The following is a 115,343-nucleotide window of genomic DNA, read 5'->3' as shown; positions in this document are numbered from 1 at the left end:
CCCGCCTCCAGGCGGAGCGTGTCGCGGCAGGACAGGCCGCAGGGGATGAGGCCGACCGGGGTACCCGCCTCGGTCAGCGCCTTCCACACGCCCTCGGCGTGCTCGGGCTTCAGGAACAGCTCGAAGCCGTCCTCGCCGGTGTAGCCGGTACGGGCGATCAGCGCGGGGACGCCCGCGACCGTGCCGGGCAGACCGGCGTAGTACTTCAGCCCGTCCAGGTCGGCGTCGGTGATCGACTTCAGGATGCCGGGGGACTCCGGGCCCTGGACCGCGATCAGGGCGTACGCGTCACGGTCGTCGCGGACGTCGGCGTCGAACCCGGCGGCGCGCTCGGTCAGCGCGTCCAGGACGATCTGCGCGTTCGAGGCGTTCGCGACGACCATGTAGTGAGGAGAACCGGCCTCGGTCTCGCCGAGGCGGTAGACGATCAGGTCGTCGAGGATGCCGCCGTCCTCCTGGCAGATCATCGTGTAGCGGGCGCGGCCCACGCCCACCGTGGAGATGTTGCCGACGAGGGCGTGGTCGAGGAGCTCGACGGCCTGCGGCCCGGTGACGGTGATCTCGCCCATGTGGGAGAGGTCGAAGAGGCCCGCCTTGGTCCGGACGGCGATGTGCTCGTCCCGCTCGCTGGCGTAGCGCAGCGGCATGTCCCAGCCCGCGAAGTCGGTCATGGTCGCGCCCAGCGAACGATGCAGCGCATCGAGGGCGGTCAGACGGGGGGCAGTGCTCATGGGGTGGCTCCCGGATCCCAAGGGCGGTTCGGTGACGAAACACATGACGGGCGAGGACGTCCTCCCCATCTGTCATGGAACCTGAGAGGTTCACCGAGAGCATCTCGTCACACGAGAGGTCGGCTTGCACCTTGGGTGGGGACACGGCGAGGTGTCCCGCTTTTCAGATCTGCCTCATCCACGCGGTACGGGGCCTGAGAGATTCAAGGGAGGGTCTTGCTCCTTCGGCGTCCGGACGCCGAGGCGTTCCGGAACTCTCCCGCGCGGATTCGAGCGGCCGGTATGAGGTTGTATGGCGACTGAGCGCGCCTGGCGCGCACATCATTGCACGCGTGCTCCGCGTGGCACATCACTTGTATCTCATTACCGCTTCTTTACACTTTGTGGGCAAGGGTCTCCTGAGGCCCGGCAGGGGGAGCAACGATGAGGATCCAGCACACCGGCGCATACGGGACCAGTACCGGCATACCGTCCCAGCGTGCCCGGGCCCGGACCAGGGCCAGAACCGGCCGCCGAGGCCGGATCCTGCGGGACCTGCGCGAGCGCGGCGGCCGGGGCCCCCGCGCCCTCACCTTCGCCGCCGGCGACCTCGTCGTCGTCTCCGGGCTGCCCGGCAGCGGCAAGTCCACCCTCATGAGGCGCGCCGCCGACGGCCGGGGCATCGACTCCCAGGACGTCCGCGAGCGCTGGGAGGCCCGCATGCCGCGCCTCCTGCCGTACGCGGTCTACCGCCCCCTGGTCCGGCTCGCGCACTACGCCGGACTGCGCCGCGCCCTGCGCTCCGGCGCGAGCGTCGTCGTGCACGACTGCGGCACCCAGTCCTGGGTGCGCGGCTGGCTCGCCCGTGAGGCGCGGCGCCGCGGCGGCGCCCTGCACCTGGTGCTGCTCGACGTCGGCCCGGACATCGCGCGCGACGGCCAGCGCGCCCGGGGCCGCGGTGTCTCCGCGTACGCCTTCGCCCGGCACCGGCGGGCCGTCGGCCGACTCCTGAGGGCCGCCGAGTCCGGCGCCCTGCCGCACGGCTGCGCGTCCGCGACGCTCCTCGACCGGGACGCCGCGGACACCCTGCGGAGGATCGGCTTCCGCGACGCGGCCTGAGGGTGCCCCCGACGCGGCCCGAGGGCCGTCCCTCTTGCTCGTACCCCCTGCTTTTGGCCACGGCGGCGCCAGGGCGGCGTTAGGGTGCTGCGGGGCGGCGCGGGAGGGTGCGCCCGCGCGAGAACAGGGGAAGAGGGACCGTGGACGTGACGTGGCCGGGCAATGAGCTCGAAGAGGTGCTGGTCGCCTCGCTCGGCAACCCCGGCGCAGGGGGCCGACTGGTCGAGGTGCTGGGCCGCAGCCCGGTCTGGATCCCGCTGCCCAACGGCGGCGGCCCCGACAGCCCCGATCTGGATCTCGCCACGATGGAGATCGACGGCGCGGCCTTCGTCCCCGTCTTCAGCTCCGAGCAGCAGTTCGTCGCCTGTGTCGGCACGCACATGTCCTACACCGTCGCCCCCGCCCGCGACTTCGCCCGCGGCCTGCCCCCGCAGCTGGGCATCGCCGTGAACCCCGGCGGCACCGTCGGCGTCCCGCTGCCCCCGCCCGCCGTCGCGGAGCTCTGCCGGACCGGCCGCACCCCGCTCGACGGCCCGGCCACCGGCGGCCGCGTCCGGCTCTTCGAGCCCGACTGGCAGGACGACCCCGTCGACTTCCTCGCCGCCGCCTCCGCCGAGTTCGAGGCCACGGGCGTCGTCGCCACCGCCCGCCGCGCCCTCGCGAGCGTCGAGGGCACCGAACCCGCCCTCTTCATCGGCGTCCAGCTCGCCGCCTGGGACGGCGTCGACCGCAACGCCCCCCTGGACGCCCTCGGCCGCGCCCTCGGCCGCGTCGAGGTCGCCTGGCCGGTCAACCTCATCCTGCTCGACATGGCGCAGGACCCGGTCGGCGACTGGATGCTGGAGCGGGTACGCCCCTTCTACCAGCGCGCCGCCGGGTGAGCGGCACCCTGTTTAAGCTGAACTGAATCGGTAGCCGGACAGACGACGTCCGGGCGGACGTGGTGAACGGAAGAGGGGCGGGACCCAGGGTGAGCGCGTCAGGCACCGCTGCGACCGGTCAGGTCGAGCACATGCTGCGCCAGGTGGCACCCGGACGCTACGACGCGTACGAGCGGCTGCTGCACGCCCTGGCCGACGGCGAGGTCTGGATGCTGCTCTGGCAGGGCTCGGCCGGCTCGTCCGACGCCCAGTACGGGAACATGGAGGTCGACGGCTTCGGCTACGCGCCCTGCGTGACCTCCGCGCAGGAGCTCGCCGCCTCCGGCTGGAACCGCGCGCACGAGCTCGTCACCGGCCGCGAGATGGCCCGCGCCCTCTACCCCGACCGCTGGGGCATCTGGCTGAATCCGCACGCCCCCGGCGGCGGTGTCGGCATCCCGTGGGCCGACCTGCGCCGTATCGCCACCGGCCTCGACCGGATGCCCGCCGGGCCGCTGCGCGTCAGCGAACCCGCCCTGGAGATCCCGCAGTTCTACGCCCTGCTCACCCAGAACGCGCACCGCACGCCGGCCGTCCGGTCGCTGCGCCGCGGCTGGGTGCAGCCCGCGCTCGGCTCCCCGTACCTCGCCGTCGGGCTGGATCTGTACGACACCTCCGCGGCCGCCGTCGACTCCGTCCGCGCGATGATGCGCCAGTCGATCTCCGCCGTGCCCGACGGGCTGCCCGTCTCGACGGTCGCTCTCTCCGACGCGTACGACCCGGTGGCCCTCTGGCTGAGTGCCCACGCGCGGCCCTTCTACGACCGTGAGGCGCACGCCGGACGCGGATCCGCCGCCGTGCCGGGATACGGCTACCCGCCGCCTGCCCCGTCCGGATACTGAGACGTCACTCTTCTCCCCTCGCACCCCACCGGCCTCCGGAGTCCTCTCCGGAGGCCGTTGTTCGCCCCAATACCGCACCTCGAACGCCCAGTTGTGTGACATGTCCGATTACGGTGAAGAGGACCCGAGATGGTCCGCTCAGGTGATCGCGACGTCCGGATAACGGAAGTCGCAGCACCGCATCACGTTTGAGCAAACATTCCCCGTCAGGGCTGGCGGGTGATCACAAGCGCATTGAAGACTCCCCGGAACACCGGGCGTTCGGCTCCCTTCGAATCGAAGCCCTGCAGGTTGTTCCACCGAGCCGCTACCCGCGGCAGGGCAAGGGCCGGCTACCGGCGGCCGAGAGGGGTCCTCACCACGATGACGGCACCACTGCACGAGACGAGTGCGGGCGAGTCGACCGCCACCGTCGTCGGCGCGCCCGACGCTCCCGGCACTCCGGACAACTCCGGCAGCTCCGACGCCTCCGCCAAGGCGATCCAGGGCCGCTCGCCCTGGCAGATCGCCTGGACGCGCCTGAAGCGCGACAAACTCGCCCTCGCGGGCGCCTTCGTCGTCGTCTTCCTCATCCTGGTCGCGATCTTCGCCCCGGTCATCGTCGGTCTCCTCGGCCACCCGCCGAACGATTTCCACGAGGACCAGATCGACCCGCTCTTCGGCACGCCGATCGGGTCCTGGGGCGGCATCAGCTCCGACTTCCTCCTGGGCGTCGAGCCGGTCAACGGCCGCGACGTCTTCAGCCGGATCGTCTACGGCGCCCGGATCTCGCTGCTCGTCGCCTTCCTCGCGGCGGTCTTCGCCGTTGTCCTCGGCACGGTCCTCGGCATCGTCGCGGGCTACTTCGGCGGCTGGATCGACGCGGTCCTCAGCCGGGTCATGGACGTCATGCTCGCCTTCCCGCAGCTGCTCTTCACGATCGCCCTGGTCTCGGTGCTGCCCAACGAGCTCCTCGGCCTCGACGGCTCCGGCGTGCGCATCGCCGCCCTGGTGCTCGTCATCGGCTTCTTCGGCTGGCCGTACGTGGGCCGCATCGTCCGCGGCCAGACCCTCTCGCTGCGCAACCGCGAGTACGTCGAGGCCGCCCAGAGCCTGGGCGCCGGCCGCCTCTACATCCTGCGCCGCGAGCTGCTCCCCAACCTGATCGCCCCGATCATGGTCTACGCGACCCTCATGATCCCCACCAACATCCTCACCGAAGCGGCGCTCAGCTTCCTCGGCGCGGGTGTGAAGCCTCCCACCGCTTCCTGGGGGCAGATGCTGTCGACGGCCATCACCACGTACGAGGCGGACCCCGTCTTCATGGTGATCCCGGGCCTCGCGATCTTCATCACCGTCCTGGCGTTCAACCTCTTCGGCGACGGCGTGCGTGACGCGCTCGACCCGAAGGGCTCCCGCTGACCGCTCGTCGACGGACCCAAGACGACACAAGCCCCGCCCCTGCCGCTGGCGACAGGAGGCTCATCCCCCAACGGCGGACCGACATGACGGCCGCCACTACTCCGGAGGTTGCGAGACCCATGACTCTGATGAGCTCTCAGAGGCGCAGAATCGCCGCGGGCGCGCTGCTGGCAGCGGCCACGATGGTCGTCACCACCGCGTGCGGCGGCGGTGACGGTGGCAAGACCGAGGGCAAGGACGGCAAGACGGGCACGGCCGGCTTCAACGCCGCCGTGAACAAGGTCGCCAACCCCTCGGACAAGAAGGGTGGCGAGCTGAAGTTCATCGGCTCGCAGGAGGCCGACTCGTGGGACCCGCAGCGCGGCTACTACGGCTTCGTGTGGGACTTCGCCCGCTACTACACCCGCCAGCTGGTCACCTTCAAGGCCGAGCCGGGCGCCGCCTCCACCGAGCTCGTCTCGGACCTCGCCACCGACACCGGCAAGGTCTCGGCCGACGGCCTGACCTACACCTTCACGCTGAAGGACGGGGTCGCCTGGGAGGACGGCAAGCCGATCACCTCCAAGGACATCAAGTACGGCATCGAGCGCATCTGGGCCCAGGACGTCATCTCCGGCGGCCCGATCTACCTCCAGCAGGTCCTGGACCCCAAGGGCGAGTACAAGGGCCCGTACAAGGACACCTCCGCGGACAAGCTCGGCCTGAAGGCGATCGAGACCCCGGACGACAAGACCATCATCTTCAAGCTGCCGGTCGCCAACGGTGACTTCCTGCAGATGCTGGCCATGCCCGCCGCGTCCCCGGTCCGCCAGGACAAGGACACCAAGGCCAAGTACCAGCTGAAGCCCTTCTCGTCCGGCCCGTACAAGTGGCAGTCGTACACGCCGAACAAGTCGATCAAGCTCGTCCGCAACGACAAGTGGGACGCGAAGACCGACACCGTCCGCAAGGCGCTGCCGGACAGCGTCAGCGTCACGTTCACCACGAACGCCGACGACATGGACAACCGTCTGGTGGAGGGCGAGTACGACCTCGACATCAACGCGACGGGTGTCGGCGCAGCCGCGCGCCAGAAGGTGCTCCAGCAGCACAAGGGCAACGTCGACAACCCGCAGACGGGCTTCATCCGCTACGCGGTCTTCCCGCAGACGGTGATCCCCAACATCGAGTGCCGCAAGGCCATCATCTACGCGGCCGACTCCAAGTCCCTCCAGACCGCCCGTGGTGGCCCGCAGGGTGGTGGCGACATCGCCAGCAACATGCTGCCGCCGGCGCTCAAGGGAGCCGACGCGAAGGCCGACCCGTACGGCAAGCTCGGCGGCGCGCCGGACCTCGCCAAGGCGAAGGAAGCGCTCAAGAAGTGCGGTAAGCCGGACGGCTTCAAGACCACGATCGCGGTCCGCAACAACAAGAAGGTCGAGATCGCGACCGCCGAGTCCCTCCAGAACTCGCTGAAGGCCGTCGGCATCGACGCCCAGATCGACCTGTTCGACGGCGCCCAGACGTCCGGCATCATCGGTTCGCCGAAGGTCGTCAAGGACAAGGGCTACGGCATCATCATCATGGGCTGGGGTGCCGACTTCCCGACCGGGCAGGGCTTCCTCCAGCCGCTGGTCGACGGCCGCTTCATCCTCCAGAGCGGTAACAACAACTTCTCCGAGCTGAACGACAAGGCCATCAACGGCCTGTTCGACCAGGCGCTGAAGGAGACCGACCCCGACAAGGCCGGCGAGCTCTACAAGCAGATCAACACGAAGGTCTCGGAGGCCGCGGTCTACCTGCCCTTCACCCACGAGAAGAACATCATCTGGCGCAGCTCCCGGCTGACCAACGTCTACACGGCGGACGCCTACAACGGCCGCTACGACTACGCGTCGCTCGGCGTCGTCAAGTAATCCGACCCGCTTCACGGCGCACCACCCGCCGCCAGGTCCGAAGGGCAGGTGATGGCCGAGGGCGGCGGCAGGGGAATCCGATCGGGTTCCCCTGCCGCCGACCGGCCGACCGCATGCTTGCATACATAGTCCGACGGCTCTTCGCAGTCGTCGCGATGCTGCTCGTCGTCACACTCGTGACGCTCAGCATCTTCTTCCTCATCCCCAAGATGACCGGCAGCGACCCTGCCGCGATGTTCGTCGGCAAGCAGGCGGATCCGGCTTCCATTGAGGGCATCCGTCAGAAGCTGGGCCTGGACGAGCCGATCCTGGTTCAGTTCTGGCACTTCGTCTCCGGCATCTTCGTCGGCCGGGACTACACGGGCGGTGGCGAAACCATCCACTGCGCGATGCCCTGTTTCGGCTACTCGTTCCGCACCGAGCAGGAGGTGTGGACGATGATCGTCGACGCCTTCCCCGTGACCCTCTCCATGGTCCTCGGCGCCGCGGTGCTGTGGCTGGTCCTGGGCGTGTCCACGGGTGTGATCTCCGCGCTCAAGCGCGGCACGATCATCGACCGCGCGGCGATGATCACCGCGCTCGCGGGCGTCTCGCTCCCCATCTTCTTCACCGCCATGCTGGCGATGCTCGTCTTCCGCACCCAGCTCCAGTGGGTCGACGCCACGTACACGCCGATCACCGAGTCCTTCACCGGCTGGTTCGGCGGCCTGCTCCTGCCCTGGGTGACCCTCGCCTTCCTGTACGCGGCGATGTACGCGCGGCTCACCCGCGCCACCATGCTGGAGGTCCTCGGCGAGGACTACATCCGTACGGCGCGGGCCAAGGGTCTGCCGGAGCCGGTCGTGCTCGGCAAGCACGCGATGCGCTCCACCATGACCCCCATCCTGACCATCTTCGGCATGGACCTCGGCGCCCTCGTCGGCGGCGCGATCCTGACGGAGACCGCGTTCAGCCTGCACGGCCTCGGCGGCCTGGCCATCAAGGGCGTGAGCGAGCGTGACCTGCCGCTGATCCTGGCCGTCACCCTCATCACCGCCGCCTGCGTGGTCGTCGCCAACCTCGTCGTGGACCTTCTGTACGCGGTGATCGACCCCCGAGTGAGGCTCGCATGACCGACAAGCTGACGAAGACGGGCGCGGCGCTCGGAGAGCCCGTCGCCCGCTCGAAGGACGCCCCGTCGGACGCCTTCCTCGACGTACGCGACCTGAAGATCCACTTCCCGACCGACGACGGTCTGGTCAAGTCGGTCGACGGCCTCAGCTTCCAGCTGGAGAAGGGCAAGACCCTCGGCATCGTGGGCGAGTCCGGCTCCGGCAAGTCGGTCACGTCGCTCGGCATCATGGGCCTGCACACGGTCGGCCAGTACGGCCGCCAGAAGGCGAGGATCTCCGGCGAGATCTGGCTCAACGGCCGCGAGCTGCTCTCCGCGGACCCCGACGAGGTCCGCAAGATGCGCGGCCGCGAGATGGCGATGATCTTCCAGGATCCGCTGTCCGCGATGCACCCGTACTACACGATCGGCCACCAGATCGTGGAGGCGTACCGCGTCCACCACAACGTGGACAAGAAGACGGCGCGCCGGCGGGCCGTCGAACTCCTCGACCGGGTCGGCATCCCCGAGCCCGCCAAGCGGTTCGAGAACTACCCGCACGAGTTCTCCGGCGGCATGCGCCAGCGCGCGATGATCGCCATGGCGCTCGTCAACAACCCCGAACTGCTCATCGCGGACGAGCCGACCACCGCGCTCGACGTGACCGTGCAGGCGCAGATCCTCGACCTGATGCGGGACCTCCAGAAGGAGTTCGGCTCGGCGGTCGTCATCATCACCCACGACCTCGGCGTCGTCGCCGAGCTCGCCGACGACATCCTCGTGATGTACGGCGGGCGCTGTGTCGAGCGCGGACCGGCCGAATCCGTCTTCTACGAGCCGCAGCACCCCTACACCTGGGGTCTGCTCGGCTCGATGCCGAGGATCGACCGCGAGCAGACCGAGCGGCTCATCCCGGTCAAGGGCAACCCGCCCAGCCTCATCAACATCCCGAGCGGCTGCGCCTTCAACCCCCGCTGTCCGTACGCGGACGTCCCCAAGGGCGGCATCACGCGCACCCAGCGGCCCGAGCTGACGCCGGCCGGCGACCGCCACTTCTCGGCCTGCCACATGCCGCAGGAGGAGCGCACCCGGATCTGGACCGAAGAGATTGCGCCGAAACTGTGAGCGAGACCATGGAACCCCTCCTCAAGGTCACCGGCCTGAAGAAGCACTTCCCCATCAAGAAGGGGCTTCTCCAGCGCCAGACCGGCGCGGTCAAGGCGGTCGACGGGATCGACTTCGAGGTCCTGCCCGGTGAGACCCTCGGCGTCGTCGGCGAGTCCGGCTGCGGCAAGTCCACGATGGGCCGGCTCATCACCCGGCTGCTGGAACCGACCGACGGCACGGTCGAGTTCCAGGGCAAGGACATCTCCCACCTGGGAGTCGGCGGGATGCGCCCCTTCCGCCGGGACATCCAGATGATCTTCCAGGACCCGTACGGTTCGCTGAACCCGCGCCACACGGTCGGCACGATCGTCTCCGCCCCGTTCAAGCTCCAGGGCGTCGAGCCCGAGGGCGGTGTGCGGAAGGAGGTCCAGCGCCTCCTGGGTCTCGTGGGCCTCAACCCCGAGCACTACAACCGCTACCCGCACGAGTTCTCGGGCGGTCAGCGCCAGCGCATCGGCATCGCCCGGGCCCTGGCCCTGAAGCCGAAGCTGGTGGTGGCGGACGAGCCGGTGTCGGCCCTGGACGTCTCCATCCAGGCCCAGGTGGTCAACCTGCTGGACGACCTCCAGCAGGAGCTCGGCCTCACGTACGTGATCATCGCGCACGACCTCTCGGTCATCCGGCACGTCTCGGACCGCATCGCGGTGATGTACCTCGGCAAGGTCGTCGAGCTCGCGGACCGCAAGTCCCTGTACGAGAACCCGATGCACCCGTACACCCGGGCCCTGATGTCCGCGGTCCCGATCCCGGACCCGCGCCGCCGGGGCGCCAAGAGCGACCGCATCCTGCTCACGGGCGACGTCCCGTCCCCGATCGCGCCGCCGCCGGGCTGCCGCTTCCACACCCGCTGCTGGAAGGCGACGGACCTCTGCAAGACCCAGGAGCCCCCGCTCCTGGAACTCCGGCCGGGCCAGCGCGTGGCCTGCCACCACCCGGAGAACACGGAGGGCCTGACGATCCCGGGGGCCCGGGAGTCGGTCGAGATCACGAAGACCGAGGAGAAGGCGACGGACGTCGAGGCGGAGTCCGCGACCGAGGCCTCGACCGAGGCCGAGTCCGCGACCGAGGCCGAGTCCGCGGCGGCGCCCGAGTCCGACCCGGAGCCGTCGACCGAGGGCGAAGCGCCCAAGGCGTGACACCCGGAGGCCCCTGCCGCACCCATGCGGCAGGGGCCTCCGCCGTCCCACGGAGACAACCGGCACAATTGGGCGGTGCTCCACACTCTGTTCAGCCCCGATGTCCAGCACGCCCTGGACCTCGTCGGCATCTTCGTCTTCGCCATCTCCGGCGCGCTCCTCGCCGTCCGCAAGAACTTCGACGTCTTCGGCATAGCGGTCCTCGCCGAGGTCACCGCCCTCGGCGGCGGTCTCCTCCGCGACCTGATCATCGGCGCCGTACCCCCGGCCGCCTTCACCGATCTCGGCTACTTCGTCATGCCGCTGGTCGCGACCGTCCTCGTCTTCTTCCTCCACCCCGAGGTCGAGCGGACCCAGCGCGCCGTCAACGTCTTCGACGCGGCCGGCCTCGGGCTGTTCTGCGTGACCGGCACGACGAAGGCGTACGACTACGGCCTCGGCCTCACCGCCTCCGCCGCGCTCGGCCTCGCGACCGCCGTCGGCGGCGGCGTCCTGCGGGACGTGCTCGCCAACGAGGTGCCGTCCCTGCTGCGCTGGGACCGCGACCTGTACGCCGTCCCCGCGATCGTCGGAGCGACGATGGTCGTCCTCTGCATCCGCTTCGACATGCTCAACGCCTTCACCAGCGGCGCCGCCGTCCTCACGGCCTTCGTCCTCCGCCTGCTCGCGATGCACTACCACTGGCGCGCGCCCCGCGCCTGGAACCGCCGCTCCTCCGCCCGCGAGGAACCGGAAAAAGCTACCGCTCAGTAATGAGCCGGTGTACCGTCGGATCCATGAGCACGAGCACCGAGACGACCGCCGCCGCGACGACCGCCGTCGAGACCGCGAGCGAGTTCGACCGCGACACCGCCGTCACCCTCCGGGCCCCCGGCGTCTACGACGCCGACCTCTCGGCCGGCTGGACGATCATCCAGGCCGTCAACGGCGGCTACCTCCTCGCGCTGCTCGGCCGCGCCCTCGGCGACCACCTCCCGCACCCCGACCCGTTCACGATCTCGGCGCACTACCTCACGCCGTCCGTGCCCGGTCCCGCGGTGATCCGGACCGAGACCGTCCGCACCGGCCGGACCCTCTCCACCGGGCAGGCCTCGCTCTTCCAGTACGCCGAGGACGGCACCGAGGTCGAGCGCATCCGCGTCCTCGCCTCGTACGGCGACCTCGACGCCCTCGCCGACGACGTCCGCACCACCGCGACGCCGCCCGCGTTCGCCCCGATCGAGAACTGCTTCAGCGCCGCCGACAACCCGGCCCCGAGGATCCCCGGCTCCTCCGCCATCGCCGACCGCCTGGACCTCCGCCTCGACCCGGCCTGCGTGGGCTGGGCGATCGGCGCCCCGTCCGGCAAGGGCGAGATGCGGGCCTGGTTCGGCCTCGCCGACGGCCGCGAGCCGGACGCGCTCTCCCTGCTGCTCACGGTCGACGCGCTGCCGCCGACCTCCTTCGAGCTCGGCCTCAAGGGCTGGACCCCGACCGTGGAGCTCACCACCCACGTCCGCTGCCGCCCGGCCCCCGGCCCCCTGCGGGTCTCCATCACGACCCGCAACCTCGCCGGCGGCTTCCTGGAGGAGGACGCCGAGGTCTGGGACAGCGCCGACCGCCTGGTCGCCCAGTCCCGCCAACTGGCCCGCGCCCCGCGCGGCTGAACGCCCGGGCGGCCCGCGTGACGGCGAGAGCAGGGGCGTAAACAGGCCGGGCGCCGGGGCCGCCGCGGTGGACTCGTAGAATCGACCCACCATGGCTTACCTCGACCACGCCGCGACCACGCCCATGCTTCCCGAGGCGATCGAGGCGATGACCGCCCACCTCGCCGTCACGGGCAACGCCTCCTCCCTGCACGCCCCCGGTCGGCGCGCCCGGCGGACCGTCGAGGAAGGGCGCGAGACGCTCGCCGCCGCGCTCGGCGCGCGGCCCAGCGAGGTCGTCCTCACCTCCGGCGGCACCGAGGCCGACAACCTCGCCGTGAAGGGCCTCTACTGGGCCCGCCGCGACGCCGACCCGCGCCGTACCCGCGTCCTCGCCAGCCCGGTCGAGCACCACGCCGTCCTCGACGCCGTCGACTGGCTCGCCACCCACGAGGGCGCCGACGTCGAGTACCTGCCCGTCGACCGCTACGGCCGGGTCCACCCCGAGGCCCTGCGCGAGGCGATCGCCCGCGACCCCGGGTCCGTCGCCCTCGCCACCGTCATGTGGGCGAACAACGAGATCGGCACCGTCATGCCGGTCCGCGGACTCGCCGACGTCGCCGCCGAGTTCGGCGTACCCCTGCACGCCGACGCCGTCCAGGCCGTCGGTCAGGTCCCGGTCGACTTCGCCGCCTCCGGCCTCGCCGCGATGACCGTCTCAAGCCACAAGATCGGCGGCCCGTACGGGATCGGCGCCCTCCTCCTCGGCCGTGAGTACACCCCCGTGCCCGTCCTGCACGGCGGCGGCCAGGAGCGGCACGTCCGCTCCGGCACCCTCGACGTGCCCGCCGTCGCCGCCTTCGCCGTCGCCGCCCGGCTCGCCACCGAGCGCCGCGAGGAGTTCGCCCGCGAGGTCGGCGCCCTGCGCGACGAGCTCGTCACCGCCGTCCGCACGCTCGTCCCCGACGCGATCCTCGGCGGCGACCCCGTCGAGCGGCTCCCCGCCAACGCCCACTTCACCTTCCCGGGCTGCGAGGGCGACTCCCTGCTCCTGCTGCTCGACGCCGCCGGCATCGCCTGCTCCACCGGCTCCGCCTGCACCGCCGGCATCGCCCAGCCCAGCCACGTCCTGCTCGCCACGGGCACCGACCCGGACCTGGCCCGGGGCACCCTGCGCTTCTCCCTCGGCCACACCTCCACCGAGGAGGACGTGACGGCCGTCGCCGAGGCGATCGGCCCGGCCGTGGAACGCGCGAGGACCGCCGGCCTCAGCTAGGGGGAACGCCCGTCACACGGGCTTCTTCGACGCCTCGCGCACGAGCCGCAGATAGCGGTCCCAGTCCCAGTGCGGCCCGGGGTCGGTGTGGTCGGTGCCCTCGACCTCCACGTGCCCGATGATGTGCTCCCGGTCCACGGGTATCCCGTGCCGGGCGCAGATGTCGGCCGTCAGCCGCGCCGACCCCGCGTACATCGCCGCCGTGAAGTCCTGCGGCCGGTCGACGAAGCCCTCGTGCTCGATGCCGATGCTCCGCTCGTTCATGTCGCGGTTCCCCGCGTGGAACGCGACGTCGAGCTCCCGGATCATCTGCGCCACATGGCCGTCCTTGCGGACGACGTAGTGCGCGGCGGCCCCGTGCCCCGGGTTCTTGAAGACCTTCAGCGCGGTCGCGTAACTGCCCTGCACGACATGGATCACGACCCGGTCTATCCCGTAGTCGTCCGGCCGGTCGGCCCGCCGCCAGTTCGCCCGCGCCGCCGACGTCCACTCGGCGCCCTTGTGGTCGAGCTCGCCCTCGACGCGCTTCTTCTCCATGCCCGGCAGTCGCCACCACGCGCGCGCCAGCTCGTCCCTGGCCAGCGCGGCCGTGCCCAGCACGGCGACCCCGCCGCCGAGCAGGACGGCCCGCCGCCCCACCCGCCTGTCCGCACCGCTCCCCTTGCTCCCCATGCCCAAGAGAACGCTTACTCCCGCGACCATGGTTCCCGGGCCCCGTACCCTGGTAGGGCTATGACTCAGACCCAGCCCTCGCGCCCCCTCCGCGTCCTTGCCGCCATGTCCGGCGGTGTGGACTCCGCCGTCGCCGCCGCCCGTGCCGCCGAAGCGGGCCACGACGTCACCGGCGTGCACCTCGCGCTCTCCGCGAACCCGCAGTCGTTCCGTACCGGAGCGCGCGGCTGCTGCACGATCGAGGACTCGCGCGACGCCCGCCGGGCCGCCGACGTCATCGGCATCCCGTTCTACGTGTGGGACCTCGCCGAGCGGTTCCGCGAGGACGTCGTCGACGACTTCGTCGCCGAGTACGAGGCGGGCCGCACGCCCAACCCCTGCCTCCGCTGCAACGAGAAGATCAAGTTCGCGGCGCTGCTCGACAAGGCCCTCGCCCTCGGCTTCGACGCGGTCTGCACCGGTCACTACGCCACGGTCGTCCTCAACGACGACGGCACGCGCGAGCTGCACCGCGCCTCCGACATGGCCAAGGACCAGTCGTACGTCCTCGGCGTGCTCGACGAGAAGCAGCTCGCCCACGCGATGTTCCCCCTCGGCGACACCCTCACCACCAAGGACGAGATCCGGGCGGAGGCCGAGCGGCGCGGGCTCGCGGTCGCGAAGAAGCCCGACAGCCACGACATCTGCTTCATCGCCGACGGCGACACCCAGGGCTTCCTCGCCTCCCGCCTGGGCAAGGCGGAGGGCGACATCGTCGACGAGGCCGGCGCGAAGGTCGGCACCCACGAGGGTGCGTACGGCTTCACCATCGGCCAGCGCAAGGGCCTGCGGATCGGCCACCCGGCCGCCGACGGCAAGCCCCGCTACGTCCTCGACATCTCGCCCGTGAACAACACGGTGACGGTCGGCCCCGTCGAGGCCCTGGACGTCACCGCCCTCACCGCGATCAAGCCCCGCTGGTGCGGCACGGCCCCCGAGGGCTCCGGCCGCTACACCGCCCAGCTCCGCGCCCACGGCGGCGAGACCGAGGTGACGGCCGTCCTGGCGGACGGCGAGCTCACGGTCGCCTTCGAGGAGCCCGTCCGCGGCGTGGCCCCCGGCCAGGCGATCGTGCTCTACGACGGCACGCGCGTCGTCGGCTCGGCCACGATCGCCACGACGACCCGCCGCACGACGGAGCCCACCCCGGCGTAGCCCCGCTCGGCACCCCCTACGGTGGAGCGCATGAACATCTGCGTCTTCCTCTCCGCCGCCGACCTCGACGAGCGCTACACGGCTCCGGCGCGCGAGTTCGCCGGCCTCCTCGGCAAGGCCGGCCACACGCTCGTGTGGGGCGGCTCCGACACGGGCCTGATGAAGGTCGTCGCGGACGGCGCCGAGGAGGCGGGCGGCCGGCTCGTCGGCGTCTCCGTCGACTTCCTCCAGGCCAAGGCCCGCCCGGGCACGGACGAGATGGTCGTCACCCGGGACCTGGCCGAGCGCAAGGCGCTCCTCCTCGCCAAGTCCGACGCGATCGTCGTCATGGTCGGCGGCATCGGCACCCTCGACGAGGCCACCGAGATCCTGGAGCTGAAGAAGCACGGCAAGCACACCAAGCCGGTGGTCCTGCTCAACACGGCGGGCTTCTACGACGGTCTGAAGACCCAGCTCCGCCGCATGGAGGACGAGGGCTTCCTGCCGATCCCGCTGACCGACCTCGTCTTCTTCGCGGAGGACGGCCCGACGGCCCTCGCATACCTGGAGGGGAACATCGCCTCCCGCTGATGCGAGCATGGTGCCCATGGCTACACATGTGATCACCGGAGCCGGTTCCGGCATCGGCGCGGCCGTCGCGCGCCGCCTCCACGCGCGCGGGGACGAACTCGTGCTGCACGCGCGCGACGCGGGACGGGCCAAGGAGCTCGCCGCGGAGTTCCCCGGCGCGCGGACCCTCGTCGGGGACCTCGCCGACCCGGACCGGCTGTCCTGGGCCTTCTCGCACCAGACCATGCCGGAGCGGGTGGACAGCCTGCTGCACATCGCGGGCGTCGTCGACCTCGGGCCGGTCGGGGACCTCACCCCGAAGACCTGGCACCACCAGCTCAACGTCAACCTGATCGCCCCGGCCGAGCTGACCCGGCACCTCCTGCCCCAGCTGCGGGTCTCCCAGGGCCACGTCGTGTTCGTGAACTCGGGCGCCGGGCTCGCCGCGCACGCCGAGTGGAGCGCGTACGCCGCCTCCAAGCACGGCCTCAAGGCCCTCGCGGACTCCCTGCGCCACGAGGAGCACGCCCACGGCGTGCGGGTGACCTCGGTCTACCCGGGCCGCACCGCGAGCCCCATGCAGGCGAAGGTGCACCAGCAGGAGGGCAAGGAGTACGACCCGTCGAAGTGGATCGACCCGGAGTCGGTCGCGACGGCGATCCTCACCGCGATCGACCTGCCGCGCGACGCCGAGATCAACGACCTGACCGTCCGTCCGGGGCGATAGGCATGAGCGACGCAGACGCAGCCAAGGGCGACGCGAGGGCCTTCGGCCCCGCCACCGGCGTAGGGTCCCTGCCCGGCGGCGACGCCCGCGAGGCCGCGAAGACGGTCACCGGATCCTTCGAGGACTTCCCCTTCCTCGCGGAGCTGCCCGCCCGCGGGCCCGGCGCCGACATGATCGGCCGGACCATCGGGATGCTCGTCGACTTGTACGCGCACGTCGAGCCGAGCGGCTGGCGGCTCAGCGACCGGCCCGGCCGGGACACCAAGCGGGCCCGCTCCTGGCTCGGCGAGGACCTGGACGCCCTGGAGGAGTTCACCCAGGGGTACGATGGCCCGCTCAAGGTGCAGGCGGTGGGCCCGTGGACGCTCGCCGCCGCCCTGGAGCTGCGCGGCGGGGAAGCCGCCCTCAGGGACGCCGGCGCCTGCCGCGACCTGGTCGGCTCCCTCACGGAAGGCCTCCGCACCCACCTCGCGGAGCTGGCCAAGCGGATCCCCGGCGCCCGGATCGTCCTCCAGCTCGACGAGCCCTCGCTCACGGCCGTCCTGGGCGGACGCGTCCGTACCGCCAGCGGCTACCGCACCTACCGGGCCGTCGACCGGCAGGTCGCCGAAAGCGCCCTGCGGGAGGTCGTCGCGGTCCACGACGGGCCGGTCGTCGTCCACTCCTGCGCCCCCGACGTCCCCTTCGCGCTGCTGCGCCGGGCCGGCGTCGCCGGGGTCTCGTTCGACTTCGGGCTCCTCACCGAACGTGACGAGGAGTCGATCGGCGAGGCCGTGGAGGCAGGCACGAAGCTCTTCACCGGTGTGGTGCCGTCCACCGACGGCCCGTTGTCGGACCCGGGCGGTAGCGTCATGGGTGTCAGGACGCTGTGGCGCAGGCTGGGGCTGAATCCGGGGACTCTCGCCGAGTCCGTGGTCGTCACCCCCACGTGCGGGTTCGCGGGCGCTTCGCCCGCCTACGCCCGCGCGGCGCTCGCCCACTGCGCCCGGGCGGCGAGATCGCTCGCGGACAACCCAGAGTGACCGGGTTTCGAGGCACGGGAGGACGGACGAAGGTGGCAGTCGAACAGGGGGCCCTGCCCGCCGAGGCACGGGAGAAGCACGCCGACCTGGCGGAGCGGATCGAGGAGCACCGCTTCCGGTACTACGTGAAGGACCAGCCGGTCATCAGCGACGGCGAGTTCGACACGCTCCTGCGCACGCTCGAAGCGCTGGAGGAGGAGTACCCGGAGCTGCGGACACCGGACTCGCCGACCCAGAAGGTCGCCGGGCAGTACGAGACCGACTTCACCTCCGTCGAGCACCGGGAGCGCATGCTCTCCCTGGACAACGCCTTCGACGACGAGGAACTGGCCGCCTGGGCCGACCGGATCGCGCGGGACGTCGGCACCCCCGACTACCACTACCTGTGCGAGCTCAAGGTCGACGGCCTCGCCGTGAACCTCACGTACGAGCACGGCCGGCTGACCCGGGCCGCGACCCGCGGCGACGGCCGCACCGGCGAGGACATCACGCCCAACGTCCGGACGATCGCCGACATCCCGGACCGGCTGCACGGCGACCGCGTCCCGGACCTCGTCGAGATCCGCGGCGAGGTCTACTTCCCGATGGAGGCCTTCGAGGGGCTCAACGCCCGCCTGGTGGAGGCGGGGGACAAGCCCTTCGCCAACCCGCGGAACGCGGCCGCCGGTTCGCTGCGCCAGAAGGACCCCAAGGTCACCGCTTCCCGCCCGCTCCACATGGTGGTCCACGGCATCGGCGCCCGCGAGGGCTTCGAGATCTCCCGGCTCGCGGAGACGTACGCACTGCTCCACGAGTGGGGCCTGCCGACCGCCCGGCACAATCGGGTGGTCGACTCCCTCGACGGCGTGCGGGAGTTCATCGCGTACTTCGGCGAGAACCGCCACTCCGTCGAGCACGAGATCGACGGGGTCGTCGTCAAGCTCGACGAGATCTCCCTCCAGGGCCGGCTCGGCTCCACGGCGCGCGCCCCCCGCTGGGCCATCGCCTGGAAGTACGCGCCGGAGGAGGTCAACACCAAGCTGGTCGACATCAAGGTCGGCGTCGGCCGCACCGGGCGCGTCACGCCGTACGCGCAGGTGGAGCCGGTGACCGTGGCCGGCTCCGAGGTCGAGTTCGCCACCCTCCACAACCAGGAGGTGGTGAAGGCCAAGGGCGTGCTCATCGGCGACACGGTCGTGCTGCGCAAGGCCGGTGACGTGATCCCCGAGATCCTCGGGCCGGTCGCGGACCTGCGGGACGGCAGCGAGCGGGAGTTCGTGATGCCCGCCGAGTGCCCGGAGTGCGGGACGCCGCTGAAGGCGATGAAGGAGGGCGACATCGACCTCCGCTGCCCGAACGCCCGGACCTGCCCCGCCCAGCTGCGCGAGCGGCTGTTCTTCCTCGCCGGGCGCCAGTGCCTGGACATCGAGAACTTCGGCTCGGTGGCGGCGGCGGCGCTGACCCGCCCCCTGGAGCCAGCCGAGCCGCCGCTCGTCGACGAGGGCGACCTCTTCGACCTCACCATCGAGCAGCTCCTTCCGATCAAGGCGTACGTCCTCGACCCGGACAGCGGGCTGCCCAAGCGGGATCCGAAGACCGGCGAGGAGAAGATCGTCACGGTCTTCGCCAACCAGAAGGGCGAGCCGAAGAAGAACGCCCTGTCGATGCTGGAGAACATCGCGGCGGCCAAGGAGCGGCCGCTCGCCCGTTTCATCAACGGCCTGTCGATCCGGCACGTGGGTCCGGTCGCGGCCGAGGCGCTGGCCCGTGAGTTCCGCTCCCTGGAGCGGATCGAGCAGGCGAGCGAGGAGGAGCTGGCGGCCGTCGACGGCGTCGGCGGGATCATCGCGACCGCCGTGAAGCAGTGGTTCGCCGAGGAGTGGCACCGCGAGATCGTGCGCAAGTGGCGCGCCGCCGGAGTGACGCTGGAGGACGAGGGCGCCGGGGAGGACGTCGGACCGCGTCCGCTCGAAGGTCTCACGGTCGTCGTCACCGGCACCCTGGAGAAGTTCACCAGGGATGGCGCAAAAGAGTCCCTCCAGGCGCTCGGAGCGAAGGTGACCGGTTCCGTTTCGAAGAAGACCGCCTTCGTGGTCGTCGGCGAAAACCCTGGTTCGAAGTACGACAAGGCGATGCAGCTGAAGGTTCCGGTTCTGGACGAGGAGGGCTTCTCCGTCCTGCTCGAACAAGGTCCCGAAGCCGCTCGCGAGGCCGCGGTGCCGGTCGCCGAATAGCCGCCGCCGGCCGCCCGTGCGGTCACCCGTTCGGCGCATACCAGATCGTTACGGGTGGCCGGGTCGCATTCGGGCAAGAGAGGGAGAGCGCTGCCCGTCGGAGCCCTCGGCGGCCTACTGTGGTGACCGTGCGTCCTGTCCCGCACGTCCGCGCGAGGGCTGTGCCGGTCGTGCGCGCCAGGACGAACGGCCCAGTGGCATGAGGAACGGCCGCCCGGTGGCGACCGCATGGCGGTCGGCCGGACGACGGACGGCCGCGCGAGCGCGGCCCATCGCACACCGACGGCACCGCCGCCTGTGAGAGGGACGGGAATGGAACCGACCGAGAGCGCCGCCCCGGCCCCACGGCCGTACGGCCGTGTGGTCCCCACGGGCCCGACCTCCCGGCTGCCCGCAGCCGTGGTGGGCATCGCCGCCGTCGTGCTCGTCGCCGGCCTCCAGCGGGCCCTGAGCACCGGACACGGACTGTTCCCCGGCGGGGCCGCCGGCTGGTCCCTCGCCGTCCTCACCGGCCTCATCGTCGGTCACCTGGTCGCGCTCGGCCGCGACCGCTGGTGGGGCGGTACGGGCTCCGGCGCCGCCCTCACCCTCGCCGTGCTCCTGCTGTACGGCTGGGTGCCCGCCGGACTCGTCTCGCTGACCGTCGTCGCCCTCGTCGGCGCCGCCCGCCGGCACCGCTGGCGACAGGGCCTGCTGCACGGCGCCGCCGACGTCCTCGGGGTCGGCGCCGCCGCCCTCGTCCTCGCCCTCTTCGGCGACGTACCGACCGTCGAGGAGCCCTGGCAGCCCCTCGACTGGGCGATCGGGGACCTCCCGGAAGTCGTCCTCGCCGCGGCCGCCTACCTCGTGGTGACCCGGATCCTGCTGTGGTACACGCTCGCGCCCCAGGGCCGCGGACTGCCCACCATCGCCCGCACCGCCCTCCTCCGGCAGGGGCTCGTCGCCGTCGCCCTGCTCGGCATCGCCCCGCTCATCTGCGTCGTCGCCGCCACCCGGCCCGTCCTCCTGCCCCTCTTCGCCGTCCCCTTGATCGCCCTCGACTCCACCCTCTGGATCGCCCGGGCCCGCGCCGAGGAACAGCTGCGCGACCCGCTGACCGGACTCCCCAACCGCCAGTGGCTCCTGGAACGGGCCTGGACGGCCCTGGAGGAGGCCGAGGGCGAAGGCGCCCGCGCCGCCCTCGTCCTGATCGACCTCGACCGGTTCCGGTCGGTCAACGACACCCTCGGACACCTCGCGGGCGACCGGCTGCTCCTCCAGATCGCCGACCGGCTCCGCCTCGCCCTGCCCCGCGGCGCCGAGGCCGCCCGGCTCGGCGGCGACGAGTTCGCCGTCCTGCTGCCCACCGCCGACTCCACCACCAGCGCCCAGCGCGTCGCCCGCCACCTCGTCGCCGAACTCTCCTCCCCGCTCGACCTCGACGGACTCACCCTCGTCCTGGAGGCCAGCGCCGGCGTCGCCGTCTTCCCCGACCACGCCCTCGACGCCGAGGGCCTGCTGCGCCGCGCCGACGTCGCCATGTACCAGGCGAAGCGGGACCGCACGGGCGTCGAGGTCTACGAGTCCAAGCGCGACTCCAACACCCCCGACCGGCTCGGCCTCCTCGGCGACCTGCGCCGCGCCCTCGACGCCGGCGAGGTCGAACTCCACTACCAGCCCAAGGTCCGCTTCGACGGTCAGGTCGCCGGTCTGGAGGCGCTCGTCCGCTGGGTCCACCCCGAGCGCGGGAAGGTCCCGCCGGACGAGTTCATCGCCATCGCCGAGTCCTCCGGCCTGATGCCCCACCTCACCGAATACGTCCTGGAGACCGCCCTCGCCCAGGTCGCCCGCTGGCGCGCCCAGGGCCTCAACGTCCCGGTGGCGGTCAACGTCTCGCCGCGCGACGTCCACACCCCCGGCTTCGCGGGCGCCGTCGCCGCCCGCCTCGCCCGCCACGGCGTCCCGGCCGGCGCCCTCCAGCTGGAGATAACGGAGCACGTGCTCCTGGAGGACCCCCAGCGGGCCGCCGACACCCTCAACGGCCTCACCGGCCACGGCGTCAAGATGTCCCTCGACGACTTCGGCACCGGCTACTCCTCCCTCGTCCACCTGAGGCGGCTGCCCGTCAGCGAACTGAAGATCGACCGCTCCTTCGTCGCCCGGCTCGCCGTCGACACCGAGGACGCCGAGATCGTCCGCTGCACCCTCGACCTCGCCCACTCCCTCGGCCTCCTCGTCGTCGCCGAGGGCGTGGAGGACGACGAGACCTGGGAGCGCCTCCGCGACCTGGGCTGCGACGCCGTCCAGGGCTGGCTGGTCGCCGCCGCGATGCCGCCCGAAGAGGCGACCGCCTGGCTGCTGGCCCGAGGCGAGCGCGGCTGGCGCCGCCCCGTCGACATCGCCGCCGACCTCGCCGCCGAGGTCGACGTCGACCACCCCTCGGGCCAGGTAGTCCAGTAGAGGGTGTCGCGCCCCGGCCCGACCGTTTCACGGGGAGCGGCACCGGCCCCATAGGATGGGCCCACACCATCAAGCTCACCCCGTGAGGATCCGCATGCCTGGCATCACGCGCGAGGAGGTCGCCCACCTCGCACGGCTGGCGCGTCTGGAGCTGAAGGGCGAAGAACTCGATCACTTCGCCGGCCAGCTCGACGACATCATCGGCGCGGTCGCCCGCGTCTCCGAGGTCGCCGACCAAGACGTACCGCCGACCTCCCACCCGCTGCCGCTGACCAATGTCATGCGCGCGGACGAGGTCCGTCCGTCGCTCACCCCCGAGCAGGCGCTCTCCGGCGCCCCGGCCCAGGAGCAGCAGCGTTTCAAGGTGCCGCAGATCCTGGGGGAGGACTAACACGTCATGACGGACAACATCATCATCAAGCTCACGGCCGCCGAGATCGCCGGGAAGATCGCCGCCGGCGAGCTCACCGCGGTCCAGGTCACCGAGGCCCACCTCGCCCGTATCGAGGCCGTCGACGAGAAGGTCCACGCCTTCCTGCACGTCGACCGCGAGGGCGCCCTCGCGCAGGCGCGCGCCGTCGACGAGAAGCGCGCCCGCGGCGAGAAGCTCGGCCCGCTGGCCGGCGTCCCGCTCGCGCTCAAGGACATCTTCACCACGGTCGGCATTCCGACGACCGTCGGTTCGAAGATGCTCGAGGGCTGGATCCCGCCGTACGACGCGACCCTGGTCAAGAACCTCAAGGCCGCCGACGTCGTCATCCTCGGCAAGACGAACATGGACGAGTTCGCGATGGGCTCCTCCACGGAGAACAGCGCCTACGGTCCGACCGGCAACCCCTGGGACCTGACCCGGATCCCCGGCGGCTCCGGCGGTGGCTCCTCGGCCGCCCTCGCCGCGTACGAGGCCCCGCTCGCCATCGGCACGGACACCGGCGGCTCCATCCGCCAGCCCGCGGCCGTCACCGGCACGGTCGGCGTCAAGCCGACCTACGGCGCGGTCTCCCGCTACGGCATGGTGGCCTTCTCGTCCTCCCTCGACCAGGGCGGCCCCTGCGCCCGTACGGTCCTGGACGCGGCCCTCCTGCACGAGGCGATCGCCGGGCACGACCCGCTCGACTCGACCTCCATCGACGCCCCGGTCCCGCCGGTCGTCGAGGCCGCCCGGAACGGCTCGGTCGCCGGCATGCGCGTCGGCGTCGTCAAGCAGTTCCGCGGCGAGGGCTACCAGGCCGGTGTCGTGCAGCGCTTCGACGAGTCCGTCGAGCTGCTGAAGTCGCTGGGCGCCGAGATCGTCGAGCTGGACTGCCCGACCTTCGACCTCGCCCTTTCGGCGTACTACCTGATCGCGCCGTCCGAGTGCTCCTCGAACCTGGCCCGCTTCGACGCCATGCGCTACGGCCTGCGGGTCGGCGACGACGGCACGCGGTCCGCCGAGGAGGTCACCGCCCTCACCCGTGAGGCCGGCTTCGGCGACGAGGTCAAGCGCCGCATCATCCTGGGCACGTACGCGCTGAGCTCCGGCTACTACGACGCGTACTACGGCTCGGCCCAGAAGGTCCGTACCCTCATCACCCGCGAGTTCGAGAAGGCCTTCGAGGAGGTGGACGTGATCGTCTCCCCGACGACCCCCACCACCGCCTTCCCGATCGGCGAGCGCGCCGACGACCCGATGGCGATGTACCTCGCGGACCTGTGCACCATCCCGACCAACCTGGCCGGCAACGCCGCCATGTCGCTGCCCTGCGGCCTCGCGCCCGAGGACGGCCTGCCGGTCGGCCTGCAGATCATCGCTCCCGCCCTGAAGGACGACCGGCTGTACAAGGTCGGCGCCGCCGTCGAGGCCGCGTTCGTGGAAAAGTGGGGGCATCCGCTGCTTGAGGAGGCTCCGTCGCTGTGAGTGCCATGGCAAAGAAGGCCAAGAACTTCAAGAAGTCCAAGACCGGCGTCTACGTGTCGCTGGCGACCACCGCCTTCGGTGCGGTGAGTGTTGCGAAGCAGGTCAAGCTGGCGCGCAACGACAACGACATGCTGCGGCTGATCGACTCCGCCGTGTCCGCCGCCGCCATCGTTACCGGCCTGGCGATCCTCTACCGGGAGCTCAAGCGCCTGGGCGACGACGACGTCCTGCTGGGCTGAGAGGGAAAGTCTCACCGTGACTGTCACTGAACTGCTGTCGTACGACGCGGCCCTCGCGGCGTTCGACCCCGTCATGGGCCTGGAGGTCCATGTCGAGCTCGGCACCAAGACGAAGATGTTCTGCGGCTGCTCGACCGAGCTGGGCGCGGAGCCGAACTCGCAGACGTGCCCGACCTGCCTCGGCATGCCCGGCTCGCTGCCGGTGGTCAACGCGATCGGCGTCGAGTCGGCCATCAAGATCGGTCTCGCGCTGAACTGCGAGATCGCCGAGTGGTGCCGCTTCGCCCGGAAGAACTACTTCTATCCGGACATGCCGAAGAACTTCCAGACCTCCCAGTACGACGAGCCGATCGCCTTCAACGGCTACCTGGACGTCCAGCTGGAGGACGGCGAGATCTTCCGCGTGGAGATCGAGCGCGCCCACATGGAGGAGGACACCGGCAAGTCGCTGCACGTCGGCGGCGCCACCGGCCGTATCCACGGCGCGTCCCACTCCCTGCTGGACTACAACCGCGCCGGCATCCCGCTCATCGAGATCGTCACCAAGCCGATCGAGGGCGCGGGCGAGCGGGCCCCCGAGGTCGCCAAGGCGTACGTCGCCGAGCTGCGCGAGCTGATCCGCGCCCTCGGTGTCTCCGACGCGCGCATGGACAAGGGCCAGATGCGCTGCGACGTGAACCTGTCGCTGCGTCCGAACGGCACCAAGACCTTCGGCACCCGCTCGGAGACGAAGAACGTCAACTCGCTCCGTTCGGTGGAGCGCGCGGCGCGCTTCGAGATCCAGCGCCACGCGGCCGTGCTCACCGCCGGTGGCACGATCATCCAGGAGACCCGTCACTTCCACGAGGACGACGGCTCCACCACCTCCGGCCGGATCAAGGACAACGCCGAGGACTACCGGTACTTCCCGGAGCCCGACCTCGTCCCCGTCGCCCCGGCCCGCGCCTGGGTCGAGGAGCTGCGTGGCGGGCTGCCCGAGCTGCCGCGCGTGCGCCGCAACCGGCTGCGCGAGGAGTGGGGCGTGTCCGAGCTGGACATGCAGTCCATCCTCAACGCGGGCGCGGTCGACTCGATCGTCGCCACGATCGAGGCGGGCGCGGACGCGACCTCGGCCCGCAAGTGGTGGATGGGCGAGCTCGCCCGTAACGCCAACGAGCAGGGCGTCGCGCTGGAGGAGCTGGCGATCACCCCGTCGGACGTGGCCCGGGTCTCGGCCCTGGTCGCCTCCGGTGACCTGAACGACAAGCTGGCCCGCCAGGTCATCGAGGGCGTTCTCGCCGGCGAGGGCACCCCGGACGCGGTCGTCGAGAAGCGCGGTCTGAAGGTCGTCTCCGACGACGGCGCGCTCGGTACGGCGGTCGACGAGGCCATCGCGGGCAACGCGGCCATCGCGGACAAGATCCGCGGCGGCAAGGTCGCGGCGGTCGGCGCCCTGGTGGGTGCGGTCATGAAGGCCACCCGCGGCCAGGCGGACGCGGCGAAGGTCAAGGACCTGATCCTGGAGAAGCTGGGCGTCAGCGAGGGCTGAGCCTCTTCTCGTACGGACATGTGAGCGGCCCCGCACCGGAGTTCCGGTGCGGGGCCGCTCGCGTCGTCCGTACGCGCTACCGCTTGAGCAGCGGGGCGGCGATGACCGCGTTTCCGGAGTCGTCGCAGGTCGACTCCACCTTGAGCCGCAGCCGCAGGGCCCCTTCGATGTTCAGGGACTTGGTGACCGGCTTTCCGAGGTCCACGGTCTCGTTGAAGAGCGCGGGCTGGTCGTCGACGGAGATGACGACCCGTGCGGACTCGATCCTGGAGCCGTCGTCGATCCCGGCGGTGAACTCGAAGGCCTTCCACTCACGGTTGAGGTCGTACTCGACGTACGCGCCGTTGTAGCAGTCGCCGATGAGGGCGGCCCCGTACTCCTTGGTGTCGATCTTGGCGCTGCCGATGACGAAGTCGTCGGGATCGCTGACCGAGGCGAGGGCGGTGAGATCGGCGACGGGCAGGTCCCGCACGGACCCGGGGTCGTCGGTCGGGCTCGCGGAACCCTCCGGGTCGGTGGTCGGGGTGTCCGTCGGTTCCTCGGAGGTCGGCTCGTCCGTGGGCTCCTCCACCGGCGCTTCCGTCGTGGGCTCCGTCGTGGGTTCCGTCGTGGCGGGCACGGAGGTGGCGGCCGTGGTGGAAGGGCTCCCGCCGGCCTTGTTCTTGCCGTCCTCGTCCGCCTTGTCGCCGAGCAGCCGGACGCCGATCACCGCGAGGACGGCGATCAGGACGACCCCGGCCGCGGCGCCGATGAGCGGGCCCTTGCGGCGGCGGCGCGGCGCGGGTGCGGAGGGGGCCGTCGAGGCGGGCGCGGACGCCGAGGGAGGCGTCGGTGCCCCGAAGCCGGGCGTCGCGACCGTGGGCGGCTCGGCGGAGGGCTCCGGTACGAGGTGCTGGGGGGTCACGAGGGGCTGAGGGTCCACCACGGGCTGGGCGGCCAGGACCGGCTGAGGCGCCGCGGCCGGCGGTGGGGCTGCCACCGGCGGCTGGGCCACCGGCGTGGGAGGCGGGGTCGCCGGCGGCGGCGGGGCCAGGGGAGGCGCCACCGGCGGCACCGCGGGTGCCGCCAGGGGCCGCGGGGTGGGGACCGGCGGGACCGCGTCCTCGACCGTCGCCGGGCGCGAGGTCGTCGTGGACACCATCCCGTGCCGGACGTCCTTCACCCAGGACGACAGGGAGAGCGGGCGGCGGTCCGCGTCGGCGGCCGCGATGCTCAGGACCCGCTCGCGCTGCTCCGCCGGCAGCCCCGCGATCTGCGGCAGCGAGCCGAGCGCGGACACCAGCTGTTCGGGCGCGGCCGGCGGGGACTCCCCGCTGAGCAGGAAGTACGCGATGGCTCCGAAGGCGTAGCGGTCGGTGCTCGGGGTGCGCTTGCCCGCGAAGATCTCCGGTGCCGCGTAGCCGGGGGTGAACCAGACCTCGGCGGTCTGGTGATCGGCGGTCAGTTTGCTCAGACCGAAGTCGACCAGGGTGGCCTGGCCGTGCTCGTCGACCATGACGTTGCCCGGCGACAGGTCGCCGTGGACGACCGTCCGCCCGGAGGGCGTGGCCTTCCCGGAGTGCAACCAGTCCAGGACGTCCGCGAGCTGCTCCAGGGTCCGCATCACCTCGCGCCGTTCGGCCGGCGTGGTGAGCGTGCGCTCGGCCCGCCAGTCGCGCAGGTCGAGGCCGTCGACGTGGTTCATCACGAGCACCAGGGCCCGGCCGGTGATGGTCCCGGACTCGCCGGGGCGGTGGATCGGCGGGCCCTGGAAGTGCTCCCGTACGCCGACCACGCCCGGGCGGTGGACGAAGCGCAGCAGCTCCGCCTGCTCGTTCCACTTCTGGCTGATCCGCTCGAAGACCTCGGGCGTGATCGTCGTCTTCGAGTCGAGGATCTTGACGACGACGGGCTCCGTGCCGCCGGCCAGCTGGATCTCCGCGAGATAGAGCACGGCCTCGCCGCCCCGCCCGATGGACCGGAGGAGCCGGTACCGGTCAGGAGTGGAGTCGGGGCCGATGTGGTGTGCCGTGTTGCTCAAGTTTCCCCCAAGGCACAGTGATTGACAGAGGATCAGCTTGCCGTTCCGGTGTGTCGGAGGTCAACGCGGGAGCGGTCCCGCACACGGATCCGGTGCTCGGGGCCTTTCCGGCGCGGGGTGAAGGTGGCCGGAAATCGCTTGGATTCCCGGCGCGTCCTCTTGGACGTTCACCACCGCGCCCCCGTCGGGTCTTCTCGGCGTCATCCCGCCTCACTACCGTCCCCGACGTACCACCCAATGGCTCGAAGGCGAACCATTGGCCGTCGACTGGAGGTCGGTCTTGTCATCCGAGATGTCCCCCGAGCTGTCCCGCAGAAGGCTCCTCGCACTGGGCGGTGGCGCCCTCGGTGTCGCCGCGGCCGGTTCGTTGCTGCCGCCGTCGTTGCAGGCGGCGATGGCCGCGGAGCCCCCGGCCGGCGGGATGGGGGCGGTGCGGCACGTGGTGATCCTGATGCAGGAGAACCGTTCCTTCGATCACTACTTCGGGACGCTGCGCGGCGTCCGCGGATTCTCCGACCGCAACGCCATCGAGCTGCCCTCCGGCAAGCCCGTGTTCGAGCAGCCCGCCGCGCTCGGCCGGACCGTCCTGCCGTTCCCGATCCGCGGCGCCGCCGAGACGCAGCAGAAGGACCTCCAGTACATCGGCGACCTCGACCACTCCTGGAGCGGCGGCGGCAAGGCCTGGCGCGGCGGCTGGATGGACGGCTGGGTCTCGGCCAAGACGGCCGCCACCATGGCGTACTACGACCGGCAGGACATCCCCCTGCACTACGAGCTCGCCGACACGTTCACCATCTGCGACGCGTACCACTCGTCCGTCCACACCTCGACGAGCCCCAACCGCAACCACCTCTGGTCCGGCTGGACCGGCTTCGAGGCGGACGGCAGCCGGGCCGTCACCAACGCCGCCTACGCCGAGGGCACCCACCCCGGCTACGGCTGGCCCACCTACGCCGAGCGGCTCGAAGCCGCCGGGCGCAGCTGGAAGACGTACACGGAATGGGAGAACTTCACCGACAACAACATCGAGTTCTTCACCACCTTCAAGAACATCGCCCGGAAGGCTCTCGCCGGGACCGGCGGGCACACCTTCATGGAGTCGTTCTACGCCGCCGTCCGCGACACCGACGACGCCGCGGAGCGGACCCGCCTCCTCGGTCTCCTGGAGGAGGGCGTCGCCGGCCTCACCGAGGCCGAGCGCTCCCTCTTCGAGCGCGGACTGCGCCGCGTCGAGAGCGGCACCCTCGCCGACGCCTTCCGCGCCGACATCGCCGCCGGCACGCTCCCCGAGGTCTCGTACCTCGTGCCCTCCGCGATCGACTCGGAGCATCCCGGCTCCTCCTCGCCGATCGCCTCCGCCAGTCTCGTCTACAAGGTGCTCGACGCCCTCGGCTCGCACCCGGACGTCTGGCGCCACACCGTCGTGCTGATCAACTACGACGAGAACGACGGCTTCTTCGACCACGTGCCGCCGCCGGTCCCGCCGGCCGACAACACGGACGAGCGCTGGAAGGGCCAGCCCACCGGCCTCGGCATCCGCGTCCCGCTGCTCGTCGTCTCCCCCTGGACGGTCGGCGGCTACGTCTGCTCCGAGACCTTCGACCACACCTCCGTGATCCGCTTCCTGGAGAAGCTGACCGGCATCGCCGAGCCCAACATCACGCCGTGGCGCCGGGCCGTCACCGGCGACCTCACCTCCGCCTTCGACTTCACGCGCGGCCGCCGGCAGCCGCCCGTCGAGCAGCCCGGACCGATCCCGCCGTTCACCGGCCGCTGGCGGCCCCAGCCCCCGGCCGTCCAGCGGATGCCCGTCCAGGAGCCCGGCGCCCGCCCGGCCCGCCCCCTGCCGTACCAGCCGGACGCCGCCGCGACCGTCGCGCCCGGGGCCGTGACCGTGGCCCTGCGCAACACCGGCCGGGCGAGCGCGCACTTCGCCCTCTACCCGTACGCGGGCGAGTTCGCCGTCCCGCAGCACCGGGACGTCCGGGGGAAGGGGGAGTGGACCGTCCCCGTTACGAGTGATCATTACCGCTTCACGATCACCGGCCCGAACGGCTTCCGCCGCGAGTTCGAAGGCCCCGCGGCGGGCGTCGCCGAGCTGGCCTCCCGTATCGATCACCACGACCGTGACCTGCACCTGACCGTACGGAACACGGGTACGGCCTCCCTCTCCTTCACGGTCCGGCCGCTCGGGTACGTGGACGAGGACGACCTCGCCGACTGGACCCGCACGGTGACCGTGAAGCCCGGGAAGACCCGTACGGTCGTGCACTCGGCCGCCGACGCGCACGGCTGGTACGACGTCGAGGTCACCGCGCCCGGTGGCTTCCGCCGCCGTCTCATGGGCCACATCGAGAACGGACGCCCCAGCGTCTCCGGATGACCCCACGGTCGCCGGGTCGATCCCCTCCGTGCGCGGGGGTCCGGGACTTCGGTCCCGAGCCCCCGCGCACGGCTGTGAGCATCGACACGAAAGGGGCAAACGATCACGTTTGGCTGCAAGAGTGGGCGCGATTAGGTCATGCGTTCTTCTCGGGCCGCTCCCGTGCAAGATCCACGAACCACCCAGGGAGCACGTCTCTTGGCAGCCATCGCCCGATGGTGCATCCGGCACCGTCTCGTCGTCGTTCTCCTCTGGCTCCTCGCCCTCGGCGGGGTCGGCACCGGTGCGGTGCTCGCCGGCAGCGCGTACTCCAACGACTACGAGGTCCCCGGCACCGAGTCGGGCCGGGCCACCGCCCTCCTCGACCGCGGCTTCCACGGTCTCGGCGGCGACAGCGACACCATCGTCTGGCACACCGAACAGGGCAGCGTCCGCGCCGACGCCGTCGAGCGGCGCATGACCGCGATGCTCGACGAGGTCGCCGGACTCCCCGGGATCGCCACCGTCACCTCCCCGTACGGGGACACGGCCGGCCAGATCAGCGAGGACGGGCACACCGCCTACGCCACGGTCACCTTCGACGCGCAGGCCGACGACATCCCCGAGGCGCAGGCCCAGGCCCTCGTCGACACGGCGAAGGCGGCCGCCGCCGACAGCCTCGCGGTCGAGCTGGGCGGCACCGCCGTCGCCCTCACCGAGGCCCCCGGCGGCCACATCGCCGAGGTCGTCGGCGTCGCCGTCGCGGCCGTCGTCCTCTTCCTCGCCTTCGGCTCGCTCGCCGCCTCCGTGCTCCCCATCGCGACCGCGCTGGTCAGCGTCGGCATCGCGTACTCCGGGATCGTCCTCCTCGGCCATCTGATGACCGTCGCCGACTTCGCGCCCATGCTGGGCATGCTCGTCGGCCTCGGCGTCGGCATCGACTACGCGCTCTTCATCGTCACCCGGCACCGGAAGGGCCTGAAACGCGGACTCTCCGTCCCCGAGGCCGCCGGGATCGCCGTCGCCACCACCGGCCGCGCCGTCGTCTTCGCCGGGGCCACCGTCTGCATCGCCCTCCTCGGCATGCTGATCCTGCGGCTCAGCTTCCTCAACGGCGTCGCCATCGCCGCCTCCCTCACCGTCGTCCTCACGGTCGCCGCCTCCATCACCCTGCTGCCCGCGCTGCTCTCGCTCATCGGCATGCGCGCCCTGTCCCGGAGCGAACGGCGGACCCTCGCCGAGCGCGGGCCGCAGCCCGAGCTCCCCACGGGCTTCGCCGCCCGCTGGTCCGCCTTCGTCGAGCGCCACCCGAAGCTCCTCGGGGCCGTCGCCGCGGTCGTCATGGCCGTCCTCGCGCTGCCCACCTTCGCGCTCCACCTCGGCACCTCCGACCAGGGCAACGGCCCGGCCACCGCGACCACCCGGCAGGCGTACGACCTGATCGCCGACGGCTTCGGGCCGGGGGTCAACGGGCCGCTCACCCTCGTCGCCGGGCTCGACGGCGCCGACGACCGGGTCGCCCTCGACCAGCTGCCGGCCGCGCTCTCCGCCACCCGAGGGGTCGCGTCCGTCTCCCCGGTCACGTACAACAGCTCCGGCGACACCGCCGTCCTCACCGTCGTCCCCGACTCCTCGCCCCAGTCCAAGGCGACCAGCGAGCTCGTCGACCGGCTCCGCACGGACGTCCTGCCGAAGGCCGAGGCCGGCACGTCCCTGGACGTGCACGTCGGCGGCGTCACCGCCTCCTACGACGACTTCGCCGAGATCATCGTCGGCAAGCTGCCGCTCTTCGTCGGCGTGGTCATCGCGCTCGGCTGTCTGCTGCTCCTGCTCGCCTTCCGCTCGATCGGCATCCCGCTCAAGGCCGCCGCCATGAACGTCGCGGCCGTCGCTGCCGCGTTCGGCATCGTCGTGGCGATCTTCCAGTGGGGGTGGGGGAGCGAACTCCTCGGCCTCGGCAGCGCCGGACCGATCGAACCCTTCCTCCCCGTGATCATGGTCTCCGTCCTCTTCGGACTCTCCATGGACTACCAGGTCTTCCTGGTCAGCCGGATGTACGAGGAGTGGCTGGAGACCGGCGACAACCGGCGGGCGGTCCGGGTCGGCCTCGCCGAGACCAGCCGGGTGATCAACTCCGCCGCCGTCATCATGATCGCGGTCTTCCTCGCCTTCGTCCTCTCCGGCGACCGGGTCATCGCGATGTTCGGCATCGCGCTCGCCGCGGCCGTCGCCCTCGACGCCTTCGTCCTGCGCACCCTGCTCGTCCCGGCCCTCATGCACATGCTCGGCGGGGCGAACTGGTGGCTGCCGAAACGCCTCGACCGGATCCTGCCCCGGATCAGCATCGAGCCGCCCGAGAGCCGTGCCGCGGCGGACGCCCGTGCGAAGATCCCGGGGCAACGTGTGACGGTTTCGATGGTCGAGGAGAACGACGATGTTCGCGATATCGCTGGGTGACGACGGTGCCGAGCTGCGGCCCCTGGAGCCCTGGCAGGCGGAGGAGTTCCTCGCCCACATGGACCGGGGCCGGGAGTTCGTCGGGGAGCACATCGTCCTCGCGGACGTCGTCGCGGACGTCGACTCCGCCCGCGCCTTCCTCCGCTCGTACGCCGAGAAGGCCGCGAACGACACCGGACGCATCTACGGCATCTGGACCGGCGGCACGCTCGTCGGCGGCGTCCTCTTCCGGACCATGGACGTCGCGTACGGCTCCGCGGAGGCGGGCTGCTGGCTGGAGCCCGCGGCCGCCGGGAAGGGCCTCGTCACCCGGGCCTGCCGGGTCATCATCGACTGGGCGATCGAGGAGCGCGGCATCCACCGCGTCGAATGGCACGCCTCCTCGAAGAACGGCCCGAGCATCGCCGTCGCCCGCCGCCTGGGCATGACGCGGGAGGGCGTCCTGCGCGAGAACTACCCGTACCGCGGGACCCGCTCCGACACGGAGGTCTGGGCCGTCCTCGCGTCCGAGTGGCGCGCCGCCAAGGCGGCGGCGGAGACGACCGCGTCTTAAGACGGTTCTCATGTGGGCCGCCTAGCGTGCGCCGCATGGACATCACGAAGACCGACGCGAAGATCGACGAGAAGACCGCAGAGCCGGCGACGGAGCCGGCGGCCGAGGCCGCCACCGAGGCCTCCGTCGCGGCCGGGGCCTCCGTCGAGCCGCTCGCCGCGCAGGACGACGAGCCGGCCGCGTCGGACGCGTCCGCCGACGAGCCGGCCGACGAGGAACTGGACGACGACGAGCTGGACGAGCTCCTGGCGGAGGCCCCTGCCTCCTCGGGCGTCGGCGCCGGCGGTGCGGCCGTCGTCTCCGCCGCACTCGGCGCCGTCGCGCTCACCGGCACCTGGACCGGCAAGGTCGTCTCCGAGCGCGAGACGCTCATCGGCCAGATCAGCAGCCAGTCCGCCGCCCCTGCCCAGCAGATCTCCGAGATCTACGGCGACGCCTGGCACAGCACCGCCCTCGTCAACGGCGTCTTCGCGCTGCTCGCGCTCGTCACCGCCGTCCTCGTCCTGGTCCTCGCCCGCCCCGACCGCCCCGTCTGGGTCCGCGCGGTCGCCCTCGGCGGCGCCGTCCTGGGCGGACTCGGGCTGCTCCTGTCGGTCGGCACCTACTTCGACCTCTTCCTGAGCCTGCCCACCACCGGGTCCTGAGCCGGGTACCCATCCGTCTAAGGCCCCCCTGAGGTCCGCCTAAGGCCCCCCGTACCCCGAACATGCGGCACTCGCCCGATGTGGCCGCACCCCCTGGGAACCGAGAGTAGAGGCATCGCAAGGAGCGATACCGAAACCCGAAGCGACCAGGGAGCACCCGATGTTCGAGTACGAACTCCACCGCATGAACCACGCCCAGCTCGTCCGCGAGGCCGCCGCCCGGCGCCTGACCCACGAGGCCGCCGAGTCCACCGGCTCCGCCCGGGGCCTGCGCCGCTTCGGCCGTCGCACTGGGGGCCACGACACGGAGGGGCCGGTGAGCGGCGCCGGACGCGATCACTTCGTCCGGGCCGCGTGACCCCCGTATGAGCGACCGCACGGACGGCTGTGCGATGCTCGGCGCCGTGGAGACCAGGTCAGTCAGCCCCGTCTTCGTCGGCCGCGCCGGCGAACTCACCGCCCTCACCGAGGCGCTCTCCCGCGCGACCGCGGGAGAGCCCCAGGCGCTGCTCGTCGGCGGTGAGGCGGGGGTCGGCAAGACGCGGCTCATCGAGGAGTTCCTCGACACGGCCTGCGACCGGGGCGCCGTCGTCGCCGTCGGCGGCTGCGTGGAGCTCGGCGCCGACGGCCTGCCCTTCGCGCCCTTCGCCACCGCCCTGCGCTCGCTCCGCCGCAAGCTGCCCGACGAACTGACCGCCGCCGCCGACGGCCAGGAGGGCGAGCTCGCCCGCCTGCTGCCCGAGCTGGGCGACCCCGGCAGCCACGAGCCCTCCGACGAGGACTCCACCGCCCGCCTCTTCGAACTCACCGTACGGCTCCTGGAGCGGCTCGCCGCCGACCGCACGGTCGTGCTCGTCCTGGAGGACCTGCACTGGGCCGACACCTCCACGCGGCACCTGCTCACCTACCTCCTCCGCACCCTGCGCCGCGGCCGGATCGTGGTCGTCGCCAGCTACCGCGCCGACGACATCCACCGCCGCCATCCGCTGCGCCCCCTCCTCGCCGAACTCGACCGGCTCCGCACCATCCGCCGCATCGAGCTCTCCCGCTTCACCCGCACCGAGGTGCACCGCCAGCTCACCGGCATCCTCGCCGCCGAACCCGCCCCCGGGCTCGTCGAGGAGGTCTTCGAACGCTCCGACGGCAACGCCTTCTTCGTCGAGGAACTCGTCGTCTCCCACGAGGCCGGCTGCGCACTCGGCCAGCTCAGCGACTCCCTGCGCGACCTCCTGCTCGTCCGGGTCGAGGCGCTCCCCGAGGACGCCCAGCGGGTCGCCAGGATCGTCGCCGAGGGCGGCTCCACCGTCGAGTACGGCCTGCTCGCCGCCGTCGCCCGGCTCACCGAGGACGAGCTCATCGAAGCGCTGCGGGCCTGCGTCGGCGCCAACATCCTGCTCGCCGTCCCCGACGGCGACGGCTACCGCTTCCGCCACTCCCTCGTCCGCGAGGCCGTCAGCGACGACCTGCTCCCCGGCGAACGCTCCCGCATCAACCGCCGCTACGCCGAGGCCCTGGAGACCGACCCCGCGCTCGTCCGGCCCGACGAGCGGGCCACCCGCCTCGCCACGTACTGGTACCACGCGCACGACCCGGCCAAGGCCCTCCCGGCCGTCCTCCGCGCCTCCGTCGCCACCCGCAAGCGCCACGCGTACGCCGAGCAGCTCCGGCTCCTGGAGCGGGCCATGGAACTCTGGGACGAGGCCCCGGCCGAGATCCGCCGCGAGCTCCGGCCCATGGACTACGCCGAGGCCTACCCGCCCTGCGGCTGCGACCCCGAGACCACCCCGCTCAGCTACCTCGACCTCCTTGCCGAGGCCGCCGTCGCCGCCCGGCTCAGCGGCGAACGCGAGCGCGCCCTGAAGATCGGCCGGATGGCACTCCGTCTCCTCGACGGCGAGGACGCGAACGACCCCCTGCGCGCCGCCTGGTTCTGGACCGAGAAGGCCCGCCTCCAGTCCAACCTCGGCCGCGGCGACGGCTCGGAGGAGATCGCCCGCGCCCAGGAGCTCGTCAAGGGCCTCCCGCCGTCCGCCGTCCACGCCGTCGTCCTCGTCGGCGCCGCCGGCTGGGGCATGCTCCGCGACCCCGGCCCCGAGGCCCTCACCGCCGCCGAACGCGCCGTCGAGTACGCCCGGCACGTCAAGGCCGAGTCGATCGAACTCAACGCCCGCCTCACCCTCGGCACCATCATGACCGCCGCCGGGGACGTCGAGGCCGGTCTCGCCGAGATGCACGAGGTACGGGAACGGACCACGGCCCTCGGCCAGTTCGCCGAGGCCTCGCGCGCCCACATCAACATCTCCTCCTCCCTCGAGGCCCTCGGCCGCTCCGACGAGGCCGTCGAGATCGCCGACTCCGGCATCCGCCTCGCCCGCTCGTACGGACTCGTCGACAGCGTCGGCTGGGTCGAGGCCAACCGCGCCGAGTCCCTCTTCTCCCTGGGCCGCTGGGACGAGGTGCGGGAAGCGGCCGAACGGCTCCAGCGCTCGGCGACCAGCACCAAGCCCCGCGGCTCCGCCTCCCTCCGCCTGGCCCAGCTCGCCGCGGCGCGGGGCGAGCTGGAGGCGGCCACCCGCCACCTCGCCGACGCCTGCGCCGTCTACGGCACCCGCGACCCGATCCCGCAGTACACCCTGCCCATGGCCCAGATCGCGATCGCCGTGGCGGCCGCCGAGGGCCGCGTCCAGGACGTCCGGGCCCAGCTCGTCACCGCCGCGGAGGCCGGATTCCCGCCCGGCACCCACCGCTACGGCTGGCCGCTCGTCCTCACCGCCGCCGCCGCGGAGGCCGACAGCCGGGGACTGCCCGCCGCCGACGAGGGCCGCGCCGAGGCCCTCGCCCTGATCCGCCGCTGCGTCCGCGCCCTCGCCGCCCCGGCCCCCGTCTGGGCCGCCTACTCCCTCCAGGTCTCCCAGGAGCTGGCCCGCGCCGAGGGCAGCGAGTCCGCCACCCGCTGGACCGAGGTCGTCGCCGCCTACGAGCCGCTGGACCGCCCCGCCCAGCTCGCCCGCGCCCGCCACCGCCTCGCCGACGCCCTGCTCGTCGAAGGCGGCCGACGGGAGGAGGCCACGGCCCTGCTCCGCGAGGCCCACGCCACCGCCGTCCGCCTCGGAGCCCGCCCCCTCCGCGAGGACGTGGAACTCCTCTCCGCCCGGGCCCGCCTCTCCCTGGCGCCCGAGAAGCCGCTCCCGGCACCCGCGGAGCCCGGGGACGACGGCTTCGGCCTGACCCCGCGCGAACAGGACGTGCTGCGCCTGGTCGCCGTCGGCCGCACCAATCGGCAGATCGCCGAGGAGCTCTTCATCTCACCGAAGACGGCGAGCGTCCACGTCTCCAACATCCTCGCCAAGCTCGGCGTCGCCGGCCGAGGCGAGGCCGCCGCCCTCGCCCACCGCCTCCACCTCCTCGACACGACCCTCTGACCCCGGGCGAGGGTCCGCCCCCGCCCCCGGGCGGGGGATCCGTATCGTCACCCGGCCCGACGTCAGGTCTATCGGGCCGCGCCCCGGGTCCCCGTCCCCCGGGTCCTCCCGGGTGAGCGCCTGCCGGCGCAGCTCCTCCTCGGCATGCCGGCGCCCCGGCGCGAAGAGCTCCGCGATCGGATCGAACACGGTCACCGCCTCCCTCAGCTCACCTCCAGCCGGAGGATCCTGTCGTCCCCGGGCTCGGGCGTGCCCCGGGTGTCGGTCTCGCTGTTCACCAGCCAGAGCCGGCCGTCGCCCCCGGCGAGAACCGTGCGCAGGCGGCCGTACTCACCTGACAGGAACGCCTCGGGGTCCCCGGACCGTTCCTCTCCGGAGAGCGGAACGCGCCACAGCTGCTCACCCCTGAGCCCGGCCATCCAGATGGCCCCCCGCGCGTAGGCGATGCCGCTCGGGGAGGCCTCCGAGGTCGGCCACTGGGCCACCGGGTCCACGAACCCCTCCCGGCCCGCCTGCCCCTCGGCCTCGGGCCAGCCGTAGTTCTTCCCGGGCTTGATCAGGTTCAGCTCGTCCCAGGTGTTCTGCCCGAACTCGGCCGCCCACAGCCGCCCGGCGGAGTCCCAGGCGATCCCCTGCACATTGCGGTGCCCGTACGAATAGACCACCGAGTCGGCGAAGGGATTGCCCGGCGCCGGTCTGCCCTCCGGCGTCATCCGCAGGATCTTCCCGCCGAGCGAGGACCGGTCCTGGGCCAGGCCGGTCTCGCCGGTCTCGCCCGTGCCCGCGTACAGCATCCCGTCGGGACCGAACGCGATCCGTCCGCCGTTGTGCACGACCCCCTTCGGGATGCCGGTCAGCACCGGCTCCGGCGCCCCGAGCCGGTCGCCGTCCCCGCCGCCGTACCGCATGCGCACGATGCGGTTGTCCGAGGCGGCCGTCAGATACGCGTAGACCCATCCGTCGCGGACGGCCAGGCCCATGAGCCCGCCCTCACCGCCAGGGACCACCCCCGGCACCTCGCCGAGCGAGGTCTTCGCGCCGCTTCCGCCGTCGACCCGGGTGATCGTCCGCTCGTCCCGCGAGGAGACCAGCAGATCGCCTCCCGGCAGCTCGGCGAGCCCCCAGGGCGACCTCAGCCCCTCGGTGAGCGTGCCGGTCACCGACACCCGCCCGCCGCCCGGGGACGCGCTCCCGGACGCCGTCGCGGACGCCGAGGCCGGCGGATCGGACGCGGGCGCCGAGACCGACGTCGGTGGTGCCGTACCCGGCCGATCCTCGGTACCGCCCGAGGAGCAGCCCGCCACCAGCACCAGCACGGCGGCGCCCCACAGGGCCTTCAGCACAACAGGACGGCTCATGGTCCGGTCCCCTTCGACGAGTCGAGCGGCATCCTCACACCCTTGATACACCGCTCGACCCGATCAGGTTCCCGCCCACGAACACCCATTTCGACGTGGCGCTCAGTCCCACGATCCCCGGGGCGCCGGCAGCCCCGCGATCTCCGCGAGGTCCCCCTCCGTCAGTCGCAGCCCGGCCGCCCGCGCGTTCTCCACGACCCACCGCTCCCGCTTCGCACCCGGCACCGGCACGACGTGCGGCCCGCGGCCGAGCACCCACGCCAGCGCGACCTGCGCCGGGGTGACATCCGCCCCGTGCCGCGCGGCGACCCGCCGCAACCCCGCCACCAGCGGCTGGTTCGCCGCCATCATCTCGGCCGTGAACCGGGGGTGCCGGGCGCGCGGATCGTCCGGCTCGAAGCCGCCGCCCGGGGTCAGCGTCCCCGTGAGGAAACCGTTCCCCAGCGGCATCGCCGCCAGGAACCCGACCCCGCGGGCCGCGCACCACGGCAGCAGCCGGACCAGCGCCTCCGGCGACCACACCGACAGCTCGGCCTCGACCGCCGCCACCGGGAAGACCTGCTGGATCCGCTCCAGTTGGCGAATCGTTCCCTCGTATCCGTCGCGGGCCGCCCCGGTCGCGCCCCTGCGGGCCGACCGCGTGCCGACCGCGCACAGCCCGAGCGCCCGCACCTTGCCCGCGGACACCAGATCGGCCATCGCGCCCCAGGTCTCCTCGACGGGCACCTCGGGGTCCGCGCGATGGAGCTGGTAGAGGTCGATCACCTCGGTCTGGAGTCGCCGCAGCGAGGCGTCGCAGGCCCGACGCACGTACCCCGGCCTGCCGTTGGCGACGACGTGCCGCCGCTGGCCGCCGTCGCCGACGAGCAGGCCGCACTTCGTCGAGACGAAGGCCTCCGCCCGCCGCTCCTTCAACACCCGCCCCACCAGCAGCTCGTTGGTGAACGGCCCGTACATGTCGGCGGTGTCGAGCAGGCTCATGCCGGCGTCAAGTGCCGCGTGCACCGTCCGCAGTGAGCGGTCCCCCCGTTGTTGCGAACGGCTGTACGCCCAGTTCATCGGCATGCACCCCAGGCCGATCGCACCCACGCCGAGCGCCGTCGCCCCGATAGTCCTGCGCTCCACCTGCCGGTACCCCTCCCTGTGCCGTCCCCCAAAGTAACCAATGGCGCGCGGGATTCTTCGCATAGCCTCCCGGTCATGACATTCGAAGACAGCACTCCAGACGTGTGGCTTCCGGTTCCCGCGGACGAGATCGAAGGACTCCCCGCGCCGGGCGAGTCGGGCCTGAACTACCGCTTCTGGGACGGCGGACCGGAATTCCCCGCCGATCCCGCGCGCTGCGCCTTCTACGTGGTCCCGTACATGAAGGGGTCGGAGATCGCCGTACGGCCGCTGGCGGCGATGACCTCCGTCCGGGCGGTGCAGACGCTGTCCGCGGGCATCGACCACGTCACCCCCGGCATCCCCTCGCTGCGGCCCGGGGTCGCCCTCTGCAACGCGAAGGGCGTGCACGAGGCCAGCACCGCCGAGCTCACGCTCGCGCTGATCCTGGCCTCGTTGCGCGGCATCCCCGGGTTCGTGCGCGGCCAGGACGCCGAGGAGTGGCGGGCGGGCTTCTACCCGGCGCTCGCCGACAAGTCCGTGCTGATCGTCGGGTACGGGTCGATCGGCGCCGCCATCGAGGACCGGCTCGCGCCGTTCGAATGCGCGCGGGTGGCGCGCGTCGCGCGCTCCTCGCGCGCCACCGAGCGCGGTCCGGTCCACGCTCTCGCGGAGCTGCCCGCCCTGCTGCCCGAGGCCGACGTGGTCGTGCTGTCCACTCCGCTCACGCCCGCGACCCACCACCTCGCCGACGCCGGCTTCCTGGCCAGGATGAAGGACGGGGCGCTGCTCGTGAACGTCGCCCGCGGTCCGGTCGTGGACACGGCCGCGCTGCTCAAGGAGGTCGAGAGCGGGCGGATCACGGCGGCGCTCGACGTCACCGACCCGGAACCGCTGCCGGCCGGGCATCCTTTGTGGCACGCTCCCGGTGTCCTGATCAGTCCCCATGTGGGCGGTTCCACTTCGGCGTTCATGCCGCGCGCGAAGCGGCTGATCGCGGGGCAGCTGCGGAAGTTCGCGGCGGGGGAGGAGCTGGCGAACGTCATCCTCACCACGGGTTGAGCCCCAGGGGCCCGGGCGGGCCGGGGCGGGCGGTGTGCGCCCCCGATGCGCGCCGCTCACAAGCCCCAGGTAGTCACGGAGAGTACTGCGACCCTGTCCCTGAGTGACGGTCCTGGTGTATCGTCCCGGAGTGGGGGGCTGCGTCGATGACGGGCTGACGCTGGGGAGCGAAGTGACGGGTCATCAGATTTCGAGGGGGGCGACGGGTGAAGCACGGCCGGAGGACCGACGATCCCACGCGGCGGCGGCGACGCCGCCGGCAAGCCTCCCGCGCCTCGTTGCCGGCCTCGCGCGTTCGGTGCCGGGTCAGGCCGCGCCGCCTCGCGCCGCCGGGCCGCACGACTGTGACGGGCACGCCCCCGGGGGCGTCGAGGAGCCGCCCGCGCGTCCGCACGAGGCGGCCGGGTGTGGTGGCGCGACGCCGGAGGGGCCGGTGAGCGCGCCCGGGGCGGTCATCGCGCGCCGTCCCGTCGGTGGCGACTCCGGGAACCCCGGCCATGAGCGTCCCGGAATCGGCTCGATTCTCGCTCAGGTCGCCCTGGGGCTCATCTGCGCGGGCTACACGACGGGCGCGTCACTCGGCTGGGGGTCGCCGGAACTCGCCCTTTTCATGGGTGACTTCGGGCTCAGCGCCGCCGCGCTCACCGCCGCGGTCTCCTGCTTCCTCTACGCCCGCGCCCACCGCGGCAGCGACCGCCCCGCCTGGCTGCTCTTCGCCTTCTCCTCCTTCATGGCCGCCTCGGGGAACGCGGTGTGGGGGTGGTACGAGGTCGTCCTGCGGACGCAGGTGCCCGACTCCTCCGTCGCCGACCTCTTCTTCTTGCTCTTCGCGCCGCCCGCCGTCGTCGGGCTCCTCGTCCTGGCCAAGAAGCCCGTCACCCGCGCCGGCTGGGTCTGCCTCGCGCTCGACGCCTGGCTCATCGGCGGTTCCCTGCTCACGCTCTCCTGGAGCCTCGCCCTCGCCCGTACCGCGCACTTCGACGGCGAGTCCGTCGCCCAGGCCGCGCTGTCGCTCGCGTACCCGCTGCTCGACATCGTCCTGGTCAGCATGGTCCTGGCGCTGCACTTCCGGCGCTCCCAGGCGAACCGCTCGGCGACCAATACCGCGATCGCCGCGCTCGCCCTGACCGTCCTGTGCGACGCCCTGTTCACCTCGCCGCTGCTCCGCGAGAACTACGCGTCCGGCCAGCTCCTCGACGCCGGCTGGTTCGCCGGCTCCCTGCTCCTCGCGTACGCCCCCTGGGGCGTGCGGCGCCTGCCCGACACCACGACCGCCGCCCGCGGCCCGTGGCTGCACAGCCGTCCGGTCGCGGGCTCGCTCGCCGCCCTCACCCCGTACCTCGCCGCGGCCGTCTGCACCCTCGGCATCCTGTACAACGTCGTCGAGGGCCGCCGGGTCGACCGGGTCGTCGTCCTCACCGGCTGCGCGGTCGTGCTCGCCCTGGTCGTCCGGCAGGGCATCATGCTCCTCGACAACATCGCGCTCACCCACGAACTGGCCCAGAAGGAGAACCACTTCCGGTCCCTCGTGCAGGGCTCCAGCGACGTCATCATGATCGCCGCGCCGACCGGGATACTCCGCTACGTCAGCCCGGCCGCCGCCGGCGTGTACGGACGCGAGGCCGAGGAGCTCGTCGGCTCCGAGCTCGCCTCCCTCATCCACCCCGAGGACCTCGGTGCCGTCGTCCACGAGGTGCGCCGGTTCCTCGCGGCCTCGCCCGCCGAGGAACCCACCACCCGGATCGAGTGCCGCTTCCGCTCGGGCCGTGGGGGTACCTCCCGCTCTGGGGGCACCTCCCGGCCGGAGGCTGGGGGAGAAGCCGAGGGCGGGGGAGGCTGGCTCAACGTCGAGTCGACCGTCAACCGCCACCAGGGCGGCCTCATCTTCAACAGCCGGGACGTGACCGAACGGGTCCGCCTCCAGGCCCAGTTGCAGCACAACGCGGAGCACGACCCGCTGACCGACCTGCCCAACCGCGCGCTCTTCACCCGGCGGGTCCGGCAGGCGCTCAGCGGCCGCAGGTGCTCCGACCCCGGCACCGCCGTGCTCTTCATCGACCTCGACGGCTTCAAGGGGGTCAACGACCGCCTCGGCCACCAGGCGGGCGACGACCTGCTCGTCCAGGCCGCCCGTCGCCTCCAGGAGTCCGTACGGGCCGGGGACACCGCCGCCCGGCTGGGCGGCGACGAGTTCGCCGCCCTCATCCTCGGCGACGGCGGTCGCGAGCAGGACGCCCGGGAGACCCAGGTCCAGGAGATCGCCGACCGGCTCCGGCTCACGCTCTCCCGGCCGTACCGCGTCGACGGCGGCAACGAGGTGCGGGTCGCCGCCTCCATCGGCGTCGCCTTCGCCGAGCCCGGCATGGAGGCGGGCGACCTCCTGCGCAACGCCGACCTCGCGATGTACCGCGCCAAGGCCGCCGGCAAGGACCGCGTCGAGCTGTACGCGCCCCAGATGCAGGCCGAGGTCGTACGGCGGACCGAGCTGGCCGCCCGGCTGCGCACCGCACTCCACGACGGCGAGTTCGCCCTGCTCCACCAGCCGGTCGTCGACCTCGCCACCGGCCGGATCTCCGCCGTCAGCGCCCAGGCGCGCTGGCGCTCGACCCAGGGCATCCTCTTCACCCCCGCCGAGTACCTCCGCGTCACCGACGACGGCGAGCGCACCGCCGAGCTCGGCCGCTGGCTCCTCGAAGAGGCGGTGGAGCAGGCCGCCGAGCGGGCGGGAATCGGTCACCGAACGCCCGTGTCCATCCGGCTCTCCGCCCGCCGCCTCCTGGACCGCTCGCTCCCGCTCGGCTCGGTCGAGTCGCTGCTCACCCGGCACGGGCTGCCGTCCGGCTCGCTGATCATCGAGCTCGCCGACAGCGACCCCCGGACCTCGCTCGACGAGCTGGAACAGCGCCTCGTGACCCTGCGCCGTCTCGGGGTGCGGATCGCGCTCGACGGATTCGGCAGCGGACATGTGGCGATCGACGCCCTCCGGCGGCTTCCCGTCGACATACTGAAGCTGGACCGAGGCCTCGTCGAGGGCGTGGTCGAGTCCGCCCGGCTCCGCAAGATCACCAGAGGCGTGCTCCGTATCGCCGGCGAACTCGGCATGCAGACCGTCGCCGAGGGTGTCGACGTACCGGAGCAGGTGCTCGCCCTGCGCGCCATGGGCTGCAGTCACGCCCAGGGCATGGCCTTCTCGGGCCCGCTCGACGAGTACCGCCTGCGCAGGGCCCTCGTACGGGACGAGTACCCGCTGCCCGGAGCGGTCCCCGTACGGGCCGGAAACCGTCCCCCGTTCCGCTCAAATACTGAGACGCCCGTCCCACCCACTTGACACCGGTGAGGTGGGAGAGGGAGGGTCAGTGCCATGCGCACCCGAATTCTCGTACTTGGAAAGCGCGTCGGCTGAAGCGGGGCCACCAAAAGGCCCGGCTGAGAAAGCACCCGACGCGCTCCCCTCGCTTGCCTCACGGCACGAGGGGTTTTTTGTTGCACTGGATCGCCTCCAGGGCGACGCAAACCCTCGCAAAACGCCTCGCAAACACCCTCTGCTTCGAGAAGAGATGCTGATGACCGACCAGGCCACCGGGCACCATCCGCAGCCGCGTCCCCGCGGCGGCGCGCAGCCCGCCACCACCGTCGAGCACGTCACGGGCGCGCAGGCCCTCATCCGTTCTCTCGAGGAAGTCGGCGCCGACACCGTCTTCGGCATTCCGGGCGGCTGCATCCTCCCGGCCTACGACCCGATGATGGACTCGGAGAAGGTGCGCCACATCCTGGTCCGTCACGAGCAGGGGGCGGGTCACGCCGCCACCGGCTACGCGCAGGCCACCGGCAAGGTCGGCGTCTGTATGGCGACCTCCGGTCCCGGTGCGACCAACCTCGTCACCCCGATCGCCGACGCGCACATGGACTCCGTCCCCCTCGTCGCGATCACCGGCCAGGTCGCCTCGAAGGCCATCGGCACGGACGCCTTCCAGGAGGCGGACATCTGCGGCATCACGATGCCGATCACCAAGCACAACTTCCTGGTCACCAAGGCCGAGGACATCCCGCGGACGATCGCCGAGGCCTTCCACATCGCCTCCTCCGGCCGCCCCGGCCCGGTCCTGGTCGACATCGCGAAGGACGCCCTCCAGGCGAAGACCACCTTCAGCTGGCCGCCGCAGACCGACCTGCCCGGCTACCGCCCGGTGACCAAGCCGCACGCCAAGCAGATCCGCGAGGCCGCGAAGCTGATCTCCGCCGCCAAGCGGCCCGTCCTGTACGTCGGCGGCGGTGTCATCAAGGCCGGCGCCACCGCCGAGCTGAAGATCCTCGCCGAGCTCACCGGCGCCCCGGTCACCACCACCCTGATGGCCCTCGGAGCCTTCCCCGACAGCCACCCGCTGCACGTCGGCATGCCGGGCATGCACGGCGCGGTCACCGCCGTCACCGCGCTCCAGAAGGCCGACCTGATCGTCGCCCTGGGTGCCCGCTTCGACGACCGCGTCACCGGCAAGCTGGACAGCTTCGCCCCGTACGCCAAGATCGTCCACGCGGACATCGACCCGGCCGAGATCGGCAAGAACCGCGCCGCCGACGTCCCGATCGTCGGTGACGCCCGCGAGGTCATCGCCGACCTGGTCCAGGCCGTCCAGGCCGAGCACAGCGAGGGCAACAAGGGCGACTACACCGCCTGGTGGAGCGACCTGAGCCGCTGGCGCGAGACCTACCCGCTCGGCTACGACCTGCCGGAGGACGGCAGCCTCTCGCCGCAGCAGGTCATCCAGCGCATCGGCGCGCTCGCCCCCGAGGGCACGATCTTCACCGCGGGCGTCGGCCAGCACCAGATGTGGGCCGCCCACTTCATCGACTACGAGCAGCCCGCCACCTGGCTGAACTCCGGCGGCCTCGGGACGATGGGATACGCGGTCCCCGCCGCGATGGGCGCCAAGGCCGGCATGCCGGACCGCACGGTCTGGGCGGTCGACGGCGACGGCTGCTTCCAGATGACCAATCAGGAACTCACCACCTGCGCGCTGAACAACATCCCGATCAAGGTCGCCATCATCAACAACGGCGCCCTCGGCATGGTCCGCCAGTGGCAGACCCTGTTCTACAACCAGCGCTACTCCAACACGGTCCTGCACTCCGGCCCGGACGACGTCCAGGCGAACAAGGGCACCCGCGTCCCCGACTTCGTCAAGCTCTCCGAGGCCATGGGCTGTGTCGCCCTGCGCTGTGAGGACCCGGCCGACCTGGACAAGGTCATCGCCGAGGCGAACGCCATCAACGACCGTCCGGTCGTCGTCGACTTCATCGTCCACGAGGACGCCCAGGTCTGGCCGATGGTCGCCGCGGGCACCTCGAACGACGAGGTCATGGCCGCGCGGGGCGTGCGTCCCGACTTCGGCGACGGCGAAGACGACTGATAGCGAAGAGCGAAAAGGAAGAGACCCAGACATGTCCACCAAGCACACGCTCTCCGTTCTCGTCGAGAACACGCCCGGCATCCTCGCCCGGATCGCCGCGCTCTTCTCCCGCCGCGGCTTCAACATCGACTCGCTCGCCGTCGGTGTCACCGAGCACCCCGACATCTCCCGCATCACCATCGTGGTCAATGTCGAGGGCCTGCCCCTGGAGCAGGTGACCAAGCAGCTCAACAAGCTGGTCAACGTCCTGAAGATCGTCGAACTCGAGCCCAGCGCCGCGATCCAGCGCGAGCTCGTCCTGGTGAAGGTCCGCGCCGACAACGAGACCCGCTCCCAGATCGTCGAGATCGTGCAGCTGTTCCGTGCCAAGACCGTGGACGTCTCGCCCGAGGCGGTCACCATCGAGGCCACCGGTTCGAGTGACAAGCTCGACGCGATGCTCAAGATGCTGGAGCAGTTCGGCGTCAAGGAGCTCGTCCAGTCCGGCACGATCGCCATAGGGCGTGGTTCCCGGTCCATCACGGACCGGTCCCTGCGGGCCCTCGACCGCAGCGCCTGAGAGTCATCGGAGGTCAACCGCCGGTCCATCCGGCGGTCCGACTGACGAGACCCCAAAGCTTCCCTCAAGCGCTCCCCCGTACGGTGGGACGCAACACCAGCACCTCAAGGAGATTTCCAGTGGCCGAGCTCTTCTACGACGACGACGCCGACCTGTCCATCATCCAGGGCCGCAAGGTCGCGGTGATCGGCTACGGCAGCCAGGGCCACGCCCACGCGCTGTCGCTCCGTGACTCCGGTGTCGACGTCCGCGTCGGTCTCCAGGAGGGCTCGAAGTCCAAGGCCAAGGCCGAGGAGCAGGGCCTGCGCGTCGTCTCCGTCGCCGAGGCCGCGGCCGAGGCCGACCTCATCATGATCCTGACCCCGGACCCGATCCAGGCCAAGGTCTACGAGGAGTCCATCAAGGACAACCTGAAGGCGGGCGACGCCCTCTTCTTCGGCCACGGCCTGAACGTCCGCTACGGCTTCATCGAGGTCCCCGAGGGCATCGACGTCGCCCTGGTCGCCCCGAAGGGCCCGGGCCACCTGGTCCGTCGTCAGTACGAGGAAGGCCGCGGCGTTCCCTGCATCGCCGCCGTCGAGCAGGACGCGACCGGCAACGCCTTCGCGCTGGCGCTCTCGTACGCCAAGGGCATCGGCGGCACCCGCGCGGGCGTCATCAAGACGACCTTCAAGGAAGAGACCGAGACCGACCTGTTCGGTGAGCAGGCCGTCCTCTGCGGTGGTACCGCGGCGCTGGTCAAGGCGGGCTTCGAGACCCTGACCGAGGCCGGCTACCAGCCGGAGATCGCCTACTTCGAGTGCCTCCACGAGCTGAAGCTCATCGTCGACCTCATGTACGAGGGCGGCCTGGAGAAGATGCGCTGGTCGGTCTCCGAGACCGCCGAGTGGGGCGACTACGTCACCGGCCCGCGGATCATCACCGACGCCACCAAGGCCGAGATGAAGAAGGTCCTCGCGGAGATCCAGGACGGCACCTTCGCCAAGGAGTGGATGGCCGAGTACCACGGCGGTCTGAAGAAGTACAACGAGTACAAGACCCAGGACGCCAACCACCTCCTGGAGACCACCGGCAAGGAGCTGCGGAAGCTCATGAGCTGGGTGAACGACGAGGAGGCGTAAGCCTTCAGGGTGGGGGCCGGACAGTGTGTCCGGCCCCTTCCCGCATGGTTGGACACCTCGTCCAACCACGGACGGGTGATCCTTCCACCAAGGCGTATGAGCTGCGCCGATGCACCACTACACTTCTCAACAACATACGCGTCAGGCCCACAGCGTCGTGCGCTTTCACGCGGCAAGCCCCCTCCACCGCCTGCGGCCGTCGGGACGGCCGTCCGCACTGGATCTGTGAGGACTCACGTGAGCTCGAAACCTGTCGTACTCATCGCTGAAGAGCTGTCGCCCGCCACCGTCGACGCGCTGGGCCCGGACTTCGAGATCCGGCACTGCAACGGCGCCGACCGCGCCGAGCTGATCCCCGCGATCGCCGATGTGGACGCGATCCTGGTCCGTTCCGCGACCAAGGTCGACGCCGAGGCCATCGCCGCCGCGAAGAAGCTCCGGGTCGTCGCCCGTGCCGGTGTCGGTCTGGACAACGTCGACGTCTCCGCCGCCACCAAGGCGGGCGTGATGGTCGTCAACGCCCCGACCTCGAACATCGTCACCGCCGCCGAGCTCGCGTGCGGTCTGCTGGTCGCCACCGCGCGCAACATCCCGCAGGCCAACACCGCGCTGAAGAACGGCGAGTGGAAGCGCAACAAGTACACGGGCGTCGAGCTGAGCGAGAAGATCCTCGGCGTCGTCGGCCTCGGCCGCATCGGCGTCCTGGTCGCCCAGCGCATGTCCGCCTTCGGCATGAAGATCGTCGCGTACGACCCCTACGTGCAGCCGGCCCGCGCCGCCCAGATGGGGGTGAAGCTGCTGGCCCTGGACGAGCTCCTGGAGGTCGCGGACTTCATCACCGTCCACCTGCCGAAGACCCCGGAGACCCTCGGTCTCATCGGTGACGAGGCACTGCACAAGGTCAAGCCCTCCGTCCGGATCGTCAACGCCGCGCGCGGCGGGATCGTGGACGAGGCGGCGCTCTACACCGCCCTCAAGGAGGGCCGGGTCGCCGGCGCGGGTCTCGACGTGTACGCGAAGGAGCCCTGCACGGACTCCCCGCTCTTCGAGCTCGACCAGGTCGTCTGCACCCCGCACCTCGGCGCGTCCACGGACGAGGCCCAGGAGAAGGCCGGCGTCGCCGTCGCCAAGTCGGTGCGCCTGGCGCTCGCGGGCGAGCTGGTCCCGGACGCGGTCAACGTCCAGGGCGGCGTGATCGCCGAGGACGTGAAGCCGGGTCTGCCGCTCGCCGAGAAGCTCGGCCGGATCTTCACCGCCCTCGCGGGCGAGGTCGCGGCCCGTCTCGACGTCGAGGTCTACGGCGAGATCACCCAGCACGACGTGAAGGTGCTCGAACTGTCCGCGCTCAAGGGCGTGTTCGAGGACGTGGTCGACGAGACCGTGTCGTACGTCAACGCCCCGCTGTTCGCGCAGGAGCGCGGTGTCGAGGTCCGTCTGACGACGAGCTCCGAGTCGCCCGACCACCGCAACGTCGTCACCGTGCGCGGCACCCTGGCGAACGGCGAGGAGGTCGCGGTCTCCGGCACGCTGGCGGGCCCCAAGCACCTCCAGAAGCTCGTCGCGGTCGGCGACTACGACGTGGACCTGGCGCTCGCCGACCACATGGTCGTGCTGCGCTACGAGGACCGCCCGGGCGTCGTCGGCACGGTCGGCCGGATCCTCGGCGAGGCCGGTCTGAACATCGCGGGCATGCAGGTCTCCCGCGCGGAGGAGGGCGGCGAGGCGCTCGTCGTGCTCACCGTGGACGACACGCTGCCGGCGGCCGTCCTGGCGGAGATCGCCGAGGAGATCGGCGCCGCCTCGGCCCGCTCGGTCAACCTGATCTGACGCACGTCACCCTGCGCACACGCGTACGCGTACCCGGTTTCTAGACATTCGTCTTACACGATTGTCTAGAGGCCGGGTACAGTGCTGTCATGGGACACAAGGAAGACCTGCTCGACGGCGCCAAGCGCTGTCTCCTGGAGAAGGGGTACGGGCGCACCACGGCCCGCGACATCGTCGCCGCCTCGGGCACCAACCTCGCCTCCATCGGCTACCACTACGGCTCCAAGGACGCCCTGCTCCAGCAGGCCTTCCTGGCCCTCACCGAGGAGTGGGGGGATCAGGTCGGCCCCGCGGGCACCGGCGAGGACAAGCGGGAGCTGCCGGCCGACCCGTACGCGCGCTTCCACGCCGTCTGGGAGCAGGTGATCGGGGCGGCCGAGGCCAGCCGGCCCGTCTGGAAGCTCCAGACCGAGATCGTCACGCGGCTCGACGACGACGAGAAGCTGCGCGACGCGATCAAGGAGCCCCAGCGGGAGGGGCGCCTCGGCATGGCCGAGGGCTTCCTCGGCATCGACCCGGAGGCCGACCCGGAGAAGGCCCGGGTCGCCGGACTGCTCTGCCAGGCCCTCGCCACCGGCGTGATGATCCAGTGGATGGTCGACCCGGAGACCGCGCCGAGTGCGGAGGACCTCACCGAGGGGCTCAAGGTCCTGATGGGCGAGCGGGACTGACGCTCCGCCACCGCTGTCCGAGGGGCGAGAGGAACCGGCGCTCCCGCCGTCCATGATGCGGGCCGTCGATTGACCGTCTCGCGGCACTCCGGCTATGTTGCGCGCCATGCACCGTTCCGCGCTTCTCACGACACGAGGTCACGTCGACCTGAAGCGTGTGTGCTCCGCCGCGTGTCCGTAGGCCCGCGAGCGCACGGCGCGGACCGCGCGGATTCCTGACCCTCCGAGCGCACCACCGGGGGAGGGGACCCGCGGCACGCCGGCGCTCCGCCGAGAGCAGCGCTCCCGCCCGGGAGCTTCGAGCGTCCGCCCGCCTCCGGGACACCCCGGCCCCACCAGGCTTCCGGCCCCGCCCCGTCCCGCCGCCGTACCCCCGGCCGGGACGGGCCGCGGCACCTCGCGCGGCGGCGGTACGCACCACCGCAACGGACCCGAAGAAGGCCCTCGTGGAGAGAACGCGCATGTCCTCCTCCCGTCCCGTCCCCCTGCGCCGCTCGGACATCCCGTCCGTGGCCGCCCCGCCGCGGCGCGCCTCCAGCACCGGCGCCGTACTGGGGGCGATCCTCGACCACGGTCCGGTCGCCCGCAGTACGATCGCCCGCCTCACCGGTCTCTCGCCCGCCTCGGTCACGGGCCACTGCGCCACCCTGATCGGCAGGGGGCTCGTCAAGGAGGGCCCGGAGACGGCCGGGCCGCGGGGCCTCGGCCGCCCGCACATCCCCGTCGAGATCGACACCGCGCGCTACCTCCTCGCCGGTGCGCACGTCGCCGTCACCCACACCACGCTCGCCCTCATGGACCTGCGGGGACGTCTGGTCTCCGAGGAGCGCCTCCCGCACACGAGCACCGAACCCGCCGACGTGCTGGGCCGGGTGGAGGAAGGGCTGCCCCGGATGCTCGCCGCCCACGGCTCGGGCCGGACCGCGCTCGCCCTGGGCGTCGCCACCGGGCACTGGGTCGACCCGGCCGCCGGGGTCGTGCTCCACCACCCGCAGCTGGGCTGGCGGGACGTCCCGGTGCGGGAGGTGCTCACCAAGGCCACCGGGCTGCCCGTCCATGTGGACAGCCACTCGCGCGCCCTGGCCCGCGCCGAGCAGCTCGTCGGCGTGGCGTCGACCCGGGCCAGCGCGGTGGTGCTGTTCGTCGGCAACGTGGTGGACGCGGCCTTCGTCTCCTCGGGCACGGTGCACCAGGGGCCGAGGTTCGGCGCGGGCAACGTCGCTCACCTGCCGGTGGGGACGGGCGACGGCAGCGCGACATGCGTCTGCGGCGTTCCCGGCTGCCTCCAGTCCGAGGTGTCGGAGCCCGCGATGCTGCGCCGGGCCGCCCGGCAGGGCCTCCGCGTCGCGACGTTCCCCGAGCTGTTGCGGCGGGCGGTGGAGGGGGAGGCGGCCGCGGTCTCGCTGTTCCGCCGGCGGGCCCGGTTCGTCGGGAGGGCGGCGGCCGTCCTCCTCGACATGTTCGACCCCGAGGTGCTGGTGGTCGTCGAACCGGGTGCGGGCCGACTGGCCCCCTGCCTGGCCGAGTTGCGGGCCGTCACGGCCGAACGGTCCCTGGTCTGCGACGACCCCGAGCGGGCCGTCGTGCCGAGCAGCTTCACCGGCCAGGTGCTGGCCACCGCCGGACCGGCCGTCGCCTTCGGCGCCCTGCACGACGATCCGCTCGGTCCCTGGCCCGCGCTGCCCGCGGTGTCCTGACGTTCGGCGGGGGAGGGGAGCGCGCCCTCCCCGCCGAACGCCGGTATGTCCACCCGTACGTCCACTCGTACGGTCGGCGAATACCGACTTAATTCAGAGAGTTGCATTGTTGACCGGGTCGGATCGCGAACGGGAGGATGGATTCATGAGCAGCCCGCAGAGGATCCGACGCCACGTGCCGAATTCGGCACCCTCCCGGCGTTCCTGTTGTCCCTGCCGCGTAGCCCGATAATCCGAGCGGTATTCCCGACTCCCGCCCCCGCTCCCTGATTCCACGCGTTCCTTTTCCGTGCGCGTGATGTCCCGGCCTTCCGTCGCCGTGCCCCTGTGACATCGCGGTGCCCCTCGTGTCGCCGTGCCGGGGTCCGCCGTGCCCGGATCCGCCGTGCCCGGGTCCTGCCGCGCCCTCACCGTCCCGTACGTCCCTCTCCGTCGCCCCGGGGGAAACATGACTGTCTCGTTGTCCTCGCATCCCGCGGCCGGTCTCGCACCCGGCCTCTTCAAGCAGGCGTTCCGCGCCTATCCGGCCGGCGTCGTGGTCGTCACCGCGGACGCCGGAGCCGGCCCCGTCGGCTTCACCGCCACCTCGCTCACCTCCCTCTCCCTCGAACCGCCGCTCCTCTCCTTCGGCATCGCGAACCGCTCCTCCTCCTGGCCGCACATCGAGCGCGCCGCGTCGGCGGTCGTCAACTTCCTCGGCGCCGAACAGGAGGACCTGGCCAGGCGCTTCGCCACCAGCGGGATCGACAGATTCGCTCACCCCACCGGCTGGCGGCGGCTCGCGCAGGGCGCCCCCGTCCTCGACGGCGTCACCGCGTGGCTGCGCGTCGACATCGAGCAGCTCGTCCCCGCCGGGGACCACCACATCGTCATCGGCCGTGTCGTGGACGCCTGGCAGGACACCGACCGCCGCCCGCTGCTCTTCCACGACGGCGGCTACCACACCCTCTGATCCCCCCCCGCCCGCGAGCACCGCACCCGACAGGAACACCTCCCATGCCCTCCTTCCCGCACTCGCCACCGTCCCCCGCCCTCGCCCGAAGAGGGTTTCTCGCCCTCGCGTCCGGCGCCGTCCTCGCCGCCGCGGGATGCGCACCCCAGACGAGCAACGCCGCCCATTCCGTACCCCTGAAGGAGTTGCCCACCGGGCCGCCGCCCGCCGGAACGGCGCTGACCGTCGCCGTTCGCAGTTCACGCATTCAATTCGAGGAATCGGGCATCGGAGGAAAACTTCCCTTCACCGTCTCCGAGTGGCCCAATCTGAGTGCCGGACCCGACATCATCCAGGGATTCCGGGCGCACTCCATCGACCTGGCCAGCAACGCCGGAATTCCGCCGATCCAGGCCGAGGCCATCGGAGTGGAGTCCCGCATCGTCGCCGTGCAGGTGCGCAGGAAGCCCTCGTACGTCTTCGCCACCGCACCCGGCGCCGAACTCCGGAGCGTCGCGGACTTCCGGGGCAGGAAGATCGCCTTCTCGCAGGGGCAGGCACAGGGCGTGGTCGTCCTGCGCGCGCTGAAGCAGGCGGGGATAGCCCACGGCGACGTCGATCTCGTCGAACTCCCGAGCACCCAGTTCCTCACCGCGCTGCAGTCCAAGCAGGTCGACGTCGCGCCCCTGGGCGAGCCGACGCTCACCAAGTACCTGACCCAGTACGCGAAGGACGGCGCCCGACGGGTGTCGACCGACGTCATCGACCTGCTGACCGTCCTCTGGGCCCCCGTCGAGGTGCTGAACGACCCGGCGAAGGCCGCGGCCGTCCGCAGCTTCGTCCCGCTGTGGGCCCAGGGCGTGGTGTGGGCCTGGGAGAACACCGACCGCTGGGTCGACGCCTACTACGTCAAGGACCAGGGCGTGAAGGAGGCCGACGGCCGTCGCATCGTGGCCTCCCTCGCCAAACCGCAGTTCCCCGTCTCCTGGGACAAGGCCATCGCCTGGGAGCAGGAGACCGCCGACCTGCTGGCCGAGGGAGGGTTCGTGCCGAAGGTGGACGCCGCCTCGCTCTTCGACCGGCGCTTCGAGGGCATCGCGTCCGGTGCCGTACCCGCCCAGTACCGGGAGGGATCATGACCGACGCCCTGACCCGTGTCCGCACCCTCGTCCCGGCGGACGCACCGGCCCCGCCGCGAGAGCCGGACGGGACGAAGGCCCCCGCGGCCGCGGGGCGGAAGGCCGCCGCCGCACCGCCGGACGCCGTCGCGGCGCACCGCACCCGCGTCCACCGGCGGCGACGTCTCGGCCCCGGCAGGGGCGTTCCGTTCGGTCGGCTCCTCGGCCCCGCGCTGGTGATCGCCGTCTGGTGGGTCGCCTCCGCGGTCGGCTATCTGGACCCGCGGATCCTCTCCGGGCCCGGAGCGGTCGTCTCCACGGCCGTCGAGCTGATCGACGACGGGCGCCTCCAGGGCAATGTGCTCGTCTCCTTGCAGCGGGCTGGCCTCGGGCTGCTGCTGGGGGTCGGCGCGGGAGTCCTGCTCGCCGTCACCGCCGGACTCAGCCGCACCGGCGAGTACCTCGTCGACGGGCCTCTCCAGATCAAGCGCGCCATACCGTCGCTCGCGATGCTGCCGCTGCTGATCCTCTGGCTCGGCATCGGCGAGCAGATGAAGATCACCGTCATCGCCCTCGGCGTCGCCGTGATCGTGTACGTCAACACCTACGCCTCGCTGACCAGCATCGACAGCCGCCATGTGGAGCTCGCCGAGGTGCTGGAGCTGGGCCGATGGCCGTTCCTGCGCAAGGTCGTGCTGCCCGGTTCGCTGCCCGGCTTCTTCGTGGGGCTGCGGCTCGGCGTCACCTCGTCCTGGCTGGGGCTGATCGTCGTCGAGCAGGTCAACGCCACCAGCGGCATCGGATACATGATGTTCCAGGCCCAGCAGTACGCCCAGTCCGACGTGATCATCGTCGGCCTGGTGGCCTACGGAACCTTCGGCTTCGCCTCCGACGCCCTCGTACGAGCCGTCGAGAGGAGGGCCCTGTCATGGCGACGCACGCTGGCGGGCTGACGAAGGAACACCACCCGGGCCCCTCCGGCCCCGACGCTCCCGCCCCCGACGGGCAGGCCCCCGAGGCAGGGCCCGCCGTCCGGGCCGGCCGCCTGGTCCGCCGCTTCGGTGACCGGATCATCCTCCAGGAGATCGATCTCGCCCTGGCCGCAGGGGAGTTCACCGCCCTGCTCGGGCGCAGCGGCTCCGGCAAGTCCACCCTGCTGCGCGCCGTGGCCGGCCTCGACCACGACGTCGAGGGTTCGGGGGAGCTGCTCGTTCCCGAGCGGGTCTCGCTCTCCTTCCAGGACTCCCGGCTGCTGCCGTGGCTGCGGGTCCTCGACAACGTGACCCTGGGACTGCGCGGGCCCGGTGCCCATGACCGCGGCCGGACCGCACTGGCCGAAGTGGGCCTCGCCGGCCGGGAACGGTCCTGGCCGCACGAACTGTCCGGCGGGGAACAGCAGCGGGCCGCGCTCGCCCGCGCGCTCGTACGCGATCCGGAACTGCTCCTGGCCGACGAGCCGTTCGGCGCACTCGACGCGCTGACCCGGATCAAGATGCACGACCTGCTGCGCGAACTGTACGAACGCCACCGCCCCGCCGTCCTCCTCGTCACCCACGACGTCGACGAGGCCGTCGAACTCGCCGACCGCGTCCTCGTCCTCGACGAGGGGCGCATCTCGGTCGACCTCACCATCGACCTCCCCACCCCGCGCGACCGCCGCGACCCGCGGTTCCAGCAGTACCGCGACGCCCTGCTCGCCTCGCTCGGCGTGCACTCCGCACCCCACACCCCCGCCCCCCGCCAGGAGAGCCACTCCCATGCCGCAGACGCCTGACCGTCCCGCCCGCAAGCCCCTCCACCTCAACGCCTTCCTGATGTCGGTCGGCCACCACGAGGCGGCCTGGCGCCTCCCCGAGAGCCCCGCCGACGGCGGCACCGGCATCGCGCACTACCAGAACCTCGCCCGCATCGCCGAACGCGGGCTGCTCGACTCGGTCTTCCTCGCGGACAGCCCGGTCCAGCACGGGGACCCCGGGCGCCGGCCCGTCAGCAAGCTGGAGCCGACCGTGCTGCTCACGGCCCTGGCCGCCGTCACCAGCCGCATCGGGCTCATCGCGACCGCCTCCACCAGCTACAACGAACCCTTCAACCTGGCCCGCCGCTTCAACTCGCTCGACCACGTGTCGAACGGACGCGCCGGCTGGAACATCGTCACCACGGCCGGAGCCGACGCGGCCCGCAACTTCGGCCTCGACGAGACCCCGCTGCACCGCGAGCGCTACCGGCGCGCGGCCGAGTTCGTCGACGTGGCCACCAAGCTGTGGGACAGCTGGGCCGACGACGCCGTGGTGGCGGACAAGGAGGGCGGGGTGCACGCCCGCGCCGACCGGGTCCGGCCCGTCGGCCACCGGGGCGAGTTCTTCCGGGTGGAGGGGCCGCTGAACGTCGAGCGCTCCCCCCAGGGCTATCCCCTCCTGGTGCAGGCCGGGTCGAGCGAGGACGGCAAGGACTTCGCCGCCCGTTACGCCGAGGCGGTGTTCACCGCCCAACAGACCCTGGAGGAGGGCATCGCCTTCTACAAGGACGTCAAGCGGAGGGCGCTCGCGCTCGGCCGGGACCCCGACGGCATCAAGATCCTCCCCGGCATCGTCCCCGTCATCGGCGACACCGAGAAGGAGGCCCGCGAGCTGGACGCCGAACTCGACCGGCTCATCGTGCCGGAGTACGCCAAGCGCCAGCTGGCACAGCGGCTGCGGATCGCGCCCGACGAGCTCGACCTGGACGCCGAACTGCCCGAGGACATCCCGACCGAGGACGACATCGAGGGCGCGAAGAGCCGCTACACGCTGATCGTGGAGCTGGCCCGCCGCGAACGGCTCACGGTGCGCCAACTGATCGGAAGGCTGGGCGGCGGCCGGGGACACCGTACGTTCGCCGGTACCGCCGAGCAGATCGCCGACACCATCGAGCACTGGTACGTCAGCGGCGCGGCCGACGGCTTCAACATCATGCCGGCCGTCCTGCCGTCGGGCCTGGAGGCCTTCGTCGACCGGGTGGTGCCGCTCCTTCAGGAGCGCGGGCTGTTCCGCACCGAGTACACCGGAACCACCCTGCGGGACCACTACGGCCTGCCCCGCCCCGCCAACCGCCTGTTCGACACCGTGGAGCGCGACGCCGGCCACCTCACCACCGGTCTGGTCGAGACCCGGTGAGCGACTGTCCCCCGCACCAGGACGCCGGGCGTACCCCCGGAGCGGCGCGGCCCGGCTGGGCGCGCCGCCTCGGCGGGTACTGCCTCCGCCGCCGCACCGACCTCCTGCTCGCCTTCGGCGCCGCGGCCGTGGCGGCTGTCGCCACCGCCTCGCTGCCCCTCCTGCTGCGCCATGTCGTCGACGGTGTCGCCGCTTCCACGACGGTGTCCCTCACCCCCTGGATCCTGCTGCTGGCCGGCATCGGCGCCGTGCGCTTCGCCGGGAGCTTCGTCCGCCGCTACTGCTCCGGCCGGCTCTCCCTGGGGGTCCAGTACGACCTGCGCAACGACGCCTTCGCGGCCCTGCTGCGGCTGGACGGCACGCAACAGGACGACCTGCGCACCGGCCAGGTGGTGAGCCGCTCCATCTCCGACATCACCCTGATCCAGACCCTGCTGCAGTTCCTGCCCAACATGACCGGCAACGCCCTGATGTTCTGCGTCTCGCTGGTCTTCATGGCCTGGCTCTCGCCGCTGCTCACCGTCGTCGCCGTGGTCGTCGGACCGCTCCTGTGGCTGATCGCGCTGCGCGGCAGACGCACGCTGTTCCCCGCCAACTGGCACGCCCAGCAGGAGGCGGCCGAGGTCGCCTCCGCCGTCGAGGCCACGGTCGCCGGGGTCCGGATCGTCAAGGGCTTCGGCCAGGAGCGGCGCGAGCTGGAGGGGCTGGAGCGCCGCGTCCGCGCACTGTTCTCCTCGCGGCTGCGCGTCGTCGGGTTCACCAGCCGCTACAACCCGGCCCTGCAGGCGGTCCCCGCGCTGGGACAGGTGGCGGTCCTCCTGTTCGGCGGCTGGCTGGCGCTCGACGGCCGCGTGTCGCTGGGCACCTTCCTCGCCTTCACCGCCTACCTCGGCTCCTTCGTCACCCCGGTCCGCCAGGTGGCGACCCTGCTCACCGTCTGGCAGCAGGCCAGAGCCGGCGCGGAGCGCGTCTTCGAGGTGATCGACGAGGAGCCCGGGATCACCGACACCCCGGGCGCCCGCGAGCTGCCGGCCGAGGTCCCGGCGCTCGCCTGGGACGACGTGACCTTCGCCCACGGAAAGGGCGAACCCCTGCTGGACGGGTTCAGCCTGGACGTACGCCCGGGGGAGACGCTCGCGCTCATCGGCCCGGCGGGCTGCGGCAAATCCACCGCCGTCGCGCTGCTGCCCCGCTTCTACGACGCGGGGGCGGGCACGGTCCGGGTCGGCGGGCACGACGTCCGCGAGCTCTCCCTGGCCGGTCTGCGCTCGCGTATCGGCTTCGTCTTCGAGGAGAGCCTGCTGCTCTCCGACACCGTACGGGCCAACATCGCGTACGGCCGCCCGGACGCCGACGACGAGGAGATCCGGGCGGCCGCCCGGCTGGCGTGCGCCGAGGAGTTCGTCCAGCGGCTGCCCGACGGCTACGACACCCTCGTCGGGGAGCAGGGGCTGACGCTCTCCGGCGGCCAGCGCCAGCGGATCGCGCTCGCCCGCGCCCTGCTCGGCGACCCCGCCGTCCTGGTCCTCGACGACGCCACCTCCGCGATCGACGCCCGGGTCGAGGCCGAGATCCACGCGTCCCTGCGCGAGGCAGGGCGACGGTGTACGACGGTGCTCGTCGCCCACCGCGAATCGACGCTGGAGCTCGCGGACCGGATCGCGGTCCTGGACGGCGGCCGGATCGTCGACACGGGCACCCTGGACGAACTGCGCTCCCGCTCGGCCCTGTTCCGCTCGCTTCTGGCCATGGACGGGGACGAAGGGGAGCGGGCGGCGACCCCGGCCCCGGCGCCGGGCGTCACCGCCGAGCTCTGGCGTCGCCCGGCGGAGTCCGGGCCCGTCCACGACGAGTCCACGGCCGTACGGGCCGCCAACGCCCTCGCCGAGGCCGCCGCCACCGCGGGGCCCGGCCGCGGCGGTCCCGGTGGCGGAGTCCTCGGCTCCGCACCGCCCACCCCCGAACTCCTCGCCGCCCTCGAACGGCTTCCGCTGCCCCAGGACGACCCCGAGGTGCCGCTGGAACAGGCGGTCTCGGCCGATCCCCGGTTCCATCTCGGCACCCTCCTGCGACCCTTCCGGGTGCCGCTGCTCGCCGGGCTGCTCCTCGTCGCGGTGGACGCCCTCGCCCAGATCGCCGTCCCCGTCCTCGTACGCCACGGCGTGGACGGCGGCGTCGCGCACCAGGCCTCGGGCGTCCTGCTCGCGGCATCGGCGACGGCCGCCGTCGTCGTCGGCCTGAACTGGCTCGTCGGCGTCGCCCAGGTCCGCACCACGGGGCGCACCGGCGAGCGCCTTCTCTACACCCTGCGGATCAAGACCTACGCCCAGTTGCAGCGACTCGGCCTCGACTACTACGAGGGGGAGCTCGGCGGCCGGATCATGACGCGGATGACCACCGACGTGGACGCCCTGTCGAACTTCCTCCAGACCGGCCTGATCACCGCGGTCGTCAGCCTTCTCACCGTGCTCGGCGTCCTGGCCGCGCTCCTCGTGATCGACGCCGGCCTCGCGCTCGTCCTGCTCGCCGCGCTGCCGCTGCTCATCGGCGCGACCGCCGTGTTCCGCCACCACTCGGTGCCCGCCTACCTGGAGGCCCGGGAGCGCATCAGCGCGGTCAACGCCTGCCTCCAGGAGAACGTCGGCATGCTGCGCGTCACCCAGGCGTTCCGGCGCGAGCGGCACAACGCCGACCACTTCGCCGCACTCGCCTGGTCGTTTCGCGACTCACGGCTGCGCGCCCAGCGCCACATGGGCACCTTCTTCCCGTTCGTGGAGTTCCTCGGCACGCTGTCCACCGCCGCGGTCCTCGCCGTCGGCGTGGGGCAGGTGCGCTCCGGGGCACTGACCGCCGGGACGCTGATCGCCTTCCTGCTCTACGTCGAACTGTTCTTCTCGCCCATCCAGCAGCTCTCCCAGGTCTTCGACGGCTACCAGCAGGCGGTCGTCGGGATGAGCCGGCTGCGCGCCCTGATGCGCACCCCCGTCGCCACACCCCCGGCGGCGGCACCGCGCCGGGTGACCTCGCTGCGCGGCGAGATCGAGTTCGACGACGTGTCGTTCCACTACGCGGGCGGCCGGGAAAGGAACGTGCTCCACGGCGTCCGGCTGCGCGTCGCCCCCGGCGAGACGGTCGCGCTCGTGGGGACCACCGGCGCGGGCAAGTCCACGGTCGTCAAGCTCCTGGCCCGGTTCTACGACCCGGCGGCCGGGACGGTACGGGTGGACGGGCACGACCTCCGCGACCTCGACCTGACCGGCTACCGCCGCAGGCTGGGCATCGTGCCGCAGGAGCCCCATCTGTTCGGCGTCACGGTCCGCGACGCCATCGCCTACGGCCGGCCGGACGCCACCGACGCCGAGGTGGAGGCCGCCGCCAGGGCGGTCGGCGCCCACGACACGGTGGCCGCGCTGCCGGCCGGCTACCTGACGCCCGTGGGGGAGCGGGGCCACGGCCTCTCGGCCGGGCAGCGTCAGCTGCTGGCGCTCGCCCGGGCCGAGCTCGTCGACCCCGACGTCCTGCTGCTCGACGAGGCGACCGCGTCGCTGGACCTCGCCACCGAGCGGCGGGTGGCCGCGGCGGTCGACGCGCTCAGCCGCAGACGCACCACGCTCGTCGTCGCGCACCGGCTCACCACCGCGGCGCGCGCCGACCGCGTCATCGTCCTGGAGGCGGGCACCGTGGTGGAGAGCGGCACCCACGCCCAGCTCCTCGCGGGCCAGGGACCCTACCGCCGCCTCTGGGACGCCTACCGACAGAGCACCACGACCACCACGACCACCACGACCACCCCGTCCGCCCTTCCGGCGGCGGAGCACGACGACCGACTCGTTCAAGGGAGTGCGCGATGACCACCGAACACCGCCTGCTGGGCCGTACCGGCGTCAGGGTGAGCCCGCTGTGCCTGGGCACGATGATGTTCGGCGCCCGTGGCAACACCGACCACGACGACAGCGTCCGCATCATCCACCGGGCCCTGGACTCCGGGATCAACTTCGTCGACACCGCCGACGTCTACTCGGCCGGGGAGTCGGAGACGATCGTGGGCAAGGCCCTCGCCGGAGGCCGCCGGGACCAGGTCGTCCTGGCCACCAAGTTCCACGGCAGTCTCGGTGAGGACCCCAACGAGCGCGGCAACAGCCGGCGTTGGATCGTCCGCGAGGTCGAGAACAGCCTGCGTCGCCTCGGCACCGACTGGATCGACCTCTACCAGGTGCACCGGCCCGAGCCGGAGACCGATTTCGACGAGACGCTCGGTGCCCTGACCGACCTCGTCCGCCAGGGCAAGATCCGCTACATCGGCACCTCCACCTTCGAACCCTCCGCCATCGTCGAGGGCCAGTGGATCGCCGAGCGCCGGGGCCGCGAGCGCGTCGTCGCCGAGCAGCCGCCGTACTCCCTGCTGGCCCGCGGCATCGAGCGCGAGGTGCTGCCCGTCGCCCAGCGGTACGGGCTCGGCGTGCTCACCTGGAGCCCGCTGGCCGGCGGCTGGCTCTCGGGCCGCTACCGCAAGGGGGCGGAGCAGCCCGCGTCCAGCCGCATCGACCGGCAGGCCGCCCGCTTCGACATCGGCGACCCCGAGAACGCGGCCAAGCTGGAGGCCGCCGAGGCGCTGGCCCAGCTCGCCGAGGAGGCCGGACTGACCCTGGTCCAGCTCGCGCTGGCCTTCGTCCTGGAGCACCCCGCCGTCACCTCGGCGATCATCGGCCCACGGACCTTCGAGCAGCTGGAGGCGCAGCTCGGCGCGGACCGGATCCGGCTGAGCAGGGACGTCCTCGACCGGATCGACAAGATCGTGCCGCCGGGCACGAACCTGTCGGCCCGGGACGCCGGGTACGGACCGCCCGCGCTGGGGGAGGCCGCACTGCGCCGCCGCCCCCGGCCCTGACCGGCCGCCGGACGGCGGTCAGAGCTTGGCGGACTTCAGGGACATGTGGAGCAGCAGCCGGTCCTCGCCGTCGTCCAGGTCCAGGCCCGTGAGCTGCTCGACCCGGGACAGCCGGTAGTAGAGCGTCTGCCGGTGGATGCCCAGGGCCGCCGCCGTGCGGCCCGCCTGGCCCGCGTTGTCGAGGAACACCTCGGCCGTGCGGGCCAGTTCGGCGTGGGCGGGGGCGAGCAGCGGCGCGACGGCGGGGTCGATCTCGGGGTGGTAGAGCGCCGCGAGCAGGCGGTACGGGCCGATCCCGGCCCACTCCGCGACCGGGCCGAGCGTCGGCTGCGCCGTGGCGGCGCGGGCCGCCGTGCTGGCTTCGCGCCAGGCCGCCGGAAGCTCCGTGAGGCCGCGGCGGGGCGTGGCGATGCCGGCCGGTGCGGCGCCTCGCAGCCGCTCCGCGGCGGTGTGGGCGGGGGCGAGGTCCTCGGCCGTGCGCAGCCGTACGAGGACGGCGAGGGACTCGCCCTCCGGGAGCGTGGCGACCGCCGCCGCGCCGGGGACCGCCCGGATCGACGGGGCGTTGCCCTGCCAGGGGGTCACGCAGACGACGGTGTGCAGACCGTCCGCGCTGGGGCCCAGGGCCGCCCGGAGCGCCGCGACGGCCATGTCGCTCTGCCAGCCGCGCCCGGCGGTCAGGACCGCGACGAACTCGCGGGAGAGGTCGGCGTCCGCGCGCTCCTCGTCGGCGAGGAGCCCGCCGATCCGGGTGGCGACCTCCATCGCGGCGGCGAGCTGGTCGGGCGCGGGGCCGGGCTCGGCGTCCAGGAGCCAGACGTATCCGAGGACGACGCCCCGGTGGCGTACGGGAAGACAGATCCGGTCCCGGAACACGCCGGCGTCCGGGGCGGCCGGGATGCGGACCGGGCCCGTCGCCCGGGTGATGCCGAAGCCCTCGAACCAGGCGCGGACCGCCGGCGTCGACTTCCGGGTGAGGATCGACCGCGTACGGACGGGGTCCATCGCCGCGTCGTCGTCGCTGTCGTGCGCCCCGAAGGCGATCAGCCCGAAATCGCGGTTCTCCAGCGTCGCAGGGGCGCCCAGGAGCGCGGAGATCTCGTCGACCAGTTCTTGGTAATCGCCCTTCACGACGCCATTCTCGCACCCCTTCAGACATGTGTATGAGATGCCGCGCACGGATGCGTGACAGCTGTCGATGGCAGAGGATCGGAGCGATCCATAGGTTTCACGGTGGTTCTCCGTGCTGTTACCGGTTTATTACGAAAGACCGGGTACAGCGCTATTCGTCACCCTGTCCTTCTGGAGGTGCCCCGTGCTGGGTCCCGTGATTCTCGCCGCGTCGCGCAGCGACAAGATGCGCCGTCTCGTGTCGGCCGCCCCCGGGACCAAGCAGGTCGTCGCCCGCTTCATAGCCGGTGAGTCGGTCGGCGATGTCGTCCCGATCGTCCAGGAGCTGAGCGACCGCGGCCTGGAGGTCACCCTCGACGTCGTCGGTGAGGACATCACCACCGTCGAGCAGTCCTACGCCGCCCGGGACGCCTACCTGGAGCTCATCGGCCGCCTCAAGGAGCTGGGCCTCGGCGCCCGCGCCGAGATGTCCGTCAAGCTGTCGATGTTCGGCCAGTCCCTCGAGAACGGCCACGAGCTCGCCCTCGCGAACGTCCGCCCGGTCGTCGAGGCAGCCGCCGAGATCGGCACCACCGTCACCCTGGACGCCGAGGACCACACCACCCTCGACTCGATGTTCGCCATCCACGAGGAGCTGCGGAAGAGCTACCCGCAGACCGGCTGCGTCATCCAGGCGTACCTCTTCCGCACCGAGGACGACGCCCGCCGCCTCGCGGAGAACGGCTCGCGCGTCCGGATCGTGAAGGGCGCCTACAAGGAGCCCGCCTCCGTCGCCATCCAGGACAAGCCCGAGATCGACAAGGCGTACGTCCGGATCATGAAGATCCTGATGGACGGCGAGGGCTACCCGATGATCGGCTCCCACGACCCGCGCCTGATCTCCATCGGCCAGGAGCTGGCCCGCCGCGCCGGGCGCAAACTGGACGAGTACGAGTTCCAGATGCTGTACGGCATCCGCAGCGAGGAGCAGAACCGTCTCGCCGCCGAGGGCCACCGCATGCGCGTCTACACCGCCTACGGCACCGACTGGTACGGCTACTTCATGCGCCGTCTCGCGGAGAAGCCGGCCAACCTGCTCTTCTTCGTCCGCTCCATCCTCACCAAGGGCTGAGCCCACCACCTCTCACAAGGAGTAACGCGACTCATGGACGCTGTCACCCAGGTCCCCGCTCCGGTCAACGAGCCGGTGCACAGCTACGCCCCCGGCTCCGCCGAGCGCACCCGCCTCGAGACCAAGCTCAAGGAGCTGTCCGAGAACCCGCGCGAGCTGCCGATGACCATCGGCGGCGTGAAGCGCCTCGGCGGCGGCGAGGAGTTCAAGGTCGTCCAGCCGCACAACCACAAGGCCGTCATCGGCACCTTCCGCGGCGCCACCACGCAGGACGCCCAGGACGCCGTCGACGCCGCCCTCGCCGCGGCTCCGGCCTGGCGCGCGATGGCCTTCGACGACCGCGCCGCGATCATCCTGCGCGCCGCCGAGCTGCTCGCCGGCCCGTGGCGCGAGACGCTGGCCGCGTCCACGATGCTCGGCCAGTCGAAGACCGCCCAGCAGGCCGAGATCGACACGCCGTGCGAGCTCGTCGACTTCTGGCGCTTCAACGTGGCGTACGCCCGTCAGATCCTGGCCGAGCAGCCGCCGGCCAACTCCCCGGGTGTGTGGAACCGTCTGGACCACCGCCCGCTCGAGGGCTTCGTCTACGCGATCACGCCGTTCAACTTCACGGCCATCGCGGGCAACCTGCCCACCGCCCCCGCCCTCATGGGCAACGTGGTGGTCTGGAAGCCGTCCCCGACGCAGACGCACTCCGCCGTGCTCCTCATGGAGCTCCTGGAGGAGGCCGGCCTGCCGAAGGGCGTCATCAACCTGGTGACCGGCGACGGCATCGCCGTCTCCGAGGTGGCCCTGAACCACCCCGACCTGGCCGGTATCCACTTCACCGGTTCGACCAAGACCTTCCAGCACCTGTGGAAGACGGTCGGCACCAACATCGAGAAGTACCGCTCGTACCCGCGGATCGTCGGCGAGACCGGCGGCAAGGACTTCGTCGTCGCGCACCCCAGCGCCGACCGCGCCATCCTGAAGACCGCGCTGACCCGCGGCTCCTTCGAGTTCCAGGGCCAGAAGTGCTCCGCGTCCTCGCGTGCGTACGTTCCGGCCTCCATCTGGAACGACGGGTTCAAGGAGGAGTTCGCGGCCGAGGTCGACGGCATCACCATGGGTGACGTCACCGACCTGTCGAACTTCATCGGCGCCGTCATCGACGAGCGCTCGTTCGCCAAGAACAAGGCCGCGATCGACCGTGCCGCGGCCGACCCGACCTGCACGATCGTCGCGGGTGGCACCTACGACGACTCGGTGGGCTACTTCGTCCGTCCGACCGTCATCGCGTGCACCGACCCGGAGAACGAGGTCTTCAAGGCCGAGTACTTCGGCCCGATCCTCGCGATCCACGTGTACGAGGACGAGAAGTACGACGAGATGCTGACCCAGATGGAGGCGGTCTCGGACTACGCCCTCACCGGCGCGGTCATCTCCGGTGACCGTGCGGCCGCCGCGTACACGATGGAGAAGCTCCGGTTCGCCGCGGGCAACTTCTACATCAACGACAAGTCGACCGGCGCCGTCGTCGGCCAGCAGCCCTTCGGCGGCGGCCGTGCCTCGGGCACGAACGACAAGGCCGGTGCCCCGCAGAACCTGATGCGCTGGACGCTGACCCGCGCCATCAAGGAGACGCTGGTTCCGCCGACCGAGTACGGCTACCCGCACATGGGCTGACGCCCCTCCGGGCCTCTCCGAGGCCCGCCCCTGACACCGCCCCCCTCCTCTACCCCCAATTGAGGACGGGGGCGGTTCTCATTCCCCGGCGCGCTCATTCCCCGGCGCGGCGCTTGAGGAAGTCGCCGATGAGCTCCGCGATCGCCGGCGCGTGGGTCTCCAGGGCGAAGTGGCCCGTGGGGAGGAGGTGGACCTCCGCGTCCGGGAGGTCGCGGCGGAAGGCCTCGGCGCCCGCCGGGACGAAGACCTGGTCGCCCTCGCCCCAGACCGCGAGGAGGGGGACCCCGGAGGTGCGGAAGTACTCCTGGAAGGCGGGGTAGAGGGCGAAGTTGGAGCCGTAGTCGGCGATCAGGCCGAGCTGGATCTCGTCCTGTCCTTCGCGGGCCATGAGGGTGGCGTCGTGGTGCCAGGCGTCGGGGTTGAGCAGGTCGCGGTACTCGGCGGGGACGCCGGTCTCGTACTGCCACTTGATGCCGTCGAGGGAGCGGATGCCGCGGACCGGCTCCTCGGTCTCGGGGGTGCGGTTCTCGATGAGCGCGAGGACCGGGGCCCAGGCCTCGGCGCCGAGGCCCTCCTCGTAGGCGTTGCCGTTCTGGCTGATGATCGCGGTCACCCGCTCGGGGTGGGCGAGCGCGAGGCGCAGGCCGATGGGGGAGCCGTAGTCCTGGATGTAGAGGGCGTACCGGTCCAGGCCCAGGGCCTCGGTGAACTCGCCGGTGAGCGCGGCCAGTTCGGCGAAGGTGTAGTCGAAGTCGGCGGCGGAGGGGGCCGCGCTGCGGCCGAAGCCCAGGTGGTCGGGGGCGATCAGCCGGTAGTCGTCGGCGAGCAGCGGGATCAGGTCGCGGAACATGTGCGAGCTGGTGGGGAAGCCGTGCAGCAGCAGGAGCACCGGGGCGTCGGCCGGGCCGGCCTCGCGGTAGGCGATCTCGTGGCCGCGGACGGTGGCGGTGCGGTGGTGGATCGGCAGCACGGTCATCCCTCTAACCCCTTAAGCGTGTGCGACTGGTTATGGCATGACTCAATCAGGCGGGAGCTAACCTGTCAATGGCTCTTAAGGGGTTAGGTGACGTCGTGGGAGGGTGAGCGCATGACCTTGAGGATCGCGCCCACCCATGAACTCGGGGCCGGGCGGCTCCGCTCCGTCCGCGCGATGCTGGATTCCGCGTTCGACGGCGACTTCTCCGACGAGGACTGGGACCACACCCTCGGCGGCGTCCACGCCTGGATCGAGGACGGGCGGGGCGTCGCCGCCCACGGGGCCGTCGTCATGCGGCGCGTGCTCCACCGGGGGCGTTCGTACCGGATCGGGTACGTCGAAGGGGTCGGCGTCCGGGGCGACCTCCGGCGGCGGGGGCTCGGCGGGGCCGTGATGGACGGCCTGGAGCGGGTGATCGACGGCGCGTACGCCTTCGGGGCGCTCAGCGCGTCGGACGACGGGGCCGCGCTCTACCGGGCGCGCGGCTGGCGGGTCTGGGAGGGGCGGATCGAGGTCCTCGGGCCCGAGGGGATCGTCCGGCTCGCGGAGGAGGAGGGGTCCGTCTTCCTGCGTCCGGCGGCGGGTGGCCGGGCCCTGCCGGACCCCGCCGACCCGCTCGTCTTCGACTGGCGCGACGGGGACGTGATGTGAGGGAGGGCAGGGGCGGTCAGGGCGTGGAGCGGCCCCGATCCACCCGCCCCTTGGTCGTCTCCAGGTGGGAGGTGAACAGGGCGGAGAACATGGAGGCGAGGGCGATGGTGATCGCGAGCCCGCCCGTGCCGAGCGCCCCGATGAAGCATGCCGCCATCGCGCCGCCGACCAGCACGAGCCACACCGCGAGCGCCACCTTGCCGCGCCGGCTCAGGAACAGCCACCGGAGCGGGGTGGCGGGCCGGGCCTCCAGGGCGCCCGCCGGGCCCGCCGTCGCAGCGCGCGGCCGCTTGAAGTAGCCGTACACCAGCCACTCGCCGCACAGCTCCCAGCCCTCGGGCTCCAGCTCGGCCAGCACCTTTGCGCGGCGCCGGGCGCCGATGACCTCGCGGCGGTACTCCCAGCGCAGTGCCGCCGTCGCGGAGCGGCGGCAGACGAACCGGCCGAGGGAGTCCAGGGACTCCACCTCCCAGCCCTGGTCGCCGTGGACGGCGAGCATCCGGCGGTCGTTGAAGATGTCGGCCGTCCAGGTCCAGTTCTCCGCCTGCTCGTCCGGCTCGGCGGGCCGCGGGGCGAGCCCGCCGAGCTGCGCCGCGAAGCCGGCGGCCGGGCCGAACTCCTCCTCCGGGGGCGTCCCGGTCTCGGCGAGGTGTCCGCGGAGGTCCTCGACGGTGGCGGTGATCTGCTCGCCCGGCACGCCCGCGGTCCGCAGGGCGTCGGTCAGCTCGGTGAAGTACCGGTCGGAGTCCGTGGTCGTGCTCATGTCGTGGTTCCCCCTGGGTGCAACGTGGTCTCGACGGCGCGGTGGAAGCGCAGCCAGTCCCGGCTCTCGGTGGCGAGGTGCTCGCGCCCCCGCTCGGTGAGCCGGTAGTAGCGGCGGCCCGGTCCGCGCTCGGCGGCGCGGAACTCGGCCTCCACCAGGCCGGCTTCCTCCAGGCGGTTCAGTACGGGATAGAGCGTCCCGCCCTTGATCTCGCCGAGTCCCGCCTCGGCGAGCGCCTTGGCGATCTCGTACCCGTAGCTCTCGCCGTCGGTCAGGCGGGAGAGGACGAGCAGGTCGAGGACTCCCTTGAGCCAGCTGGATCTGCGGTCTGCGGCCATGGGTGTATTGGAGCACCAGCTAGGTAGGAATGCAAACTAGATAGGAGTGTCGCCCTCAGGAGTGTCGGGCTTATGCGGCGACCAGCATCTTTCCGAGATTCTCGCCGCGCAGCATCCCCAGGAACGCGTCGACGATGTTCCCGAACCCCTCCACCACCGTCACGTCGAGGGGCAGCGACCCGTCGCGCAGATGCGGGACGGCGAGCTCGTACAGCTCCTCCAGCGCGTCCGCGTGGTCGCGTACGAGGAAGCCTTCGAGCCGGATGCTCTTGCCGACCACGTCGAAGAGGTTGCGCGGGGCCGGCGGGGGAGCGGCGAGCGAGTGGTACTGGCCCACCGCGCCGACCCAGGCGATCCGGCCGAACGGGCGCAGCGAGGCGATCGCGGCCTCCAGGTGCTCGCCGCCCACCCCGTCCAGGGCCGCGTCGAGCCCGGCCGGGGCGGCCTTCGCGAGCAGCTCGGCGACCGGCCCGTCGTGGTAGTCGAAGGCCGCGTCGAATCCCACCTCCTCCGTCAGGTACGCCACCTTGCGCGCCGAACCCGCGCTGCCCACGAGCCGCCCCGCGCCGAGCAGTCGGGCGAGGCGTCCCGCCGCCGTGCCCACGCCGCCCGCAGCGGCGGACACGAAGAGGTCCTCGCCCGGCAGGAGCCGCGCGATCCGGGTCAGGCCCACATAGGCCGACAGGCCCGTACCGCCGAGCAGGCTCAGATGCGCGGCGTGCGGGACGCCCTCGAAGTCCGGGACCGGGCGGGCCTCGTCCTTCGTGACGAGGGCGTGGGTGCGCCAGCCCTTGCGGTGCAGGACGAGGTCGCCGGGGCGCAGGGCCGGGTCGCGGGAGTCGAGCACACGGCCCAGGGTGCGGCCCTCCATGGGGGAGCCCAGGGTCCAGATCTCGTCCGTGTCCATCGCCTCGCGGTGGTACGGGTCGACGGACCACTGGAGGTTCTCGACGAGGGCGGTGCCCGGCTCCGGCGCCGGGACGGGGGACTCGACGAAGGAGAACAGGTCGGCAGTGGGGAAACCGGTGGGGCGGGCGGTCTGCTGGACGGTGATCATGGTGTCGGTCGTCATGGACGTGACGGTAGGAGGGGATCCACGGCCCGGGCAGGGGGTAGCGTCGATGGCCGCGGCCGATCCATGAATGCCGCTCATACAGCCAGGTGGGAGCGCCGATGACCGACGGAACCGCGAGGACCGGCGACCTCGCCCCGCGCGAACTGCGCGTCCTGGTGGCCGTCGGCCGCGAGCGCGGCTTCTCGGCCGCCGCCGTCGCCCTCGGGATGACCCAGTCCGCCGTCTCGCACTCGGTGCGCACCACCGAACGCAAGCTGGGCGCCGTCCTCTTCGACCGGGGGCGGACCGGCGCCACTCCGACGGCGGCCGGTGAGCGGGCCCTCGCGCACGCCCGGCGCGTGCTCCGGCTTCTCGATGTGATGGCCGCCGAGGTGCGCGGCGCGGCGCGGGACGGCGGTGCGTCGGGCACCCTCGCCGGGCCGCTGCGGATCGCGGCCTTCCGTAGTGCGGCGCTGCATCTGCTGCCGCGCGCCCTGGGGCGGTTGACGGCGCGGCACCCCGAGATCGTGCCGGAGGTGCGGATCGTGCGGGAGATCGGGCGCGGCACGGCGGGTGAAGTCCTCGACGGGCGGGCGGACCTGGGGATCGCGACCCTCGGGACCACCTCGCCCGTGCCGCCGGAGCTGGTCGGGGGCGTGCTGGTGGAGGAGGGGTACGCGCTGGTGCATCCGGCCGGGCACCCGGCGCCGCGCTCGCTGCCACTGGTCGACTGGACGGAGAACTGCACCTCGTACACCCGGGAATGGTGGGCCGGTCAGGAGTGGCTGCCGCCGGCGACGGTGCAGGCCGAGGACGACGGAGCGGTGCTCTCGATGGTGAGCACCGGTTACGGGATGGCCGTGATGCCGGAGCTCTCCCTGGTCGGAGCGCCGCCCACGGTCGAGATCACCGATCTCGGTCCGGAGCGCCCGACGCGTTCGGTGGGGTACGTCACCACCCCTGAACTGGCCTCGTCCCTCGCCGTACGGGCGCTCATCCGGGAGCTGCGGGCCGTCGCCGGGTGACTTCCCGTCCACCCTCGGTCCCGCGCCGTCTCAGATAGTAGGAAGTCCGAGTAATTGTGGAGACAGATGCGGCGGCCTGTCCTAGCTTTGTAGGAGCCGAACGTCTCGCTACATCAGCGAATGGCGGTCGAGAGCGCGACGCCCTTGTGCAGGCAACCCCTGCGGCGGCGCTCCCCGCCCCTGCCGGCACCTTCGATCACCACTGATCTCCGCACTTTCGGATCATCACTGATCTCAAGGAGTCGATCCCTCATGGCCTCTCAGACCACCCGCCGCGTCCGCCACTCCGCCGGCCGTTCCAGCGACGAGGCTCGCCAGAACGCCGCCGCCGCCCTCCAGCGCGCCCTCGACCGCCGTGACAACGGCGGCTCCACCGGCCACTGATCCGAAGGGTCCCGCCCGGGACGCTTCGCCGTTCGGTCGTCGCTCGTTCGGACTGTCCGTTCGTCCACATGATGGACGGAACGTGTCAGACGATGGGACGAAGAGTAGGGTGCCGACATGTCTCACAGCATCAATCTCGCAGTCATTCCCGGCGACGGCATCGGCCAGGAGGTCGTGGCCGAGGGCCTCAAGATCCTCTCGGCCGTCCTTCCCCAGGACGTGAAGCTGGAGACCGAGGAGTACGACTTCGGCGCCAAGCGCTACCACGCCACCGGTGAGACCCTCACCGACGCCGATCTCGCCTCCCTCAAGAAGCACGACGCCATCCTGCTCGGCGCCATCGGCGACCCGTCCGTGCCGTCCGGTGTCCTGGAGCGCGGCTTCCTGCTGAAGCTCCGCTTCGCCTTCGACCACCACGTGAACCTGCGTCCCTCGAAGCTGCTCCCCGGCGTCGCGACCCCGCTCGCCGGCCAGCCCGAGATCGACTTCGTCGTGGTCCGCGAGGGCACCGAGGGCCCGTACACCGGCAACGGCGGCACCATCCGCAAGGGCACCCCGCACGAGGTCGCCACCGAGGTCTCGGTCAACACCGCCTTCGGTGTCGAGCGGGTCGTCCGGGACGCCTTCGCCCGCGCCCAGGCCCGTCCGCGCAAGAAGCTGACGCTGGTCCACAAGAACAACGTGCTGACGTTCGCCGGCCACCTCTGGACGGACATCTTCACCAAGGTCGCCGCGGAGTTCCCCGAGGTCACCACCGACTACCTGCACGTCGACGCCGCGACGATCTTCCTCGTCACCGACCCGGCCCGCTTCGACGTCATCGTCACCGACAACCTCTTCGGCGACATCATCACCGACCTCGCCGCGGCCGTCTCCGGCGGCATCGGCGTCGCCGCCTCGGGCAACATCAACCCGAGCGGCGACTTCCCGTCCATGTTCGAGCCGGTCCACGGCTCCGCGCCGGACATCGCGGGTCAGGGCAAGGCCGACCCCACGGCCACCGTCCTCTCCGTCGCCCTCCTGCTGCGCCACCTCGGCTACGAGGCCGAGGCCGTCCGGGTCGAGAAGGCCGTCGCCGCCGACCTCACCGAGCGGGGCGCCGCCGTCCGTACGACGGCCGAGATCGGCGACGCGCTCGCCGCGCGAGTAGCGAGCTGACCCGCGCAGCCGACTGACATCTGACAGCAGCCGCCGGGTCGCACCTGCACCCGGCGGCTGTACCTGTGCGGCCGAAGGGTGCCACCATCGAACCCTGGACCGCGTTCACCCGTTTCGTGCACCGGTCCCCGCGAGCGATAATCGAACGTGGGGCCGCGGCATGCGGGCATGCTCGGACGTCCACACAGTCATGGGCGTCAGCCGATGACTGAGGCGTGAGCGCGGTCCGACACACACAACCGGTGAAGGACACGCACTCATGACGACGCCCACGATCGAGCTCAAGCCCTCCTCCAGCCCGCTGTCCGACGCGGAGCGCGAGGCGATCCTGGCCAACCCGGGATTCGGCCGCCACTTCACCGACCACATGGTCACCATCCGGTGGACCGAGGGCCGTGGCTGGCACGACGGTCAGCTGGTGCCGTACGGCCCGCTGCACCTGGACCCGGCGACGAACGTCCTGCACTACGCGCAGGAGATCTTCGAGGGGCTGAAGGCCTACCGCCGCCCCGACGGCTCCGTCGCCAGCTTCCGCCCGGACGCCAACGCCCGCCGCTTCCAGGCATCCGCCCGCCGTCTGGCGATGCCGGAGCTGCCCGTCGAGACCTTCGTCGAGGCCTGTGACCTGCTCGTCCGGCAGGACAAGGCGTGGGTTCCGGCGCACGGCGGCGAGGCCTCGCTCTACCTGCGTCCGTTCATGATCGCGACCGAGGTGGGCCTGGGCGTCCGCCCGGCCAACGAGTACCTTTTCGTCGTCATCGCCTCCCCGGCCGGCCCGTACTTCCCCGGTGGCGTGAAGCCCGTCTCCATCTGGCTCTCGGAGAACCGCGTCCGCGCCGTCCCCGGCGGCGTCGGCGACGCCAAGACCGGCGGCAACTACGCGGCCTCCCTGCTCGCGCAGGCCGAGGCGGCGGAGAAGGGCTGCGACCAGGTCGCCTACCTCGACGCCGTGGAGCACAAGTGGGTCGAGGAACTCGGCGGCATGAACCTGTACTTCGTGTACGGCGACAAGCTCGTCACCCCGACGCTCACCGGTTCGCTCCTCGCCGGCATCACCCGTGACTCGCTGCTCAAGCTGGCGGCGGACCTCGGTCTGAAGCCGGAGGAGGGCCGCGTCTCCATCGACCAGTGGCAGGTCGACTCCGCGAACGGCACCCTGACCGAGGTCTTCGCCTGCGGCACCGCCGCCGTGATCACCCCGGTCGGCACGGTCAAGTCCGAGCGGGGCGAGTGGCAGCAGTCGGGCGGCGAGCCCGGCGAGGTCACGATGAAGCTGCGCGACGCGCTGCTCGCCGTCCAGACCGGCAAGGCCGAGGACGCCCACGGCTGGATGCACGAGCTCGGCTAGTCGCTACTCCACTTCCGCGAGGGCCTCGGAGACGGCGGGAACCGTCTCGGGGGCCCTCGTCGGCGTCAGTACGGCGTACAGCGCGCCGCCCACCACCCCCGACAGCACGAAGCTGCAGTCGATCCCGCCCGTCAGGGCGAGCAGCGGCCCCTCGTAGAGCGGCGTCGACACCCCGGCCAGGCCCACGGCCGCGCCGATCGCCCAGGAAGCGGTGGCGCGCGGGTGCCAGCCCGCCGAGAACCAGTAGATCCCGCCGCGCGAGCGTCGGTTGTAGACCTGGAGGGCCTCCGGGTCGTACGTCCCTCCGCAGCGCGCGTGCCCGATCAGGGTGATCACGGCCCACGGGGTGCCGATCGCGGTGAGCAGCAGGACGAACGAGGTCATCGCCGTCTGGGCGTCCGAGGCGAAGTGCCCCAGGAAGACGAAGGCCGTCGCCACCGCCGCGACCACGAGCGTGGCGTGCGCCCGGGTGGCGCGGGGCAGGATCGCGTCGAGGTCGAGCCCCATCGAGTACAGCATCAGCCCGGCGTTGCCGACGGAGCCGGCCGTGGCCGCGAGGAGCAGCGGCACCAGGTACCAGGCGGGGGAGGCGGCGACGAGCGGCCCCGCGTAGTCGAGGGCCCCGCGGGACGCGAGCGCCGTGAACGTGCCGAAGAGCTGGGGGATCAGGAGGCCGACGAGGAGGCCGAGGCAGGTGGCGCGCCAGACGTTCTTCGCGCTGTGCCGTTCGGGTGAGACGTACCGGGTGTAGTCGCCGAGCAGGGTGATGAAGGCGACGGGCCCGCTGAGCCCGGCGGCGACCGCGGAGAGCAGCCAGGTCGGCCAGAACGAGCCGAGGAGGTACGGGGTCTCCGGTACGGCGGCCGTCGTGAAGTCCCCGGCGTACGCGACCAGGCCGACCGCGAGGAGCACGGTCATGCCGACCGCGAGGGCCTTGCTCAGCTTGAGCAGCAGCCGGTAGCCGTAGACCGCGGCGACGACCGTGCCCGCGGCGAGCAGGGCGTAGACGACGGCGTGCGAGGCGCCGCCGGTCGGCAGGCCGGCCAGCCGGGCCAGCGTCCCCACGATGACGTCCCCGCCGATCCACAGCGTCAGCGCGGTGTAGCCGAGCGACAGCAGCAGTCCGACCACCGAGCCGACGAGCCGGCCGCGGACGCCGAAGAAGGCGCCGGAGGAGGTGGAGAGGTTGGTCGCGGTACGGAGGGAGACGAGCGCGAGCGGGGCGGTGACGGCGACGCCGACGACTGTCCCGGCGACGACCGAGGTGACCGAGCCCCAGAGGTCGAGGCCGAAGGAGACCGGGAGCCAGCCGAAGACGATCACGCCAAGACAGAGGTTGGAGCCGAGCAGGATCGAGAAGAGATCGCGGGGGCCGCTGGTGCGTTCGGCCTCGGGGACGGTGTCGACTCCGCGCTGTTCTATCGGCATGAGGACTCCTGGGGCCTGGGGGCCTGGGGGACGGGGGCGGGCACACATTTAGAGTGACGCTCAATGTGACTTACGCCGTCCGCCACGTCAATGCTTGGCTCCCGGCGTCTCACCATTTAGAGTGACGCTCAAACAGGAGGTGTTTCGGACGTGCGACTGACCCCCACGGAACGCGACCGGCTGCTGCTCTTCGGCGCCGCCGAGCTCGCCCGTGCCCGCCGGGCCCGGGGCCTGCGACTCAATGTCCCCGAGGCGACCGCGCTCATCGCGGACACCGTCTGCGAGGCGGCCCGCGACGGCAAGCGACTCGCCGAGGCGATCGCCGAGGCCCGCTCGGTCCTCGGCCCCGACGACGTCCTCCCCGGCGTCGCCGACGTGGTCACCGAGGTCCATGTGGAGGCCGTCTTCGACGACGGTTCCCGCCTCGCGGTCGTCTCCGACCCGATCGGCTGGGGGTCCCCCCGCGAAGCAGGGGGAGGACGGCTGGGCGCGCAGGCGCCGGGCGCCCTGCTGCCCGGCCCCGAGCACCCGGAACCCACGCCCGAGGTCACCCTCCTCGTACGGAACACGGCGACCGTGCCCGTGAGCGTCACCTCCCACTTCCACTTCTTCGAGGCCAACCCCCGGCTCGACTTCCACCGGGCCGCCTCCTACGGGATGCGGCTCGCCATCCCGGCCGGCGCGTCCTTCCGCTTCGACCCGGGCGGCGAGGCCGAGGTCGGCCTCGTGCCGATCGGCGGCGCGCGCGTCGCCATCGGCTTCGCGGGCCTGGTCGACGGCCCGCTGGACGCGCCCGGCGCGAAGGAAGAGGCCCTGCGCAGGGCGCGGGCGTGCGGCTACCTGGGAATCGAGGGCAACTGATGGACCCGTACGAGTACGCCTCCGTGCACGGCCCCCGGGCCGGCGACCGCGTCGTCCTGGGCGACTCCGGGCTCGTCGTCCGCGTCGAGTCCGACTCCCAGAAGCACGGCGACGAGTTCCTCGCCGGCTTCGGCAAGACCGCCCGCGACGGCCTCCACCTCAAGGCCGCCGCCGTCCGCGAGACCTGCGACGTCGTCATCAGCAACGTCCTCGTCATCGACGCCGTGCAGGGCATCCGCAAGGTGTCCATCGGCATCCGCGAGGGCCGGATCCATGCCATCGGCCGGGCCGGCAACCCCGACACCCTCGACGGCGTCGACGTCGTCGTCGGCACCGGCACCTCGATCGTCTCCGGCGAGGGCCTCATCGCCACCGCCGGTGCCGTCGACACCCACGTCCACCTGCTCTCCCCCCGGATCATGGAGGCCTCGCTCGCGAGCGGCGTCACCACGATCATCGGCCAGGAGTTCGGCCCCGTCTGGGGCGTCGGCGTCAACTCGCCCTGGGCGCTGCGCCACGCCTTCAACGCCTTCGACGCCTGGCCGGTGAACATCGGCTTCCTGGCCCGCGGCTCGTCCTCGGACCCGGCGCCGCTCGTGGAGGCCCTGGCGGAGGGCGGGGCGTCCGGCTTCAAGGTGCACGAGGACATGGGCGCCCACACCCGGGCCCTCGACACCGCCCTGCGGGTCGCCGAGGAGCACGACGTCCAGGTCGCCCTGCACAGCGACGGCCTCAACGAGTGCCTCTCGGTGGAGGACACCCTCCGCGTCCTGGACGGCCGGACCATCCACGCCTTCCACATCGAGGGCTGCGGCGGCGGACACGTCCCCAACGTCCTGAAGATGGCGGGCGTGCCGAACGTCATCGGCTCGTCCACCAACCCCACCCTGCCCTTCGGCCGCGACGCGGTCGCCGAGCACTACGGGATGATCGTCTCCGTCCACGACCTGAAGACCGACCTGCCGGGCGACGCCGCCATGGCGCGCGACCGGATCCGGGCCGGGACGATGGGCGCGGAGGACGTCCTGCACGACCTCGGCGCGATCGGGATCACCTCGTCCGACGCGCAGGGGATGGGGAGGGCCGGCGAGACCGTACGCCGGACCTTCGCCATGGCCGGAAAGATGAAGGCCGAGCTGGGCCCGCTGGAGGGCGACGGCGCGCACGACGACAACGCGCGCGTCCTGCGGTACATGGCCAAGCTCACCATCAATCCGGCGATCGCCCACGGCCTCGCACACGAGATCGGCTCGATCGAGGTGGGCAAGCTGGCCGACATCGTGCTGTGGCGGCCGGAGTTCTTCGGAGCCAAGCCGCAGCTGGTGCTGAAGTCCGGCTTCCCCGCGTGGGGGGTCGTGGGCGATCCGAACGCCGCCACGGACACCTGTGAACCGCTCGTCCTCGGGCCGCTGTTCGGCGCGCACGGGGCCACGGCCGCCGACCTCTCCGTCGCGTTCGTGGCGCGGGCCGCCGTCGACCTCGGCTCCGACGCGCTGCCGACCCGCCGCCGCCGTGTCCCCGTGCGCGGCACGCGCGGCATCGGCCCCGCGGACCTGGTCTTCAACTCGCGTACCGGAGACGTGCGGGTCGACGGCGACACGGGCCTCGTCTCGCTCGACGGCTCCCCGATCCGCTCCGAAGCGGCCGAGTCCGTCTCCCTCAACCGCCTCTACTTCCTCTAGGACCTCTGATGACCTTCCGTATGCCCGCCGAGTGGATGCCGCACGAGCGCACCTGGATGGCCTGGCCCGGTACCAACCCCACCTTCACCAACGCGGAGGAGCTCGCCGAGGCGCGCGCCGCCTGGGCGTCCGTGGCCCTGGCCGTACGCCGCTACGAACCGGTGACGATGGTCGTCGCCCCCGGCGACACGGAATCCGCGCGCGCCCTCCTCGGCGAGGACGTCGAGCTCGTCGAGCGCGACCTCGACGACGCCTGGATGCGGGACATCGGCCCGACCTTCGTCACGAACGGCACCGAACTGGCCGCCGTGGACTGGGTGTTCAACGGCTGGGGCGCCCAGGACTGGGCCCGCTGGGAGCACGACTCCAAGATCGCCCGCCATGTCGCGGACGTTGCCGGGGTCCCCGTGCTCTCCTCCCCGCTCGTCAACGAGGGCGGCGCGATCCACGTCGACGGCGAGGGCACGGTCCTGCTGACCGACACCGTCCAGCTCGGCTCGGGCCGCAACCCGGAGTGGACCCGCGCGCAGGTCGAGGCGGAGATCCACGCCAAGCTCGGCACCACCAAGGCCATCTGGCTCCCGCACGGCCTCAGCGGCGACTACGGCCTCTTCGGCACCCAGGGCCACGTCGACATCGTCGCCGCCTTCGCCCGCCCCGGCACGGTCCTCGTCCACAGCCAGCAGGACCCGGACCACCCGGACTACGAGCGCTCGCGGATGTACGTGAGCATCCTCCGCGGCCAGACGGACGCGCAGGGCCGCCCCCTGGAGGTCGTCGAGATCCCCGCCCCCACCGTCCTCAAGGACGAGGAGGGCGACTGGGTCGACTACTCCTACATCAACCACTACCTGTGCAACGACGGCGTGGTCCTGTGCGCCTTCGACGACCCGCACGACGAGCTGGCCGCGGAGATCTTCCGCCGCCTCTTCCCGGAGCGAACCGTGACCCTGGTCGACGCGCGGGCGATCTTCGCGGGCGGCGGCGGCATCCACTGCATCACGCAGCAGCAGCCCCGCGTGTAGTCCGCACCGTGGCGGCCAGCGCCAGCACGCTCAGGGCGAACATCACGATGCCCAGGGGGACGTGGACCGACGGCACGTGCGCGACGCCGAGCACCACCTGCGCCGAGGCGAGCACGAGGAAGCCGGTGGCGTACAGGGCGGGGCGGGGGGAGCCCCCGCCCCGCCGCCACGCCAGTATCGCGGCCACGAGGTACAGCATCGACGCGCCGTACATCACCTTCGAGCCGGCGTCGTGCAGCGTCGCGCCGAGGGACCCGGACAGCAGCATGCCGGCGGTGACCGCCTGGAAGAACAGGGCCAGGGTCTGCAGGGCGACCGCGACCTGCGAGAACGCGAACCTGCCCGGTGCCGGAGTCGTCTGTACGGCCATGATGTGGTCCCTTCTTCTGCCTCGCGGCGGTGGATCGGTACTCTCTCGACAGTCCGACGACGCAGCCCCGCGAAATGTGAGGCGAGGCGTCGGACCCACGGGGAGAAGCGGGGAGCGGTCGCCGTCATGAGCACACAGCCCGAGGGGGAACCGGACGCCGTCGTCGGCGAGCGGCGCCACCTCACCAACCTCGCCTACCGGCTGCTCGGTTCACTGGCCGAGGCCGAGGACGCCGTACAGGAGACGTACACCCGCTGGTACGCGATGTCGCGGCGGGAGCAGGCGGCCATCGCGTCGCCCGGCGCCTGGCTGACGACCGTGGCCGGCCGCATCTGCCTCGACGTGCTCGGCTCGGCGCGGGCCCGGCGCGAGCGCTACGTCGGGGCGTGGGTACCCGAGCCGCTGCCCGACCGCGCGGAGTGGGCCGGCGGGGACGACCCGGCCGACCGGATCACCCTGGACGAGTCGGTGAGCATGGCCTTCCTCGTCGTCCTGGAGTCGATGACGCCGGCCGAGCGCGTGGCGTTCGTCCTCCACGACGTCTTCCGCTACCCCTTCGCGGAGATCGCCGAGATCATCGGGCGGACGCCCGCCGCCTGCCGCCAACTGGCGACCTCGGCCCGTCGGCGCGTCAGCGCCGCGCGGGCCCCGGCGGCGCCGTCGGCTCCTTCGCCGGGGCAGGCCGGTCTGGTGCGGCACTTCAAGGAGGCGTGGGAGGCCAGGGACATCGAGGCCCTCGTCGGTCTCCTCGACCCCGACGCCGCGATGGTCTCGGACGGCGGCGGCCTGGTCGGCACCGTCCTGCACCCGGTCGAGGGCGCCGAGCAGATCGCCGCGTACCTGATCCACATCGCCGACAGGGCCCCGGGGCTGAGGCTCCTGGAGCGGACGGTCAACGGCCTGCCCGGGCTCGTCGCCCAGCACACCGGGGTGACCGTGACCGTGGCCGCGTTCGAGCTCGACGGCGAGCGCGTCACCCGCATCTGGGCGGTCCGCAACCCGGAGAAGCTCCGCGCGTGGACCGGGAGCCGACCCGACAGGGCCCGGACCGGCCCCGACGGGGCCATCCTGTAGAACATACGGGTGAGTCAGAGCAGCGACCCGACCCCACCCTCTCCCCGCCGCCGCAACCAGGCCGCCCCGCCCCGCGAGGACGTGCTCGCCGCGGCCATGGACACCATCGCCGAGCGCGGGCTCGACGGGCTCACCATGGCCGGGCTCGGGCGGCAGGTCGGGATGAGCAGCGGGCACCTGCTCTACTACTTCCGCACCAAGGACGAGCTGCTGCTCCAGACCCTGGAGTGGAGCGAGGGGCGGCTCGGCGCCGCGCGGAGCGCGCTGCTCGCCCGGCCGGGGACCGCGCGCGAGCGGCTCGACGGGTACGTCGACGTGTACGTGCCCGACGGGCCGCGCGACCCGCACTGGACCCTGTGGCTGGAGGTCTGGAACCGCTCGCCGAACGCCGACGACGACGCCCGCGCCCGGCAGGCCGCCATCGAGTGGGCCTGGCACCGGGACCTGGTCGCGATCCTCGCCGAAGGGGTCTCGCGGGGGGAGTTCCGGGCGGTCGACCCGGACCGGTTCGCCACCCGTACGAGGGCTTTGCTCGACGGCTTCAGTGTGCATGTGGCCGTCGGCATCCCGGGCACCGGACGAGAGCAAGTCCTCGCCCACGTACGGGAGTTCATCGAGCAGGACCTGCTGCCGCGACCGTAACGCACGTAAGTACACAGGATCGTTGTGCGCTACAGCCTTGTTGGCCGTGCGTGACCTCCGGCACGGTTCCGGTCCATGGGACGAGAGCACTGGAAGAAGATCTGGGTCGGCTCCGCCGGCAACATGGTCGAGTGGTTCGACTGGTTCGTGTACGCGAGCTTCGCCACCTACTTCGCGGGATCCTTCTTCCCCGAGGGGAACGACACCGCGAAACTCATGAACACCGCCGGCATCTTCGCCGTCGGATTCTTCATGCGGCCCGTCGGCGGCTGGCTCCTCGGCCGGGTCGGCGACCGCAAGGGCCGCAAGGCGGCGCTCACCCTCACCGTCACCCTGATGTCCGCCTCGGCGCTCCTGATCGCCGTGGCCCCCACCTATGCCGTCGCCGGCTACGGCGGCGCGGCGGTCCTCCTGATCGCCCGCCTCCTCCAGGGGCTCTCCGTCGGCGGCGAGTACGCCGCCAGCGCCACCTACCTCACGGAGGCCTCGGCGCCGGAGCACCGCGGCTTCGCCTCCAGCTTCCAGTACGTGTCGATGACCGCCGGCCAGGTCCTCGGCCTCGGCCTGCTGATCGTGCTCCAGCAGACGATGTCCAGCGAGGCCCTGCACAGCTGGGGCTGGCGGATCCCGTTCGTCATCGGCGCCCTCGGCGCGGCCGTCGTCTTCTACCTGCGGCGCACGATGCTGGAGACGGACGTGTACGAGGAGAGCGCGGGCGACGGGGTCGCCGCCGGCGAGCAGGGCACCCTCAAGGCGCTCTGGGGGCACCGGCGCGAGGCCTTCCTCGTGGTGGCCCTCACCATGGGCGGGACCGTGGCCTACTACACGTACACCACGTACCTCACCAAGTACCTCTCCAACTCCGCCGGGCTGCCCAAGCAGACCGCGACGCTGGTCTCATTCTGCGCCCTCATCGTCTTCGCCTGCCTCCAGCCGCTGGCCGGCGCGCTCTCCGACCGGATCGGCCGCCGCCCGCTCCTCATCACCTTCGCGATCGGCTCCACCGTCCTCAGCGTGCCGATCCTCGCGATGCTGAAGCACGCGGGCTCCTTCTGGCCGGCCCTCGGCCTCTCCCTGCTCGCGCTGCTCGTCGTCACCGGCTACACCTCCATCAACGCCTGCGTGAAGGCCGAGCTCTTCCCGACCGGCATCCGCGCTCTCGGCGTCGCCCTCCCGTACGCCGTCGCCAACGCCCTCTTCGGCGGCACCGCCGAGTACGTGGCGCTGTGGTTCAAGAACGCGGGGATCGAGTCCGGCTTCTCCTGGTACGTGGCGGGCTGTGCGGCCGTCTCCCTGGTCGTCTATCTCGTCATGCGGGAGACCCGGGACATCGACCTGGGCCGGGTCGGCGCCTCCGGCTCCGGCGGCCCCGGCACCCTGCCCGGCCAGAAACGAGATCAGCTGCCCGTATCGTGAGACCGCCGGCCCGGCGGCCCCTCACCTGTGTCAGACTTCCGGCGTGCTTGCTACCACGATGATTATCGGCAGCGGCGCGCCGGTCCGCAGTGGCCACTGATTCCGCGGCACAACCCCCCGCGGCAGTGGACACCGTGCCTCAGACCCGCGCGCAGACCTCTCGCACCCGCGAGGGGTTTTTTCGTTTTCCGGCCCCACCCACGCCGGAAGCGGACAGCGCGTGAGAATGGGGGCAAGTGGATCCAGACCTTCCGGAGCCACATCCGACAGGAGCCATCACAGTCATGACCACGGAGAACGGCGAGAGCCCGCGCCTCGACGACCGCCGTGTCGACGACAGCTTCCATGTCTTCGACACGACGCTGCGCGACGGAGCGCAGCGTGAGGGCATCAACCTCACGGTCGCCGACAAGCTGACCATCGCGCGCCACCTCGACGACTTCGGCGTGGGCTTCATCGAGGGCGGCTGGCCCGGCGCCAACCCGCGCGACACGGAGTTCTTCGCCCGCGCCCGCCAGGAGATCGCGTTCAAGAACGCGCAGCTCGTGGCCTTCGGCGCGACCCGCAGGGCCGGCGGCAACGCCGCCGAGGACCCGCAGGTCAAGGCGCTGCTCGACTCCGGCGCCCCGGTGATCACCCTCGTCGCCAAGTCCCACGACCGGCACGTCGAGCTCGCCCTGCGCACCACCCTCGACGAGAACCTGGAGATGGTCCGCGACACCGTCTCCCACCTGACCGCCCAGGGCCGCCGCGTCTTCGTCGACTGCGAGCACTTCTTCGACGGCTACAAGGCCAACCCCGACTACGCCAAGGCCGTGGTCCGCGCCGCGCACGAGTCCGGCGCCGACGTCGTCATCCTCTGCGACACCAACGGCGGCATGCTCCCCGCCCAGATCCAGGCCGTGGTCTCCACCGTCCTCGCCGACACCGGCGCCCGCCTCGGCATCCACGCCCAGGACGACACCGGCTGCGCCGTCGCCAACACCCTCGCCGCCGTCGACGCGGGCGCCACGCACGTCCAGTGCACCGCCAACGGCTACGGCGAGCGCGTCGGCAACGCCAACCTCTTCCCCGTCGTCGCGGCCCTGGAGCTCAAGTACGGCAAGCAGGTCCTCCCCGAGGGCGCCCTCGCCGAGATGACCCGGATCTCGCACGCCATCGCCGAGGTCGTCAACCTCACGCCCTCCACGCACCAGCCGTACGTCGGCGTCTCCGCCTTCGCGCACAAGGCCGGGCTCCACGCCTCCGCCATCAAGGTCGACCCGGACCTCTACCAGCACATCGACCCCGAGCTCGTCGGCAACACCATGCGGATGCTCGTCTCCGACATGGCCGGCCGCGCCTCGATCGAACTCAAGGGCAAGGAGCTCGGCGTCGACCTGGGCGACGACCGCGCGCTCGTCGCCCGCGTCGTCGAGCGGGTCAAGGAGCGCGAGCTCCAGGGCTACACGTACGAGGCCGCCGACGCCTCCTTCGAGCTGCTGCTCCGCGAGGAGGCCGAGGGCCGGGCCCGCCGCTACTTCCGTACGGAGTCCTGGCGCGCGATCGTCGAGGACCGCCCCGACGGCACCCACGCCAACGAGGCCACGGTGAAGCTCTGGGCCAAGGGCGAGCGGATCGTCGCCACCGCCGAGGGCAACGGCCCGGTCAACGCCCTCGACCTGGCGATGCGGGTGGCCCTGGAGCGGATCTACCCGCAGCTCGCCAAGTTCGAGCTGGTCGACTACAAGGTCCGCATCCTGGAGGGCCGCCACGGCACCGAGTCCACGACCCGGGTCCTGATCACGACCAGCGACGGCAATGGCGAGTGGGCCACGGTCGGCGTCGGCGAGAACGTGATCGCGGCCTCCTGGCAGGCACTGGAGGACGCCTTCACGTACGGGCTGCTGCGGGCCGGGATCGACCCCGCCGAGTAGACCGGACCGGGCCACCTGGCAAACCGAATCGGCCACCTATGTCTTGTTTGGGGCTATTCGGGTAGCTTCGATACATGAGGACCAGGTCGCTTTCCGCGCTGTCGGCCCTCGCCGGGCTGATACTCCTGCTGCTCCTGGCCCTGGCCCCCTCCGTGGGCGCCAGGGCCATGGGGATACCCGACGCGGCCGCCGCCCTGAAGCAGGGCCCGGTGTACGTCGACCCGGGCGCCGCCGACCAGCTCTCGCAGGCCGACGCGGACGCCCTCGCCCAGAAGATCAAGGACGCGGACAAGCCGCTCTTCATGGCCGTCCTGCCGGCGACCGCCGAGTACCCGCCGGAGGACCTCTTCCAGATCCTGCGCACCCAGACCGGCGTCAGCGGCCTGTACGCGATCCGTCTCGGCGACGGCTTCGACGCGAAGGCCGACTCCTCCGTCATCTCGCAGCGGGCCGTGGAGAACCTCGTCACCTCCGTCCGCCAGCCCGACGTCGACGCGGCCACCGAGCTGAACAACTTCGCCGACCAGGCCCTCCCCACGATCCGCGGCTCCGCCCCCTCCAGCTGGGGTGCCGTCGGCGCGGACTCCGGGGTCCCCGTCGCCGGACTCGTCACCCTGGGCGCGGTCGTCGCCGTGAGCGGCGGAGCCGCCTACGCCGTCGTCCGCCGCAAGAGGCTCCGCAAGGAGGCCGAGGAGCGGGCGGCCCTCGACAAGCTGCGGGTCGTCGTCGACGAGGACATCACCGCCTTCGGCGAGGAGCTCGAACGCCTCGACTTCCACCCCGCCGAGCCCGGCGCCGACGACGCCAAGCGCGACGACTACGAACGCGCCCTCGACTCGTACGACAAAGCCAAGTCCCTGATGGGCTCCGCGGCCCACCCGCACGACGTCCGCGCGGTCACCCACGCCCTGGACGACGGCCGCTTCTCCCTCGCCCTGCTCGCCGCCCGCCGCGAGTCCCGCCCGCTGCCCGAGCGGCGGCCTCCCTGCTTCTTCGACCCGCGCCACGGACTCTCCACCGAGGACCGCGAGTGGAGGCCCGCCGGCAGCGCCGCTCGCCAGGTCCCGGTCTGCGCCGCCGACGCCGCCCGCCTCGACGACGGACTCGACCCCCTCGCCCGCACCGTCGACACGGACTCGGGCCGCCGCCCCTACTGGGAGGCGGGACCCGCCTACGGCCCCTGGGCCGGCGGCTACTTCGGCGGCGGCCTGCTCCCCGGCCTCCTCGTGGGCACCATGCTCGGCTCCATGCTCGCCACCCCGGCGTACGCCTCCGAGTACGGCGGCGGCGAATTCGAGGGCGGCGACTTCTCGGGTGGCGACTTCTCCAGCGGTGACTTCTCCGGCGGCGACTTCGGCTCGGGCGGCGGCTTCGGCGGCGGAGGCGGCGACTTCGGCGGAGGCGGCGACTTCGGCGGCGGCGGGTTCTGACCGCGGCTTCCGCGGGCCCGACGGCCCCACGCGTTGAACGCGTTGAGTAAACGTGCTCACACGAACGGTGATCGGTGACAGTGCTCGCGGCGGCGCGGCCCGCGCCGCCGCGAACACACCGAAAGGTCGCACCACCGTGCCGAACAGCACCACCGCACCGCTGGACGTCGACGGTCTGATCTGCGTCGAACCCCCCTACTTCGCCCTCCGTGACCTGCGCAGGGAGGCGCCCGGCGAGGTCACCGCCGAGATAGCCGCCGAGGCCGACGGCGGCCGCCAGGCCACCCCCATCGGCATCTCCGAGATCGGCCGCCACCTCGCGATCACCGGACTCTGCGCCGCCGCCACCGTCAACCCCCGCGAGGGCCGCCACTTCTACCTGGCCCGCGCCGCCCGGGGCAGCTGGCACGCCCCCGCCACGCCGCAGGGCGCACCCGTCGCCGACGGGCTGACCGGCAGCGCCAGTGCCTTCTTCGCCTCCCCGCGGCGCGCGGCGGCGGCCACCCGTCTCACCGACCGGGACGGGGTGCTGCTCGCCACCCTCGACGTCGAGTACGACGTGCTGGCGCAGCCCGTCTTCGAACGGGTCCTCGGCGACCGGGTCCCCGACGCGCCCGTCACGGTCAACCCGTACTCCCTTCCCATGCCCCTGGAGGAGGTGGAGGTCCGGGGCGGCCACGGCTCGGCCGCGCTGACCGTCACCCCCGCGATGTGCCCCGGCCACTTCGCCGGCCACCCGGTGCTCCCCGTCGCCACTCTCTCCGTCGGCATGACCACGCTCATCGACCACGCCGTCGCCGCGCGCGGCGGGCACCTCCGATGGCTGCCCGTCACCTGGTTCCTCAGGGCCGACAAGCTCGTGCACGCGGGCGAGACCGTCGTCTTCGAGGGTGACGTCACCAGTGCCGCCGAGGACCCCAAGGGAGCCCTCGGCGCGGCCGGCGCCGCCGCCTCGTTCCGCGGCACCGCGCGGGTCGGTTCCGAGACGGTCGCGGAGGCCGGCGTCGAACTCCTCCTCGTCGACGACGGCGTCCACGGGCCGGCGAGCCCGGCACCGCTGCCCGCCTCCCGACCGGCTCCGCACTCCTGACCGTGCGCCCGGCGAGCAGCACGACGCGTCGCCACGCGCGGATCGTCTCGGTCGCGGCGTACCACCCGGTCCGCTCCGTCGGCAACGCCGAACTCATCGACACCTACCGTCTCGACTCCACCGACGCGTGGATCCGCGCCCGCACCGGCATCGGCGCGCGCGGTCTCGCGGCCCCGCACGAGACCCTCGCCCTCATGGGGGCGCACGCGGCCGAACGGGCCGTGCGGCGGGCGGGCCTGGGAGCGGGCGACATCGACTGCGTCCTCGCGGCCACGATGAGCCACCTCGCGGGCGACACCTCGCTCGCCCGGGAGATCGCCGACCGGTTGGACCCGGCGCCACGCGCTGCCCTGGACGTCTCCGCCGCCTGCGCCGGCTTCGCCACCGGTCTCGAACTGGCCCGCTGCCTCGTCTCCGGAGGCGTGTTCCGCCGCGTCCTGCTCGTCGGGGCGGAGCGGATGTCCGACATCGTCGAGTCCGCCGATAGAACCACCAGCGTCATCTTCGGCGACGGCGCGGGCGCGGTGGTCGTCGAGGGCTCCGACGAGCCCGGGATCTCCGCCGCCGCGTGGGGCAGCGACGGCACGCAGGGCGACCTCCTCAGCCGGGCGCCCGGCGACCCGCGGCACCCACCGGAGGGCGAGACCCGGCCTCCGTACCTGCGGATGCGCGGTCCCGAGCTGTACCGCTGGGTCATGGCCCACGTGCCGGAGAACGCGCGCCAGGCCCTGAAGCGCGCCGGGATCGCGGCCGGGGAGCTCGACGCCTTCATCCCGCACCAGGCCAACGACCGCATGATCACCGGTCTGGCCAAGGCGCTCGGGCTGCCCCCGACCGTGGCCGTGGCCAGGGACGTGGTCCGGCGCGGCAACACCTCCGCGGCCTCCATCCCGCTGGCCATGGAGTCCCTGCTGGGCGAACGGCCCGAACTCTCCGGCGGGCTGGCCCTCCTGTCGGGGTTCGGGGCGGGCGTCGCCTACGCCGCCCAAGTGGTCAGGCTGCCGTGAGGGGACCATGGACAGGACGGACGCGCATGAGAAGGAGGACAGTGCCGTGACCACTCGACGTACCGGTCATCTGCTGAACGGGCTGCTCGCCGAGGCGCGGTGGAGCGCCGGCGACCTGGCCCGGGCCGTGAACGCCCTCGGCACCCGGCAGGGCATCCCCCTGCGGTACGACCGCTCGGCGGTGGCGCACTGGATGGCGGGCTCCTTCCCCCGCCCGCCGGCGGGTGAACTGGCGGCGCAGGCGCTGAGTCAGCGCCTCGACCGGGTGGTGACGCCCGAGGAGACCGGGCTCGTCAGGGCCGGGGGCGGCGCCGGGTCCGACGCGGCCGCGCCGCCGGCCCGGGCCGACCCGGTGCGGGAGCTGATGGCGCTCTGCCGGAGCGACGCGAGCCCCACGCGCCGCGGCCTGCTCGCCGAGATCGTGTACGACGCGGCCTACGTCCCGCCGCCCGGACGCCGCGGCGGTACGGGGCGGCCGGCGCCCCGCATGACCCACCGGGCGGGCGCGGGGGACGTCGAGCTGATGCGGCGGCTGACCCAGGTCTTCAGCGACCTCGCCGCGTCGCACGGCGGCGGGCACGCCCGGACCGCGCTCGCCGCCTACCTCGGCGACGACGTGGCCAGGGCGCTCCGGTCCACCGCCCCGCCCGGGCTGCGCGCCGAACTGTTCACCAGCGCGGCGCAGTTGACCCATGTCCTGGCCGCGTCGACGGACGACGCGGGGCGGTCGGGGCTCGCCCAGCGGTACTACCGGCTGGCCCTGGGGCTCGCCGCCGAGGCGGAGGACCTGCGGATGCGCGCGATCGTGCTGCGCTCGCTGAGCGCCCAGGCCGCCCGGCTCGGGCACCGGGGGAGCGCGGCGGCCTACGCGGACGAGGCCGTGCGCGCGGCGCGGGCCACCGGGGACGACGTCACCGTCTCCTTCGCGCTGGTCCAGCGCTCGCTCACGTACGCCCTGAAGCGGGAGGAGCGGGCGGCGCGGGCCGACATGGCCGCCGCGGAGCGGCTGCACGACCGGGCCACCGGCCGGCCCGGCCCCTTCACCGCCTATCCGCGGTCGGGCCTCGACTACCAGCGGGCGGAGGTCTTCCATGCCCTGGGGCAGCGGAAGGAGGCGGTGGGGGCGCTGCGCCAGGCCGTCGCCCTGCGTCCGCCGGGGCAGCACCGCGCGCACGCGCTCACCCAGGCTCGGCTCGCCGAGGTCCTGTTCGGCGACGGGGAGACGGAGGAGGCCTTCGGCCACTGGAGCCTCTTCCTCGACCACTACCCGCACATCCGGTCGGCCCGCGCCGAACAGGCCCTGGCCCGCCTGAGCTACGGCCTGAGCACCGTGCCCCACCAGGCCGACGGGGCGGCGCTCAGGGCGCGGGCCAGCGCGATGGCGCGGACCCGGCGCACGTCAGAGGAGTGACAACTGGGGCAAAAGGGATCGTCCATGGGGCAGAGGTATCACGTGGCGCGGCGGGGGTGCGGCAGGCGGGCACCGGTGGGAGTCGTGCGATTTTATGAGCATCTGAAATGGCCGAAGGGCGGCCGGAATTCAGGTCAGACCAGGGGCTTCACCGACATCAGCAGATGTCGGTGGGTCGGCTCCTCGGCATCGGTGAGCAGGGCCCGCTGGCCGGGGCCGAGGAGGTGGAAGCGGACCTCCGGGGCGTCCAGGGAGGTCAGCGCGTCCAGGAGGTAGCCGGGGTTGAAGGCGACCGTCATGGAGTCCGCCCCGGCGAGGGTGCCCGGGAGGTGCTGGGAGGCCACGTCGTCCTCGTACCCCGCCTGGAGGTGGACTCCCGAGGCGGAGAAGGTCAGTTGGACCGGGCTGTCGCCCTCGGCGACCACCGCGACCCGCTTGACGGCCGCGGTCAGCGTGGACCGCTCCGTGACCGCCAGGGCGTGGTCGCCGAGGGCGAAGAGCTTGTCGTGGCGGGGGAGCCGGCCGTCGAGCAGCCGGGTCGTGGTGCGCATGCCCGCGCTCTCGAAGCCGATCGAGCCGGCGTCGAGCGCGAGGCGGGCGGGGCCGCCGCCCGCGAGCGAGCGGGCGATCTCGGTCAGTCGGCGGGCCGGGACGACCACGTCGGCGGGCTCGGGCGGCTCGGACGCGCCGGTTGCCCCGGGCGCCCCGGCGGGAGCCCCTGCGTCCGGGTGCCACTCCAGGGTGCGGACCGCGTACCGGTAGCGGTCGGTCGCCGCCACCGTCATCGTCGAGCCGTCCAGCGCGAGCCGTATCCCGGTGAGGACCGGCAGGGAGTCGTCCCGGCCCGCCGCCACGGCCACCTGGCCGACCGCCGCGGCGAAGGCGTCCCCGTCCACCAGGCCCCGGACCTCGGGCAGCGCGGGCGGGGCCGGGTAGTCGTCGACCGGCAGCAGGGAGAGGCCGAAGCGGGCGCCGCCCGAGGTCACCGTGAGGCGGGCGCCCTCCACCGCGAGCTCCGCGGGACCGTGCGGCAGCACCTTGCAGATGTCCAGGAGTCGGCGGCCGAGCACCAGGGCCCGGCCCTCGGTGACCGGGTCGGCTTCGACCTCGACGCGGGCGGAGGCCTCGTGGTCGAGCCCGGAGACCCGCAGCCGGCCATCGGCCGCCTCCAGGAGCAGACCGCCGAGGACGGGCATCGGGGAGCGGGCCGGCAGGACGCGCGCCGCCCAGGCCACGGCGTCGGTCAACACACTGCTGTCGATACGGAATTCCATACGGCCGACGCTAGCGACCCCCACTGACAATGCCGTTGACCGGCAGGGTGCACGACACGCCTATTTTCTAGCACCGCTAGACATGAGGGCGGCGCTAGGTCTAGCGTTGCTATCAGTCCTAGCGACGCTGGATCCACACTCAGGGGAAACCATGAAGACGCACCGCCTCGCCACCGTCCTGTCCGTCCTGCTCGGCCTCGCCTGCCTCTGGTTCGGGATCAACTTCCTGTTCGCCCCGGAGTGGGCGGCCACCGGCTTCGGCATCCCCGCCTGGCCCCAGGGCGACGCCGCCGGATACTTCACGGTCAAGGCGGGCCGCGACCTCGCCAATGGCGCGATCGTGCTCACCCTGCTCGCCCTCGGCAAGCGCCGTCCGCTGGCCTGGGTGATGCTGCTCCTCGCGATCGTCCCCTTCGGGGACTGCCTCGCCGTCCTCACCCACGGAGGCGGATACGCCGCCGCGCTCGGCATCCACGCGGCGACCGGCGCCGTGGTCCTCCTCACGGCGGGCCTGCTCTTCGCGACCTCCCGGGACGGAGCGGCGGCGAACTCGGGTGCGCGGGAGGCCAGTCGCACCCTCTACCGCACTAGTGTTTGATTAGATGGATCACGGCAGCGGCATACATGGGGGAGAGCGCGCGATGAGCGACGTCCACGTCCACGGCACGGTGGAGCCCGGGTTCGAGTCCGTACGAGAGGTGTTCGCGGAGGTCGCCGCGAACGAGGCGCGGGACGGCGGCGCGCAGCTCGCCGTCCACCACCGCGGCCGTCTCGTCGTCGACCTGTGGGGCGGTGACGGCGTCGACGGGGACTCCCTGCTCGGGCTCTACTCCTGCTCCAAGGGCGCCATGGCGCTGGTCACCGCCCTCCTCGTCCAGGAGGGCGCCCTCGACCTGGACCGGGAGGTCTCCTCCTGGTGGCCCGAGTTCGCGGCCGAGGGCAAGGGGCGGATCACCCTCCGCCAGCTGCTCGCCCACCGCTCCGGCGTGATCGGCGTCGAGGGCGGCCTCTCGCCCGAGGAGCTCGCCGACGACCGGCTGATCGCCGCCCGCCTCGCGGGCCAGCGCCCCTACTGGGAGCCGGACGCCGGGCACGGCTACCACGCCCTGGCCATCGGGGCCCTGGTCGGCGAGGTGGTCCTGCGGGCCACCGGCCGGACGGTCCAGGAGCTGTACGAGGAGCGGATCCGCGCCCCGTACGGCATCGAGTACCACCTCGGACTGCCCGAGGAGCTCGAACCCCGCTTCCGCACGGCCCTGCCGATGCTGCCCACCCCCGCCGAGCAGGCGTTCCTCGCGGAGAACCCGATCGCGCCGGACAGCCTCATGGCCATCGCGTTCAACTTCCACGCCGACACGCCCTTCGACATGGTCGACTACGCCAACTCCCGGGAAGTACGGGAGCGGGCTCCGCTCGCCGGCGGCGGCGTCGGCTCCGCGCGTGGCGTCTCCCGGATGTACGCGGCGATCGCGGGCGAGCTCGACGGCCGGCCCCCGCTCCTCGCGCCCGAGACCCTCGCCGAGTTCGCCCGGGTCCACTCGAAGGGCACCGACCTCGTCACCGGGATGGAGAACGCCTTCGCGCTCGGCCTGGTCCCGCTCGCCCTCCGCTACCCGTCCCTGAGCGCGGCCGCCGTCGGCCACAGCGGCGCCCCCGGTTCCCAGGCCTTCGCCGACCCGGCGACCGGCCTCGCCTACGGCTACGCGCGCCGCCGCTTCGCCTTCGCCGGAGGCCCGGGCGCGGCCGAGAACGTCCGGCTGGTCGCGGCTGTCGTCGAGGCGGCGAAGGCGGTCTGACCGGGCCCCGCACGAACGCCGAGCGCCCGCCTTCCGCTGCTGCGGAGGGCGGGCGCGCTCGTGTGTCCGGGAGGACTTCCGGTCGATCAGGCGGCGGTCTTGATCGCGGAGATGTCGAAGTTCAGCTTGACCTTGTCGCTGACCATGACGCCGCCGGTCTCCAGGGCCGCGTTCCAGGTCAGGCCCCACTCGGAGCGGAGGATCTCGGCCGAGCCCTCGAAGCCGACCCGCTCATTGCCGTAGACGTCCGTGGCCGTGCCGTTGAACTCCAGGTCGATGGCGAGCGGCTTCGTGACGTCCTTGATCGTCAGGTCGCCGGTGACCCGGTACTTCTCGCCGCCCAGCTGCTCGGCGCGCGTGGAGCGGAAGCTCATCAGCGGGAACTGCTCGGCGTCGAAGAAGTCGCCGCTGCGCAGGTGGCCGTCGCGGTCGTTGATGCCCGTGTCGATGGAGGCGATCTTGACGTCGATCGAGGCGGAGGAGGCGTCGGGGTTCGCGCCGTCCAGCGTCAGCGCGCCCTCGTGCTCGGCGAAGGTGCCGCGGACGTTCGTGACCATCGCGTGACGGACGGTGAATCCGATGCTGCTGTGGGCCGGGTCGATGGTGTAGTCGCCGGTCAGGGCGGCGAGCGCCGGGTCGACCGCGAGGGTGGCGGTGGCAGTGGCGGACTCGGTGTTCTTGCGGCCGAAGAGACCCATGGCGGACAGCTCCTTGATCGGATTGGTTGAACCTTCAACGAGAACGACTGTAACCCCATTCCGTTCAACTTTCAACATCTATGGCAGATGTTCACCCGCACGGCGCCGAAAGACGTCCGACGCCCTCTTTCGGACGCGCGTAGAACTGCGGCACCATCTCCCTGCGCCACCGGATCCACCGGCTCCACCCGCGCCACCGGCACCACCTGCACCGCCGGCTCCACCCGCGCCACCGGCACCACCTGCACCGCCGTCCCCAACCGTCACGGTCACCAGCAGGAGGCACTCCCGATGAAGCTCCGCTCCGTCCTCACCGCCCTCGCCCTCGTCCTCGGGGCACTCTTCGCCCCCGGCGTCGGCGTCCTCACCGCCGCAGGCGAGGCACACGCGGTCACCAAGATCAGCCACGCCACCGCGACCTCGATGTTCCGGTCCTCCGGGATCACCTGGTCGTCGTCCGGTAACTGCTCCAACCGGAACGTCTCGACCTGTACGTCCTTCGAGCAGCTCAACCTCGCCACCGCCCAGGGCGCCCAGACCCTCAAGAGCGCCAGCGGATGCGCCCTCAACATCACCGGCGGCACCGAGACCGGCCACGCGAGCGGCACGTACTCCCACTGGAACGGCTACAAGCTCGACTTCAGCAAGTACACGTGCGTCGGGAACTACATCAAGAACACCTTCACGTACATCGGTGTACGCGGTGACGGCGCCCCGCAGTGGAAGTCCGGCGCGGGCAACGTCTACGCCGACGAGGGCAACCACTGGGACGTGACCTTCTACAACTGCGGCGGCTGCTGACCGCACGCCCCGCCCGTAAAGAACCCTCTCCGGTGGTCACTTGGACTAACCGGAGGGGGTTCTTGGACTGGAGGGGCCCGCGCGGCGCGATCTCGTTGACGGTGCCGCCGGGGCGGGGGCCAACTAGTGCGCATGCCCCTCCCCAAGTCGCGAAGAATCCGTGCGGCCTGCGCGCTCGCCGCCGCCTCGTCGGCCGTGTTCGCCCTGGCGGGACCCGCCCTCGCCGAGAGCCGGACCACCGTCGCGGACACCAGGGCCGAGGACACCGCCTCGGCCGTCATCGCCTCCGACCGGCTCTCCGTCGCCGTCGCCGAGGACTTCCCCCGCGTCCTCTCGTACACCGACCGGGCCGGCGGTGCCCGCCTCCTCGGCAGCACGGCGCCGGTGACGCAGGTCGTCCTCAACGGCGCCCCCTACGCCGTCCAGGCCAAGGGCGCCCCCGTCCTGACGGCCGCCTCCGCCGCGTACACCCTCGCCTTCCCCGCGCTGCCCGGCGTCGAGATCGACGCGAGCCTGAGCGTCGAAGACCGGACCACCACCTTCCGCGTGACCGCCGTCCGCGACACCGACACCTTCCGCGTCGGCACCCTCGACATCCCCGGCCACGACCTCGTCTCCGTGGGCTCGTCGGACGGCGGCGCCGCCACCGCCTTCACCCGCCTCGACCCGGACTCCACCCGCACCGCCGACGTCTTCGCCCAGGTCACCGCGAGCACCCCGGCGGAGAGCTCGGCGGTCGGCGCGAGCTACGCGATCGTCAACACCGGCCGGCTGGCCGCCGCCGTCGAGTCCAACTCCAGCTACGACAAGCCCGCCGGCGCCTCGGCCCGCGACGGCGCCCGCTTCTGGCACCAGGCCAGGACGACCGCGACCGAGACCCGCGTCGGCGTCTGGTCCGGCCAGTGGACCTACCGGGGGGCCGGCGCCCCGCAGCCCGAGAGCGGCGACGGCCTGCCCTGGGCCAAGGTCGTCGTCACCCCCGACGCCAACGCCGACGGCGCCACCGACTGGCAGGACGGCGCCCTCGCCTTCCGTGCGATCGGGATCAAGGCGCCCGGCAGCGAGCAGACCCCCGACCGGGTGGTCGCCCACATCCCGTTCAACTTCGCCTCGCAGGCCACGCACCCCTTCCTGCGCACCCTCGACGACGTCAAGCGGATCTCGCTCGCCACCGACGGACTCGGCCAGTTCGCGCTGCTCAAGGGGTACGGCTCCGAGGGCCACGACTCCGCCCACCCCGACTACGGCGGCAACTACAACAAGCGCGCCGGCGGCCTCGCCGACCTCAACACCCTCCTCAGGGAAGGCAGGAAGTGGGGCGCGGGCTTCGGCGTCCACGTCAACGCCACCGAGTCGTACCCCGAGGCGAAGAACTTCAGCGAGACCCTGGTCGACAAGACCAAGCCCGGCTGGAACTGGCTCAACCAGAGCTACTACATCGACCAGCGCCGGGACATCAACAGCGGCGACCTCGCCCGCCGCTTCCAGCAGCTGCGCGACGAGACCGACCCCAACCTCTCGGCCCTCTACATCGACGTCTACTACACACACGGCTGGATCGCCGACAAGACCGTCCAGGCCGTCCAGAAGCAGGGCTGGAACGTCGCCACCGAGTGGTCCGAGAAGTTCGAGCGCGCCTCGCTCTGGTCCCACTGGGCCAACGACCTCGACTACGGCGGCGCCACCAACAAGGGCCTCAACTCCCGGATCATCCGCTTCATCCGCAACGGCGAGAAGGACGTCTGGAACAACCACCCGGTCCTCGGCCAGACCGCGCTCGTCGACTTCGAGGGCTGGACCGGCGAGACCGACTGGAACGACTTCACGGCCAACATCTGGCAGCGGAACCTCCCCGCCAAATACCTCCAGCAGCAGCGGATCACCCGCTGGAACGGCAACGACATCACCTTCACCGGCGGTGTCCGCGGCACCGTCGAGGACGGCAGCCGCACCTTCTACGAGAACGGCCGCAAGGTCCTCGACGGCGAGAACTACCTGCTGCCCTGGGACGGCGGCAAGAAGCTGTACCACTACAACAAGGCGGGCGGCTCCACCACGTGGAGCGTCCCGGGCAGCGGTTCGTACTCCGTCTACAAGCTCACCGACAACGGCCGCGTGAAGGCCGCGACCGTGCGGCCCGTCGACGGGAAGATCACCCTCGACGCCGTCGCCGGACAGCCCTACGTCCTCCACCCGAACCGCGCCCCCGCGCAGCCCGCCCCGCAGTGGGGCCAGGGAACCCCGGTGAAGGACCCCGGCTTCAACGACGCCGAGCTCGGCGGCTGGGCCACGTCGGGCACCGTCGCCCGTGACACCGACGCGCAGGGCCGCAACAGCGCGAAGCTCAGCGGCTCGGCCACGGCGTCCGTACGCCAGCAGATCACCGGCCTCACCCCCGGCAAGCGGTACACCGCCTCCGCCCTCATCGAGGTCGAACCCGGAAAGACGCGCCCCACCACCCTCTCCATCGGCGGGCGTTCCGTCACCGTCGAGCGCTCCGCCCTCGACGACCGGGTCGCCGCCTCCGACTGGAACGGCACCCGCTTCCAGCGCGCCAAGGTCACCTTCACCGCGCCGGCGAGCGGCTCCACCCCGCTGCGGATCGAGGCCGCGAGCGGCAGCCCGGCGACCGTCCGGATCGACGACGTCCGGATCGTGGCCAACGCACCGGCGACGAAGGCCGGAACGGCCGCGTACGAGGACTTCGAGGCCGTCGACCAGGGCTGGGGCCCCTTCCTCAAGGGCGACTCCGGCGGGACGACCGACCCGCGCACCCACATCGCCCAGCTGCACGCCCCGTACACCCAGGCGGGCTGGAACGGAAAGCCGATCGACGACGTCATCGGCGGCGCCGAGTCCCTCAAGTCGCACGACGAGAACAGCGGCCTCGTCTACCGCACCGCGCCCTGGACCGTCCCGATGAAGGACGGCCACACCTACCGCGTGGAGTACGACTACCAGTCCAGCCACGCGGGCGCGTACGAGTGGGTCACCGGCTACGACCGCACGACCGGCACCGGACCGGCCGTCGAGACCCGCCGCACCCCGATCGGGCACCAGAGCACGACCGGGCACTTCTCCGAGACCGTGACGGCCGGCTGCGGCGACACCTGGACCGGACTCCGCAAGCGCGGCGACGCCCCCGACGGCGCCGACTTCGTCCTCGACTCCTTCACCGTCACCGACCTCGGCCCGGCCGCCGAGCGGGCCGCCTGCGGCACCCTCGCCGTCGCCGCCCCGGAGACCCTGGAGCCCGGCCGCGCCAACGAGGTCACGGCGACGCTCACCAACGACGAGGCCGCCGCGATCACCGGCGCCCGGGCCGCGCTCACCCTCCCCGAGGGCTGGACCGCCGAACCGGCCGCGCCCGTCACCCTCGACCCCGTCGCGGCGGGCGGCAGCACCACCGTCTCCTGGCGGGTCACCCCGCCCGTGGACGCCGCCTACCGGCCGTACACGCTGGGCGCCGAGGTCACGTACACCCTCGGGGGCGGCGCGCGGAAGCTCACCGCCGCCACGTCCGTCCGCACCCTGCCCCCGCCGCCCACCGCCGACAGCTGGGCGAGCGACCTCGACTGGACCTCGTCCGCCAACGGATGGGGACCCGTCGAGCGCGACCTCTCCAACGGCGAGACCGGCACCGGGGACGGCTCACCGCTGCGGATCGGGGGAGTGACGTACGCCAAGGGACTCGGCAGCCACGCCCCCGCCAAGGTCCGCTACTACCTGGGCGGCCGGTGCACCTCCCTCACCGCCGAGGTCGGCGTCGACGACGTCCAGACCAGCCGGGGCACCGTCCAGTTCAGCGTGCTCGCGGACGGCACGGAGAAGGCGAAGTCCCCGGTCCTCAAGGCCACGGACGCCGCCTGGTCGCTGACCGCCGACATCACCGGCGCCTCCTATGTCGACCTGGTGGTCGGAGACGGCGGCGACAGCAACGGCAACGACCACGCGGACTGGGGGAACGCCCGCTTCCACTGCGGGAGCTGACGGGAGCTGACGGGAGCCGAGCGGCCGGCACCGGGCGGTAAGCGCTTTCGCCGAACAGGCTCCCGCCCGTGCCGTGCTCATTGATTGCGTCGGAAAACCGGTGTTACACCAGGCGCCGAACGGTCTCCACCACTTCCCCCGGGAGGCTCCCGTGCCCGTCCCCGCCTGGTCCCGTCGTACGTTCCTGATCACCGCCTCCGCCACGGCCGCGGCCCTCGGACTCCCGCTCCCCGCCTCCGCGGCGGAGAGCGAGTTCGAGGCGCTGCGGCTCCGCTGGCTCGACCTCGCGCTCGGCTCCGGCTTCGACGCCGGGGCCGAGCCCTACGCCTCCAAGCTCGCCGAGACGGGCACCCTCGCCCGCGCCTTCCGCGCCTCCATGGCCCCCGCGCCCACGTCCCTCTGGCCCGGCGTCACCTTCGACCCGCCGGCCGGCATCACCCAGAGCTACAGCCGCCTGTGGACCATGACCCAGGCGTACGCGCAGCCCGGCACCGGCCTCACCGGCGACCCCGCTCTGCTCGCCGACGTCCTGACCGGCCTCGACCACCTCTCCGCCACGGTCTACCGCGCGGGCGCACCCCGCTACGGCAACTGGTGGGAGTGGCAGATCGGCAGCCCCCGCCTCCTCATGGACATCGTCGCCGCGCTCCACCCCCACCTCGGCGCCGAACGGATCGCCGCCGCCTGCGCCGCCGTCGACCACTTCGTCCCGGACTCGGTGCTCGCGAACTACAGCGGCACCTCCACCGGCGCCAACCGCGTCGACCTGTGCCGCTCGGTCGCCCTGCGCGGGGTCCTCGGCGCGAACCCCGCCAAGATCGCCCTCGCCCGCGACGCCCTCTCGCCCGTCTTCCCGTACGTGACCCAGGGCGACGGCCTCTACGCCGACGGCTCCTTCGTCCAGCACACCTGGGTCGCCTACTCCGGCACCTACGGGCAGGTCATGCTCGACGGCCTCGGCCGGCTCTTCTCGCTCCTCGCCGGCTCCACCTGGGCGGTCACCGACCCGAACCGGCAGATCGTCCTCGACAGCGTCGAGAAGGCCTACGCGCCCCTGATCTACGACGGCCTGATGATGGACAGCGTCAACGGCCGCGCCATCAGCCGCGGGTACCTCAAGAACGACGACCGGCAGATCATGCGCTCCGACCACTTCCACGGCCAGGGCGTGATCGCCGCGATAGCCCTGGTCGCGCTCGGCGGGGCCTCGCCCGCCGAGCGCGACCACTGGCACGCGCGCGTGAAGGGGTGGATCCGGCGCGACACCGTCTCCCCGATCCTCGCCGCCCGCCAGTTCGGCGTCGCCGACCTCGCCCGGCTGCACGCCGTGGCCGCCGCCCCCGTCGCCGCCGCGCCCGAGCCCACCGGACACCGGCTCTTCACCGCCATGGACCGGGCCGTGCACCGCCGCCCCGGCTGGGCCGCCAACATCGCCATGGCCTCGCAGCGGATCTCGTACTACGAGTGCGGCAACGGCGAGAACCCGCGCGGCTGGCACACCGGCGCCGGGATGCTCTCCTGGTGGACCCCGGACCTCGGCGACCAGTACACCGACTGGTTCTGGCCCACCGTCGACCCGTACCGCCTCCCCGGCACCACCGTCTCCACCCGGCGCCTCGCCGACCGGGCCGGCGGCGAGTGGGGCGCGCCCAAGCCGGCCGTCCGGTGGGTCGGCGGCGCCAGCGACGGCGAGTACGCGGCCGTCGGCCAGCACCTCAAGGGCCTCGGCTCCACCCTGGAGGCCCGGAAGTCCTGGTTCTGCGCGGCGGACGCCGTCATCTGCCTCGGCGCGGGCATCACCGCGACCGACGGCGTGCCCGTCGAGACGGTCGTCGACAACCGCCTCCTCGGGGAGAGCGGCACGCAGGCCTTCACCACGGGCGAGGGCTGGGCCCACCTGGACGGCCACGGTGGCTGGGTCTTCCCCGCGGGCTCCTCGTCCGCGGGCGCGGGCAACCTCCACACCCTCCTCGACGACCGCACCGGCGCCTGGAGCGACATCAACACCACCAGCTCGACCGAGCGCCGCACCCGCCGCTACCGGACGCTCTGGCTCGACCACGGCACGGACCCGGTCGCCGCCTCGTACGCGTACGTCCTGATGCCCGGCGCCTCCCGGCGCCGGATCGCCGCCCGCGCCGCCGACCCCGGCTGGCTGCACGTTCTCGACAACACCGCCGAGCGGCAGGCGGTCGCCGTCCCGTCCCTCGGACTGACCGCGGTGAACTTCTGGGAGGCCGGTACGGTGGGGCCGCTCACCGTCACCGCCCCGGCGAGCGTCCTCGTCCGCCGGCGGCGCTCGGTGCTCGACCTGAGGGTCGCCGAACCGCCCCGCACGGGTCAGCCGCTGGAGCTGGTCTGGGACCGCCCGGTCCGCCGGGTGCTCGCGCACGACCCCTCGGTGGAGGTGCTCGGCACCGGCGGTTCGCTCCGTCTGCGGATCACCCCCGGTACGGCGGGAGCCACGCACCGTTGCGAGATCATCGTCTAAGGCGCTCGATCGTCTATGTGAGAACCCCACAAACACGGGGGGTGCCTGGCTGTTGACTCGGGCTGGACGGGCCACGGTTCTGTCCAGCCCCACCAGGAATCGACACGGGAGACTGTACGGAGTCGACGGCGGGATTTTCTTGTCCGACTTCGTAGGGTCGGTACATGACCGTTGTGGACCAGATCCCGAGCGAGCCCGCTGACGCCCGTGGCCGAGTGGCCGAGCTGCACGTCCTGCGCGAGCAGGCGCTCCGCGGCCCGAGTGACCGCGCCACCGAGGCCCAGCACGCGAAGGGCAAGCTGACCGCTCGTGAGCGCATCGAGCTGCTCCTCGACGCCGGTTCCTTCAGCGAGGTCGAGCAGCTGCGCCGCCACCGGGCGACGGGCTTCGGCCTGGAGGCGAAGAAGCCGTACACCGACGGTGTCATCACCGGCTGGGGCACGGTCGAGGGCCGCACGGTCTTCGTCTACGCGCACGACTTCCGGATCTTCGGCGGCGCGCTGGGCGAGGCCCACGCGACGAAGATCCACAAGATCATGGACATGGCCATCGCGGCCGGTGCCCCGCTGGTCTCCCTGAACGACGGCGCCGGCGCCCGTATCCAGGAGGGCGTCTCGGCGCTCGCCGGCTACGGCGGCATCTTCCAGCGCAACACCAAGGCCTCGGGAGTCATCCCGCAGATCTCCGTGATGCTCGGCCCGTGCGCCGGCGGCGCGGCCTACAGCCCCGCCCTCACCGACTTCGTGTTCATGGTCCGCGAGACCTCGCAGATGTTCATCACGGGCCCGGACGTCGTCAAGGCGGTCACCGGCGAGGAGATCACCCAGAACGGCCTCGGCGGCGCCGACGTGCACGCCGAGACCTCGGGCGTCGCGCACTTCGCGTACGACGACGAGGAGACCTGCATCGCGGAGGTCCGCTACCTCCTGTCGATGCTCCCGCAGAACAACCGCGAGAACCCGCCGACCGTCGCCTCCGAGGACCCGGCGGACCGCCGCTCCGACGTCCTGCTCGACCTGGTGCCCGCCGACGGCAACCGCCCGTACGACATGCACAAGGTCATCGAGGAGCTCGTCGACGAGGGCGACTACCTGGAGATCCACGAGCGCTGGGCGCGCAACATCATCTGCGCCCTGGCCCGGATCGACGGCCAGGTCGTCGGCATCGTCGCCAACCAGCCCCAGTCGCTGGCCGGTGTCCTGGACATCGAGGCCTCCGAGAAGGCCGCCCGCTTCGTGCAGATGTGCGACGCCTTCAACATTCCGATCATCACCCTTCTGGACGTACCCGGCTTCCTGCCGGGCGTCGACCAGGAGCATGGTGGGATCATCCGCCACGGCGCGAAGCTGCTGTACGCGTACTGCAACGCGACCGTGCCCCGGATCAGCCTGATCCTGCGCAAGGCCTACGGCGGCGCCTACATCGTCATGGACTCCCAGTCCATCGGCGCCGACCTGACGTACGCCTGGCCCACCAACGAAATCGCGGTCATGGGCGCCGAGGGCGCCGCCAACGTGATCTTCCGCAAGCAGATCGCCGAGGCCGAGGACTCCGAAGCCATGCGGGCCCGCATGGTCAAGGAGTACAAGGCCGAGCTGATGCACCCGTACTACGCGGCGGAGCGCGGCCTGGTCGACGACGTCATCGACCCCGCCGAGACCCGCCAGGTGCTCGCCCGGTCCCTCGCGATGCTCCGCACCAAGCACGCCGACCTGCCGTCCCGCAAGCACGGCAACCCGCCTCAGTAAGAGGAGCCGACCAACGTGACCACCCCTGCCAATCTTCTCCGTGTAGAGAAGGGCCACGCCGACCCCGAGGAGCTCGCCGCCATCACGGCGGTCCTGCTCGCCCGCGCGGCCGCCCGCCCCGATGAGGACGCGGCGGCGCACGACGGCCGCTCCACGGCCGGCTGGCGCCGCCTGGAGCGCCAGTCGGGCTTCCGCCCCTCCCACTCCTGGCAGGGCTGACCCCCGCCGCGCCGAAGGCCCCCGCTCCCACCCGGAGCGGGGGCCTTCGGCGTACCGCGGCCCGGACACCCGCCGGGATGCCCGCCGGACGCACGAAGGAGGCCCCGCGCACCGACCGGTGCGCGGGGCCTCCTCAGTAGATCCGTACGGACGTCCGTCGGGACTACCGCAGGCGGGCCATGAGGGCGTGCTCGACGAGGGTGATGAGCGCGCTCTTGGCGTCCGCGCGGTGGCGGGCGTCGGTGATGATGATCGGGGTGTCCGGGCCGATCTGCAGGGCCTCGCGGACTTCCTCGGGCTGGTACGGCTGGTGTCCGTCGAAGCCGTTGAGGGCGATGACGAAGGGGAGGCCGCTGTTCTCGAAGTAGTCGACGGCGGGGAAGCAGTCGGCGAGACGGCGGGTGTCGACGAGGACGACGGCGCCGATGGCGCCGCGGACCAGGTCGTCCCACATGAACCAGAAGCGGTCCTGGCCCGGCGTACCGAAGAGGTACAGGATCAGGTCCTGGTCCAGGGTGATACGGCCGAAGTCCATGGCGACAGTCGTCGTCGTCTTGTCGCCGGTGTGCGTGAGGTCGTCGATGCCCGCGGACGCAGACGTCATGACGGCTTCGGTACGCAGCGGGTTGATCTCCGAGACGGCGCCGACGAACGTGGTCTTGCCCACGCCGAAGCCGCCCGCCACCACGATCTTCGCGCTGGTGGTTGAGCGGGCTGCACCGCCGCTAGAGCTTGCGAAGTCCACTGAGCACCCTTTCGAGCAGTGTCACGGCTGGCTGGCCGCCGGCGGCCTCGTCGCCGCCTGGCTGGTGGATGGCGACAAGTCCGGCCTCCGCCAGGTCGGCGACGAGGATCCGGGCGACGCCGAGAGGAATGGAGAGCAGGGCCGAGATCTCGGCGACCGACTTGATCTCGATGCACAGCTGGCAGATCCGCTGGTGCTCGGGCAACTGCCCCTGCAGCCTGGACAGATCGGCCGTGGTGCTGACCAGCGCCTCGATGGCGAGCTGGTAGCGCGGCCGGGTCCGGCCGCCGGTCATCGCGTAGGGACGCACGAGCGGGTTGTGCCCGCCCGAACCGCCCGAGGACGAAGCGCGCGGGGCGCTCGGCGAACCCGCGGGCGTGTGCTGGGCCTGAGGCTGCCGATAGGGCTGCGTAGCGCCCTGTCTGCTCGGGGCGGAGGGAAAGTTGAACCGGTTCTGCGCGGTGTCGCCCTGCGGCGCCTGGTACGCGTCGTATCCGTTGTAGTGGCTTGCGCCCGGGGGTGTTCCCACGTCTCCTCCTCCGACTGCCTCGCGGTTCCATGTCCCTTGGAGCCGCGCCACCGCACCTTACGGTGCGGTGACGTGAAACGCACTGTCTGTCTGTTAGTTGAGAAGACTTCCCTGAAGCTCCGCCCGGAGGTCGGGAGTCAGGACGGATCCCGCGCGGTCCACGAGAAGTGCCATCTCGTAGCCCACGAGGCCGATGTCGGCCTCCGGGTGCGCGAGCACGGCCAGCGAGGAGCCGTCCGAGACCGACATGATGAAGAGGAAGCCGCGCTCCATCTCCACCACGGTCTGGTTGACCGCACCACCCTCGAAGATCCGGGACGCGCCCGCGGTCAGCGAGGTCAGTCCGGAGGCGACGGCCGCCAGCTGGTCGGCTCGGTCACGAGGGAAGCCCTCGGACATCGCCAGCAGGAGTCCGTCGGCGGAGACCACCACCGTGTGGGACACCCCGGGGGTGTTGTCCACGAAGTTGGTGATCAACCAGTTCAGATTCTGCGCCGCCTGGCTCATGCTCACACTAACGCTCCTGGTTGTAGGTACTGCCCGGGCCGAGGCCCGATCCGTTCGTGTCCGTTCCCGCGTTGCGTCCCTGCTGGACGCCGCGGCGCAGGTTGCTCAACCTGCCCCGTACGTCCTCGGGTGCGCGGGAGACCTGGGGGCCGCCCTGCGGCGTCTGCTCCGCCGTGCCCTCGACCAGGTTGGCCTTCGGGACCCGCCGGGGAAGACCGGACGAGGTGACCCCGCCCGCCTTCGGGTCCTTCAGCTTCCCGGCCCGCTGCCAGCGCTCGTCGTTGGCCGAGCGCCAGGCCTCGGGGCCTTCGGCTTCCTTCTGCTGCTCTACCGACCCCGCCGGCTGCTCGGCCTGCGCCGGCTGCTGCGCCTGCGCGGGCTGCTGGGCCTGCGCGGGCGGTGCCTGTCGCGGCGCCTGCTGCGTCTGCGGGGCGACGCTGCCGCGGCGCGGCAGACCTGCGTCGGTCAGCGCGTGGCCGGCATCCGGGGCGGGGTTCGGAGTGGGACCCGGACGGTCGAAGCCTACGCGGTCGGGGGCCTGTTCGGGAGCGGCCGGAGCAGATTCCGATTCCGCTCCGTACTGCTGTCCGTAGCCACCCTGGTAGGCGCTCTGATCCTGCCACTCGCCCTGGTGGGGCTGGGGATCGAACGCGTTGCCGTACTGCTGGTGTTCGACTGCCGGAGTCTCGTACGTGGGTTCCGCATAGCCCTGCTGCGGGTACGCCTCGTAGCCCTGCTGCGGGTACTCGCCGGCGTACTCCTGGGCCTGGCCCTGGGCCTGGCCGTACTGCTGCTGAGGCTGCTGCGCGTACTCCTGGTGCTGCCCGTACTCCTGCGGCTGCTCCTGGTGCTGCGCGTACTCGCCCGCGTACTCCTGGCCGTAGGCCTCGGGCTGCGCGTACTCCTGGCCCTGGCCGTACTCCTGCTGGCCCTGGCCGTACTCCTGCGCCGCGGGCTCCGCCTCGTCGCGGAAGAGCGGACGGTCGCCGCCCTGCACCTGGGCGCCCAGGGTCGCGCGCCGCTCCTCGCGGGTCAGCGAGCGGTTGACCGGGTCGAGCTCGAGCTCGCCGTCGCCCTGCTCCTCGTAGCGCGAGTCGTCGAAGCCCAGGTCGGCTGCGGTCAGCATCGCCTGCGGAGCCGGGGCCTCGAAGGCGCTCTGCTGCTGCTGTTGGGGAATGATCTGCGAGACGGTGAAGTCGTCGTGGACCGGCTGCTCGCCGCCACCGCCGTGCGTGATCGCGTCCGGCAGCATGACCAGCGAGGTCGTCCCGGCCTGCTCGCCCGAGGGGCGGAGCTGGACCCGGATGCCGTGCCGGTCGGCGAGGCGGCCGACCACGAAGAGGCCCATGCGCTGCGAGACGGCGGCGTCCACGGTCGGCGGGTTGGCCAGCTTGTGGTTGATGTCCGCGAAGTCCTCGGCGGTGAGGCCGATGCCCTTGTCGTGGATCTCGACCATCACGCGGCCGTCGGGAAGACGGGTCGCGGTGACGCGCACCTTGGTCTGCGGGGAGGAGAACGTGGTGGCGTTCTCCAGGAGCTCGGCGAGCAGGTGGACGAGGTCGGTCACGGCCTGGCCGTGGATCTCGGCCTCGGGTACGCCGGCCAGCTCGATGCGCTCGTACTGCTCCACCTCGGAGGAGGCGGCGCGCATGACGTCGACCAGCGGCACCGGCTGGTCCCAGCGGCGGCCCGGCTCCTCGCCGGCGAGGACCAGGAGGTTCTCGCCGTTGCGGCGCATACGGGTCGCCAGGTGGTCCAGCTTGAAGAGGTTCTCCAGCTGGTCCGGGTCCGCCTCGTTGTTCTCCAGGTCGGTGATGAGGGTCAGCTGGCCCTCGATCAGCGACTGGTTGCGGCGCGAGAGGTTGGTGAAGATCGCGTTGACGTTGCCCCGGAGCATGGCCTGCTCGGCGGCGAGCCGGACGGCCTCGCGGTGGACCTGGTCGAAGGCGCGGGCGACCTCGCCGATCTCGTCCTGCGAGTCGATCGGGATCGGCTGTACGCGGGTGTCGACCCGGCCGGGCTCGGTACGGGAGAGCTGGTCGACGAGCATCGGCAGGCGCTGCTCGGCGATGCCGAAGGCGGCGGTGCGCAGCTGCTGCATCGAGCGGCTCATCTGGCGGGCCATCATGCCGGCCAGGATGAAGGCGGCGAGCAGGGCGACGACGACGATGCCGCCGATGACCCAGGCGTCCGTCTTGGCCTCGTCGGAGATCTTGACGGCCTCGGACACGGCCTTGTCGACGAGCGCCTTCTCGACCTCGGAGTAACCCTCGAACTTGGCGGTCGCGACGGCCATCCAGGTCTCGGCCGTGATGCCCTTCGACTTCAGGGCCGCCAGCGCCTCGGGGCTCTTGGCGGTGCCGATCGCGGAGGCGACGCCGGAGTAGACGGAGCCGTCCTTGCCCTTGGGCAGCTCGACGTCGGCGGCCTGCATCTGCTTCGCGCCCTCGGCGGCCTTGCCGGCCATGACCTTCTTGAGGAGTTCGACGTCCTCGGGCAGGGCGCCGGAGCTGTACTCGCCGAGGGCGATCTGCTCCAGGTAGTTGTACGAGTTGAACGCCACGGACTGCTGGGCGAAGACCGCCTCCGTCCGGCTGGGCCGGACCAGGAGCTGCGTGCCGATGGAGCGCTGGAGTGACTCGGCGCCCTTGGCCAGCTGGACCGCGTAGACGCTGCGGCCGTAGGTGGTGACGTTGCCGGTGCCGAGACCGAGCTCGTTGGAGAACTCGGTGAGGTAGTGCTGGACGCCGGTGTACCCGAGCTGGGTGTTCACCGGGTCGAGAGAGCGGCTGTACGCGGCCTTGCGCAGCGCGGCGAGCTTCGGCTCCTCGTCCCTGAAGAGCCGCAGTCGGCGCTCCAGGCCCTGGCCCGAGGGAAGGTTCTTGGCGGCCTCGTCGAACCTGAGACGGGCGGCGTCGGTCGCTGCGTACGCCTGCTCGACCGCGTCGGCCTTGCGGTCCTCGGGGGTCTTCGCGGCGAGCAGCGGAGCGGCGGTGAGGTCACGCTCGTTGAGGAGCGCGGTGCTGTACTCCGAGGCGGCCTTCACGATGAGGGCCGTCTTCTCGGCGTCCTGCGCCTCCTGCCAGGTGTCGATGGCCCCCTTGACCTGGAAGCCGCCCATGACGAGGCCGACGAGCACGGGTATGAGGAGGATCGCGTTCAGACGGGTGGGCACCCGCCAGTTGCGCGGCGACAGCTTGCTGGAGCTGCCCGGGGCGGCCGCCGCCGGCGGTGTCACGGGCACGTCCGCGGGGAACACCGCTGTGCGCGACGGCGGGGTGAAGTTGCCCCGTGTCTCCTGCTCCGCGGAGCTTTCCTTGCTGCGCCTCACTCGACCAACAACCTCTCGGCGTCGGCACCTACGTTGTGCCGGTGTTTCGTTCAGGGCCGTACTACTCGGGAGTTCATGAATTGCAGCACGTGAAGGGGTTCCGTTCCAAACAGTGGGAAGCGACCGCTTTCTGGGGTCCAGGCCCGACATAAAACGGGCATAAAGAGCGAGCCCCGCCAAATGGCGGGGCTCATGTGAGCGCAGTGACACCGGTCGGATGCATCGGGTGTCCGAGGCGCCCCAATTCTCTGTCGAAACGTTATGAACGCGAGGGCGTCCGTGTCGAAGGACACAGATCACCCCGCGTGCAGGCATATGACAAACGCACGGGCCCGTCCACGGTCCGACGGGCCGTCCGATCCTGCGGCCCGTTACTTCAGACGGGCCATGAGGGCGTGCTCGACGAGCGTGATGAGCGCGCTCTTGGCGTCCGCGCGGTGGCGGGCGTCCGTGGTGATGATCGGGGTGTCCGGACCGATCTGCAGGGCCTCGCGGACTTCCTCGGGCTGGTACGGCTGGCTTCCGTCGAAGCCGTTGAGGGCGATGACGAAGGGGAGGCCGCTGTTCTCGAAGTAGTCGACGGCGGGGAAGCAGTCGGCGAGACGGCGGGTGTCGACGAGGACGACGGCGCCGATGGCGCCGCGGACCAGGTCGTCCCACATGAACCAGAAGCGGTCCTGGCCCGGCGTACCGAAGAGGTACAGGATCAGGTCCTGGTCCAGGGTGATACGGCCGAAGTCCATGGCCACCGTGGTGGTGGTCTTGCCCCCGGTGTGGGTCAGGTCGTCGATCCCCGCCGAGGCGGAGGTCATGACGGCCTCGGTACGCAGCGGGTTGATCTCCGAGACGGCGCCGACGAACGTGGTCTTGCCCACGCCGAAGCCGCCCGCCACGACGATCTTCGCGCTGGTGGTCGACCGGCTGGGAGAGCCGGCGCCGCCGCTAGAGCTTGCGAAGTCCACTGAGCACCCTTTCGAGCAGTGTCACGTCCGGCGTGCCGCCGGTCTCTCCGTTGCCCGGCTGGTGGATCGCCACCATGCCGGCCTCTGCCAGGTCGGCGACGAGGATCCGGGCGACACCGAGCGGCATCGAAAGGAGCGCCGACACCTCGGCCACCGACTTGACCTCACGGCACAGGTGGCAGATGCGCTGGTGCTCCGGCAGCAGGGTGGCGAGGTGCGCCGGGTCGGCCGTGGTGCTGACCAGCGCCTCGATGGCGAGCTGGTAGCGCGGCCGGGTCCGGCCGCCGGTCATCGCGTACGGACGCACCAGCGGCTGGTCGCCCTCGTATCCGTACTCGTCGACTGAGGCGCCGTACGGATCGTGAGAGGCGGGGGGCGGGGTCATGAATCCTCCGGGCGTGACAGCGAGCTTCCGCCGTCTGATGGGGCCGGTGGGGGGCCGGGTGGGGCGGCCGGACGATGAACATGTTCAGGGCGGTACGGAGGGGCGTACCGCCCTGTCGGTGCGAGGAACCCGCTAGTGGAGCAGGCTGCCCTGGAGCTCCGCACGGAGATCCGGGGTGAGCACGCTGCCGGCCCGGTCGACCAGCAGCGCCATCTCGTAGCCCACGAGGCCGATGTCGCACTCGGGGTGGGCGAGCACGGCCAGCGAGGAGCCGTCGGAGACCTGCATGAGGAAGAGGAAGCCGCGCTCCATCTCCACCACGGTCTGCGCGACGGGGCCCCCCTCGAAGATCCGGGACGCGCCCGCGGTCAGCGAGGTCAGTCCGGACGCGACAGCCGCCAGCTGGTCGGCGCGGTCGCGGGGGAATCCTTCGGACATGGCCAACAGGAGTCCGTCGGCGGAGACCACCACCGTGTGGGACACCCCGGGGGTGTTGTCCACGAAGTTGGTGATCAACCAGTTCAGATTCTGCGCCGCCTGGCTCATCGCGTTCAACTAGCGCTCCTGCTGGTGGTTCGGACCGAGCTGGTGGTTACCCGTGGTCGAGTTGCCCGCCTGCCGGCCCTGCTGGATGCCGCGGCGCAGATTGGTGAGCCTGCCGCGGACGTCGTCTGGTGCACGCGAGACCTGGGGGCCGGCCGTGTGCGCCTGCTCCTGTGCGGTCCCGGGTACGAGGTTGGCCTTCGGCACGCGCCGGGGAAGACCGGAGGTGGTGACGCCGCCGGCCGCGGGCTTGCGCACCCGCTCGGCCTGACGCACCAACTCGTCGTTGGGCGAGGTCCGCCAGGCGGCCCCGCCGTTCTGCCGGCCGTCGACGGCACCGGCACCGGCCGGGCCTCCGGCCGGACGCTGCGCCACCGGAGCGCCCGGGCCCTGCGCCTGCGGGGCGGCCGGGGCCTGACCCTGCTGCTGGCCCTGCTCCTGGTGGAACCAGTTGGTCTCCAGCGTGTCGTACAGCGGCGTACGACCGTCGCCCGCACCGGCCGGCGGCAGCGCCTCCGGACGGCGGGGCTGCTGGAGCTGCGGCTGACGCGGCTGCTCGGCCTGCTCGTTCGCCGGACGCGGGGCACCGAAGTCGGGACCGCCGGTCCGCTGCCGCGGGGCCGGAGCCTGCTGGGCCTGCTGCTGCGCCTGCTGGCCCTGCTGGGCCTGCGGTACGTAAGGCTGCTGACCGAACTGCTGCTGCTGGCCGCCCTGGTAGCCCTGGGGCTGCTGCTGCTGTGCGTGCTGCGGCTGCTGGGGCGCCTGCTGCGGTGCGCCGAAGTCCGGCCGCGCGAACTGGCCCGTGGAACCGGGACCCTGCGCCGCGCCGAAGTCCGGGCGCGGGAACTGCGCCGTCGACGCCGGGTCCTGCACACCGCCCTGGTACGTCTGGATCTGCGGGGCCTGGGGCGCCTGCTGACCCTGCGGGGCCTGCTGCGGCGTCGCACCGAAGTCGGGGCGCGGGAACTGGCCCGTGGAACCGGGGCCCTGGGGGGCCGCCGGAGCCGCGTACCGGCCCGTCGTCTCCGGGTCCTCGTGACCGCGCGGGGCGTCCAGCGGGGTCATCTCCTGCTGCGGGCGCCGGACCGGCTGCTGCGCCGGGTCGTTGCCCCAGCTCGCGGCCTGCGGGCGCTGCTGCTGAGGGTTGCCGCCCGGCAGCTCGGCGCGCTGGGCGCCGTAACCGGCGGGCTGCTCGCCCTGCGGGGCCTGCTGCTGGGCACCCGGTCCGGCCTGCCGGCCGCCCTGGTTGCCCCACACGTCCGTACGGGACGGGATGGCGCTCGCCGCACCGCCGATGAGACCGCCCGCGCCGGGGGCCGGACGCAGCGGGTCCTGGGGTGCCTGCGGCAGCTGCCCGGTCTGGTCCAGCTGCGCGTGCTGCGGCTGCTGGGGACGGGACGGCTGGGGGCCGCCCGTGAGCGGGGCGCCCTCACGACCGGGCAGCGCGGCGCGCGGAGCGCTCGTACCGACCTGGCCGCGGGTGGCACCGGCACCGATCCGACCGGCCGCCGACGAGGGCGCACCGCCGGGAGCGCCCGGACCACCCGGACGTCCGCCGGGGCCACCGGCCGCGCCGGGACCGCCGGGGAGCCGGCCGCCGGGGGCCGAGGCACCCGGGGGCATCGCGCCCTGACCGGCGCCGCCCGGCTTGGGCATGGGCTTCCTGCCGCCCTGGGCGACGTCGACCGGAAGCATGACGAGCGCGGTGGTGCCGCCCGAGTCGGAGGGGCGCAGCTGGATCCGGATGCCGTGTCGCAGGGACAGACGGCCGACCACGAAGAGACCCATGCGGCGGGAGACCGAGACGTCCACGGTGGGCGGCGAGGCGAGCCGCTCGTTGATCGCGGCGAGGTCCTCGGGGGAGAGGCCGATGCCGGTGTCGTGGATCTCGACGAGCACCCGGCCGTCGGGCAGCGCGTGACCGGTCACGCGGACCTTGGTCTGCGGGGAGGAGAACGAGGTGGCGTTCTCCAGCAGCTCGGCGAGGAGGTGCACGAGGTCGTTGACGACCCGGCCGGCGACCTCGGTCGCCGGGACCGCGGCCAGCTCGATGCGCTCGTACTGCTCCACCTCGGAGGCGGCGGCGCGGAGGACGTCGACCAGCGGGACGGGGCGGGTCCAGCGACGGCCCGGCTCCTCACCGGCGAGGACGAGGAGGTTCTCGCCGTTCCGGCGCATACGGGTCGCGAGGTGGTCCAGCTTGAACAGCGAGGAGAGCTGGTCCGGGTCGGCCTCGCGGGACTCCAGCTCGGAGATGAGCGAGAGCTGACGCTGGATGAGGCCCTGGGAGCGGCGCGAGAGGTTGGTGAACATCGCGTTGACGTTGCCCCGGAGGAGGGCCTGCTCGGCGGCGAGGCGGACGGCCTCGCGGTGCACGTCGTCGAAGGCCGCGGCCACCTGGCCGATCTCGTCCCGGGAGTGCACACCGACGGACTCGACGGAGGTGTCGACGTCCTGCGGGTCCGACTCGGAGAGCTGCTTGACGAGCTCGGGCAGGCGCTCCTGGGCGACCTTGGTCGCGGTGTCCTGGAGCCGGCGCAGCGAGCGGATCATGGACCGGGCCACGATGAAGGCGCCGATGAGCGAGACACCGAGGACGAGGAGGATCAGGGCACCGTTGATGATGGCGTCGCGCTGGGCTTCCTGCCGCAGCTCACGCGCCATGCTCTCCATGTCGCCGAGCAGGATGCGCTCGATGCGGTTCATGGAGGTGATCTTGGTGCCGTACTCGTCGGTGAAGTTCAGGTGGCCGCGCTTGGTGCCTTCGGGCATCGCCTCGTCCGACTTCAGCACGCGCTCGGCGTACTTCTCGGCGGCGGTGATCGACGGGTCGCCGTTGTTGAGGACGGCGGTCAGCTCCTCGGCGTCGCCGCCGGTGTCCTCGTAGATGGCCCGGAAGGACTTGAGCTCGACACCCTCGGAGTTGAAGGCGGCCTCGCCGTAGAGGCGGTCGCCCTGCTGGATCTTTCCGGGGGTCCTGTCGCTCGGGGGGAGCGCGCCGGCGATGATCGCCTGCTGGATGGAGGCGTACTCCTTGGCGGACGAGAAGGCGGCGAGCGCCCGGGTCCGCTTGATCATCTCGGGGTTGCTGGTCGCCTGCGCCATGTCCTGGGACAGGCTGAGCAGCGAACGGATGAGACGGCTGTACGCCTCGACCGTCACCGAGTGGGAGACGCCCTTCTCGAAGGCGTTGCCGCGGATCGTGTGGAGCCCGATGACCTGCGAGGCGATCTGGTTGACGTTCTGACGGATGCTCCGCAGCGCGTCGTCTTCCTCGGCGTTCGGGATCTCGTTGGTGGCGTCGAGGAAGGCCTTGTACTCGCGGTCGGTCCGCTTGCGCGGGTTCGCGACCTGGTAGTCGCTGGTGGGCCTGCCGTTGGCCAGCGGGCCGGCGGAGAGGTCACGCTCGGCCTGGAGGGCCTGGGCGAGGTCGGTCGCCTCACGGGTCAGCTTGGTCAGCAGCTGCATGTGGTCGAGCTGCTCGATGTCCTTGAGCGACTCGCTGATGCGGATACCGCCCAGGGAGGTGGCCGCGACCACGGGCAGGGTCAGCAGGGCGACCAGACGCGTGGAGATGCGCCAGTTGCGCAGGGCTATTCGAGGGCCGACCTCGTTCTCGGCCTTGGGCTTGGCGGGAGTCGCGGCGGGCTCGGCCGGCGCGGCCTTGGCGCTCGCGCGCCTGCCGTCGCCGCCGTCGCCGGACGGTCCGTGACCCTGGTTGGGGGTGTGCGAGGCCGAGGGACCGCGGTCGGTCCCGGCACGCGGTTCCTGCTCCGCCGGAGCTTCGGCTCGGCCCTGACGGGCCTGGGGAGACCCCGAGCCATCCCTCTTGAAACGTCCCTGCACTAGCGTCGCAACCTCTGGACCAGGCGTCCTTCCGGGTGAACGGAGAGGACGGTGTCGGCGTCGTAGGGACGCAGGCTGCGCCCCAAGGTGATCGTCGGTGACCGGCGCAGTTCCCCCTTCCCCGCCACTCGGAACCGGCGCTGCGTTGCGCCCCCTGCGCGCCGGCTTGAAACCCGCGACGGTGCGTGGAATTCCAGCACAGTGCCGGACCTCCAACAAGGGCCCCGTGTCGGACCCGGAGCGGGATGACAACCCGTACTCGATGCGTCACCCCATGTAGAAGATGATCAGGGAGGATTCGGGCGTTTCTCCTTGAATGGGTCCCGGTGCCTGTGTGTCCCAGTCGCGATGATCAGGAGCGGAATAGAGCATTCAGTGCCGGAATGCCCGTTTCCGTGACGGGTCGCGGCAGTCCGTAATGCCGGAAATGTGGAGTGATTGGTGAGCAAACTCACACGATGATCGTTGTCTTAGCCATGCATTCGAAGGGAATCGCATGTTTAGCCTGACGCTTTACACGATGCTCGCGCCCGCACGGGCGCCCCTCCCGGGACAGGGTCTGATCAACACCATGAACCCCACGAACACCGCGACGCTCCAGTCCACGGCCAACCCCCGCCGCTCCACCCTCGTGCACCTCGAGGACGCCGCACAGCTCGGCCGGCCCGCCCTGCCGGAGTACGCCACCGAACTCCCCGGGCAGACGGCCAACCCGCGCCGCACCATCCTCATGACCGCCCCCGCGCCCTACGAGCCGGCCCCGTACGCCTCCGCGTCCCGCTGACACCGCCGACACCGCCGGTCGGCCACCCCCTCGCCGCGTTAGCCTGGACCGTCAGACTCCAGCCAGTACCAAGTGAGGGGCGACAGCACTCGTGCGCATCGCCAGATTCTCCATCGACGGCAATGTGGCCTTCGGCGCCGTCGAGGGCGAGGGAACCGTCGAATCCGGCGGCCTCGTCCTCGACATCATCAAGGGCATCCCGTACACCGACTTCGAGCTCAGCGGCACCAAGGTCCCGCTCAGCAAGGTACGGCTCCTGCCGCCCGTGCTCCCCAACAAGGTCGTGGCCATCGGCCGCAACTACGCGGAGCACGCCGCCGAACTCGGCAACGAGGTCCCCGACGTACCCGTCGCCTTCTTCAAGCCCACCACCTCGGTGATCGGCTCCGGCGACGCCATCGAGTACCCCTCCTTCTCCAACGAGCTGCACCACGAGGCCGAGCTGGCCGTGGTCATCGGCCGCATGTGCCGCGAGGTTCCGCGCGAGCGCGTCAAGGACGTCATCTTCGGCTACACCTGTGCCAACGACGTCACCGCCCGCGACGCCCAGCAGCGCGAGAAGCAGTGGGCCCGCGCCAAGGGCTTCGACACCTCCTGCCCCCTGGGGCCCTGGGTGGAGACGGACCTCGACCCGAGCGACCTGACCATCCAGGCCACGGTCAACGGCGAACAGCGCCAGCTGGGTCGGACGAGCGACATGATCCGCTCCATCGAGGACCTGGTCGTCCACATCACCGAGGCCATGACGCTGCTCCCCGGCGACGTCATCCTCACCGGCACCCCCGCCGGGGTCGGCCCCCTCAACGTCGGCGACGAGGTCGCCGTCACCATCGAAGGCATCGGCACTCTCACCAATAAGGTGATCAAGCGTGGCTAACGCGAACTCCCCCAAGCTCTCGACTTCGCTCGAGCAGGGGGCACCCCCCCGCGTCCGTTTCTGTCCCTCGCCGACCGGCAACCCCCACGTGGGCCTGGTCCGCACCGCTCTCTTCAACTGGGCCTTCGCCCGGCACAACGAGGGCACCATGGTCTTCCGTATCGAGGACACCGACGCTGCGCGCGACTCCGAGGAGTCGTACGACCAGCTGCTCGACTCCCTGAAGTGGCTCGGGCTCGACTGGGACGAGGGCCCGGAGGTCGGCGGCCCGCACGCGCCGTACCGCCAGTCGCAGCGGATGGACATCTACAAGGACGTCGCGGAGAAGCTGCTCGCCGGCGGCTACGCGTACCACTGCTTCTGCACCGCCGTGGAGCTGGAGGCCCGTCGTGACGCGGCCCGCCTCGCCGGCAAGCCGTCCGGCTACGACGGCACCTGCCGCAACCTGAGCGCCGAGCGCATCGAGCGCTACCGCGCCGAGGGCCGCGACGCGATCGTCCGCTTCAAGATGCCCGACGAGCCGATCACCTTCACCGACCTGGTCCGCGGCGAGCTCACCTTCACCCCGGACAACGTCCCGGACTACGGCATCGTGCGCGCCAACGGCGCCCCGCTGTACACCCTGGTCAACCCGGTCGACGACGCCCTGATGGAGATCACCCACGTCCTGCGCGGCGAGGACCTGCTCTCCTCCACCCCGCGCCAGATCGCGCTCTACAAGGCGCTGATCGAGCTGGGCGTCGCCAAGGAGATCCCCGCCTTCGGCCACCTGCCGTACGTGATGGGCGAGGGCAACAAGAAGCTCTCCAAGCGCGACCCGGAAGCCTCCCTCAACCTCTACCGGGA

The 115,343-nt window shown here is 71.9% G+C and carries 93 protein-coding genes and 1 riboswitch (2 of these 94 cut by a window edge); of the genes, 70 read left to right on the top strand and 23 right to left on the bottom strand.

Features of this window, described 5'->3' with window-relative positions; all coding sequences use genetic code 11:
* Positions 1-731, bottom strand: partial view of a glycine cleavage system aminomethyltransferase GcvT gene (gene gcvT / locus ACIBG6_RS14385; RefSeq protein ID WP_399222909.1) — the 5' portion only. 409 nt of this gene lie to the left of the window's left edge; only the first 731 of its 1,140 coding nucleotides appear in the window; the start codon lies at positions 729-731; the stop codon falls past the left edge of the window.
* 173 nt (positions 732-904) lie between these two features.
* Positions 905-1,003, bottom strand: a riboswitch (glycine riboswitch).
* A 151-nt stretch (positions 1,004-1,154) separates the two neighbouring features.
* Here gcvT and ACIBG6_RS14380 point away from each other — a divergent pair.
* The 11 genes from ACIBG6_RS14380 to ACIBG6_RS14330 all read left to right on the top strand — a co-directional run bounded on the left by ACIBG6_RS14380 (position 1,155) and on the right by ACIBG6_RS14330 (position 13,181).
* Positions 1,155-1,829, top strand: a complete 675-nt coding sequence (locus ACIBG6_RS14380; RefSeq protein ID WP_399222908.1) for an AAA family ATPase — start codon at positions 1,155-1,157, stop codon at positions 1,827-1,829.
* Positions 1,830-1,969: 140 nt separating this feature from the next.
* Positions 1,970-2,710: an enhanced serine sensitivity protein SseB gene (locus ACIBG6_RS14375; RefSeq protein WP_399222907.1), complete on the top strand. Its 741-nt coding sequence runs from the start codon at positions 1,970-1,972 to the stop codon at positions 2,708-2,710.
* 89 nt (positions 2,711-2,799) lie between these two features.
* Positions 2,800-3,591 (top strand): enhanced serine sensitivity protein SseB C-terminal domain-containing protein, encoded by a 792-nt coding sequence (locus ACIBG6_RS14370; RefSeq protein WP_399222906.1) that lies wholly within the window; start codon positions 2,800-2,802, stop codon positions 3,589-3,591.
* Positions 3,592-3,954: 363 nt separating this feature from the next.
* Positions 3,955-4,992 carry an ABC transporter permease gene (locus ACIBG6_RS14365; RefSeq protein ID WP_399222905.1) on the top strand — a complete coding sequence of 346 codons (1,038 nt, stop codon included), beginning with the start codon at positions 3,955-3,957 and terminating at the stop codon, positions 4,990-4,992.
* A 119-nt stretch (positions 4,993-5,111) separates the two neighbouring features.
* A complete protein-coding gene (locus ACIBG6_RS14360; protein WP_399222904.1) occupies positions 5,112-6,887 on the top strand; it encodes an ABC transporter substrate-binding protein in 1,776 nt (591 codons plus the stop codon).
* A gap of 113 nt (positions 6,888-7,000) precedes the next feature.
* The gene (locus ACIBG6_RS14355; protein WP_399222903.1) at positions 7,001-7,999 is read left to right on the top strand and encodes an ABC transporter permease; all 999 of its coding nucleotides are present in this window, start codon (positions 7,001-7,003) and stop codon (positions 7,997-7,999) included.
* On the top strand, positions 7,996-9,102 hold the full coding sequence (locus tag ACIBG6_RS14350) for an ABC transporter ATP-binding protein (RefSeq protein ID WP_399222902.1): 1,107 nt from the start codon (positions 7,996-7,998) through the stop codon (positions 9,100-9,102). The genes ACIBG6_RS14355 and ACIBG6_RS14350 overlap by 4 nt, the downstream gene beginning before the upstream one ends.
* Before the next feature lie 8 nt (positions 9,103-9,110).
* Positions 9,111-10,280: an ABC transporter ATP-binding protein gene (locus tag ACIBG6_RS14345; RefSeq protein WP_399223355.1), complete on the top strand. Its 1,170-nt coding sequence runs from the start codon at positions 9,111-9,113 to the stop codon at positions 10,278-10,280.
* Positions 10,281-10,355: 75 nt separating this feature from the next.
* Positions 10,356-11,033 (top strand): trimeric intracellular cation channel family protein, encoded by a 678-nt coding sequence (locus tag ACIBG6_RS14340; protein WP_399222900.1) that lies wholly within the window; start codon positions 10,356-10,358, stop codon positions 11,031-11,033.
* A gap of 23 nt (positions 11,034-11,056) precedes the next feature.
* Positions 11,057-11,926 (top strand): thioesterase family protein, encoded by an 870-nt coding sequence (locus ACIBG6_RS14335; RefSeq protein ID WP_399222898.1) that lies wholly within the window; start codon positions 11,057-11,059, stop codon positions 11,924-11,926.
* Between the two features lie 91 nt (positions 11,927-12,017).
* A complete protein-coding gene (locus ACIBG6_RS14330) occupies positions 12,018-13,181 on the top strand; it encodes a cysteine desulfurase family protein (RefSeq protein ID WP_399222897.1) in 1,164 nt (387 codons plus the stop codon).
* A gap of 12 nt (positions 13,182-13,193) precedes the next feature.
* Here ACIBG6_RS14330 and ACIBG6_RS14325 read toward each other — a convergent pair whose 3' ends face one another.
* Positions 13,194-13,853 carry an N-acetylmuramoyl-L-alanine amidase gene (locus ACIBG6_RS14325; RefSeq protein WP_399222895.1) on the bottom strand — a complete coding sequence of 220 codons (660 nt, stop codon included), beginning with the start codon at positions 13,851-13,853 and terminating at the stop codon, positions 13,194-13,196.
* Positions 13,854-13,913: 60 nt separating this feature from the next.
* Here ACIBG6_RS14325 and mnmA point away from each other — a divergent pair, with 60 nt between their 5' ends.
* From mnmA to gatB, 10 genes are all read left to right on the top strand, one after another.
* Complete coding sequence (mnmA, locus tag ACIBG6_RS14320; protein WP_399222894.1) at positions 13,914-15,047, top strand: tRNA 2-thiouridine(34) synthase MnmA; 1,134 nt, start codon at positions 13,914-13,916, stop codon at positions 15,045-15,047.
* A 30-nt stretch (positions 15,048-15,077) separates the two neighbouring features.
* Positions 15,078-15,617, top strand: coding sequence for a TIGR00730 family Rossman fold protein (locus ACIBG6_RS14315; RefSeq protein WP_399222893.1), 540 nt, complete (start codon positions 15,078-15,080; stop codon positions 15,615-15,617).
* Between the two features lie 7 nt (positions 15,618-15,624).
* The gene (locus ACIBG6_RS14310; RefSeq protein ID WP_399222892.1) at positions 15,625-16,323 is read left to right on the top strand and encodes an SDR family oxidoreductase; all 699 of its coding nucleotides are present in this window, start codon (positions 15,625-15,627) and stop codon (positions 16,321-16,323) included.
* 2 nt (positions 16,324-16,325) lie between these two features.
* Positions 16,326-17,345 carry a methionine synthase gene (locus tag ACIBG6_RS14305; protein WP_399222891.1) on the top strand — a complete coding sequence of 340 codons (1,020 nt, stop codon included), beginning with the start codon at positions 16,326-16,328 and terminating at the stop codon, positions 17,343-17,345.
* Between the two features lie 32 nt (positions 17,346-17,377).
* Positions 17,378-19,558, top strand: coding sequence for an NAD-dependent DNA ligase LigA (gene ligA / locus ACIBG6_RS14300; protein ID WP_399222890.1), 2,181 nt, complete (start codon positions 17,378-17,380; stop codon positions 19,556-19,558).
* 312 nt (positions 19,559-19,870) lie between these two features.
* Entirely contained in the window at positions 19,871-21,997 is a 2,127-nt protein-coding gene (locus ACIBG6_RS14295; protein ID WP_399222889.1) for a putative bifunctional diguanylate cyclase/phosphodiesterase, read from the top strand.
* Between the two features lie 94 nt (positions 21,998-22,091).
* A complete protein-coding gene (gene gatC / locus ACIBG6_RS14290; RefSeq protein WP_015036350.1) occupies positions 22,092-22,388 on the top strand; it encodes an Asp-tRNA(Asn)/Glu-tRNA(Gln) amidotransferase subunit GatC in 297 nt (98 codons plus the stop codon).
* Positions 22,389-22,394: 6 nt separating this feature from the next.
* On the top strand, positions 22,395-23,894 hold the full coding sequence (gatA, locus tag ACIBG6_RS14285; protein ID WP_399222888.1) for an Asp-tRNA(Asn)/Glu-tRNA(Gln) amidotransferase subunit GatA: 1,500 nt from the start codon (positions 22,395-22,397) through the stop codon (positions 23,892-23,894).
* Between the two features lie 5 nt (positions 23,895-23,899).
* Positions 23,900-24,133, top strand: coding sequence for a hypothetical protein (locus ACIBG6_RS14280; protein WP_328491032.1), 234 nt, complete (start codon positions 23,900-23,902; stop codon positions 24,131-24,133).
* A 16-nt stretch (positions 24,134-24,149) separates the two neighbouring features.
* Positions 24,150-25,661, top strand: a complete 1,512-nt coding sequence (gene gatB, locus ACIBG6_RS14275; RefSeq protein ID WP_399222887.1) for an Asp-tRNA(Asn)/Glu-tRNA(Gln) amidotransferase subunit GatB — start codon at positions 24,150-24,152, stop codon at positions 25,659-25,661.
* Positions 25,662-25,737: 76 nt separating this feature from the next.
* Here gatB and ACIBG6_RS14270 read toward each other — a convergent pair whose 3' ends face one another.
* Positions 25,738-27,681 carry a protein kinase gene (locus ACIBG6_RS14270; RefSeq protein ID WP_399222886.1) on the bottom strand — a complete coding sequence of 648 codons (1,944 nt, stop codon included), beginning with the start codon at positions 27,679-27,681 and terminating at the stop codon, positions 25,738-25,740.
* A gap of 292 nt (positions 27,682-27,973) precedes the next feature.
* Here ACIBG6_RS14270 and ACIBG6_RS14265 point away from each other — a divergent pair, with 292 nt between their 5' ends.
* From ACIBG6_RS14265 to ACIBG6_RS14240, 6 genes are all read left to right on the top strand, one after another.
* Positions 27,974-30,064, top strand: a complete 2,091-nt coding sequence (locus ACIBG6_RS14265; RefSeq protein WP_399223353.1) for a phosphocholine-specific phospholipase C — start codon at positions 27,974-27,976, stop codon at positions 30,062-30,064.
* A 198-nt stretch (positions 30,065-30,262) separates the two neighbouring features.
* On the top strand, positions 30,263-32,500 hold the full coding sequence (locus ACIBG6_RS14260) for an MMPL family transporter (RefSeq protein WP_399222885.1): 2,238 nt from the start codon (positions 30,263-30,265) through the stop codon (positions 32,498-32,500).
* Positions 32,478-33,053, top strand: coding sequence for a GNAT family N-acetyltransferase (locus ACIBG6_RS14255; RefSeq protein ID WP_399222884.1), 576 nt, complete (start codon positions 32,478-32,480; stop codon positions 33,051-33,053). The genes ACIBG6_RS14260 and ACIBG6_RS14255 overlap by 23 nt, the downstream gene beginning before the upstream one ends.
* A 35-nt stretch (positions 33,054-33,088) precedes the next feature.
* Positions 33,089-33,697: a hypothetical protein gene (locus tag ACIBG6_RS14250; RefSeq protein ID WP_399222883.1), complete on the top strand. Its 609-nt coding sequence runs from the start codon at positions 33,089-33,091 to the stop codon at positions 33,695-33,697.
* Between the two features lie 160 nt (positions 33,698-33,857).
* Positions 33,858-34,055 (top strand): hypothetical protein, encoded by a 198-nt coding sequence (locus ACIBG6_RS14245; RefSeq protein ID WP_399222882.1) that lies wholly within the window; start codon positions 33,858-33,860, stop codon positions 34,053-34,055.
* A gap of 7 nt (positions 34,056-34,062) precedes the next feature.
* The gene (locus tag ACIBG6_RS14240) at positions 34,063-37,119 is read left to right on the top strand and encodes an AAA family ATPase (RefSeq protein ID WP_399222881.1); all 3,057 of its coding nucleotides are present in this window, start codon (positions 34,063-34,065) and stop codon (positions 37,117-37,119) included.
* Here the strand turns inward: ACIBG6_RS14240 and ACIBG6_RS14235 are convergent.
* From ACIBG6_RS14235 to ACIBG6_RS14225, 3 genes are all read right to left on the bottom strand, one after another.
* Positions 37,003-37,308, bottom strand: a complete 306-nt coding sequence (locus ACIBG6_RS14235; protein ID WP_399222880.1) for a DUF6191 domain-containing protein — start codon at positions 37,306-37,308, stop codon at positions 37,003-37,005. The genes ACIBG6_RS14240 and ACIBG6_RS14235 overlap by 117 nt on opposite strands.
* A gap of 14 nt (positions 37,309-37,322) precedes the next feature.
* Positions 37,323-38,477, bottom strand: coding sequence for a PQQ-dependent sugar dehydrogenase (locus tag ACIBG6_RS14230; RefSeq protein ID WP_399222879.1), 1,155 nt, complete (start codon positions 38,475-38,477; stop codon positions 37,323-37,325).
* Between the two features lie 102 nt (positions 38,478-38,579).
* Positions 38,580-39,602: an aldo/keto reductase gene (locus ACIBG6_RS14225; RefSeq protein ID WP_399222878.1), complete on the bottom strand. Its 1,023-nt coding sequence runs from the start codon at positions 39,600-39,602 to the stop codon at positions 38,580-38,582.
* Between the two features lie 75 nt (positions 39,603-39,677).
* Between ACIBG6_RS14225 and ACIBG6_RS14220 the strand changes: the two genes are divergently transcribed.
* From ACIBG6_RS14220 to ACIBG6_RS14150, 15 genes are all read left to right on the top strand, one after another.
* Positions 39,678-40,643, top strand: coding sequence for a 2-hydroxyacid dehydrogenase (locus tag ACIBG6_RS14220; RefSeq protein ID WP_399222877.1), 966 nt, complete (start codon positions 39,678-39,680; stop codon positions 40,641-40,643).
* Between the two features lie 433 nt (positions 40,644-41,076).
* Entirely contained in the window at positions 41,077-43,971 is a 2,895-nt protein-coding gene (locus ACIBG6_RS14215; protein WP_399222876.1) for a putative bifunctional diguanylate cyclase/phosphodiesterase, read from the top strand.
* A gap of 229 nt (positions 43,972-44,200) precedes the next feature.
* Positions 44,201-46,051: an acetolactate synthase large subunit gene (locus ACIBG6_RS14210; protein WP_329621028.1), complete on the top strand. Its 1,851-nt coding sequence runs from the start codon at positions 44,201-44,203 to the stop codon at positions 46,049-46,051.
* 31 nt (positions 46,052-46,082) lie between these two features.
* The gene (gene ilvN / locus ACIBG6_RS14205) at positions 46,083-46,610 is read left to right on the top strand and encodes an acetolactate synthase small subunit (RefSeq protein WP_121833425.1); all 528 of its coding nucleotides are present in this window, start codon (positions 46,083-46,085) and stop codon (positions 46,608-46,610) included.
* Between the two features lie 119 nt (positions 46,611-46,729).
* Positions 46,730-47,731, top strand: coding sequence for a ketol-acid reductoisomerase (gene ilvC, locus ACIBG6_RS14200; RefSeq protein ID WP_317599396.1), 1,002 nt, complete (start codon positions 46,730-46,732; stop codon positions 47,729-47,731).
* 237 nt (positions 47,732-47,968) lie between these two features.
* Positions 47,969-49,558 carry a phosphoglycerate dehydrogenase gene (gene serA, locus ACIBG6_RS14195; protein WP_399222875.1) on the top strand — a complete coding sequence of 530 codons (1,590 nt, stop codon included), beginning with the start codon at positions 47,969-47,971 and terminating at the stop codon, positions 49,556-49,558.
* A gap of 89 nt (positions 49,559-49,647) precedes the next feature.
* Positions 49,648-50,229 carry a TetR/AcrR family transcriptional regulator gene (locus tag ACIBG6_RS14190; protein ID WP_399222874.1) on the top strand — a complete coding sequence of 194 codons (582 nt, stop codon included), beginning with the start codon at positions 49,648-49,650 and terminating at the stop codon, positions 50,227-50,229.
* Positions 50,230-50,690: 461 nt separating this feature from the next.
* Entirely contained in the window at positions 50,691-51,926 is a 1,236-nt protein-coding gene (locus ACIBG6_RS14185; protein WP_399222873.1) for an ROK family protein, read from the top strand.
* 448 nt (positions 51,927-52,374) lie between these two features.
* Complete coding sequence (locus ACIBG6_RS14180) at positions 52,375-52,878, top strand: flavin reductase family protein (RefSeq protein ID WP_399222872.1); 504 nt, start codon at positions 52,375-52,377, stop codon at positions 52,876-52,878.
* A 44-nt stretch (positions 52,879-52,922) separates the two neighbouring features.
* Positions 52,923-53,996: an ABC transporter substrate-binding protein gene (locus ACIBG6_RS14175; RefSeq protein WP_399222870.1), complete on the top strand. Its 1,074-nt coding sequence runs from the start codon at positions 52,923-52,925 to the stop codon at positions 53,994-53,996.
* Positions 53,993-54,928, top strand: a complete 936-nt coding sequence (locus tag ACIBG6_RS14170; RefSeq protein WP_399222868.1) for an ABC transporter permease — start codon at positions 53,993-53,995, stop codon at positions 54,926-54,928. Before ACIBG6_RS14175 ends, ACIBG6_RS14170 begins: the two co-directional genes overlap by 4 nt.
* Positions 54,904-55,749 carry an ABC transporter ATP-binding protein gene (locus ACIBG6_RS14165; protein ID WP_399222867.1) on the top strand — a complete coding sequence of 282 codons (846 nt, stop codon included), beginning with the start codon at positions 54,904-54,906 and terminating at the stop codon, positions 55,747-55,749. The genes ACIBG6_RS14170 and ACIBG6_RS14165 overlap by 25 nt, the downstream gene beginning before the upstream one ends.
* The gene (locus ACIBG6_RS14160; RefSeq protein WP_399222866.1) at positions 55,733-57,127 is read left to right on the top strand and encodes an LLM class flavin-dependent oxidoreductase; all 1,395 of its coding nucleotides are present in this window, start codon (positions 55,733-55,735) and stop codon (positions 57,125-57,127) included. Before ACIBG6_RS14165 ends, ACIBG6_RS14160 begins: the two co-directional genes overlap by 17 nt.
* Positions 57,124-60,978, top strand: a complete 3,855-nt coding sequence (locus tag ACIBG6_RS14155) for an ABC transporter ATP-binding protein (protein WP_399222865.1) — start codon at positions 57,124-57,126, stop codon at positions 60,976-60,978. The genes ACIBG6_RS14160 and ACIBG6_RS14155 overlap by 4 nt, the downstream gene beginning before the upstream one ends.
* Positions 60,975-62,015, top strand: a complete 1,041-nt coding sequence (locus ACIBG6_RS14150) for an aldo/keto reductase (protein ID WP_399222864.1) — start codon at positions 60,975-60,977, stop codon at positions 62,013-62,015. The genes ACIBG6_RS14155 and ACIBG6_RS14150 overlap by 4 nt, the downstream gene beginning before the upstream one ends.
* Positions 62,016-62,033: 18 nt before the next feature.
* Here ACIBG6_RS14150 and ACIBG6_RS14145 read toward each other — a convergent pair whose 3' ends face one another.
* On the bottom strand, positions 62,034-63,146 hold the full coding sequence (locus ACIBG6_RS14145; RefSeq protein ID WP_399222863.1) for a PucR family transcriptional regulator: 1,113 nt from the start codon (positions 63,144-63,146) through the stop codon (positions 62,034-62,036).
* 184 nt (positions 63,147-63,330) lie between these two features.
* On the opposite strand from ACIBG6_RS14145, the gene ACIBG6_RS14140 reads away from it, so the two are divergent.
* A complete protein-coding gene (locus ACIBG6_RS14140; protein WP_399222862.1) occupies positions 63,331-64,257 on the top strand; it encodes a proline dehydrogenase family protein in 927 nt (308 codons plus the stop codon).
* Positions 64,258-64,290: 33 nt separating this feature from the next.
* Positions 64,291-65,922 (top strand): L-glutamate gamma-semialdehyde dehydrogenase, encoded by a 1,632-nt coding sequence (gene pruA, locus ACIBG6_RS14135; RefSeq protein ID WP_399222861.1) that lies wholly within the window; start codon positions 64,291-64,293, stop codon positions 65,920-65,922.
* 94 nt (positions 65,923-66,016) lie between these two features.
* Here pruA and ACIBG6_RS14130 read toward each other — a convergent pair whose 3' ends face one another.
* Complete coding sequence (locus tag ACIBG6_RS14130) at positions 66,017-66,898, bottom strand: alpha/beta fold hydrolase (protein ID WP_399222860.1); 882 nt, start codon at positions 66,896-66,898, stop codon at positions 66,017-66,019.
* A gap of 111 nt (positions 66,899-67,009) precedes the next feature.
* Here ACIBG6_RS14130 and ACIBG6_RS14125 point away from each other — a divergent pair, with 111 nt between their 5' ends.
* Positions 67,010-67,549 carry a GNAT family N-acetyltransferase gene (locus ACIBG6_RS14125; RefSeq protein ID WP_399222859.1) on the top strand — a complete coding sequence of 180 codons (540 nt, stop codon included), beginning with the start codon at positions 67,010-67,012 and terminating at the stop codon, positions 67,547-67,549.
* A 16-nt stretch (positions 67,550-67,565) separates the two neighbouring features.
* Here the strand turns inward: ACIBG6_RS14125 and ACIBG6_RS14120 are convergent, their stop codons facing one another.
* The 3 genes from ACIBG6_RS14120 to ACIBG6_RS14110 all read right to left on the bottom strand — a co-directional run bounded on the left by ACIBG6_RS14120 (position 67,566) and on the right by ACIBG6_RS14110 (position 69,722).
* The gene (locus ACIBG6_RS14120) at positions 67,566-68,312 is read right to left on the bottom strand and encodes a hypothetical protein (RefSeq protein ID WP_399222858.1); all 747 of its coding nucleotides are present in this window, start codon (positions 68,310-68,312) and stop codon (positions 67,566-67,568) included.
* A complete protein-coding gene (locus ACIBG6_RS14115; protein ID WP_399222857.1) occupies positions 68,309-68,650 on the bottom strand; it encodes a PadR family transcriptional regulator in 342 nt (113 codons plus the stop codon). Before ACIBG6_RS14115 ends, ACIBG6_RS14120 begins: the two co-directional genes overlap by 4 nt.
* A 70-nt stretch (positions 68,651-68,720) precedes the next feature.
* Entirely contained in the window at positions 68,721-69,722 is a 1,002-nt protein-coding gene (locus ACIBG6_RS14110) for a zinc-binding dehydrogenase (RefSeq protein WP_399222856.1), read from the bottom strand.
* Between the two features lie 101 nt (positions 69,723-69,823).
* Here ACIBG6_RS14110 and ACIBG6_RS14105 point away from each other — a divergent pair, with 101 nt between their 5' ends.
* The 4 genes from ACIBG6_RS14105 (at position 69,824) to ACIBG6_RS14090 (ending at position 73,619) form a co-directional block, all read left to right on the top strand.
* Positions 69,824-70,729, top strand: coding sequence for a LysR family transcriptional regulator (locus ACIBG6_RS14105; RefSeq protein ID WP_399222855.1), 906 nt, complete (start codon positions 69,824-69,826; stop codon positions 70,727-70,729).
* 252 nt (positions 70,730-70,981) lie between these two features.
* Complete coding sequence (locus tag ACIBG6_RS14100; RefSeq protein WP_329621017.1) at positions 70,982-71,113, top strand: hypothetical protein; 132 nt, start codon at positions 70,982-70,984, stop codon at positions 71,111-71,113.
* Between the two features lie 117 nt (positions 71,114-71,230).
* A complete protein-coding gene (locus tag ACIBG6_RS14095) occupies positions 71,231-72,271 on the top strand; it encodes a 3-isopropylmalate dehydrogenase (RefSeq protein ID WP_399222854.1) in 1,041 nt (346 codons plus the stop codon).
* Between the two features lie 259 nt (positions 72,272-72,530).
* A complete protein-coding gene (locus tag ACIBG6_RS14090) occupies positions 72,531-73,619 on the top strand; it encodes a branched-chain amino acid aminotransferase (RefSeq protein ID WP_399222853.1) in 1,089 nt (362 codons plus the stop codon).
* Between the two features lie 3 nt (positions 73,620-73,622).
* On the opposite strand, the gene ACIBG6_RS14085 is transcribed toward ACIBG6_RS14090, so the two are convergent.
* Positions 73,623-75,047: a cytosine permease gene (locus ACIBG6_RS14085; RefSeq protein WP_399222852.1), complete on the bottom strand. Its 1,425-nt coding sequence runs from the start codon at positions 75,045-75,047 to the stop codon at positions 73,623-73,625.
* A gap of 150 nt (positions 75,048-75,197) precedes the next feature.
* Between ACIBG6_RS14085 and ureA the strand changes: the two genes are divergently transcribed.
* The 3 genes from ureA to ACIBG6_RS14070 are packed head-to-tail and all read left to right on the top strand — an operon-like array spanning position 75,198 to position 78,615.
* Positions 75,198-75,908, top strand: coding sequence for an urease subunit gamma (gene ureA / locus ACIBG6_RS14080; RefSeq protein ID WP_399222851.1), 711 nt, complete (start codon positions 75,198-75,200; stop codon positions 75,906-75,908).
* Positions 75,908-77,590 carry an urease subunit alpha gene (locus tag ACIBG6_RS14075; RefSeq protein ID WP_399222850.1) on the top strand — a complete coding sequence of 561 codons (1,683 nt, stop codon included), beginning with the start codon at positions 75,908-75,910 and terminating at the stop codon, positions 77,588-77,590. The genes ureA and ACIBG6_RS14075 overlap by 1 nt, the downstream gene beginning before the upstream one ends.
* 8 nt (positions 77,591-77,598) lie before the next feature.
* Positions 77,599-78,615 carry an agmatine/peptidylarginine deiminase gene (locus ACIBG6_RS14070; RefSeq protein ID WP_399222849.1) on the top strand — a complete coding sequence of 339 codons (1,017 nt, stop codon included), beginning with the start codon at positions 77,599-77,601 and terminating at the stop codon, positions 78,613-78,615.
* On the opposite strand, the gene ACIBG6_RS14065 is transcribed toward ACIBG6_RS14070, so the two are convergent.
* On the bottom strand, positions 78,590-78,985 hold the full coding sequence (locus tag ACIBG6_RS14065; protein WP_399222848.1) for a hypothetical protein: 396 nt from the start codon (positions 78,983-78,985) through the stop codon (positions 78,590-78,592). The genes ACIBG6_RS14070 and ACIBG6_RS14065 overlap by 26 nt on opposite strands.
* Positions 78,986-79,111: 126 nt before the next feature.
* Between ACIBG6_RS14065 and sigJ the strand changes: the two genes are divergently transcribed.
* The 8 genes from sigJ to ACIBG6_RS14025 all read left to right on the top strand — a co-directional run bounded on the left by sigJ (position 79,112) and on the right by ACIBG6_RS14025 (position 88,971).
* Positions 79,112-80,059: an RNA polymerase sigma factor SigJ gene (sigJ, locus tag ACIBG6_RS14060; protein ID WP_399222846.1), complete on the top strand. Its 948-nt coding sequence runs from the start codon at positions 79,112-79,114 to the stop codon at positions 80,057-80,059.
* 96 nt (positions 80,060-80,155) lie between these two features.
* Positions 80,156-80,701, top strand: a complete 546-nt coding sequence (locus ACIBG6_RS14055; protein WP_399223352.1) for a TetR/AcrR family transcriptional regulator — start codon at positions 80,156-80,158, stop codon at positions 80,699-80,701.
* 75 nt (positions 80,702-80,776) lie between these two features.
* Positions 80,777-82,117, top strand: coding sequence for an MFS transporter (locus ACIBG6_RS14050; RefSeq protein ID WP_399222845.1), 1,341 nt, complete (start codon positions 80,777-80,779; stop codon positions 82,115-82,117).
* A 284-nt stretch (positions 82,118-82,401) separates the two neighbouring features.
* Positions 82,402-84,033 carry a citramalate synthase gene (gene cimA / locus ACIBG6_RS14045; RefSeq protein ID WP_399222844.1) on the top strand — a complete coding sequence of 544 codons (1,632 nt, stop codon included), beginning with the start codon at positions 82,402-82,404 and terminating at the stop codon, positions 84,031-84,033.
* A 74-nt stretch (positions 84,034-84,107) separates the two neighbouring features.
* Positions 84,108-85,463: a hypothetical protein gene (locus ACIBG6_RS14040; protein WP_399222843.1), complete on the top strand. Its 1,356-nt coding sequence runs from the start codon at positions 84,108-84,110 to the stop codon at positions 85,461-85,463.
* Positions 85,464-85,599: 136 nt separating this feature from the next.
* Positions 85,600-86,553: a hypothetical protein gene (locus tag ACIBG6_RS14035; RefSeq protein WP_399222842.1), complete on the top strand. Its 954-nt coding sequence runs from the start codon at positions 85,600-85,602 to the stop codon at positions 86,551-86,553.
* 2 nt (positions 86,554-86,555) lie between these two features.
* Complete coding sequence (locus tag ACIBG6_RS14030) at positions 86,556-87,560, top strand: beta-ketoacyl-ACP synthase 3 (RefSeq protein WP_399222841.1); 1,005 nt, start codon at positions 86,556-86,558, stop codon at positions 87,558-87,560.
* Positions 87,561-87,606: 46 nt separating this feature from the next.
* Positions 87,607-88,971, top strand: coding sequence for a tol-pal system YbgF family protein (locus tag ACIBG6_RS14025; protein ID WP_399222840.1), 1,365 nt, complete (start codon positions 87,607-87,609; stop codon positions 88,969-88,971).
* A gap of 134 nt (positions 88,972-89,105) precedes the next feature.
* Here ACIBG6_RS14025 and dnaN read toward each other — a convergent pair whose 3' ends face one another.
* The gene (gene dnaN / locus ACIBG6_RS14020) at positions 89,106-90,245 is read right to left on the bottom strand and encodes a DNA polymerase III subunit beta (protein ID WP_399222839.1); all 1,140 of its coding nucleotides are present in this window, start codon (positions 90,243-90,245) and stop codon (positions 89,106-89,108) included.
* A gap of 151 nt (positions 90,246-90,396) precedes the next feature.
* Between dnaN and ACIBG6_RS14015 the strand changes: the two genes are divergently transcribed.
* A complete protein-coding gene (locus ACIBG6_RS14015) occupies positions 90,397-90,843 on the top strand; it encodes a DUF4267 domain-containing protein (RefSeq protein ID WP_399222838.1) in 447 nt (148 codons plus the stop codon).
* Positions 90,844-90,886: 43 nt separating this feature from the next.
* On the top strand, positions 90,887-92,041 hold the full coding sequence (locus ACIBG6_RS14010; RefSeq protein WP_399222836.1) for a serine hydrolase domain-containing protein: 1,155 nt from the start codon (positions 90,887-90,889) through the stop codon (positions 92,039-92,041).
* A gap of 86 nt (positions 92,042-92,127) precedes the next feature.
* Here ACIBG6_RS14010 and ACIBG6_RS14005 read toward each other — a convergent pair whose 3' ends face one another.
* A complete protein-coding gene (locus tag ACIBG6_RS14005) occupies positions 92,128-92,739 on the bottom strand; it encodes a YceI family protein (RefSeq protein WP_399222835.1) in 612 nt (203 codons plus the stop codon).
* A 291-nt stretch (positions 92,740-93,030) separates the two neighbouring features.
* Here ACIBG6_RS14005 and ACIBG6_RS14000 point away from each other — a divergent pair, with 291 nt between their 5' ends.
* The 5 genes from ACIBG6_RS14000 (at position 93,031) to ACIBG6_RS13980 (ending at position 101,988) form a co-directional block, all read left to right on the top strand.
* The gene (locus ACIBG6_RS14000; RefSeq protein ID WP_399222834.1) at positions 93,031-93,540 is read left to right on the top strand and encodes a hypothetical protein; all 510 of its coding nucleotides are present in this window, start codon (positions 93,031-93,033) and stop codon (positions 93,538-93,540) included.
* 132 nt (positions 93,541-93,672) lie between these two features.
* Positions 93,673-97,530: an endo-alpha-N-acetylgalactosaminidase family protein gene (locus ACIBG6_RS13995; RefSeq protein ID WP_399222833.1), complete on the top strand. Its 3,858-nt coding sequence runs from the start codon at positions 93,673-93,675 to the stop codon at positions 97,528-97,530.
* Positions 97,531-97,681: 151 nt separating this feature from the next.
* Positions 97,682-100,021 carry a polysaccharide lyase 8 family protein gene (locus tag ACIBG6_RS13990; RefSeq protein ID WP_399222832.1) on the top strand — a complete coding sequence of 780 codons (2,340 nt, stop codon included), beginning with the start codon at positions 97,682-97,684 and terminating at the stop codon, positions 100,019-100,021.
* Positions 100,022-100,185: 164 nt separating this feature from the next.
* A complete protein-coding gene (locus ACIBG6_RS13985) occupies positions 100,186-101,769 on the top strand; it encodes an acyl-CoA carboxylase subunit beta (protein ID WP_317599469.1) in 1,584 nt (527 codons plus the stop codon).
* Between the two features lie 15 nt (positions 101,770-101,784).
* Positions 101,785-101,988, top strand: coding sequence for an acyl-CoA carboxylase subunit epsilon (locus ACIBG6_RS13980; protein WP_399222831.1), 204 nt, complete (start codon positions 101,785-101,787; stop codon positions 101,986-101,988).
* Between the two features lie 163 nt (positions 101,989-102,151).
* Here ACIBG6_RS13980 and ACIBG6_RS13975 read toward each other — a convergent pair whose 3' ends face one another.
* The 8 genes from ACIBG6_RS13975 to ACIBG6_RS13940 all read right to left on the bottom strand — a co-directional run bounded on the left by ACIBG6_RS13975 (position 102,152) and on the right by ACIBG6_RS13940 (position 112,836).
* Positions 102,152-102,733 carry an ATP/GTP-binding protein gene (locus tag ACIBG6_RS13975; protein WP_024756258.1) on the bottom strand — a complete coding sequence of 194 codons (582 nt, stop codon included), beginning with the start codon at positions 102,731-102,733 and terminating at the stop codon, positions 102,152-102,154.
* Complete coding sequence (locus tag ACIBG6_RS13970) at positions 102,714-103,262, bottom strand: DUF742 domain-containing protein (protein WP_399222830.1); 549 nt, start codon at positions 103,260-103,262, stop codon at positions 102,714-102,716. Before ACIBG6_RS13970 ends, ACIBG6_RS13975 begins: the two co-directional genes overlap by 20 nt.
* 93 nt (positions 103,263-103,355) lie before the next feature.
* Positions 103,356-103,769 (bottom strand): roadblock/LC7 domain-containing protein, encoded by a 414-nt coding sequence (locus tag ACIBG6_RS13965; RefSeq protein WP_053725133.1) that lies wholly within the window; start codon positions 103,767-103,769, stop codon positions 103,356-103,358.
* 7 nt (positions 103,770-103,776) lie between these two features.
* Positions 103,777-107,100, bottom strand: a complete 3,324-nt coding sequence (locus ACIBG6_RS13960; protein ID WP_399222828.1) for a nitrate- and nitrite sensing domain-containing protein — start codon at positions 107,098-107,100, stop codon at positions 103,777-103,779.
* Between the two features lie 371 nt (positions 107,101-107,471).
* The gene (locus ACIBG6_RS13955) at positions 107,472-108,062 is read right to left on the bottom strand and encodes an ATP/GTP-binding protein (protein ID WP_317599476.1); all 591 of its coding nucleotides are present in this window, start codon (positions 108,060-108,062) and stop codon (positions 107,472-107,474) included.
* Positions 108,043-108,447 (bottom strand): DUF742 domain-containing protein, encoded by a 405-nt coding sequence (locus tag ACIBG6_RS13950; protein WP_024756254.1) that lies wholly within the window; start codon positions 108,445-108,447, stop codon positions 108,043-108,045. The genes ACIBG6_RS13955 and ACIBG6_RS13950 overlap by 20 nt, the downstream gene beginning before the upstream one ends.
* 132 nt (positions 108,448-108,579) lie before the next feature.
* The gene (locus tag ACIBG6_RS13945) at positions 108,580-108,993 is read right to left on the bottom strand and encodes a roadblock/LC7 domain-containing protein (RefSeq protein ID WP_015036421.1); all 414 of its coding nucleotides are present in this window, start codon (positions 108,991-108,993) and stop codon (positions 108,580-108,582) included.
* 9 nt (positions 108,994-109,002) lie between these two features.
* A complete protein-coding gene (locus ACIBG6_RS13940) occupies positions 109,003-112,836 on the bottom strand; it encodes a nitrate- and nitrite sensing domain-containing protein (RefSeq protein ID WP_399222826.1) in 3,834 nt (1,277 codons plus the stop codon).
* Positions 112,837-113,407: 571 nt separating this feature from the next.
* On the opposite strand from ACIBG6_RS13940, the gene ACIBG6_RS13935 reads away from it, so the two are divergent.
* From ACIBG6_RS13935 to gltX, 3 genes are all read left to right on the top strand, one after another.
* Positions 113,408-113,620: a hypothetical protein gene (locus ACIBG6_RS13935; protein WP_399222824.1), complete on the top strand. Its 213-nt coding sequence runs from the start codon at positions 113,408-113,410 to the stop codon at positions 113,618-113,620.
* 91 nt (positions 113,621-113,711) lie between these two features.
* Positions 113,712-114,497 carry a fumarylacetoacetate hydrolase family protein gene (locus ACIBG6_RS13930; protein WP_024755926.1) on the top strand — a complete coding sequence of 262 codons (786 nt, stop codon included), beginning with the start codon at positions 113,712-113,714 and terminating at the stop codon, positions 114,495-114,497.
* Positions 114,490-115,343 carry the 5' portion of a glutamate--tRNA ligase gene (gltX, locus tag ACIBG6_RS13925; protein WP_399222823.1) on the top strand. Its footprint extends 661 nt past the window's final position, so only the first 854 of its 1,515 coding nucleotides appear in the window; it begins with the start codon at positions 114,490-114,492; the stop codon falls past the right edge of the window. Before ACIBG6_RS13930 ends, gltX begins: the two co-directional genes overlap by 8 nt.

It is taken from the genome of Streptomyces sp. NPDC050842, assembly GCF_044456565.1.
Taxonomy (GTDB): domain Bacteria; phylum Actinomycetota; class Actinomycetes; order Streptomycetales; family Streptomycetaceae; genus Streptomyces.
Note: the sequence above shows the minus strand (reverse complement) of the source record. Positions and strands in the feature narration are given on the sequence as shown.

Coding starts and splice junctions, on each gene's coding strand:
- ACIBG6_RS14070 (WP_399222849.1), top strand. CDS start 77,599: ATGACCTTCCGTATGCCCGCCGAGTGGATGCCGCACGAGCGCACCTGG.
- ACIBG6_RS14160 (WP_399222866.1), top strand. CDS start 55,733: ATGCCGCAGACGCCTGACCGTCCCGCCCGCAAGCCCCTCCACCTCAAC.
- ilvN (WP_121833425.1), top strand. CDS start 46,083: ATGTCCACCAAGCACACGCTCTCCGTTCTCGTCGAGAACACGCCCGGC.
- ACIBG6_RS14250 (WP_399222883.1), top strand. CDS start 33,089: ATGGACATCACGAAGACCGACGCGAAGATCGACGAGAAGACCGCAGAG.
- ACIBG6_RS14295 (WP_399222889.1), top strand. CDS start 19,871: ATGGAACCGACCGAGAGCGCCGCCCCGGCCCCACGGCCGTACGGCCGT.
- ACIBG6_RS14075 (WP_399222850.1), top strand. CDS start 75,908: ATGGACCCGTACGAGTACGCCTCCGTGCACGGCCCCCGGGCCGGCGAC.
- ACIBG6_RS14170 (WP_399222868.1), top strand. CDS start 53,993: ATGACCGACGCCCTGACCCGTGTCCGCACCCTCGTCCCGGCGGACGCA.
- ACIBG6_RS14055 (WP_399223352.1), top strand. CDS start 80,156: ATGGACACCATCGCCGAGCGCGGGCTCGACGGGCTCACCATGGCCGGG.
- ACIBG6_RS14380 (WP_399222908.1), top strand. CDS start 1,155: ATGAGGATCCAGCACACCGGCGCATACGGGACCAGTACCGGCATACCG.
- ACIBG6_RS14190 (WP_399222874.1), top strand. CDS start 49,648: ATGGGACACAAGGAAGACCTGCTCGACGGCGCCAAGCGCTGTCTCCTG.
- ACIBG6_RS14220 (WP_399222877.1), top strand. CDS start 39,678: ATGACATTCGAAGACAGCACTCCAGACGTGTGGCTTCCGGTTCCCGCG.
- dnaN (WP_399222839.1), bottom strand. CDS start 90,245: ATGGAATTCCGTATCGACAGCAGTGTGTTGACCGACGCCGTGGCCTGG.
- gatA (WP_399222888.1), top strand. CDS start 22,395: ATGACGGACAACATCATCATCAAGCTCACGGCCGCCGAGATCGCCGGG.
- ACIBG6_RS14000 (WP_399222834.1), top strand. CDS start 93,031: ATGAAGCTCCGCTCCGTCCTCACCGCCCTCGCCCTCGTCCTCGGGGCA.
- ACIBG6_RS14335 (WP_399222898.1), top strand. CDS start 11,057: ATGAGCACGAGCACCGAGACGACCGCCGCCGCGACGACCGCCGTCGAG.
- ACIBG6_RS14065 (WP_399222848.1), bottom strand. CDS start 78,985: ATGGCCGTACAGACGACTCCGGCACCGGGCAGGTTCGCGTTCTCGCAG.
- ACIBG6_RS14325 (WP_399222895.1), bottom strand. CDS start 13,853: ATGGGGAGCAAGGGGAGCGGTGCGGACAGGCGGGTGGGGCGGCGGGCC.
- ACIBG6_RS14210 (WP_329621028.1), top strand. CDS start 44,201: ATGCTGATGACCGACCAGGCCACCGGGCACCATCCGCAGCCGCGTCCC.
- ACIBG6_RS14105 (WP_399222855.1), top strand. CDS start 69,824: ATGACCGACGGAACCGCGAGGACCGGCGACCTCGCCCCGCGCGAACTG.
- mnmA (WP_399222894.1), top strand. CDS start 13,914: ATGACTCAGACCCAGCCCTCGCGCCCCCTCCGCGTCCTTGCCGCCATG.
- pruA (WP_399222861.1), top strand. CDS start 64,291: ATGGACGCTGTCACCCAGGTCCCCGCTCCGGTCAACGAGCCGGTGCAC.
- ACIBG6_RS14130 (WP_399222860.1), bottom strand. CDS start 66,898: ATGACCGTGCTGCCGATCCACCACCGCACCGCCACCGTCCGCGGCCAC.
- ACIBG6_RS14365 (WP_399222905.1), top strand. CDS start 3,955: ATGACGGCACCACTGCACGAGACGAGTGCGGGCGAGTCGACCGCCACC.
- ACIBG6_RS14355 (WP_399222903.1), top strand. CDS start 7,001: ATGCTTGCATACATAGTCCGACGGCTCTTCGCAGTCGTCGCGATGCTG.
- ACIBG6_RS14010 (WP_399222836.1), top strand. CDS start 90,887: ATGAGCGACGTCCACGTCCACGGCACGGTGGAGCCCGGGTTCGAGTCC.
- ACIBG6_RS13965 (WP_053725133.1), bottom strand. CDS start 103,769: ATGAGCCAGGCGGCGCAGAATCTGAACTGGTTGATCACCAACTTCGTG.
- ACIBG6_RS14255 (WP_399222884.1), top strand. CDS start 32,478: ATGTTCGCGATATCGCTGGGTGACGACGGTGCCGAGCTGCGGCCCCTG.
- ACIBG6_RS14345 (WP_399223355.1), top strand. CDS start 9,111: ATGGAACCCCTCCTCAAGGTCACCGGCCTGAAGAAGCACTTCCCCATC.
- ACIBG6_RS14185 (WP_399222873.1), top strand. CDS start 50,691: ATGTCCTCCTCCCGTCCCGTCCCCCTGCGCCGCTCGGACATCCCGTCC.
- ACIBG6_RS14040 (WP_399222843.1), top strand. CDS start 84,108: ATGAGGACCAGGTCGCTTTCCGCGCTGTCGGCCCTCGCCGGGCTGATA.
- ACIBG6_RS14100 (WP_329621017.1), top strand. CDS start 70,982: ATGGCCTCTCAGACCACCCGCCGCGTCCGCCACTCCGCCGGCCGTTCC.
- ACIBG6_RS13950 (WP_024756254.1), bottom strand. CDS start 108,447: ATGACCCCGCCCCCCGCCTCTCACGATCCGTACGGCGCCTCAGTCGAC.
- ACIBG6_RS13935 (WP_399222824.1), top strand. CDS start 113,408: ATGAACCCCACGAACACCGCGACGCTCCAGTCCACGGCCAACCCCCGC.
- ACIBG6_RS14305 (WP_399222891.1), top strand. CDS start 16,326: ATGAGCGACGCAGACGCAGCCAAGGGCGACGCGAGGGCCTTCGGCCCC.
- ACIBG6_RS14085 (WP_399222852.1), bottom strand. CDS start 75,047: ATGCCGATAGAACAGCGCGGAGTCGACACCGTCCCCGAGGCCGAACGC.
- ACIBG6_RS13945 (WP_015036421.1), bottom strand. CDS start 108,993: ATGAGCCAGGCGGCGCAGAATCTGAACTGGTTGATCACCAACTTCGTG.
- ACIBG6_RS14265 (WP_399223353.1), top strand. CDS start 27,974: ATGTCCCCCGAGCTGTCCCGCAGAAGGCTCCTCGCACTGGGCGGTGGC.
- ACIBG6_RS14175 (WP_399222870.1), top strand. CDS start 52,923: ATGCCCTCCTTCCCGCACTCGCCACCGTCCCCCGCCCTCGCCCGAAGA.
- ACIBG6_RS14015 (WP_399222838.1), top strand. CDS start 90,397: ATGAAGACGCACCGCCTCGCCACCGTCCTGTCCGTCCTGCTCGGCCTC.
- ACIBG6_RS14125 (WP_399222859.1), top strand. CDS start 67,010: ATGACCTTGAGGATCGCGCCCACCCATGAACTCGGGGCCGGGCGGCTC.
- ACIBG6_RS14310 (WP_399222892.1), top strand. CDS start 15,625: ATGGTGCCCATGGCTACACATGTGATCACCGGAGCCGGTTCCGGCATC.
- ACIBG6_RS14165 (WP_399222867.1), top strand. CDS start 54,904: ATGGCGACGCACGCTGGCGGGCTGACGAAGGAACACCACCCGGGCCCC.
- ACIBG6_RS14350 (WP_399222902.1), top strand. CDS start 7,996: ATGACCGACAAGCTGACGAAGACGGGCGCGGCGCTCGGAGAGCCCGTC.
- ACIBG6_RS14120 (WP_399222858.1), bottom strand. CDS start 68,312: ATGAGCACGACCACGGACTCCGACCGGTACTTCACCGAGCTGACCGAC.
- sigJ (WP_399222846.1), top strand. CDS start 79,112: ATGAGCACACAGCCCGAGGGGGAACCGGACGCCGTCGTCGGCGAGCGG.
- ACIBG6_RS14050 (WP_399222845.1), top strand. CDS start 80,777: ATGGGACGAGAGCACTGGAAGAAGATCTGGGTCGGCTCCGCCGGCAAC.
- ACIBG6_RS14245 (WP_399222882.1), top strand. CDS start 33,858: ATGTTCGAGTACGAACTCCACCGCATGAACCACGCCCAGCTCGTCCGC.
- ACIBG6_RS14090 (WP_399222853.1), top strand. CDS start 72,531: ATGACGACGCCCACGATCGAGCTCAAGCCCTCCTCCAGCCCGCTGTCC.
- ACIBG6_RS14115 (WP_399222857.1), bottom strand. CDS start 68,650: ATGGCCGCAGACCGCAGATCCAGCTGGCTCAAGGGAGTCCTCGACCTG.
- ACIBG6_RS14280 (WP_328491032.1), top strand. CDS start 23,900: ATGGCAAAGAAGGCCAAGAACTTCAAGAAGTCCAAGACCGGCGTCTAC.
- ACIBG6_RS14230 (WP_399222879.1), bottom strand. CDS start 38,477: ATGAGCCGTCCTGTTGTGCTGAAGGCCCTGTGGGGCGCCGCCGTGCTG.
- ACIBG6_RS14110 (WP_399222856.1), bottom strand. CDS start 69,722: ATGACGACCGACACCATGATCACCGTCCAGCAGACCGCCCGCCCCACC.
- cimA (WP_399222844.1), top strand. CDS start 82,402: ATGACCACGGAGAACGGCGAGAGCCCGCGCCTCGACGACCGCCGTGTC.
- ACIBG6_RS14315 (WP_399222893.1), top strand. CDS start 15,078: ATGAACATCTGCGTCTTCCTCTCCGCCGCCGACCTCGACGAGCGCTAC.
- ACIBG6_RS14330 (WP_399222897.1), top strand. CDS start 12,018: ATGGCTTACCTCGACCACGCCGCGACCACGCCCATGCTTCCCGAGGCG.
- ACIBG6_RS14150 (WP_399222864.1), top strand. CDS start 60,975: ATGACCACCGAACACCGCCTGCTGGGCCGTACCGGCGTCAGGGTGAGC.
- ACIBG6_RS14240 (WP_399222881.1), top strand. CDS start 34,063: ATGAGCGACCGCACGGACGGCTGTGCGATGCTCGGCGCCGTGGAGACC.
- ACIBG6_RS14360 (WP_399222904.1), top strand. CDS start 5,112: ATGACTCTGATGAGCTCTCAGAGGCGCAGAATCGCCGCGGGCGCGCTG.
- gatC (WP_015036350.1), top strand. CDS start 22,092: ATGCCTGGCATCACGCGCGAGGAGGTCGCCCACCTCGCACGGCTGGCG.
- ACIBG6_RS14180 (WP_399222872.1), top strand. CDS start 52,375: ATGACTGTCTCGTTGTCCTCGCATCCCGCGGCCGGTCTCGCACCCGGC.
- ACIBG6_RS13995 (WP_399222833.1), top strand. CDS start 93,673: ATGCCCCTCCCCAAGTCGCGAAGAATCCGTGCGGCCTGCGCGCTCGCC.
- ACIBG6_RS14095 (WP_399222854.1), top strand. CDS start 71,231: ATGTCTCACAGCATCAATCTCGCAGTCATTCCCGGCGACGGCATCGGC.
- ACIBG6_RS13985 (WP_317599469.1), top strand. CDS start 100,186: ATGACCGTTGTGGACCAGATCCCGAGCGAGCCCGCTGACGCCCGTGGC.
- ACIBG6_RS14005 (WP_399222835.1), bottom strand. CDS start 92,739: ATGGGTCTCTTCGGCCGCAAGAACACCGAGTCCGCCACTGCCACCGCC.